The sequence below is a fragment of the Micromonospora sp. NPDC007208 genome, from assembly GCF_042869175.1.
GTDB classification, from domain to species: domain Bacteria; phylum Actinomycetota; class Actinomycetes; order Mycobacteriales; family Micromonosporaceae; genus Micromonospora; species Micromonospora foliorum.
In genome coordinates this window covers 114785-209538 of record NZ_JBIAFG010000014.1, presented here as the reverse complement: position 1 = coordinate 209538, position 94754 = coordinate 114785, and the positions used below count along the sequence as shown (strand labels likewise).

Sequence of the window (94754 nt, the reverse complement as noted above, 5' to 3'; positions counted from 1 at the left end):
ACCCCGGCCCTGTCAACGGGTTGATCGCGCCGAAACGGCCGCCGCCCCACCCGGGACGCGGCGGCCGAGGTGCCGGGGGGGGGGGGGCGGGGGGGGGGGGGCGGCGGGGGGCCCGGGGGGGGGGGCCGGCGGGGGGGGGGGCGGGGGGCCCCCCCCCTTTTTTTTTTTTTTTTTTTGGGGGGGGGGGGGGGGGGGCGGCCCCCCCCCCCCCCCCCACGCGGCTGCGCTGTCCCCGGCTCGGTGCTAGCCGGTGACGCTGAACGGTCGGGACACCTTCGTCGCCGACGTGGCGCCGGTCAGCGTGACGCTGGACGCGCCCGCCTTCGCCGCGCCCGGAACGCTCACCGTCGCGCCGGAGATGACGCCGTCAGCGTTCGCGCGCACGGTGCTGACCGCGAGCCCGGCCCCGAAGGCGATGGTGACCGCCTCGTTCGGAGCGAACCCGGAACCGTCGACCATGATCGACGTGCCGCGCGGCCCCGAGGTGGTCAGCAGCACCACCCGCGGCTGGTACGTCCGCGCTTCCGGCTCCTCCGTCACCTGGACGGTGGCCGTGGCCGGCGTACGCGAGGATGCGCCCGTCGCGGTGACGGCGTACCGGCCGGGTTGCGCGTCGGTGGAGGTCGGCACCGAGGCGCGGACCGTTCCCGTCGCGGAGGCCGCGACCTTCATGGTCCGACCCGGGTCGGTGCCGACGCTGACGGTCACCTGCTCACCGGCGGCGAAGCCGCTGCCGTCGATGGTGATCGCGCCACCGGTGGTGACGGTGCCGGACGCGGACAGCGCGATCGCCGGCTGCGATCCGCCCCGAGCCACCGTCACGGTGAAGGACTCGGTGCTGCTCGACAGGCTGTCCCACGCGGTGACACGCACCGTGTAGGTGCCCTCCCGTGGGTAGGTGTGCTGGCCGCTCATCGCGCCGGACGCGTCGATCGTCACGTCGTTCGGAACCGTGCCGTCACCCCACTGGACGCGGGCACGGTAGCCCGTCGTACCGGGAACGCCGCCGGTCACCGCTCCGAGGTTCGCCGCGAGGGCCTGCCCGGCGGTGGCCGTCTGGTCCTTCGGGGCGACGGTCGCCAGCGCCGGGGCGGGCGTGCCGTCGGTGGCCACGGCGAACACGTGGATCCGGCCCGCCGAGCGAGGGTCACCGGTCTGCGTCGGCAGGGTCACCGACACCAGCGTCTTGCCCGCCGGAATCTGGTACGGCGCGGTGGCGAACAGGAACGGCTGGGCGCCGTCGCGGCTGGTGCCCTGCAGCCGGTACGCCGTCCGGGCGACGATGATGTTGCCGTAGGACGGGGTGCCGTTGGCGTTGCCGCCCAGCGTCCAGTCGCTCAACTGGATCGGAATGCTGGCCGTGCTGCCGTCGCTGAACGTCGCCGTGCCGGTGGTGCTCTGGTTGCCCTGCGTTCCGGCGCCGACGAACGAGATGCTCTTCGCGTCCTGCGGAAGGTCGAGGACGATCGTCGACCCGTTGCCGGTGGCGTTGTCCGGCTGGCCGGCCGGAATCGCCGGCAGGGTGAACCGCAACGCGGTTCCGGGAACCTGCTGGGGCTGACCCTGGGTCGCACCGCCCGCCGCCAGGGCGGCCCGTGAGTACGCCCACGACTTGGCGTCACAGTCTGCCGCGAGGGCCCCTTCGTCACCGACGCAGACGCTGTCGAACGCGGCGGTGAGACCGGAGGTCGGGGCGTACGCCACCTCGACGCCGACCGTCGCGGAGCTCTGGCTCTCGCCGTCGGTGACCGTGACGTTCGCCTGGTGGTAGCCGGGCGTGGCGTAGGTGTGCGACCCACCGATGCGGTAGACGGCCCGCGAACTCAACGTCACCGTGCCCGCGGTGACCGGCGTGCCGTCACCCCAGTCGATGGTGGCCTGGTAACCGCCGGCGTCGCCGCCGGTGACGGTTGCCAGCGGCACCGAGACGGGTACGCCGTTGGTCGCGTGCACGCCCTCCGCGGCGGTGACCGCGATGTCGCCGCCCCCGAGGTCGAGGTCACCCCCGGCAAGCAGCTCGACCTCGGCGAGGTTGGTCTGCGCGGCGCCGACGGTCTTCGTGACGGCGAGGCGGAACTGGGCGAACCGTCCCGGCTTGTCGATCGAGTACGGGCGGGTCTGGTTGCGCCACGGGAACACCTGGCCGGTGCGGGAGTCCACTGTGGTCCAGGTGAGGCCGTCGTTGGAGCCCTGCAGGCGCCAGTCCGCCGGATCGCCCGCACCGGCCCCGGACGTGACGGTGTAGTACTTCGGCTTCTGCTTGCCACCCCGGAAGGCCCAGGTGACCTGCGGGGTCGCCGAGGTGAAGGTCAGCTGCGTGGTCGACGAGTCGTCGAACAGCTTCGACGCGTCCTGACCGCCGGTCGCGGTCGCGGTGCCGAGACCGGGGCCGGTGACGTCCTGCAACGGCTTCGGCGCCTCGTCACCCTTGGTCAGCGACGGCGGTGCGTCGTTCTTGCCGCTGCCCCACGACGACGGCTTGGCGCCCATCTGGAAGTCGATGGTGCCGCCCTTGGCGAGCGTCGCCACGTCCAGCGACAGACCGCGCTGCTTCTTACCGTTGACCTTGACGTCCTGCACGTAGACGTTCGCCGCGCTGTTGTTCGGCGCGTTGACGACGATGTCGCCGCTGCTGCGGTGCACGGTCATCCTGGTGAACTGCGGCGAACCGATCGCCCACTCGGACGACCCGGCCTGCAACGGGTAGATGCCCAGCGAGCTGAGGATGTACCAGGACGACATCTCGCCGTTGTCCTCGTCGCCCAGGTAGCCCTGGCCGATCTCACTGCCGACGTAGAGGCGGCGCAGGATCTCCCGTACCTTCTCCTGGGTCTTGGCCGGCGCGCCGGCCACGTTGTACATGTACGGGATGTGGTGCGACGGCTGGTTGCTCATGCCGAGCTGACCCATCCGCACCGCGCGCGCTTCGAGCATCTCGTGGATGACGCCGCCGTACCCACCGGGGCGGTCGGCGTTCTCCGGGGTGGTGAAGAACGCGTCGAGCCTGTCCCGCAGCGCCTGCTGCCCGCCGTACAGGTTGACCAGGCCCTGGCCGTCCTGCTGGGCGGTGAACGCGAAGTTCCACCCGTTGGTCTCGGTGTAGACGCCACCCCAGTCCAGCGGGTCACCGGCGAGGAAGTTGCCGGCGGCGTCGCGACCCTGGAAGAGCTTCGTCTTGGGGTCGAAGAGGTGGACGTAGTTGCGGGCCCGCTCCAGGAAGTAGCGCGACTCCTCCTGGAGCCGGGCGCGCTCCGACTTCGGCGTGGCCGGGTCCTTGGCGAGCGCCGCACCCATGTTGCCGATGCCGAAGTCGTTGATGTAGCCCTCCAGCGCCCAGGACACCGACTCCCCCGTGGACGTCGGCGTGTAGCCGAGGAACAGGGAGCTCTCGATGCCCTTGCGTCCGACCGCGCTGCGCCCGGACGCGACGGTCGCGTCCTTGACGGCCGCGTCGTACGCCGCGAGCGGGTCGGGCAGCTCGACCCCGGTGAGGTACGCCTGGGCCAGAGCCACGTTCGCGCTGGTGCCGGTCATCAGGTCGGCGTAGCCGGGAGACGACCAGCGGGCGATCCAGCCGCCGTCGCGGTAGTGCTGGACGAACCCGTCGGAGATCTTGGCGGCGACGTCCGGGTACAGCAGCGCGTAGGCGGGCCACACGGTGCGGTAGGTGTCCCAGAAGCCGTTGTTGACGTAGACCTGCCCGTCGACGACCTTCGCGCCGGTCGTGGTGGGGGTCGACGCGCCGGTCGGCGCCGAGACCGGGCTCGCGTACTGCCAGCGCGGCGCGGCGGCGGTGCCGGTGTTCTCCGACTGCGAGTTCGGGTAGAGGTTCAGCCGGTACAGGTTCGAGTACATGGTCACCAACTGCGACTCGCTGGCGCCCCGCACCTCGACCCGACCGAGCCGGTCCTTCCACGCGGCCGTCGCGGCGGCGTGGATCTGGTCGAAGCTCTTGCCGGTGACCTCCAGGTCGAGGTTCCGGCGCGCCTGGTCGACGGAGAGGAACGACGTGGCGAGACGCATCGTCACCTCCCGCGACGCGGAGGTGTCGAAGGTGGCCGAGGTCGCGGCGGACGCCGTCGGTGCCCGGTCGAAGGCTCCGGAGACGAACATCCGGCTACGACCTGCCGACAGGCCGCTTCCGTTGTCCACCCAGCCGGTGAACGTGCCGTCCGTGCCGATGGTGAACGTGCCGTTGTGGAAGACGAGGCTTCCGGTCGCCTGCCCGGTGGGGAAGGTGAACCGCATGATCCCGGCGTGGTCGGTGGGCGACATCTCCGCGACCAGGCCGTTCTGGAGCGTGACCCGGTAGAGGTCCGGCTGCGCCGTCTCGTCGTCGTGGCTGAAGGCGAGCGCACGACTGGCGGGCTGACCGGTGAGCGGCCCACCACCGACGACCGGCATGACCGACATCTGGTTGCGGTCGCCCATCCAGGGGCTCGGCTCGTGGGAGATCGCGAGGCCCTGGAGCATCGGCAGGTTGGCCTCGTTGTTGATCCGGTGGTACTGGTACTCCCACGAGTCGGAGGTCGCGTCGGTCACCGGGGTGAAGAAGTTGAACCCGTTCGGCACGGCGGTGATCGGCAGGTTGTTGCCGCGCGAGAAACCGCCAGTCGAGTTGGTGCCCCGGCGGGTGTCGACGTAGTTGGTCAGCGTCGAGCCGTCGATCGACGCCGGCGTGGCCGTCAGCTCGATGTCGTCGAGCCACCCCTGGAACCGGGTCTCCCCGGTGGCCTGCGGGTTGTCGTACGCGAGCAGGATGCGGTCGATCGTCTTGCCGCGCGCCACGGTGCCAAGGTCGGCCTGCACCAGGTTCCACTGGTCGGCGAAGAGCACCTTCGAGGCGCCCTGACCGGCACCCGTGAGCGGGTAGCCGTGCTGGTCGGCGGGCGAGCGACCACTCAGGTAGCTGCCGTCGGTGAAGTGCAGGTCGACGGCGGCGTAGGTGGACGGGTACCGGCCGTCCCCGTTGGTGAACTCGGGGAAGATCTTGTACGACAGTCGGGTCTGCGGCCCGACCGGGATGGTGACGTCGAACAGCTTGTTGGTCGCGTACGACCGGCCGTTGCCCTCGGCGCCGCCGGAGTAGCGCAGCGCGGCCAGTCCAGTGAACCCGACGTCCGGCTTCGTGGTGTAGCCGCCGTTCGGGCCGGCGGTCGCCTCGCTGACCATGGGGGTGGCCGGCGGGCGGACGTCCGAGCCGTCGCTGATGTTCCAGTCGGCGAGCTGCACGAGCGAGTCACCGGAGTTCGCGGTGACGTTGAGCCGGTAGAAGCCGTAGGCGTTCGTGTTGGTGAAGCTGTACGTCTTGGTGGCGAAGCGCCCGCTGAACTTCTCGCCGGCGCGCTTGTCCAGGTCGGTCCAGGTGCTGCCGTCGTTCGACCCCTGGACGACGAAGTCCTTCGGGTCCCGGGTCGGTGCGTCGTTGGCCGCGGTCAGCGAGTAGCGCACCACCGTCGCCGGCTTGGCGAGCTGGTAGGTCACCCAGCCGGTCGACGCGAACACGAGCCACTTGGTGGACGGGTCGTCGTCCTTGAGGTTCGCGGCGACCTCTCGCGGCTGGTTCTCGTCGCTCGCGGTCACGGCGCTGACCTGGCCGAGCAGGCTGCCGGGCAGCGTGGCGACCTTGCCGCTCAGGTTGGCCTGGACCGGCTTTCCGTTCGCGCCGACCTCCACGGTGCTGGTGGCGGGCTGCGGGTCGGTGGGCTCGAACGAGGAGGTGAAGTTGCCGGGCGTCGCGGCGGTGGGGGCGGCGTTCGCCAGGGGTGCGGCGACGAGGAGGCCCAGCGGGAGCAGGACGGCTGTCGTCGCCGCGATCAGGCGGGGAGAGAGGGGACGCGCAAGGGGGGTGTGCGACATGAGGGACGGAGCCTTTCGCCTCGAACCGGGTCGAGTACGTCGAAGGTCTGGGCAGAGTGGAGCGGGTGGTGGGTCAGGCCCTGACATCGTTGTCATGAGAGTTCGTGAACAACGAGAGCCGGGGCGGTGGACTGTCGCTGATAGTTCCGGGCGCACCCCGGCCCTGTCAACGGGTTGATCGCGCCGAAACGGCCGCCGCCCCACCCGGGACGCGGCGGCCGAGGTGCCGGGCCTCGACTTACGTCCGGGGACGTACGTCGAGGCCCGGGCACGGATCAGCAGGAGAGGTTGGCTCCGGCGGACACGCCGAGGATGCCGACGAACTGCTGGTATCGGGTGACGCGGCTCTGCACCTGGGCGGGGTTCCCGCCGTTGCACTCGATCGAGCCGTTGATGCTGCGGATCGTCTCTCCGAACCCGGCGCCGTTGACCATCGCATTGTGGGCGGTCATGGTGCCCGGCCCGTTCTGGGTCATCCAGTACCAGATACCGGTCTTCCAGGCCACCGCGGCGTCGGTCTGCACCAGCCACGGGTTGGTCAGCAGGGGCAGGTTGAGCGCGTTACCCGCGGCGTTGTAGTTGAAGTTCCAACTGAGCTGGATCGGCCCCCGCCCGTAGTAGGCGGCCTGCCCGGCCGGACATCCGTAGGGCTGGCCGGGGTCGCAGTAGTGCGGGTAGTTCGCGGTGTTCTGCTCGACGATGTGCACGAGCCCGCCGGTCTCGTGGTACACGTTCGCCAGGAACGCGGCGGCCTCCTGGCGCTGGACGGTGGCACTGCCGGTGCGCGCGAACGCGGGGTAGGCACTGAGCGCGGCGACGAGCCCGGAGTACGTGTAGAAGGAGTTGCGACCCGGGAACATCTGGTTGAACTGGGCCTCGGTGACCACGAAGCCGCCCGGGTTGGTGGGCGGCGGGCTGGTCGGTGGCTGACCGCCGCAGGTGTAGGGCTCCCAGTACCAGGTGCTGACGACGGGGTCGTACCCGGGATTGTCGTGCTCGGCGATGTAGTAGAGACCGTTGGTGTACCGCACGATCGCCCCGGTGGCGTACCAGGTCCCGGCGGTCCAGTTCGGGTAGCTGCAGGTCCCGCCGGTGGGCGGCGTGGTGCCTCCACCGCACGCGCCGAGATCCTCCCAGACGCCTGTCGTGCCCGGTGGCGCCTCGTTCTGGGTCCACCACTTCGCCCGGTAGTTGCGGCCGTTGTGGGAGACCTGGGCGTCTCCCCAGTAGACGGCCGAGGCCTGCCACGATGCTGAGCAGGCAGCCGCCGAAGCGGCCGTGGCCGGGATGACCGCAACCAGTCCGCCGGCGACGACCAGTACCGCCAGCGCGACCAGCGCGCGCAGTCTCGTCATGTGATCACTCCTTTCTGGGACCTCACTGGCCGAAACCCGAGCGGATATCGACCGAAGTGACTGTAACATCTTCTGTTCACAATCTTTACTATTACCCGCGGTCGGCGCGACGCCAGGTCCGTTGACGGGTGGTCGATAATTCCGGCAGCTTTCCGGATCATGTCGAGTTCATGCGCATCGACCAGCATGATCGGGACCCCAGGGGTGGCTGCTGTGCCTGGCCAGCCCCCGGACGGCCCCCTGCGCTGTTCCGAGGATGTTCCGGAACTTGTTGACGCGTTGGAATTCTCGCTGTAATACTCCGATCCATTGACGTCGATGCGATCGGCTTCGCTGCGGTTTCGGCTCCACCTACCCACTCATCCACACCTGTCCGGACTGTGCTGCCCACCCACCAGGGCGCGTCCGGGCCTGCGCGAAGGGGCACCAGATGAGCAGGCTCTTCCCCCGCACGGCCCTGTGGTCGAGGCGGTTGCGCGCGGCGCTCGCCGTCCTCGCCACCGCCGTCGCCATGTGCGGCGTCGTCCTGGCGGCCACCTCGACCCCGTCGAGCGCCGCCGCTTGCAACGGCTACGTAGGCCTCACCTTCGACGACGGTCCGACCAGCAGTACCAGCGCACTGCTGAACGTGCTGCGCGCCAACGGCGTACGGGCCACGATGTTCAACGTCGGGCAGAACGTCCAGAACAACCGGTCGGCCGCGCAGGCCCAGGTGGCTGCCGGCATGTGGGTCGCCAACCACAGCTGGAACCACGCCCACATGACCTCGATGAGCCAGGCGCAGATGCAGTCGGACCTGTCCCAGACCAGCTCGGCGATCCAGTCGGCGACCGGCAGCCGACCGGTGCTCTTCCGGCCGCCCTACGGCGAAACCAACGCCACCCTGCAGTCCGTCGCGTCGTCACTGGGCATGCGCCAGGTGATCTGGGACGTCGACTCCCAGGACTGGAACGGCGCCAGCGTCAGCCAGATCGTGGCCAACGCGAGCCGACTCCAAGCCGGTCAGGTCATCCTGATGCACGACGGGATCCAGAACACCCGCGACGCCATCCCCCAGATCATGGCCAACCTGACCAGCCGCAACCTGTGCCCCGGCATGATCTCGCCGTCCACCGGCCGCGCCGTCGCGCCCGACGGCACGACCCCGCCGCCCACCACCACCCCGCCGCCCGCCGGCGGCACCTGCACCGCGACCGCCACGACCCCCAACGTCTGGGGCGACCGGTACAACACGTCGGTGACGGTCAGCGGCGCCAGCACGTGGACGGTGGTCGTGGCCATCACCGCACCGCAACAGGTCACCACCATCTGGAACGGCACCGCCACCTGGGACAGCAGCGGCACCGTCATGACCATGCGCTCCAACGGCAGCGGCAACACCTTCGGCTTCACCACGATGACCAACGGCAACAGCAGCGCCCGCCCACAGATCCGCTCCTGCACCTCGGGTTGACCTCGCCCAGGTCGAGTCGTGCGCGGTGGGTGCGCCCGGCACCCACCGCGCACCTGCCTGCCCGCCGCACGTGGCCACTAACCTGCACGGATGCGACACACCCTCACCCCCGGGGATGACAGCCTGCACGGCCACTTCTCCCCCGACTTCCCGCCGGTGCTCACCATCGACCCCGGTGACACCGTCACCTACCGCACCCTGGACTGCTGGTGGTCCGCCGGCCCGTACCCCGGCGGGCCGAACCGGGACCGGCCCCGGGTGGCGCAGCACCGGCCCGACCACGGACACGCGCTGATCGGTCCGGTCGCGGTCCGCGGTGCGCGCGCCGGCCAGACCCTCGCGGTACGCGTCGACGCGGTCGTCCCCGGCCGCTGGGGAACCACAGTGGCCGGCGGCTGGCCGAGTGAGTTCAACCAGCGCTACGGCGTGCAGGACCAACCGGTGGTGCACGCCTGGGCGCTGGACCCGGTGACGATGACCGGCCGCAACCAGCACGGCCACACGGTCGCGCTGCGGCCCTTCATGGGAGTGCTCGGCATGCCACCCGCGGAGCCGGGCCGGCACTCGACGATCCCACCGCGCCCCTGGGGCGGCAACCTGGACTGCCGGGACCTCACCGCCGGCAGCACCCTCCTTCTGCCAATCCCGGTGGACGGCGCGCTGTTCTCCGTCGGGGACGGACACGCCGCACAGGGTGACGGTGAGGTCGGCGGCACTGCGATCGAGTGTCCGATGGACGAGGTGACGTTGACCTTCGACGTACGCGACGACTTTCCGGTCACCGGCCCGGTGGCCCGTACCCCCGACGCCTGGCTGACCCTGGGCGTCGGTGCCTCCCTCGACGAGGCCACGTTCACCGCCCTGGACTCGATGCTGACCCTGATGCAGCGGCTGCACGGCCTCAGCCGCGCGGACGCGGTGGCGCTGGCCAGCATCGCGGTCGACGTGCGGGTGACGCAGATCGTCAACCAGAGCGTCGGCGCGCACGCGGTGCTCCGCGACGACGCGCTGCGCTGGCCGGACCCCGGTTCTGTCGGGGGGCCTCGATAACGTGTGGTCACTGTCGAAGCGCCGGCCGGATCGCGCCGCTCGCTGACCCCTCGGAGGCCCCCCATGTCCCAGGAGACGACCTACCTCGAACTGTCCGAAGTGGACGGTGCGCACAAGTTCTACGAGGTCATCGTCGACAACGCCACGCTGACGGTGCGCTACGGCCGGATCGGTGACCAGGGGCAGGTCAAGGCGAGCGCCTATCCGGACAACGCCCGGGCCCGGGCCGCCGCGGCGAAGAAGATCGGGGAGAAGGTCCGCAAGGGCTACGCGCCGGCGGTCCCCGGCGTCCGCCAGAAGCGCACCGTGTCACGGCGGCAGATCGTGAGCACCCGGTCCACCGCCCACACCGCCCCGGTCCTCTGGCGCTACGACTCCGGCGCCCCCGCCTTCGGCATCTTCGTCGACGGGCAGCACTGCATGGTCGGCAACGAGCACGGCGTCATCACGACGCTCGACCACGACGCCCAGGTGCGCAGCCAGGTCCGCCTTCCCGACGGCGTGAAGTGCATCGTCGCCGACGACGCCTGGATCTACGCCGGCTGCGACGACGGCAACGTCTACGACCTGTCCGGGAAGGTGCCCCGGGTGGCATACGCGATCGCCCCGGAGATCGACATCTACTGGCTGGACATCCACGACGGCGTCCTGGGTGTCTCCGACGCCGACGGTGGGATCACCGCCGTCGACCACGAGGACGAGTTCCTGTGGCGTCGCCCGGGGCGGGGGCGTTCGGCCTGGATGGTGCGGTGCGACAACGACGCCATCTACCACGGCCACTCGCAGGGCGTGACCGGCTACGAGTGGCGTACCGGCGGGGAACTGTGGCACACCAGGACCGGCTCGGTGCTCTTCGGGTGGCAGGAGCAGGGCAGTGTGTTCGCCGGGACGGGCACCCGCGAGGTGGTCCGACTGTCCAAGTCGGGTCGACTCGAACGCACCTACCGCTGCGACGCCCCGGTCTTCTCCTGCGCGACCGCCGAGGGCGGCCGGTACGTCTTCGCCGGTGACAGCCAGTCCTCGATCTACTGCTTCGACGCGGCGGGCACCCGGCTGTGGAAGCTCGGCACCGGCTGCGGTTCGGCGTACTCCATGCAGTACCACGACGACCGGCTCTACGTCGTCACCACCGGCGGCCACCTGGCCTGCATCGACGCGAGCGAGCCGGCGATCCGGGCGGCGCAGGCCGGGGACGTGCCCCAGGTCCGCGACATCAAGGCCCCCCGCCAGACGCCTCAGCCGGTGCAACCGACGATCGTCGAGGTGACGAGCGACTCGGGCGCGGGCGTGGTCGTGCAGTGCCTGGACGACCGGGGGCGGTTGCGGGTGCAGGTGCTCTCCGACGGCTACCGGCGGGACTGGTCGGTGCAGTTCCCCAAGGGGATTCGCGAGCCCGGCGCCCGCTACCTGGTGACCGAGGTGCGCGAGTCCAGCCGCGGTGGTTACTACCGCGCGTACGGCGACATCCGCCGGCTGCGCTGAGCGGCGAGCGCACCGCCTGCGTCACCGAGGGGCCCCGGTCGCACACGCCGTGTCGTAGGGTGCCGGCATGGCGCACCCCGTCCGAGCCATCGGCGACGCCAACAGGGCGTGGTGGGCCGCCCCGCCGGCGCGACGGGTGAGTCACCTGCAGGGCATCGACCCGGAGCTGTTGCGGGTGGCACTCGACCCGTTGCCACGGGCGGCGCCCGCGATCGTGCACTACCGGCCCACGGTGACAGGTCCCCTCGGCGACCTCGTGGACACCCTGCTCGGTCACCTCGACACCGCGGCCCTCGCGATGTTCCCCCGCTGGCTGACCGGGGCCGACCGTTTCGACGGTGAGGGCACGCTCGGTGTGGCGGCGGTGCGCGCCCTCGCGGCCCGTACCGCCGCCCGCTCCCGGCACTTCGGTCCGTTCCTGGCCGACCTCGCCGAGCGTGGGCTGCGCGGGCCGCGCCACCCCGCCGGCCGGTCCCGCTTCGCCCCGGGGGTACGCGCCGCCGGGCTCGCCCGGGTGATCTCCGAGGCGTACGACCGGGAGAGCTGCCTTCTCGTCGTGGCCCTGCCCGACCTGGATGCGAACGCCGAGCGGACGCTGGTGGCCGCCGCCGAGTGGCTCGTGCGGCACGGCGACTTCACGGTGTGGTTGGCCGGCAGGCCCCTGCGCCACGTCGACCGGGTGCGGTCGGTGTCCATGCCGGTGCCGGCGCGATTCGCCGAGTTGGCCGGCACGGTCGAACGGATTCCGGCCACCGCCGTCGAGCCGGAGTCGACGGTGCTGGCCTGGCCGCCGCTCGCGGGCGTCCCTCGCGGCGACAGCGCCGCCGAGCAGGCGTTGGAACGCGCGCTCGCGCCGCACGACTGGGCGCGTGGACGGCGGTGGAACCAGACCTACGAGTGGCACGTCCTGGGCGCGGCGTACCGACTGGATCTGTTTTGGCCCGTGGAGGGTCTTGCGGTCGAGGTGGACGGCCCGGAGCATCGTGGGCGAATCGCTTTCGCCAACGATCGGCGGAGAGACGTGCAGCTGCAACTCCTCGGGCTGGACGTGCTCCGCTTCACCAATGAGCAGGTGCTCACCGACGTGCCGGCGGTGGTCGACGGGATCCGTCGGCTGCTGGCCCGGCGACGCGCGGACGGCACGCAATCCCCTGGAGATGAGACATCATGACGAGCCCGGCGGACGTCCCGCACCTGACGCCGAACCAGATCAACGCCCTCGTGGTGCTGATGGTCGAGGCGCGCCGACTCACCAACGTCGAGCTGAAGGAGCTGGCCGGTTTCACGCTGACCGGCCAGGACAACAAGAAGCTCGTCGACCTGGGCCTGGTGGACACCGATCGGACGCACCGGCCGTTCGCCCACGAGCTGACCGAGGAGGGCTGGCGGGTGGCACGTCAGCTGCACACCGTCGCGCCGCCGAAGCAGGGCGGCTCGACGACCCGGTCGCTGTTCGTCGTCCTGTCCAACCTGCACCGTTCGCTGGACCGGCTCCGGGTCAGCCACGGCGATTTCTTCAAGCAGACCGGGGCAACGGCCCCGGCGGCCAGCGAGTCGCAACAGCAAGCACCGGCAGCGACGCCGGCGGCACCCGCACCGGCGGCACCGGTGTCCGCGGCGGAGGTGGAGGCGCTGGTTCGTTCCGCGTACCGGGATCTGGCCACCGCGCCAGGCGCCTGGGTCGGCCTCGCCGACGTCCGGGACCGGCTCGCCGACACCGACCGGGCCTCCCTCGACGCGGCGTTGCGGACGATGGTCGGCCGAGAGGACGTCCGCATCATCCCGGTGGCGAACACCAAGTCACTTACCGCACGGGACCGGGCCGCGGCCGTCCGCATCGGGAACGAGGACAACCACGCCCTGGCGATCGGCCCGGCATGATCTCGGACGACCAGCGGACCGCGCTGGAAGCGGTGAGCCTCAACCCTGCGGTCACCCCGGACGACGTCTGGCGGCCCAGCCCGCACAACGTGCCGGAGCTGCACGAGAAGGTGGCTGCGGAGATCCTCCGCGGGGTGGCACGGGCCCGCACCGACGACACCAGCATGCCGCTCGGCGTCGCCATGCAGGGCCGCGCGGGCGCCGGCAAGACGCACCTGCTCGGGGCGGTCCGCGAACGGATCCAGCGCGACGGCGGCTACTTCTTCCTGGTCGACATGGTCAGTGGCAAGACGTTCTGGGAGAGCGTGGCACTGGCCCTGGTGGAGGGATTGGGCCGCCCCCACGTCGGCTGGGGCACCCAGTTGAAGACCTTCCTGCGGCGGCTCACCCCCCAGCTCGGCCTGCCGGTGGAGGTCCGCGACGCGGTCGCCGGCGCCCGACCGGTGACCCGTGCGCAGCTCGACACCTTCATCTGGGCGCTACGCGAACGCGATCGGGAGGTCGGACGGGACGCCCAGGACACCGCAAGGGCGCTCGTTCTGCACGGCGCCATCGACTTCGAGGCACAGGACGTCGGCTACGCCCACCTGATCTCCGAACCGGGTGACCCGGCCGCGCGGGCGGCGTGGGGGTTGAGCGCGGCGGTCCGCACCCCGCAGCAGGTCGTGCAGGACATCTCCCGGCTGATGGCCCTGACCCTGAACCCCACGGTCATCGCCGTTGACCAGCTCGACACGCTGTTCGCCCAGACCAGCACCTCGCTGCTCAACCAGCATCAGGGCCTGGAGGACGGCCAGGCCAAGGTGCTCGGCCCGATCGCCGACGGCCTGCTCAAGCTCCGCGACATCACCCGCCGCACGCTTGTCGTGGTCTCGTGCCTGCCGGACACCTGGGTGCTGATGACCCGCACCGCGCCCACCCCGGTCGCCGACCGCTTCCGTACGTCGACCCTGCCGGACCGGATCCCCACCCCGGAGATCGGGCAGGCGATCGTGGCGAAGCGCCTCGCCGCCGCGTTCGCCGGTCCGCGCTTCGTGCCACCGCACCCCACCTGGCCGATCGCCCCCGCCGCCTTCACTGACGCACCCACCCTGACCCCGCGCGCCCTGCTCCGCCGGGTGGACCGCCACATCGCCTGGTGCCGTGACCGCGACGAGCTGGTCGAGCTGGACCGGCTCATCGACGGCGCCGACTCGACGCCGACGGTGCGCACCGTCCGTGGCGCCTCCGCCGACCCGACGACTGACGAACGCCGCCTGCACGAGTTGGACGCACGGTTCGCCGAGTTGGTCGAGGCCGCGGACGTGTCCGCCGCCGTCGACCCGGCCGGCGAGGACGAGCACCTGCCGCCGCTGCTCGCCGCCGGCCTGGCCGCCTGGATCGCCGAGCAGGCGCCGACCGGCGCCACCTACAAGTACGATCCGCCGCCCGGACGCAAGCCCGCGCTGCACGGGCGGCTCATCGAGGTGCTCGACGAGGCCACCGAGAACGAGGCGCACTGGTGCTTTCGGGCCATCGCGCACCCGAACGCCATCGCCGTCACCGCCCGGGTCAAGGCCGCCTGCACCCTCGCCGGGTTGGACCGGGACCTGCCGCAACGGCGGCTGATCCTGCTGCGCAACGGTCCGTGGCCGACCGGGAAGCGTACGACCGAGGTGTTGGCCGGCTTCGACGCGGCCGGCGGCCTGCGGCGCGCCGTGCCGGAGGCGGACCTGCGGGTCTTCGCGGCGCTGCGGGTGATGGCGGCCGAGCCGTCCACGGCCTTGCAGGAGTGGCTGGTGGCCCGCCGTCCGGCCAGCGGCACCGAGCTGTTCCGCGCGGTCCTGCCCGGCCCCGACGGGACGCCCGGCGGTGCCCCGCCACCGACGCCCGACGACGACGAGCCACCGTCGGGCGGCCCCGATTCCGGCCCGACGAGCGTGCCGGTCGCCGACGTCCCCGCTGGCGCGTCGACCGGTTCGACCACCGGGCCCGTCCCCGCTGACCCGGCCGACCTCGTGGTCGACGCCGGCGGCCGGGCCCTCGGGCTGGGACGGACCGTCGACGGCGGTCACCCGTTCACGGTGCCCCTGGAGTCGTTGCGCCGCCACGCCGTCGTGTTCGCCGGGTCCGGCTCGGGCAAGACCGTGCTCATCCGCCGACTCGTCGAGGAGTGCGCCCGCGAGGGCGTCTCGTCGATCGTGCTCGACCCCAACAACGACCTGGCCCGGCTCGGCGACCCGTGGCCGGACCCACCGAGCGGCTGGGGCCCCGGTGACGCCGAACGCGCCGCCGACTACCTCGCGCACACCGAGGTGGTGGTGTGGACGCCCCGGGTCACCGCCGGTCGGCCGCTGAGTTTCCAGCCGCTACCCGACTTCACCTCCCTGCGGGACTGGCCCGACGAGTTCGACCAGGCGGTCCGCTCCGCCGTGGAGGCGCTCGCGCCACGGGCCGGCGTCGACCGGTCGAGCAGGCTCGCCCAGCAGGGCAAGGCCGTCCTCACCGAGGCCCTCCAGGCGTACGCGCGCAGCGGGATGGTGGGTCTGCCCGGCTTCACCGAGTTCCTGACCGACCTGCCCGAGGGGGTCAGTCGGCTGGCCCGCGCCGGGAAGCTCGCCGAGGAGTTGGCCGAGGCGCTCAAGGCGGCGATGGTCACCGACCCGCTCTTCGGCGGGGTGGGCGCGCCGGCCGACCCGGGGCTGTTGCTCACGCCGTCGGCGGGGCGGCGGGCCCGGGTGTCGGTGATCAGCTTCGTCGGCCTCACCTCCGACCAGGAGCGGCAGAGCTTCGTCAACCAGCTGCAGATGGCGCTCTTCGCGTGGATCAAGCGGCACCCCGCCGGTGACCGACCGCTGGGTGGGCTGTTCGTGATGGACGAGGCGCAGACGCTCGCACCCTCGACCGGCACCACGGCCTGCACCGCCAGCTCGATCGCGCTGGCCTCGCAGGCCCGCAAGTACGGGCTCGGGCTGGTCTTCGCCACCCAGGCGCCCAAGGGTCTGCACAACCAGATCTCCGGCAACGCGACGACCCAGTTCTTCGGGCTGCTCAACGCGCCGGCGCAGATCGACGCGGCCCGGCAACTCGCCGAGGCCAAGGGCGGGCGGCTGCCGGACATCGGCCTGCTCAACAGCGGCGAGTTCTACGCCGCCGGGGAGGGGTTCTCCTTCGTCAAGGTTCGTACCCCGCTCTGCCTGACGCACCACCCGAAGGCGCCGTTGACCCCCGAGGAGGTCGTCGCCCGCGCCCGTCCGGCTGGGTAGCCTGGGGCCATGATCTTCATTACCGCCAAGTTCCGGGTCCTGGCCGAGCACGCCGACCGGTGGCCGCAGATCGCCGCCGAGTTCACCGAGGCGACCCGGGCGGAGCCGGGCTGCCTGTGGTTCGACTGGTCCCGCAGCGTGGACGACCCGACCGAGTACGTGCTGGTCGAGGCGTTCCGCGACGACCAGGCCGGTGCGGCCCACGTCCAGTCCGCGCATTTCCGCACGGCCCAGGAGACCCTGCCGCCGCACCTGGCCGAGACGCCGCGCATCGTGAACGCCACCGTGCCGCAGGAGGACTGGTCGCTGCTCGGCGAGATGGCCGTGCCCGAGGGCCGCTGACCGCCACCGGTCCGCGACCCTCGTCAGCGCGGCCGGTCCGCGACCCTCGTCGGTGCAGCCGGTCCGCGACCCCGCCGTCAGCGCAGCCGGCGGGCGGTGAAACGGGCCGGCGGGTCGGCGATCACGTCCTGGGCCGCGATCAGCTGGATCTCCCGGGTGCCCGCCGCGAGAGTGGCTTCGAGCACGGCGTAGACGGAGGCGATGGTCCGTTCCAGCGCGGTCGCGGGTGAGCCGGTCGTCCACAGGTGCGCGAGGTACAGCGCGGCGGTGACGTCGCCCCCACCGTTCGGGTTGATCGGCAGCAGCGGCGTGGTCACCGCCCAGGCGCCCTCGTCGGAGACCGCCACCACCTCCAGCGAGTCCGGAGGCAGGTCGCCGTGGAGCACGCTGGTCACCAGGACGTGCCGCGGCCCGGTCGCGCGCACCACGTCGACCGCGTCGAGCACCTCGGCCAGCGAGTTCGTCGTACGGCCGGCGAGGAAGTCCAGCTCGAAGTGGTTCGGCGTGATGATGTCCGCACGGGGCACGACGGTGTCCCGTAGGTACTCCGGAATTCCCGGCCGGACGAACATGCCCCGACCGGCGTCGCCCATCACCGGGTCGCAGCAGTACACGGCGGCCGGGTTGGTCGCCTTCACCCTCGCCACCGCGTCCAGGATCACCGCGCCCACGGCCGGGTCGCCCTGGTAGCCGGAGAGCACCGCGTCGGCGCTGCCGAGGACCCCGCGGTCCTCGATGCCCGCGATCACCTCCGCCACGTCCGCCGCCGGGAGCATCGGCCCCCGCCACGCGCCGTACCCGGTGTGGTTGGAGAAGTGCACCGTCAGGACCGGCCAGACCTCGTGGCCGAGGCGTTGCAGCGGAAAGGCCGCCGCCGAGTTGCCGACGTGACCGTAGGCGACCGACGACTGGATGGACAGGATCTTCACCGGCCCATCATCGCCGCTGCGCCCGGCGCCGCACGGGCGGCCCGCCGTTTCTGTCGGGTGGCCCACTCGCCTTCTGTGGAGTGGCCCACTCGCCGCCCACCGGGCAGGACGGCACGAACGGGCGGCCCGGACCGTGTCGTCCGGGCCGCCCGAGCGGTCGTACGGTCAGCCGCCGAGGCTCGCCGCCGCCGAGGCGATCGACGAGGCGAAGTAGCTCACCTGGGTGTAGACACCCGGGTAGTTGGGCCGGGCGCAGCCGTTGCCCCAGCTGACGATGCCGACCTGGATCCAGGCGTTGCCGGCGTCGCGGCGGAACATCGGGCCACCGGAGTCACCCTGGCAGGTGTCCGTGCCGCCGCTGGCGTAGCCGGCGCAGATCTCCTGGGCGGGGATGAGGTCCCCGCCGTAGTTGGCGTTGCAGGTGGAGTCGCTGACGAACGGCACGTTCGCCTTGAGCAGGTACCGCTGCTGGCCGCCGCCCTCGCGCGCGGCGCCCCAACCGGCCACGGTGAAGGTGCCGCTGTCGTACGCGGTCGTGCTGGCGATCGGCAGCGTGCTCAGCCCGGTGACGGGGCTGGCCAACCGGATCAGCGCCCAGTCCCGGCCGGCGCCGTTGTAGCCGGGAGCACGGTAGACGTAGTTGGACCGGACGGTGATCCGGCTGGACGACTGGAGGTCGACCGTCCCGAGCGTCGCGGTGATGCTGGTGTTGGCGCCGGTCGCGCCCACGCAGTGTGCCGCCGTGAGCACCAGCCGGGGGCTGTACAGCGCCCCGCCACAGCCCATCGAGAGACGCACCATGAACGGGAACTCGCCCTGAGCGGCGCGGGTGCCACCGACGACGTTCGGCGTCACGGGGCTGTCGGCCGCGGCGGCCGGCGCGGTGAGGGTGAGGCTGGCCGCGGTCACCGCGGCCAACGCGGTGGCCAGCAGGCCAGTGAGGGTACGCCAGCGAACCATTCATTCCTCCGCATCAGGATGGCACGCCTCGTGAGCGCACCCGCAGTCGAGATAGCGGTCATCATATTGAGATTTATGGATCTAGCGGGTCATCCTCTCTGGGTCGTACCACCGGCGTTATGGATCTCGTGCGGTGCGGTGCGGCGCGGGGCGTGCGGCCGACCGGCTGTCAGGCGGCCGGCGTTCCGGTGCTCTCCCGGCGCAGGAGCCGGAACGGTGTCTGCACGGTCAGCGGCCCCGCGACGTCCGTGCCCTCGATGCGAGCGACGAGGCGGCGTACCGCGAGACGGCCGATCTCCCTCTTGTCCGGCGCGATCGTGGTGAGGGTCGGGGCACTGAACCGCCCCTCCTCGATGTCGTCGATCCCGACCACCGCGACGTCCTCGGGCACCCGGTGACCGGCCTCGGCCAGCGCCCGCAGCGCGCCGATGGCGACCAGGTCGTTGTAAGCGAACACCGCGTCCGGCGGGTCACCGAGGGCGAGCAGGTCACGCATGGCGCGCATGCCGTCGAGCCGACCGAACGCGTCGGTGCGGGCGACCAACCGCGGTCGGTACGGCAGGCCGGCGGCCGCGAGGGCCTCCCGGTAACCCCGGACCCGCAGGTGGGCCGACTGCCGGTCACCGCCCGGGGTGGCGCCGATGAACGCTATCCGGCGGCGGCCGATCGCCACGAGATGCCGGATCGCCGCGTGGCTGGCGGCCACGTTGTCGATGGCGATGTGGTCGTGCGGTACGTCGTAGACGCCCTCGCCGATCAGCACGAGTGGGCTGCCGGCCGGCCGGGCCAGCACCTCCTCCCGGCCGATGCGCACCGGACTGAGGATCAGACCGTCGATGATGCGCTGCCGGGAGCCGTCGAGGAGCGCCAGCTCCGCCCCCCAGTCGGCGGCGGTGTTCTCCATGACGAGCGTGTAGCCGAGCGCGGCGGCCTCGGCGATGGCGATCTCGGCGAGTTCGGCGAAGTAGGGGTTGGTCAGTTCCGGGACGGCCAGGGCGATCAGGCCGGTACGGCCCCGGCGGAGGTGCCGGGCGCCGAGGTTGGGGCTGTAGCCGAGTTCGTCGATCGCCTGCTGCACCCGTTGTCGGGTCCGCTCCCCCACCGGCCGGTACCCGTTCACCACGTTCGAGACCGTGGCCAGCGAGACACCGGCGCGCTGGGCGATGTCCTTCAGGTTGACGCCCATCCACCAACCCTTCCCGAATTCGACCGGCGGGCCGACAGGGCATTGACGAACAAGCATTGACGGGACGCCCCGGACGGCTCTATAACGTTATACAGGTGATGATGGATGTCAATATGCCGGCACCGTCGGCGTGTGGAGATCCCACCGACATCCGTCGCTGACGCCCGTCCCCGTCAATGACCACCCGATGCCCACCACCCACGCGCTTCGGGCCTGGCTGCACCGCCCGCGGCGACTCCTCCCCCGGAGACGGCATGACACGTCACGTCCCCATCCGCCCCGCCCTGCCACTGCTGCTCGCCATCGCCCTGGTCGCCGGCTTTCTCGCCGCGCCAGCCTCACCGGCGAACGCCGCACCTCCCAAGACGCCGCCGCTGACCACCCCCTGGACCAGCCAGGCCCTGGCCGGCACACCACTGCCCGAGTACCCGCGACCGCAGATGACGCGGCCGGACTGGCTCAACCTCAACGGCGAGTGGCAGCTACGCCAGTCGACGACCGACGACGCCCCGCAGTTCGGCACCAACCTGCCCGAGCGGGTCAACGTGCCCTTCCCGGTGGAGAGCGCCCTGTCCGGCATCCAACGGGCCGCCAACGACAACCGCAACTACCTGTTCTATCGACGCACCGTCACCATCCCCGCGAACTGGTCCGGTCGGCGGACCCTGCTGCACTTCGGCGCCGTCGACTGGCAGAGCACCGTCTGGGTCAACGGTGTCCGGGTGGGCGCGCACACCGGCGGCTACGACGCCTTCACCTTCGACGTGACCCCGCAGCTCACGGCCGGAGCGAACGAGATCGTCGTCAAGGTCTGGGATCCCACCGACACCCGGCAGAACGGCAGCCTGCCCGCCATCGGCAAGCAGACCAAGACACCCAGCGGGATCTTCTACACCCCCAGTTCCGGCATCTGGCAGACGGTGTGGATGGAGCCGGTGCCCGCCGCCTCGATCAGCAGCGTGGACGTCTACCCGAACCTGAGCAACAACACCCTGCGGGTCCGGGTCTTCACCCGGGGCGACGTGAGCGGCCACAGCGTGCTCGCCGAGGCGCTGAACGGCACCACAGTGGTCGGCTCGTCCACCGGCGGCTTCACCGACTTCAGCGTGCCGGTGCCCAACGCCCGTCGCTGGTCACCCGACGACCCGTTCCTCTACAACCTCCGGGTGACCCTGCGCAACGCCGCAGGCGCCACAGTGGACCGGACTACCCACTACTTCGGCATGCGGGAGATCACCACCGGCCTGGTCAACGGGGTGCTACGCCCCAAGCTCAACGGCCAGTTCGTTTTCCAGGTCGGCACCCTCGACCAGGGCTTCTGGCCGGACGGGCTCTACACCGCGCCGACCGACGCCGCCCTCGCCTTCGACCTGCAGAAACACAAGGACCTGGGCTTCAACATGGTGCGCAAGCACATCAAGGTGGAGCCGCAGCGCTGGTTCTACCACGCCGACCGGCTCGGCCTGCTTGTCTGGCAGGACATCCCCTCGCTGACCGCGCAGGACGTCGACCCCACCGACGCCCAGCAGGCGCAGTTCGAGGCCGAGGCCCGCGAGATCGTCGACGAACACCGCAGCTCACCCGCGGTGATCGCGTACACGCCCTACAACGAGGGCTGGGGCGAGCGGTCCCTCGCCGACACCCGGCGGGTCGCGCAGAACATCAAGAACCAGGATCCGACGCGTCTGGTCAACCCGCACAGCGGCCACAACTGCTGCCAGTCCCTCGGCAACCCCGGCAACGGCGACATCGACGACTGGCACGTCTACCTCGGACCGGACTCCCCCGTGCCGTCGAACACCCGGATCGCGGTGCTCGGTGAGTTCGGCGGCCTGGGCCTGCACACGCCGGGCCACGAGTACAGCCCGAGCGGCAGCTTCTTCGCGTACGAGTGGCAGTCCAGTTCGAGCGCCCTCACCGACCGGTACGTGGGGCTGGTGCAGGGCACCCAGAACCTGATGGTCGGCAAGGGGCTCAGCGCCTCGATCTACACCGAGATCACCGACCTGGAGGGAGAGCTGAACGGTTTCCTCACCTACGACCGGCAGGTGATCAAGATGGACCAGGCGCGGGTGCGAGCCGCCAACACCGCCCTGATCAACGCCTCGAAGACCATCGGCAGTTCGGCGCCGGTCGCCCTGCCGGTCAACACCCGCCGGTCGTTGCAGGTGACCACGCCCGGCTTCACCAACCGCTACCTACGCCACCAGGACAGCCTGGCCTACACGGAGGTGGTCGACGCCGCGAGTTCCAGCCTGCTCAAGGCCGACGCCACGTACACCATCCGGCCCGGCCTGACCGGCACCGGTTGCTACTCGTTCGAGTCGGTCAACTTCCCCGGGCAGTACCTGCGCCACCAGAACTCCCGGGTCCGCAACTCACCGGACGACGGCTCCGCGCTGCTGCGCGCCGACGCCACCTGGTGCGCCCGCACCGGGCTGACCGGCACCGGCGTGTCGCTGGAGTCGTACAACTTCCGCGGCAAGTACCTGCGGCACTACAACGCGGAGGTCTGGCTCAGCAACGGCACCGGCGGCGACGCGTACAACACGCCGACGTCGTGGACCGCCGACAGCACCTGGGGCATCGCCGCCCCGTGGGCGCCGTGACCGCCGCGCGCTGACCGGGTCGTCACGACGCGACGACGCGCGGGGGGTTCCGGCGTGGGCCGGAACCCCCCGCGACGCGGTGGAGGTCGTCGCGGGTCGGCTCCTTCCCTCGGCGCGGCTCCTCCCCGCCGACTTCGGTCGCTTCCGACACCGCGGCTCCTTCCGACAAAGGGCGCTTCCCCCGCGCGACTCCTTCCGCCGGGGTCGGTGACCGGACTTCGGCGTCACTCGTCGTCGCGGGGGTCGTTTCTCCGGTCATGAGGGAAAGCGGCGAGTTGTCTGCACCGTGCGACCGGGTCGACTTCACGGCAAGGACCGAGCCGCAACTTGCACCTGGCCAGGTTCGCTCAGCTGTTGCAACACGCAATTATGCCGACCAATAAATAGACAAGAACCAATCTTGACTTGTGCGGCCGGCCAGCGCACCGTGAAGAGCCAGAGGCAGATGCACGCCATTATCGGCCCGGCTGAAAGTGGATCGCCAAATGGGGGCGCTGCCGGTTTAGCGCCGCGTGCACCAGGAGGCTTTCCATGCGGTTGAATCCGTTCGCCGGGGTCTATCTCACCGATCCGGCAAGCATGTGGCGACGTATTCTCGACGATCCCGACGGGGTGCACTACGCCGAGGATCTGGGTCTGTGGTTGATCAGCAGGCACGCTCACGTCCGGCGGGCCCTCGCCGACACTGCGACATTCGCCAACGCCCTCACCCTCGCCCCGATCTACGAGGTGTGCCCACCCGCACTGAACGTGATCATGCAGATCGACGCCCCACCCACGACGGCCGCCGCCGACCCACCGGCGCACCCGCGTAGCCGCCGGGCCCTCCGGGCGACCTTCGCGAACACCACCGAGCGGGTCGAGGCCGAGTACGGGGCGATCGTCCGGCGCCGGGTCGACCAGTTGGTGTCCCGTCTCGCCGCCCGCCAGGGCGACCAGGTCGACCTGATCCCGGAGTTCGCGACCGAGCTTCCCCTGCTGGTGGTCCTGGACATCCTCGGGGTGCCGGACGCCGACATCGGGCGGATCCGGAGGTGGGCGGACGGCCAGATCGCCCTCATCTGGGGGCAGCCGGACCCGGCCGAGCAGGTACGCCTGGCGCAGGGGCTGCTGGAGTTCTGGCACTACTGCGAGGATCTGGTCCGCCAACGGGTGGACAGCGGACACCGGGGTGACGACTTCATCAGCCGCGCCCTGGCCTACCGGGACGACGACGACACCGTGCTGACGGTGCCCGAGGTGGCGAGCCTGGCCTTCAATCTCCTGGTCGCGGGTCACGAGACCACCGCCGGGCTGCTCGCGCACACCCTCGACCAGGCCCTGTCCGCTCCCCAGCGCTGGTCGGCGATCACCGCGGACCCGGGGCTCGTCCCCGCCTTCGTGGGCGAGACGCTCCGGTTCGCGCCCGCCATCGACGGCTGGCTCCGGGTGACCACCCGAGACGTCACAGTGGGAGCGGTCACGATCCCCGCCGGGGCGCGTTGCCTGCTCCTGATCGGAGCGGCGAACCGGGACCCCGCGGCGTTCCACGACCCGGACCGGTTCGACCCCCACCGGGCCGATGTGGGCAATCACCTGTCATTCGGCCACGGTCCACATTTCTGCATCGGTGCGGGATTGGCGCGACTTGAGGCCGGGGTCGCCCTCAGCCGGCTCGCCGAAGTCATTCCCGGTCTACGGCTGTCACCCGAGCAACGTCGCTCGTACAAACCGAATGTCGCGTTTCGTGCGCACCGCACACTACTCGCGATAATCGATGTCCCGCCGGCCGCGGACGCGCCGGCGGCGCGGGGTGAGGCGACGGCCGAAGTGCACGCCGCCTGAGTGCGGGCGAGTGCCAGCGGTGCTGACCTGCGGCCGGGTCGAGGGTGGGGTGGGGCGGCGTTGCCCCCTCCATCCGGCGCAGCCTCGGTGCCGGCAACGGGTCCGGCACCCACCTTTCACGCTTTGCCAGACGATCCATGCCGGTGAACGTCTTCACACCCATCGCGTCCTGGGTTAAGAATTGCCCTCTGTGAATGTTCAGCTCATCGGCCAATCTCGATCTGGCGTCCGTCGCTGAATGTCCGTTCCACGAAGGTGAGCGCATGGAGCACACGTCCCCGTCGAGCTCGGCTCACTCTGCGGCCAGTCAGCGGTTCCGATGGGAGTTGCGCAACTGTCGCGTCCAACGGGGCCTGACCCAACGAGCCCTGGCCGATCTGGTGCGGTTCAGTCGGGAGACGGTCGCGGCGGTCGAGTCGGGTCGCCGGTTCGGCAGTCACGAGTTCGCGCTGCGCTGCGACGACGTGCTCGGCACTGGCGGCAGGTTGGCCGCGCTCTGGCCGCAGGTCGCCGCCGAACAGTTGGCGGCCGACGGCCGCCGTGGCCCACGCGCCCCGGAAACGGCTCAGCTGGGTCGGCAGGTTCCGCGTCAGCGTGGCCGGCGTGACGCGCGCGACCCGGGAGCCGTGGTGGACGCGATCGACGAGCTGCGCGAACTGATCGGCCAGGTGCTCAACGGCCAACCCGAACCGGACGCCCCGGAGCGGCGGCAGTCACCGGCCGGGCCCCACGACAACCAGCGCTGACTCGACGGATCCGGCCCGACCTCGCGGCGTCACCGGCCGCTGACGTTGGGTACAGATGCTGGTACGGGCAGTTTGTACCACGGCCAGGTCTGGTCTACGAGCGCGGCTTCCGGCCGAATGGGACTTGCATTCGGCAACGTGCGGATAGACCGTCATCGACGAGTCGTGGGAGTCAATCTTGGCGTCGAGCACCCGGTCCCACGCGGCCAGACCCTACCCGACCCGCCGACGCGGTTGGAAGATAGCCGGCCGGATGCGCCTCATCGTCGCGGCCCCGCTCGTCGCCGTGATCGGCTTCGCCGGTCTCGCACTGAACGAGAGCGCACGCCAGACGGCCCGTGCCAGCGACCTGCAGATCCTGGCCCAGGTCGGCGCCGAGGCCGGCGACCTCGCCTACCGGCTGCAACGCGAACGCATCGCCGCCGCCGACCTGCTCACCTACGCCCGGCCGGAGCAGCAGGACGCCTTCGGCGCGGAGATGGCCGCCACCGACGACGCCGTCGCCCGCTACAGCGGGCAGCGGGACCGACTGTCCGCCGACAACGGCACCAGCGCGGCTCTCCTGCGGCGCATCGACGCGGCCCTGGACGGCCTCGCCCCGCTGCGCACCCAGGTGCGCACCGCCACGCACGCGTCGGTGTCGGCGATGACCTTCAGCTACCGCATCGCGATCGCCGACCTCATCAACTTCCGGGAGAGCGTCTCGCACGGCGTGGTGAACGCCCAACTCGCCGACGGGATCCGGGCCTCGGCGGCGCTGTCGAAGACCGCCGAGGCCATCGGTCAGCAGCAGGTGGCCGTGCTGCGCGCGGTCGCGGGCGGCGAGCTGACCCCGGCCATGCAGCAGGACATCACCGCGGCGCGCACCAGCTACACCGAGTCGAGCCTGTCGTTCCTGGCCCTGGCCCCGCCCGAGTGGAGCATCTGGTGGGAGCAGGCCGGCACCGGCAAGGAGGCACTTGCCCTGCAACGGATGCAGGACGAGGTGTCCCGGGCCCAGCCGGGGTCGCAGCTGCAACTGGAGACCGACGCGTGGGTGTCCACCACCCAGACGCGTGCCGCCCGCCTGGCCGACCTGCGCGCCCGCGTCGACGACGCGGTCCGCGACGACGTACGGGCCGCGCACGCCGACCAGCGGCGTCGGGCCGTGGCCGAGGCGGCCAGCGTCCTCCTGGCCCTGATCCTGACCGCGTTGGTGACCTGGGCCGTCGCTCGGCAGATCACCCGACGGCTGCGCCGCCTCCGGGACGCGGCCAACGCCGTGGCCTTCGAACAGCTCCCCGCCGTGGTGGCGCAGCTCCAACAGCCCGGCAGCGCCACCGTCGACCCACAGAAGCTGGCCCAGCAGCAGTCCAGCGCCGCCCTCGAACCGTCCAGCGACGACGAGATCGGCGAACTGGGTCAAGCGTTCAGCGCCGTGCACCAGGCCGCCGTGCGGACCGCCGCCGAACAGGCCGTCATGCGCGCCAACACCGCCGACATCTTCATCCACCTGAGCCGCCGCGAACAGCGACTGGTCGACGCCGTCCTGGCCCAGGTCGACCTGGTCGAGCGGGACGAGACCGACCCCGACCGGCTCGACCAGCTGTACACACTGGACAACCTGGCCACCCGGATGGGCCGGATCAACGCCAGCCTGCTGGTGCTCGGCGGCGTCGGCGTGGGTCGCGTACGCCAGCGTGACGTCCCTCTGCAACAGGTGCTCCAGGCGGCGCTGTCCCAGATCGAGCACTACGCGCGGGTCCGGCTCGGCATGATCGACGGGGACGTCGCCGTGGCCGCCAAAACCGTCGACGAGGTCGTGCACCTCCTCGCCGAACTCATGGACAACGCCACCACGTACTCGCCGCCCGGCAGTGAGACCTGGGTGAGCGGCCGGAGCCTGGGTGACCGCGTCATCGTCCAGATCAGCGACGAGGGTGTGGGGCTGTCCGCGCAGCGGATGCAGCAGCTCAACGAGCTGCTGGCCCGCCCGCCGGCCATCGACGTGGCCGCCGTACGGGCGATGGGGCTGGTCGTGGTGGGCCAGCTCGCGGCCCGGCTGGGCGCCACCGTCCAACTGCGACGCGGTCCCCGACGCGGCATCCTCGCCGAGGCGACACTGCCCGCGGCGATCATCCGGTCGCTGCCGCCCGAGGAGTACCTGCTCGCACCCGGCCGGCTGTCGCGGCGGGCAGCGCGGACGCCCAGCCCTCCGCCGCCGTACCAGCCGCGCCCCGAACCCACCGCCGGACGCCCCGCGACCGAACGCACCCTGCCGGCGGCGCCGGTCTTCCGACCGGCTCCCGCAGCCCCGGACCGGGGTGACGCGCCCACCGAGGAGCTCCTCATCTTCGAACAGGTCAACCACTGGTTCCAGAACGACGTCGTCGACGGCCAGAACGGCCAGCAGTGGTCCAGCCCCGCCGACGACGCCTGGCGTACGGCCGCCCAGGCACAAGCCCCCGAGGTCGCCGCGACCACCAACTCCGGCCTGCCCAAACGACAGCCGCAACGGCACCTGGTGCCCGGTGGGGTGACCGTGCCCCAGCAGCAGCAACGGTCCGAGTACCGCGACCCGGCGCAGGTGGCGACGGCGATGGCCGCGTACGCGCGGGGCGTGGCGAACCGACGACGCACGCCGATCGACCTCACCAACAAATGACGCGACAGGAGAGCACGTGACCGACCAACAGGATCTCGGCTGGCTGCTGGACAACTTCGCCGCGCGCGCGACCGAGGTCAGCCACGCGATCGCCATTTCCAGCGACGGCCTGATGGTGGCCGCCACTCGCGACCTGCCACCGGACCGGGCCGACCAGTTGGCCGCCACGGGTAGCGGGCTCGTCAGCCTGCTGCGGGGGGCGGCGGCCTTCTTCGACGCCGGCGCGGTGATCTCCAACGTCACGCAGCTCGAGGGCGGGTTCATGTTCTCGATGGCCTTCAACGACGGTGCCTCGCTGCTGGTGCTCGCCGCCCCCGAGTGCGACGTGGGCAAGGTCTCCTACGAGATGACCGAGCTGGCCAACCGCATCGGGGACGCCCTGACCCCCGCTGCCCGAGCGGCACTCGCCCGCAGCCGCTGACCACCCCGGCGCCCCCACGCCGGAGACCCCTTCCCCTTCCTCTGGAGTTAGACATGCCTCTCACCACGCCTTGGCGCAGCCGTGCCCTCACCGCCGCGCTGCTCGCGGCCGTGCTGACCACCGGTACGGCCTGCGGCGACGACGCGCCGGGCACGAGCGCCGGCGGCTCGATAAAGATCGGTCTGCTCGCGTCGCTGTCCGGGACGTACCAGGCGGTCGGTACGGAGATCCGCGACGGCTTCCAGCTCTACCTGGACACGCACGACGGCAAGTTGGGCGGCCGGCAGGTCGACCTGATCGTCGCGGACGAGGGCAACGGCGCCCAGACCGCGGTCCCGGCGGCGACCAAGCTGCTCAAGCAGGACCGGGTGTCCGCGCTGACCGGCATCGTCGGTGGCGGCTCGGTCGCCGGCGTCACCCCCGTGCTCAACGAGACCAAGGTGCCACTGGTCGGCTCGAACGGCCGGCCGGAGCTCAAGGACGTCTCCCGGGTCTGGCACACCTCGTACCTCTCCGACGAGCCCGGGGCGGCGATCGCCCAGCACGTCCGCGACAACGTGAAGGGCTCCGTCTACGCGATCGGCCCGGACTACCAGGGCGGTTGGGACGAGCTGCGCGGTTTCACCGACGCGTTCGGGAAGATCGGCGGGAAGCTGGCGAACGCCGATGGCAAGACGACCTTCACGCCGTTCCCGGCCACCACCAACTTCCTCCCGTACTTCGCCCGCATCAAGGCCTCGGGCGCGGCGGCCGTCTACACCTTCTACGCCGGCAGCGCCGCCGTCGACTTCGTCAAGCAGTACGCGCAGTCCGAGATCAAGGACATCCCGCTGTACGCGGCCGGGTTCCTCACCGAGGGCGGCGTGCTCAACGCGCAGGGCGAGGCCGCCCGGGACATCTACTCGGTGCTCAACTACTCGCCCGACCTCGACAACGCGGAGAACCGCGCCTTCGTGGCCGCGTGGAAGGCGAAGCACGACGGATCGCCGACGACCTACGCGCTCGCCTCGTACGACGCGGCGGCGGTGCTGGACCGGGCGATCGGCGCCGCCGGGAGCAACCCGACCCCGGAGGCCATCAACACGGCCATCGGTCAACTCGGCCAGATCGCCAGCCCGCGCGGCACCTGGCAGTTCTCCACCACCACGCACTCCCCCGTGCAGAAGTGGTACCTGCGGCAGGTCCGCCAGGACGGCCGGGCGCTGTCCAACACCGTCGTGGGCGACCTCGCGACCGTCGGCCGGTGATAGCGGTGGCGGCCGGCACGAACCGGATCGACCCGTACCTGATCCCGGCGTTGGACGGAGTCGCCTACGGGTTGCTGGTGTTCGTCGCCGCGTCGGGCCTGGTCTTCTGTTTCGGCGTCGCCAACATCCTCAACCTGGCGCACGGCCTGCTCTACGCGATCGGCGGGTACACCGCCGCGGCGCTGCTCGACGGCGGCTGGGCGAGTCTGGGGTTGGCCCTCGCCGTCGGTGTGCTGGCCGCCGCCGCGGCGGGGGTGCTCCTGGCCGGTCTGCTCACACCGGTCGCCGCCGGCAACCACCTGAGTCAGGCGCTGCTGACGTTCGGGGTGGCGCTGGCCGGCGGCAGCCTGCTCGTCGCCGGCTTCGGGCCCGACAACCCGCAGGTTCGGGTGCCCGCCGCCCTGGAAGGGTCGGTGATGGTCGCCGGTCACCGCTACGCCGCGTACCGGCTGGTGTTCATCGTCGTCGCCGCGGTGCTCGCCCTCGCGCTCTACCTGGTGGTGCGACGCACCAGGGCCGGGATGCTGGTTCGGGCGGCCGTCGACGACCCGGAGATGGTCGCCTGTCTGGGCGTGAGTCCGGCGCGGATCCGGGCCGGCGTGCTCGCCGCCGCCGGCGCGCTGGCCGGAGCGGCCGGGGTCCTCGGCGCGCCCATCATCGGCCCCGGCACGGGCACCGCCGACACCGTGCTGCTGCTCTCCCTGGTGGTCGTCGTCCTCGGTGGTCTCGGGTCGATGGCGGGCACCCTGCTGGCCGCGCTCGCGATCGGCGAGATCCAGACGCTGGGCGTGGCGCTGCTGCCGTCCGCCGCGCCGTTTCTGCTGTTCGCCGCCATGGCGGCCGTGCTGGCCGTACGGGCGCGCGGTTTTGCCGGCAGATGGAGGCCGGCATGAGGGGCGAGGTGATCCGGCGGGTACGGGGTGGCATCGCGGCGCTCGTCCTGGTCGGCCTGGTCGTGGCGCCCTGGGTGGTCGACGACTACACCACGTCGATCCTCGCCCGGACGCTGGCGCTGGCCCTGGTCGGGGTGAGCGTGGCCCTGCTCACCGGCGTCGCCGGCATGCCCACCCTGGGCCAGACCGCACCGTACGCGGCGGGCGCCTACGCCTGCGCCGTGGTCGGCAGCCGCGTCTCCGACGTCGGCGTCGTGCAGCTCGTCGTCGCGGCGGCGGCCGGGGCGCTGCTAGCCGCGCTCACCGTGCCGCTCGTCGTGCACGCCCGAGGGGTGATCGTCCTGATGATCACCCTGGCCATCGGCGAACTCGTCGTCATCGTCCTCGGGCGGTGGCGGTCGGTGACCGGTGGCACGGACGGGCTGGCCGGCATCCCCGCGGTCCGCCCGTTCTGGGGGCTCCCGGCCCTGGCCAGCGACCAGGCCCGTTACCTGTACGCCCTGGTCGTGGTGGCGACGCTGATCGGCGTGGTGCTGGTGCTGCTGCGTACCCGGGCCGGGCTGGTGCTGCGAGCCGGCCGCGACGACGAGACGCGGCTGCGGGCCAGCGGTCACCGGGTGGCGGTGCACCTGTCCGGGGCGCACATCGCCGCCGGGGCGATCGCCGGTGCCGCCGGCTCGCTCCTGGTCGTCGCTCAGCAGTACATCTCCCCCGCCGATTTCGGCTTCGACACGTCCGCGCTGCTGCTGCTCGGTGTCGTCATCGGTGGCACCGCCTCGGTGGGCGGTGCCCTGGTGGGTGCGGCGTTGGTCATCGCCGTCCGGGACTGGTTGTTCGGGGTGCTGCCCGGCCACGCGCCGCTGGTGCTGGGCGCGCTGTTCGTGGCGACGGTCTACCTGCTGCCCACCGGCGTCAACCGGGCCCGGGGTCGGCTGCGCCCGCCGGACGCCCCGGCGCACGAGCCAGCCGCCCACGATCAGGCCACCGTTGCCGAGGTGCACCGATGACCGGCCTGTTGGAAGCCCGGAAGGTCAGCGTCCGGTACGGCTCGCTCGCCGCGCTCGACGGCGTCGACCTGTGCATCCACGACGGTCAGCGGCACGCGCTGATCGGCCCGAACGGGGCCGGCAAGACGACCCTGCTCAACGTGATCGGCGGGTCCACCAGGCCGCAGCGCGGCACCGTGCGGTTCGACGGACGGGACGTCGGTCGGCTCGGGCCGGCGGCCCGGGCGCGGCGGGGAATCAACCGCATCCACCAGCGACCCGCGGTCTTTCCGACGCTCACCGCGACGGAGAACGTCGTGGTGGCCGCGCTGCCGCGGGTCATCCCGCGCCGCCGGTGGTGGCCGGGCGGACGCCGCCGCGCCGCGCAGCGCCTGGCCGGCCCGCTGCTGGACCAGATGGGGCTCACCGCCGTCGCGGCGGTGCCCGCCGGGCACCTGGCGCACGGGCAACGACGCCAGTTGGAGATCGCGATGGCCCTGGCCGGTCGCCCCCGCCTGCTGCTCCTCGACGAACCGGCGGCCGGGTTGTCCGCCATCGAGGTCGGCCGGCTGGTCGAGTTGCTCCAGGCGCTGCCCAGGGCGGTCGCCGTGCTGCTTGTCGAACACCGACTGGACCTGGTGTACGCCCTCTCCGACACGGTCACGGTGCTGCGTGACGGTCAGACCCTGGCCGCCGGCACACCGGACGAGATCCGTACCTCGCCGCTGGTGCGGCAGGCCTACGCCGACGGGGTGGCCTGATGCTCACTGTGGATCGTCTCTGTGCCGGCTACGGCGGGGGAACCGTCCTGCACGAGGTCAGCCTGCGGGTACGCCCGGGCAGCATCCAGGCCGTGGTGGGCCGCAACGGGGCGGGCAAGAGCACGCTCGTGCACACCATCGCCGGGCTGGTTCGCGCGTCCAGCGGTCGCATCGAGATCGGCGGCGTGCACGTCGCCGGCCGACAACCGCATCGCATCGCCCAGTCCGGCGTCGGTCTCGTCCCGCAGGGCCGACGGGTCTTCTCCCGGTTGACCGTGGCCGAGCACCTGCACCTGGCGGCCGCGCCGTGGCGGGCCCCCACCTCCGGCGGCGAGGGCTGGACCGTCGCCCGGACCCTGGAACTGCTGCCGAGACTCGCGGTGCGGCTGCGGCACCGCGGCTGCGAACTCTCCGGCGGCGAGCAGCAGATGCTGGCGATAGCCCGTGCCCTGCTCGGCCAACCCCGGGTGCTGCTGCTCGACGAGCCGTGTGAGGGCCTCTCGCCCGATCTGGCAGCAAGGGTCCGCGAGCTCGTCAACGGTCTCGCCGCCGACGGCCTGACCGTGCTGCTCGTGGAGCAGCAACTCCAGCACGCGATCGAGATCGCGGACCGGGTGGCGGTGCTGGAGTACGGCCGGGTGGTCTACGACCGGCCGACCGCGGAGGCCCGCCGCGATCCGGCCCCACTGGCGGCGATGTTGAGCGTCGCCGCCGTTGCGCCGCCCCCGGCCAACCGACCGACCCCTCGGCTCTGGGCCGACACCCCGTAGTCACCCGACCCTTCTCGGAGAGGTAGACACCGATGACAACCGCTACGAGCGATGACACGTACACGTTCGACAACGGCGCACCGGACGCCGTCCCCCAGATGCACGCGCTGGAGTCCTTCCTGGACCCGATCACGACGCGTCGGCTGGCCCGCCCGGTGCTGGAGCCGGGAGCGACCTGCTGGGAGGTCGGGGCGGGTGGCGGCTCGATGGCCCGGCGGATGGCTCGCGCGGTAGGCGACGACGGTCACGTGCTGGCCACCGACATCGACCCCACCCACCTGGTGGCCGAGGGCAACCTGCACGTACGCCAGCACGACGTGCGCACCGAACCGCCGCCCGGGGACGCGTTCGACCTGATCCACGCCCGGCTGGTGCTGCTGCACCTCCCCGATCGACGACGGGTCCTACGCACCCTCACCGGCGCGCTGGCACCCGGCGGGTGGCTGGTGGTCGAGGAGTTCGACTGCACCGCGCCGCAGCGGGTGCTGACCGCGCCCACCGACGACGCCGCGAAGCTCTTCGCGCAGGTCATGGACGCCATGATGGGCGTCCTGGAGGACCACGGCGCCGACCTGGGCTGGGCGCAGGACGTGCACACCGAGATGGCCCTCGCCGGCCTGACCGACCTGGACACCATCACCCACTCGCAGAGCTGGGCCGGCGGGTCGACCGGGACATCGCTCTACGAGACCAACTCCCGCCAGTTGGAACCGGACCTGCTGGCCGCCGGGCTGTCGCCCAACCAACTGAACGCCTTCCGGCGGCTGCTCCGTGACCCCGGGTTCGCCGTCATGTCGTACCACTTCGTCTCCACGCGGGGCCGCCTACCGAGCTGAGCAGGTGGACCACCGCGCGGAGCGCGGTCGCGCCGTCCGTACCTCTCCCGTCGCAGCACCTCCCCCCGCTGCGCTCCGGACAGCTCTACGACGGCGTCGACCGCACCGGCCGGGCTCCCCGCAAGGGAGCCCGGCCGGCCTGTGCCCGTGGCGCCTGACCCCCAGACCACTGAACGCCGACAGCTCGGCCCAGCCGCAGCATGTCACCTTCCATCGGCACACGGTGGTTGATGGCGTGCGCTCTGACTGGCCCGCCATGTCGTTGTGCTGTTGAGCGGTATACCTCAGAGGTATGAATATGACTCTGAGGTATACCGCTCACGGCCGCATCCGCCCCGGCCAGGATTAGGACTTGGTGATTCTCATACTCTTCGTCGGTCCACAGCTGTCGAAGTGGCCAACTTTGGCGCCGGTCTCTTGCCTGGCCGTCGCCCGATCCATCCGAAGGTGGCCCCGGCAACGAAGCTGTGCAGGAGGGTCTGACCGGCCCGGAGGAGACGATGCGGGCACCACTGAGGGGGCCTGGCTCAGCGCGGAGTGGTTTCCTGGTCGGCCAGAACGATCAGGTCGTCGGGGCGGGCCGACAGCGGCGCCGTCGCCCCGTCGAGCCAAACGAGATAGCCCACCGGCGGACCTGACCGACCCCACCGGGCACCGATGATCGTGGCCAACTTCGCCTGGTGCGGCTGCGTGAGCAGGCGTACCCGGGTGCCCGGCGCGTGTCCGTCGTCGGCGACGATGAGCAGCGCGTCGAGGATCTGCCGGGCACCGGCGACGGGCAACCCCGGAACCCACGGCTCGCCCGCGTACCCCAGACGCGGCGTCATCATCGTGCTCAACAGCGCTGCCTGCCGGGTCGCCTCCTGGCGGACCTGCCCGTCCACGCTGCGTTCGGCCGTGGTCAGCGCCTTCTGGATGCGCGACCAAAGGGCCAATGGCTCCTGGTCGAGCAGGCGGCGAGCCTCGCGGTCGACGTCGGCGCAGGCCGTGTCGAGCGCGGTGTCCTCGCCGAGTTCCGCGATCCAGGCGAGGTCCCCCACCTCGGGCAGCAACCCTGGCGACTCGGCCACGATCACGATGTACAGCATCGCGAGCAGCTCCTCGCGGCCCTCGCCGTGATAGAGCGAGCCCACCCCGCTGCCGGTACGCCCACGGCTGGGCGGGAACCGCTCGACGAGGTGCCGCGCGCGACCATGAGGCAGGATCGCGGCCCGCCTGCTGTCCGACACCCGCTCCTCGAACGACCGCCGCTCACGACGTTCGACGAGCAGTTGGCGATGCGGGTCGAACCCGACCGGATAGATCGTCCGCCCGTACCTGGAAAGGGTTTCGCCGGGCCGAAGGCCGACCGACTCGAGTTGCCGGGCAGCCTCCGAGTAGGCGACGCCAGCCCGGGCGGCATGTTCACGGATGGCGCGCTTGCGGGCGCGTCCCGGGGCTGGGGTCGGTCGGGGTGTGGAATCAGACATGACGCCTCCGGTGCAGCCCCACGCACTCCACCGAACGGGCGGCGTGACCGGCACGCCGGGAATCGACACATCGGCGCGGAGTCGGAGACTCTTGGCCCCAGGCATGTGGTCAGGCGTGGGCCACCACATCGGGCGCTGGCAGGCGCTCTGCCGTGGCCAGCATATCGTGACGCCGGCCGTCAGCGGGGACGTGCAGGCCCCGGCCGCCCTCCCCCGCGGCCCCGGTGTCGGCCCGTGTCAGCCGGTGTCGGTGGCGTGTCGGCGCGGTGTCAGCAGGCCAGCGCAGAGTGGGCGCATGACAGCTGACCTGGTGATCGAGGCCGAGGGCCTCGTGAAGACATTCGGGAAGACGAGGGCGCTACAGGGCGTGGACCTCGCCGTTCCCCGCGGCACGGTGCTCGGGGTGCTCGGGCCCAACGGCGCCGGCAAGACCACCGCCGTGCGCATCCTCTCCACACTGCTCACCCCGGACGGCGGGACCGCCCGAATCGGCGGTTTCGACGTGGTACGGGACGCCGAGCGTGTTCGGCAGAGCATAGGCCTCACCGGCCAGTACGCCTCGGTCGACGAGGACCTGACCGGGCGGCAGAACCTGGAGCTGTTCGGCACCCTGCTGGAGCTGGGCCGCAACGGCGCCCGACGACGGGCCGCCGAGTTGCTCGACTGGTTCGACCTGACCGATGCCGCGAACCGACCGGCCAAGACCTACTCCGGCGGCATGCGGCGACGGCTGGACCTGGCCGCCAGCCTCGTCGGCTCCCCCGACGTGATCTTCCTGGACGAGCCGACGACCGGGCTCGACCCGGCCAAGCGCGAGGACATGTGGGACGTGGTCCGCTCGCTGGTCAACAACGGCTCGACGGTGCTGCTCACCACCCAGTACCTGGAGGAGGCCGACGCGCTCGCCGACGCGATCACGGTGATCGACCACGGCCGGGTCATCGCGCACGACACCCCCGAAGGGCTCAAGCGGGTGGTCGGCGGGCAGACCCTGGAGGTCCGGCCGTCCGACCCGGCACAGCTGCCCCGCACCGCGGAGATCCTGACCCAGGTCGGCTCCGGCGCGCCTGCCGACGAGATCCGCAAGGGCGTGCTTGCGGTGCCGGTCACCGACGACGCGGCGCTGACCGAGAGCGTCGCGCGGTTCGCCACGGCCGGCATCGCGGTCACCGAACTCTCCCTGCACCTGCCGAGCCTCGACGAGGTGTTCTTCACCCTCACCGGGCGTACGGCGTCCGAAGACGACACCACCCGCCCCCTGGAGGTCGCGGCATGAGCACTCTGACCGACACCGCGCCCACGAGAAGCCGCGCGCTCTCGAACTCCGCGCCCAACCCCCGGCCGTTCCGGCTGGTCCGGCACTCGTTGGCGCTCGCCAAGCGCAGCCTCATCAAGACCTGGCGTACGCCCGAGGCGCTCATCGACGTCACCCTGCAGCCGGTGCTGTTCCTCATCATCTTCGTGTACGTCTTCGGCGGCGCCGTCGCCGGATCGACCCATGACTACCTGCAGTTCCTGCTGCCCGGCATCCTGGCGCAGACGATCGCGACAGGCGCCATCGCGATCGGCGTCAACCTCAACACCGACATCGCCAAGGGCATCTTCGACCGGTTCCGGTCGTTGCCGATCCCCCGCTCCGCACCACTTGTCGGCGCGGTCCTCGGCGACGTGGTCCGGTACGTGATCGTCACGGTGTCGACCCTCGCGATCGGCTACGTGATGGGTTTCCGGATCGACACCGACCCGTTCCGGGCGATCGCCGGGTGTCTGCTCGCGGTGCTGTTCGCGCTCTGCCTGAGCTGGCTGCCGGTGCTGGTGTCGATGAAGGTGCGGACCGCGGGTGCCGTGCAGGGTGTGATGTTCGCGCTGATCATGCCGCTGAGCTTCGCGTCCAACGTGTTCGTCGGCGCCGACACCCTGCCGGGCTGGATGCAGGCGTTCGTGGACGTCAACCCGATGACCCACCTGGTGGCGTCGGTACGCGGGCTGTTCCTCGGCACCCCGCTCGGCAACCACGTCTGGTGGACGCTCGCCTGGTGCGCCGGCTTCGTGGCGGTGTTCATGCCACTGGCGCTGCGCGCGTACCGCAAGAAGATCTGACCTACGCGAGCAGGTCGTCCATCAGCTCGCGGATCCGGCTGACGGCCGCGGCGGCCGGCCGCTCGCGCCACGCGGCCAGCAACGGCTCACGCTGTTCCTCGTCCCCGAGGATGGCGCTGAGCCGTTCGCCGTTCTCGGACGGGAAGAACATCTCGATCTGGCTGCCGATCCGCTTCGCGAGGGCGGACAGTTCGCGGGCGGTGTCGACGTCATCCCGGTACGCCGCGAGTTCCGCGCCGCCCGACGCCCACGCTCCGATCACCGGCAGGTCCCGTGAGGTCAGAGCGTCGTCGCGGACGAGCGACAGCATCGCGGCCGCCTGGGCGACGACGTCGTTCCCCGACGCCCGCCGAGCCTCCGCGACCCGCAGGTAGAGGATCGCCGCCGTGGTCCGCAGCATCACGCGCGGCTGTGGCAGTGGCCCGGCCCAGCCGGCAAGGATGCGCGTGACCTCGTCGGCGTGAGCGATCACATCGTCGTACCGCTCGCGCTGCCAGGCCAGGCGGGCCAGGCCGAGAAGCGCCTGCGCGGCGTCCAACTGCTCCGCCTGGCCCAGTGCGGCCGTCTCCCCCAGTCGCCGCTCCGCCTCCACGTCGCCGGTGAGGGCGAGTTGCGCGTCCAGCCGGACCCGGATCGACCGTGCGTCCTGCGCGGCGCCGACCAGTTCCATGTGCTGGACGCTGCGCGTCAGCCACTCGGCCGAGCGCGCATCCCCGCCGGGAACCAGGAACTGCCCGACGGCACCCGCCGCCATGGCCATGCCCCAGTGGTCGCCGGCGGCCTCGAAGCGGTGGTACGCCTGCTCGGCGTCGCTGATCGACGCCTCCGGCAGGCCACCGTTCTCCCGTACCGCGGCGCGCGCGAACAACCCGAGCCCCTGCACGTACGGGTCCGGGTGCGCGATCATCTCGGTCGCGCTCTTCAGGTTCTGCTCCAGATTGGATACATCGAAACTGGGCAGCGCCGACGCGAGCGCGGTCAGCCGGGACGACACCCCGCCGGGACGTTCGGCCAGGAGCGTCCGCAGGGCCCGCCGGGCTAGCACGGCGGGCCGCAGATCGGCGCTGACGCCGGCGTTCACGCTGATCACCACGCACGTCCAGGCAAGCCGGTCGGCGTTGGGTAGTGGCCGCCCGCTGGCCGCGCCACGCATGATCGCCGACCGCAGCCGTCGCTGCGGGTCGTCGGCGTGCAGGAGCCCGCGCGCCCAGGCGAGGACCTCAAGGTGCAGGCCACGCACCGACCAGAGGTGGAACAGCGCGGTGGCGACGTCGACGGCGGCGGGCTCGTCGTCGGCTCCCATCGCCCACCGCAGGCCCGCGACCAGGTTGTCCTGCTCGGCGGCGCAGCGGTGCAGCGCCTCGACCTGGCCGGGGCCGATGAAGCGGCCGGTGAGCGCGATGGCCTGCTCCCGTGCCCAGCTGACCAGGCCGGCCATGGCCTGGTCCCGGGCGCCGGCCGCGTCCAGCCGGGCCTCGCCGTACTCACGGACCGTTTCGAGCATTCGGTAGCGGGGCGGGCCGTCCCCCTCGACCAGGGTCAACAGGGACTGTTCGACGAGTGTCGCCAGGCCGCGGCGCACCTCCGGGGCCTGCGCGACGGCGGCGGCGAGGTCCGCGGTGAACGGTGCGGGAATGACCGCGACCCGCTGCAACAGTTCGCGGTCGTCCTCGGCGAGCAGTTCCCTGCTCCAGTCGACCAACGCCCACAGGCTCGCGTGCCGCTCGGGCAGGCCGCGCAGGGCGTCGTCGAGCAGCGCGAACCGGTCGGTCAGCCCGGCGAGTACGTCGTCGATCGGCATGTGCCGCAGTCGCGCGGCGGCCAGTTCGAGCGCCAACGGCAGGTTGTCGAGCCGGTGGCACAGGGCGAGCGCCCGTTCGGTGTCCCAGGTCGGCACCGCGCCACCGGCCCGCGCCCGGGACTCGACAAGCGCTAGCGCGTCGGCGTCCGGCAACGCGGTCAGCCGGTGCACCAACTCGCCGACCAGACCCAGTGGGGCTCGGCTCGTCGCGAGCACCGCAACCTCCGGCGAGGCCGCCGCCACCAGGTCCGCGACGACGACGGCCACCGCGTCGAGCACGTGCTCGCAGTTGTCCAGCACCAACAGCCCGTCCAGGTCCGGCGCCACCGCGCGCAGCCGCTCCTCGGGGCTGAGGACCCGCCGTTCCAGACCCAGGTTGCCGCCGGTCGCCGTGGTGTCCGCGCCGCCGAGCGCGGCGAGCACCGTGGGCAGCACCTCGTCGGGCGAGCGCAGGCCGGCGAGTTCGATCACGCGTACCGCCTGCCCGGCCGCCGCCGTGCGCCTGGCCACCTCGGCGGCGAGACGGGTCTTGCCCGCCCCGCCGGTCGCCACGATCGTCACGACGGGCGCCTCGGCGAGCGCGCCGGTGACGGCCTCGACGTCCCGCTCCCGCCCCAGCAGGGCGGCCATGGGGCGGCGCCACGCGGCGGGCAGCGTGATCCGCGCCTGTTGCCGGGGCGGCGCCGCGGCGGGCGGGGCGATGAGTTCACCACGCAGCAACGCCAGGTGGACGTCTGTGATCACGGGAGACGGGTCGGTGCCGTACCGGTCGGCCAGGTCGGTGCGCAGCCGCTCGACCACCTCCAGCGCCTCCGCCTCGCGCCCCTGGGCGGCCAGCACCCGGACGAGCAGGGCGGCGGACGGCTCGTCCGGCGGCGTACGCGCGACGAGTCGGCCCAGGTCGACCTCGTCGAACGGGCCCACGCCGGCGAGTGCCGCCTGCGCGCGCAGCGCGGCGACCTCGGCGAACAGGCGGGTGTCCTCGGCGCTGACCAACTCCGGCACCTCGGGGAACAGGGCCCGCGCCTGATCCGCGAGGCCACGGGCGGCACGGAGGTCACCGCACCGCAGCACGGTGCCCGCCTGCTCGACGAGCGCGCGCGCCTCGACCGCGTCGACGGTGACCTCCTCGGCGGGCAGCCGGTACCCGCCCGGCACCGCGACCACGGGCAGCCCGAGACGGCGTACCCGGGACACGAGCGCCTGGACGGCGCCGGTCGCGTCGTCGGGTGGCGTGCCGTCCCAGACGGCGTCCATGAGCAGGCTCACGGAGACCGCCCGCCCACGCGCGTCGACGAGCGCGCGGAGCACCGCCGCGAGCCGTTCACCCCGAACGGGCTGGCCGTCGACGGCGAGTGGGCCAAGGGTCGCGATGTGCACGGACCCAGCATCCCCCACGCGTGCACGGACCCGACGACCACCGGTCGGCCAGGCTGATCACGTTCCCGTGACCGGCTTGACAGCCCACGATTTGGTTAGGTTAGCCTAACCTCATGAAGAGCGAGTTGGCGTCGGTCAACGGGGAGCGCAGCCTGTCCGGCGTCGACCTCCGCCTGGGCTATCACGGTGTGCCGGTGGTGCACGGTGCGGTGATCAACCTCCGCGCGGGTGCCGTGACCGCACTCGTGGGGCCCAACGGCAGCGGCAAGTCCACCCTGCTGCGGGCCCTGGCCCGGCTGCACCCGATCGAGGCCGGGATGGTGCACCTCGCCGACGGCGTCACCGCCGCCGGCCTCGCGGCCCGGGAGTTCGCCCGGCGGGTCACCCTGCTCGCCCAGAGCCGGCCGGTGCCCAGCGGGGTCACCGTCCGCGACGTCGTCGGGTACGGCCGCCACCCCTACCGGGGGCGCTGGCGCACCGAGGATCCCGACGGTCCCGCCGCCATCGCACGCGCCATGGACGTCACAGGCGTCGCCGCGATGGCCGACCGTCCCGTCGACGAACTCTCCGGAGGCGAGTTGCAGCGGGTGTGGTTGGCCACCTGCCTCGCCCAGGACACTCCGGTGCTGCTCCTCGACGAGCCCACCACCTTCCTCGACCTGCGGTACCAGGTGGAGATCCTCGACCTGGTCCGTGACCTCGCGGACGACCACGGCGTCGCCGTCGGCGTCGTGCTGCACGACCTCGACCAGGCGGCCGCCGTGGCGGACGAGGTGGTCCTGTTGCACCACGGCCGTGTCCGCGCCACCGGCACCCCGGCAACGGTGTTCACCGAGAACGCCCTCACCGAGACCTACGGGATCCGCATCGAGGTGACCATCGATCCGCTCAGCGGACTGGTCACCACCCGCCCTGTCGGGCGGCACCAGATCCGCGCCCTGGTCTGAACAACCCTCATCCACAGCAGAGAAAGACCGTCATGACCCGTACCCGTTTCACCGCCCTCATCGCCGTCGTGGCCGCCCTGACGCTCGGCGCCTGCGGCACCACCGAGAACGCCGCCGCCCCCGAGACCTCCGCCTCGGCGGCCAGTGGTCCGGTCACCCTCACCGACAGTCGGGGCAAGGAGATCACCCTCAAGGCGCCGGCGACCAAGGTCGTCGGGCTGGAGTGGGGCGAGGTCGAGATGCTGGTCAGCCTCGGCGTCATGCCCGTCGGTGTCGCCGACCCCAAGGGCTACGGCACCTGGGTCACCTCCGCGAAGCTCGACCCGGGCGTCAAGGACGTCGGCACTCGCGGCGAGCCCAGCGTCGACTCCATCGTGGCCCTCCAGCCCGACCTCGTCGTGATGGAGGACGACCGGGGCGCCAACATGGTCAGCCAGCTGGAGAAGTTCGTGCCCGTCGTGGTCGCCAAGGGCAGTGACGCCACCGACAACCTCGGCCGGATGCGCAGCGACCTCAACATGATCGCGAAGGCGGTCGGCAAGGCCACCGAGGCGGAGAAGCTGCTCGCCGACTTCGACGCGGCCATCGCCGACGGCAGGAAGAAGATCGCCGACGCGGGTGCCGCCGGCCGGCCGTTCGCCATCGCCGACGGCTGGAAGGAGGGCAGCACCGTCAGCATCCGGATGTTCGGCAAGGGCGCGCTGGTCTCCCAGATCGGCATCCAGCTCGGCCTCACCAACGCCTGGACCGGCAAGACCGATGAGGCGTGGGGCCTCGGCCAGACCGACGTCGAGGGCATGACGGTCCTCAAGGACCCGAACACGCACCTCTTCTACAACGCCTCCGACGGCGACGACGTGTTCGCCGACGGTCTCGCCGGCAACGCAATCTGGAAGTCGCTGCCCTTCGTTCGGCAGGGCAACCTGCACAAGATGCCCAACGGCGTCTGGACCTTCGGCGGTCCGCTCTCCGGCAAGCAGTACATCGACGAACTCGTCAAGACGTACGCGGTGTGAGCGTGCTGAACGCACCCCCACGCCCGGAGCCGGCCACCCGGCCGACTCCGGGCGGACGCCTGGCCGTACCCCGCGTCGCCGGTGTCTTCGTCGCCGCGATCCTGCTGCTGCTCGTGGTCGGCGCGCTGCACCTCACCCAGGGCACCTCGAACGTCGGCGCCCTCGACCTGCTGCGGCTCGCGACCGGCGCCGACGACGAGGCAGCCCGCGTCCTGATCGCCTCCCGGCTGCCCAGGCTCCTCGCCGGGCTGGCCATCGGCGTGGCGCTCGGGTTCGCCGGGGCGGCGTTGCAGTCGATCGCCCGCAACCCGCTCGCCTCCCCCGACACCCTCGCGGTCAACGCGGGCGCCCACCTCGCGATCGTGGCCGTCGCCGCGTTCGGCGTCTCGCTGCCCGCGCTGCCCGCCGGCGGCCTCGCCTTCTGCGGCGGGCTGGCCGCCGCCGGCCTGGTGATGGCGATGTCCTCCGGCGGGCAGGCCGGCACCACCCGCCTGATCCTCGCCGGCTCGGCGACCGCGCTGGCGCTCGGGTCGGTGACCACCCTGCTGCTGCTCCTGTTCGAGCAGGCCACCATCGGGCTGTTCGCCTGGGGGAACGGCTCGCTGGTGCAGAGCGACCTGACCGCGCTGACCCAACTCGCCCCGGTGATCGTCGGCGCCGCCGTCGTGCTGGTGCTGCTCGGGCACCGCCTCGACATCCTCGCCCTCGGCGACGACACCGCCACCGTGCTCGGCCTCGACGTGCGGCGCACCCGACTCACCGTCATGGTGCTGGCCGTGCTGCTCTCCGCCGCGGCCGTCACCCTCACCGGTCCGGTCGGCTTCGTCGGCCTGTGCGCCCCGGTGATCGTCCGGCTGCTCGCCCCCGTGGTGCCGGGGGTGCACCGACACCGCATCCTGCTGCCGTTGTCCGGCATCGCCGGGGTCATCATCGTGCTCGGCTCCGACGTGCTGCTGCGGGCCGTGATGGGCGGGCAGGCAGGCGTCGACATCCCCACCGGCGTGGTCACCACCCTGTTCGGTGCGGCGATCCTCATCTGGCTGGCCCGCCGGCACCGCGACGCGGGCCCCACCCGCCGTCCGCCCGGTGGCCACGCGGCCGTCCGCTCCGCCGCCTTTCACCGCGGCGTCGTCGCCGTCACCGCCGTCCTGACCGTCGGCGCCGTGGCGGTCGGCATGCTCGCCGGTGACACCTGGGTGCTGCTCGGTGACGTGGTGAACTGGCTCAACGGCAGCACCGGGCCCGCGTACACCTTTGTGCTGGACCAGCGGTGGCCGCGCGTCGCCGCGGCGGTCCTGGCCGGCGCGGCGCTCGCGGTCGCCGGCACCACCGTGCAGGCGGTCTGCCGCAACCCGCTGGCCGAACCCGGCATCCTCGGCATCACCGCCGGTGCCGGGCTCGGGGCCGTCTCCCTGCTCACCTTCGTGCCGCTGGCCGGGGTGTGGGCCGTCTCCGGCGTCGCCGGGCTCGGCGCGATGCTGGCGTTCGCCCTGGTCTACGGCCTGGCCTGGCGAGGCGGGTTGAGCTCGGACCGTCTGGTGCTGATCGGCTTCGGCGCCTGGCAGGGCGGCATGGCGGTCATCACCTACCTGGTCGTCGCCTTCGACCCGTGGAACACCGGGAAGGCGTTGACCTGGCTGTCCGGCTCCACCTACGGTCGGATGCCCACCCAGGTGCTGCCGGTGCTGATCGCCCTGCTGGTGCTCACCCCGGCCGTGGTCGCCGCCCGCCGGGAACTCGACCTGATGGCGCTGGACGACGACACCCCCCGGGTGCTGGGCGTCCGCCTGGAACGCACCCGGTTGGTCGCGCTCGGCGCGGCGGCGCTGCTCACCTCCACCGCCGTCTCGGCCGTCGGGGTCATCGGCTTCGTCGGCCTGGTCGCCCCGCACGCCGCGCGGGCGCTCGTCGGCGGGCGGCACTCCCGGGTTCTACCGGTGGCCGCCCTGCTCGGCGCGGCGCTGGTCAGCATCGCCGACACCCTCGGCCGGACCGTCATCGCTCCGGCCCAGGTCCCCGCCGGCCTGGTCACCGCCATGATCGGCACCCCGTACTTCGTCTGGTTGCTGTGGCGCTCCCGCGCCGTGGCGAGCACCACCCGGTAGAGCCGGCCCGAGTCGAGAGAGGCACCATGACCGAGACCCTGCCCATCGCCCCGTGGCGCGTGTTCGCCGTCACCGTCCACGCGGTACGCCGACTCAGCCCGTCCTTCACCCGGGTGACCTTCACCGGGGCGGACCTGGACCGCTTCGCCGACAACGGTTACGACCAGCGGATCAAACTGGCGCTGCCGCTGCCCGGTCAGCGCGGGGCGACCCTTCCGCAGGGAGCGGACTGGTACGCGACGTGGCGGGCCCTGCCCGAGCACCTGCGCAATCCGATCCGCACCTACACGGTGCGGGCGGTCCGCCCGCACCTGGCCGAGGTCGACGTCGACCTCGTGCTGCACGGCGACAGTGGCCCGGCGACGCGCTGGGCCCGGCGGGCGAGTGTCGGCGACGAGATCGCCCTGGTCGGGCCGGACGCCGGCTTCGACGGCAACCACGGCGGGGTGGAGTTTCGACAGTCGACCGGCGGCACCCTTCTGCTGGCCGGGGACGAGACCGCCGTGCCGGCGATCAGCAGCATCTGCGAGCGGCTCCCCCGCGACGCCCGGGGCACGGTCGTGCTGGAGGTGCCCGACGCCGCCGACGTGTTGCCGCTGGTCGCGCCCCCCGGCGTCGAGGTCCGCTGGCTGTCCCGGGGCGCCGACGGGTACGGCAGCCACCTGGTGCCGGCCGTCGTCGCCGCGGCCGGGGAACTGCTGGCCCCCGACGCGGCGGCGGCCGCCCAGCCCGTGCCGGACGTGGACGTGGACACCGAGATCCTGTGGGAGGTGCCCGAGCAGGTGGCCTCGGCGCCGCTCTACGCGTGGCTGGCCGGGGAGGCCGGCGTCATCCGTCACCTACGCCGGCACCTCGTCGCCGAACGAGGTCTGGACCGCCGGGCGGTGGCCTTCATGGGTTACTGGCGTCTCGGCCACGCCGACGCCGACTGACAGCGCCGCGAGGCGCACCGCCCCTGGCGGCCGCGAGGCGCACCACGCCGGGCGGCCGTGAGGTGCGTCGGAGGCCGTGGGGCGCGTACCGTTTCGGGTCGGACTTGGGGCGGGCCGGCTGGAGCCGGCACGGGATACGGGACGAGACAACGACGCATGACGGTGGACAACGTTACCGAAAACGGTCAAGAGGGTATTGACCGAAGCCGGCTGGAGGCCTGCCTCAGCGTCTTCGAGGCGCTGGAGGCGCTGCCCTCCGACCACCCCGACGTGGTGCAGGTGCAGCGGGCCACCGCCCGGCTCTACAAGGTGATCAAGCAGCGGCGGCGGGAGGAGCGGCGCGACGCCATCCTCGCCGCCGACCGCGCGGTGACGGAGGCCACCGCCACCGGGGCGCCGGGGCGGATCGACGACGAGACGCAGGGCATTCCGCTCGCCTCCTCCGCCGCGGGCGAGACGGCGGGATTCCTGCACAACCCCCGCGGCTGCTACGTCTGCAAGCAGCGCTACCGCGAGGTGGACGCCTTCTACCACCAGCTCTGCCCGTCCTGCGCCGCGCTGAACCGGGAGCGCCGCGACGCCCGTACCGACCTGACCGGTCGGCGCGCGCTGCTCACCGGCGGCCGGGCCAAGATCGGCATGTACATCGCGCTGCGGCTGCTGCGCGATGGCGCGCACACCACGGTGACAACGCGGTTCCCGCACGACGCGGTCCGCCGGTTCGCCGCGATGCCCGACAGCGGGGACTGGCTGCACCGGCTGCGCATCGTCGGGATCGACCTGCGCGACCCCGCCCAGGTGATCGCCCTCGCCGACGAGGTCAGCAGCCAGGGCCCCCTCGACATTCTGATCAACAACGCGGCGCAGACCGTCCGCCGGTCCCCCGGGGCGTACGCGCAGCTCATCGCCGCCGAGGCCGCGGCCCTGCCGGACGGCCCGCTGCCGGAGCTGATCACGTTCGCCAAGCCGGACGGGCCGGGCGGCCCGGTGGGCAGCCTGACCGCTGGACCACAGTCGACAGCGCTCACCCCGCACGCGCTCACCGCGCTGGCGCTCACCAGCGGCTCGGCCTCACCGGAACGGATCGCGGCGTCCACGGCCATCGACGCCGGGGGTCTCGTTCCCGACCTCGACTCGGTCAACAGCTGGGTCCAGCGGGTCCAGGAGGTGGACCCGGTCGAGCTGCTCGAGGTGCAGCTGTGCAACGTCACCGCGCCGTTCGTGCTGGTCAGCCGGCTGCGCCCGGCGATGGCCGCCGCGTCGGCCCGCCGCAAGTACGTGGTGAACGTGTCGGCGATGGAGGGCCAGTTCGGCCGCGGCTACAAGGGGCCGGGGCACCCGCACACCAACATGGCCAAGGCGGCGCTGAACATGCTCACCCGCACCAGCGCCGAGGAGATGCTGACCGACGGCATCCTGATGACCAGCGTCGACACCGGCTGGATCACCGACGAACGCCCCCACCCGACGAAGATGCGACTGGCCGACGAGGGCTTCCACGCCCCACTGGACCTGGTCGACGGCGCGGCCCGGGTGTACGACCCGATCGTCCGGGGCGAGCAGGGCGAGGACCTGTACGGCTGTTTCCTGAAGGACTACGCGCCCTGCGCCTGGTGATCGCCCCGCCCGACGGGGATGATCGCCCCGCACCACGAAGGAGAAGAAACATGTCAGCTGACCGTGAACCGTGGCCGACGCTGGACGAGCTGCTGCGCGAGGAGAACGAGCTGGAGCTCGCGGGCCTGTCCGAGACCGACGCGTACGAGCTGGGGATGCTCGCCGTCGCCGCCGCGACCGAGCAGCGGCTGCCGGTCTCGGTGGGTGTATGGCGGGCCGGGCGGCAGCTGTTCCACTGTGGCCTGCCGGGGTCGACGGCGGACAACGACGCGTGGCTGCGCCGCAAGGGGCGGGTCGTGATGCGGTTCGAGCACTCCTCGCTCTACATGGCCCGGCTGTGCCAGGACAAGCAGGTGACGCTGGCGGAGAGGTTCGGCCTGCCGGCCTCGCGGTACGCGGCGGCCGGGGGTGCGGTGCCCCTGCGCGTGCGCGGCACCGGCGTGGTGGGCTGGGTCGGTGTCTCCGGGCTGCCGCAGCTGGACGACCACCGCTTCGTGGTCGACATCCTCCGCAAGCTCCCCCGATAGGGCGGTCCCGGCGGCCTCGCGACGAGGCCGCCGGGTCACCCGCTCAGTGTACGCGTCGGTTTGCGCGCAGGGCGCCCAGGAGCATGCCGGGCCGGGCCAGCGAACGCGGGTGCTCGCGCATGGAGACGACGTCGTTGAACCGCCGCGCCGTCGTCACGTCCGTGACGGTCGCGGCGATGATCTGCCCACTGGCCCACCTGGAGAGCCGGTAGCCGCGCGGGTAGGGCCCGTCGACGTGGGGCAACGCCAGGTCCGCCGAGGTCGACAGCGACCAGGCGGCGTCGACCACGACCTTCTGTAGCGCGAGGAAGTGGCGCGCGGGCGCCCGCAGATCCGGGCCGGACCGGAGGTACGTCGACAGGCACGCCGCGTGCAGGGCCGCCGCCGTCATGCCCTGCCCGTACACCGGGTTGAACGAGGCGACGGCGTCGCCGACGCTGATCAGGCCGGCCGGGAACCGCTTGAGCGCGTAGAAGTCCCGTCGTCGGCTGTCGGCGTGGTGGTAGGTCTGGACGTCACCGATCATCTCCTGGTCGGCGACCTCGCCGAACTCGGGCGGGAACTGCTCCCGCAGGCGGCGGACGAAGTCCTCCGCGGTGCGCCCCGGGCGGTCGTTGCCGTAACCGGCCATCATGGCCATCCACCGGCCGTCCTCGATGGCGAAGAACGCGGCCCCGGCCACGTCCGCCGCCGTCCTGGCGGTGTTCAGTGCCAGCACGACCGTCGAGGCCGGGGTGACCTCCGGGCGACGGAACAGGGCGGTCGCGTAGTTGAGGTGCACGGTCATCCGCCGGGTGACCGGCCGGTCCCAGTCGGCCCGTTCCAGCCAGTCCGACAGTTTGCTGGACCGCCCCATGGCGTCCACCACGAGGTCGCCGCGCTCCACACCGGTCACCCCGCCGACCTCACAGCGGACCCCGGTGACCGCGGTGCCGTCGAACACCAGGCCGGTGGCGCGGGCGGTGATCGTCTTGACGTTGGGCAGTCGAAGCACCTGCTGGCGGATCAGGCCTTCCAGCAGCGGCCGACTGCCCGCCAGGCTGTCGGCGTCGTCGGGGACGACGACCTTCAGACGCCCGTCGAGGTAGTTGCGCCGGGACGCGGGCGGCGCCTCGATCGCTCCGCGCGCCAGCGCCTCACCGCGGAATCCGGGAAACAGTCGCTCCAGCTGGAAGAGGCCGCCGGGCAGCAGCGCGTGCAGCTGTGTCCCCTGGGGTACGCCGGGCCGCGCTCCGGTCATCTGCGGGTCGTCCCGGTCGATGATGACGACGGTGTCGGCGTGGTCGGACAGCACCCGGGCGGCCAGCAGACCGGCGACGCTGCCGCCGACCACGACGGCCGTCCCCATCGTCGGGGACGGCTGGTCAGGGGGTCGAGCAGCGTTCAGCTCTGCGAAGACCCGGGACGGGGAGAGGGACATCGTGCTCTCCAAGGGGGTAACGAGGTGTGTGCCCTCCCCGGTGACTGTCCGCGACCGTGCGCGGACAGACCGGTGGACGGTCGTTCGACGTGATGCCCGCCGATCGTCGCACAACCGCCCGAATGGCAACCGGCTGTGTCCGCCAGATGACCACCTGTTGGCCGATGGGTTCGACCGGGTGGACGATTGGACGGGTCAGGTGGCGCGGCCGATGGCCGACTGTCACGATCTCCGGCATGGCCGTTACGCGTCGTACTCTGCTCGGGGTCGGCCTGGCCGCCGCGGCCTCCGCCCTCACCGGTTGCGGCGACAACGGCGCGACGGGTTCCGGTGCTGCGGCCACCGGCGACGCGGTGACCGGGACGGACGCCGCCGGGAACCGGGTCGGGTTCGGTCCGGCGGGAAACCTCAGGTCACCGTCCGCCGCACCGGGCGCGCCGGTCCCCCCGAGCGACGGCCCCCCACCAGCCGGTCAGGCCCCCTACGCGCGGGACGTGACCGCCCTGCTCCGGCGACACCTGCCCGCCGCACCGCAGACCTTCCAGCACAAGGGTTTCCCCGGTGCGGTCGCTCTCGTCCTGGTGGACGGGAAGATGACGGTGCACACCGCCGTCGGCGAGGCGCTGCGCTACGGCGCGGGCCCGAAGCTGCTCACGGCGAGCCAGCGCGTCGCGATGCGCCCGGACTCCATCTTCGACCTCGCCTCGGTCACCAAGGTGTACACGGCCATCCTGCTGTTGCAGCAGGTCGACAAGGGGCATGTCGACCTCGGCGCTCCGGTGCGCGACTACCTGCCCGCCTTCACCGGCACGGGCAAGGGGCAGATCACCGTCGAGATGCTGCTCACCCACACCAGCGGCCTCCCCGTCGGCGCCAAGGTCACCGGCCTGCCCGACAACGCGGCCCGGTGGAACGCCGTGCTCACCACACCGCTGGTTCCCGGCGCCGTGCCCGGGAACTCGTTCCGCTATTCCAGCGTCGGGCTCATGGTCGCCGGCAAGATCGTCGAGAAGGTCACCGGCCAGCGGCTCGACCAGGCACTCCGGACGAACCTCACCAGCCCGCTGGGCCTGCGCGACACCGGCTTCAACCCCAACAGCTGGGTGTCCACCAGCTCCAGGGCCAACCGTCTGGTCGCCACCGACGCCCGCTCGTCCCGGGGCCTGCTGCAGGGCACCGTCCACGACGACGTCGCCAACCACCTCGGTGGCATCGCCGGCCACGCCGGCATCTTCGCCTCCGCGACCGATCTCGCGGCCATCGGTCAGCTGCTCCTGAACGAAGGCACCTACCAGGGCAAGCGGATCCTCGCCGCGGCGACCGTGCGCCGGATGCTCAGCAACCACAACGCCGGCAAACCCGCCATCGACCCCGAGCGACCCAACCGGACCTCGGCGCACGGCCTCGGGGTCGTCCTCAACCAGAGCTGGTTCATGGGGAGGCTCGCCTCGGCCCGGACCTTCGGGCACACCGGGTTCGCCGGCCCCTCGCTCCTGGTCGCGCCCGACCGCAAACTCGTCCTGGCGCTGCTCACCAACCGCGCGCACCCCAACTGGAGTTGGTCGAACCCCGACCCGGTCCGCGCCGCCGTCGGCGACCTGCTCGCCACGGCGGTGAGCTGACCGGAAGGTGTGGACCATCGCGCCGCACCCTGACACGATACTTGCGCTAGTAGTGCAAATACTTCGTCCCTCAAGGTGGAGGATCGATGCACACATCTCGCCGGAGGCTGCTCTCCGTGCTGGCCGGGGTCGCCCTCGCGGCCGGCCTGTCCGCCGTCGCCGTTCCCCGCGCCGCCGAAGCCGCCGCCACCCCGACCCACCGCCCAGTGATCTTCGTGCACGGCAGCGCGGGATCCGCGGCGCAGTTCGAGTCCCAGGCCAAACGGCTGGCCAGCAACGGCTACCCGATCGACATCATCGAAGCCCACGAGTACGACTCCCCGAACATCGCGGCGATCCTTCCCCAGGTGTACGCGGGGCTCGACGCGCGGATCTCCCGCCTGCTGGCGGCCACCGGCGCGGACCGGGTCGACCTCGTCGCGCACTCGCTGGGCACCTTCGTCACGCAGGGCTATCTCACCAGCTCGCCGGAAAGGGCCGCCCGGGTCGCCCACTACGTCAACCTGGACGGGCGCACCGCGACCTCCCCGCCGGGCGGGGTGCCCACCCTCGCGATCTGGGGCGAGGGCGACCCGGCCCGGGCCGTCGTCGGCGCGACAAACGTGCACCTGCCCGGCCAGTCGCACACCCAGACCGTGTCGTCGACGGAGTCGTTCGGCGAGATCTTCCGATTCCTCCAGGGCCGCGCGCCCCACACGACGCGGATCGTGCCCCAACTCCTCGGCGCCGCCCGGGTCTCCGGCCGGGCCGTGCTCTTTCCGAGCAACGTCGGCGTCACCGGTGCGACTCTCGACGTCTATCCGGTCAGCCCGCTGACCGGCGGCCGACTGTCGCACCGGCCCGTGCACCGGGTGTCGCTCGGTGGCGACGGCTCGTTCGGTCCCCTCCCGGTGCTCGCCACGGCCCGCTACGAGTTCGCCCTCGTGCGCCCCGGCGCCGCGACGCACCACTTCTACTTCCAGCCGTTCCTGCGCTCGGACTCGTTCGTACGCCTCGCGACGAGCGAGCCGGGCGAGGGCCTCAGCGCCCTGGTCGACACCAGCGACCGGCACACGGCGCTCACCATCCAGCGGCAGAAGGAGTGGTGGGGCGACCAGGGCGACGCCGGCGACCACCTCTGGATCAACGGCAGGGATGTCCTGAACGCGGCGAACGCACCGCGCGCCAAGAGGACGATCGGCATCTTCGCCTTCGACGACGGCAGCGACGGCGTCACGAACCTGACGGCCCCGTTGCCGGAGTTCTTCAGCCAGACCTTCATCACGGGCATGGACGTCTTCATCCCGGCGACGCCGGCACACCTCGGCCTGGTACGGATCACCGTGGGCCAACGCGGCGGCGGGTACGAGGTGGTCAACGTGCCCAACTGGAGATCGAGCACCGACCGGGTGACGGTCAGCGTGGACGACTTCTGACCGCGTCGCGCGGGCGGCCCGGCCACCTCGGGTCGAGACGGTGGCCGGGACCCGCCCCGCGAACCCGTCAGACGGTGGCCGGGACCCGCTCGCGCACCCGTCGTCCGACGGCGAAGCTGACCACTCCCAGGATCAACCCGACGACCGCCAGAACGACGCCCACCCGGGCCGGCGCGAGGTAACCGAGTCCGGCGGCGATGGCGACGCTGCCCAGGGCGGCGCCCAGGCTGTTCGCGATGTTCATGGCCGACTGGTTGAGCGCCGCGCCCATCAGTTGTGCTCCCGGCGCGACGGTGATCAGGCGTGCCTGCAACACCGGGCCGAGATAGAGGCTTGTCGCACCGACCAGGAACGCGCCCACGAACAGGCCGACGCGGGACGACGCCACGAGGCTGAACACGGCGATGCTCACGATCATCGCCACGAAGCCGATGACCATGCTCCGCTGGAGGTCGCGGTCGGCCAGCCAGCCGCCCAGGGCGTTGCCGACGGTCATCCCGAGACCCACCGCGACCAACGCCCACGGCACCGTCGCGGCGGAGAGGCCGGTGACGTCGGTGGTGACCGGCGCGATGTAGGTGTTCACCGCGAAGAACCCGGCGAAACCGACCGCGCCGGTGGCGGCGACCAGCCAGACCTGCGAGGTCCGCAGCGCCCGCAACTCGGCGGCCGGTGAGCCGTCGACCGCCGCGGCGACCTCCGGCACGACCGCCAGCACCGCCAGCAGGGTGAGCACGAAGAAGCCGGCGATGACCAGGTACGCGACCCGCCAGTCGACCGTCTGCCCGAGCCTCGTGATGAGGGGTACGCCGACCAGGTTGCTCACGGTCAGACCGCCCAGCACGGTGGCGAAACCACGGGCCTCGTTACCGGGGCCCATCAGGGTCGCCGCGAGCAGACCGGCCGCACCGAAGTACGCGCCGTGCGGCAGTGCCGCCGCGAACCGGGCCACCAGCACCAGGTCGAAGGTGGGGGCGAGCGCGGAGGCGACGGTGCCGACGGCGAACAGCACGAGCAGCCCGAGGACGAGCTTCTTGCGGGGCAGGCGCGCGCTCAACGCGGCGATCAGCGGCGCGCCGACGACCACCCCGAGCGCGTACGCGGTGATCATCCAGCCGGCCCGGGCGATGGCGTCCGACGGCGACTGCGCGTACTGGTGCGGGAGCAGACCGCGGGCGATGTCGGGCAGCAGCCCCATCGCCACGAACTCGGTCAGCCCGACCGCGACGCCGCCCAGTGCCAGCGCGGCCAGCGCCGCCAACCGTCGACCTCTACTCAACTCGATCACCGAAAAAATTTAGCAACAGCGTTGCGTAATAGGGTGGTGAGATGACTCGCGTCACTGCCGACGTCAGCTTCCTGCGCGGCTACAACGAGGCACTGGTCGTGGCGGTGGGGCGCACGGCTCGCACGTTCGAGCGGGCGACCGTGGTCGAGGCCACCGGCCTGACACCACAGGCGGTCTCCAAGGTCATCGCCCGGCTGACCGCCGACGGCCTGATCCGCCCCGCCGGCGTCCGGCGTCCGGGCATCGGCAAGCCCGCGGTCGTCTACGAACTCGTCCCCGACAGCAGGTACGCGATCGGCGCCCACGTGGCCCGGCGTACGCTGCGGCTCGTCCTGGTCGACCTGGCCGGCACCGTGCACCACTCGGCGGTCAGCCCGCTGCCCCGCGACTTCACCCCGGCACAGCTTCTCGACGCCCTGAGCGTCGGCATCGACAGGATGGCCGGCATCGGCGACCTGCGGGGCCGGCTCACCGGGCTGGGCATCGGCATGATCGGCCCACTCGACCACGCCAACGGCCTGGTCCGGGACGCCCACGGCCTGCGGCACTGGCACGACGTACCGCTGCGCGAGCTCGCCGAGAAACACCTCGGCCTCCCCGTCCACCTGGACAAGGACGTCACCGCGGGGATCACGGCGGAGGCCTGGCGGCACGGCGCGACGTTCGGCGACGCGGCCCTCATCATGGTCGAGTCCGGCATCGGCGGAGGCTTCTGGCTCGGCGGCGCGGCCCACCGGGGGGCGCACACCAACGCCGGTGAGTTCGGCCACACGGTCGTCGACCTGACCGGGCCCCGCTGCGTCTGCGGCCGGCACGGGTGCCTGGAGATCGTGCACCACCACGCCGCCGAGGCCGGGGACTTCGCACGCGCCGCAGGTGTGCTGGCCGTCGGCGTCGTCAACCTGCTCCAGACCCTCGACCTCGCCCACGTGGTGCTGGCGGGCGCGGACCTTCTCCGGCACCCGCAGACCTATCTCGCGGCGGTCACCGACGCCGTCCAGGCGGACGCCCGGCGTGCGGACTGGCTCCGTACCCGGGTGGCCCTGTCCAGTCTCGGCGCGGACGTGATCGCCGCGGGCGCCGCCATGCAGGTCCTCGACCAGCACTACGGCATCCCGGAGTTGACCCCGATCTGACCACCGACGTGCCGCGCCGCTACGCCACTTGGGCGTCGGCGCCCGTCCGGGTGCAACCGCTGGCCGGGCTCTCGCTGATCGCGATGACCTCGTCGAGCCGCTTGCGCGCCTGCCGGAGTTGAGTGATCTGCCGATCGATGCGGTCGCGTTCGGCGCGCAGCATGGCCCGCGACTGCGGTGTGTTGACCTTAGCGTCGACGCAGGGCAGCAGGTCCAGGATGGTACGGCTGGACAGGCCGGCGGCGTACAGCATCTGGATCAGGTACACCCGGTCGACGGCGTCGTCGAGGTAGTGGCGCTGGCCGCCACTGCTTCGTGCGGCAGCCAGGAGGCCCTGCTCCTCGTAGTAGCGCAGGGCTCGTACCGACACGCCGGTCTTCGTGGCGAGTTCCCCGATCCGCATGGACGCCTCCCCCGGCCGGTGACGCCAGCCACCAGCCTTGTCCCTCACGTGAACGTCAGGTTCTACCGTAGCTCGGGAACCCGCCGCACGCGCGGCGTGTCAGCTGCCGGAGGCGGACGGCGACGGCGTCCGCGAGCCGCCGGTGACCGCGCGGGCCGGCGGCGTCGACGCCGGGGCCGGGGCCGGTCCCAGATCCGCGGGTACGGGCAGCGCGCTGCCCTTGACGAACTGGGCCCAACTGGTGTTCCAGGCCGTCCAGCCGTTGCCCGACTGGAGCCGGACCTCGGTGCCGGTGAAGGTGACCAGGTCACCGACCTGGGTGACGCCCATCAACCAGTCGGCGTTGGCCGGCGAGATGTTCGTGCAGCCGTGCGAGACGTTGCGGTGTCCCTGATCCGACACCGACCAGGGTGCCCCGTGGATGAACTCGCCGCCCCAGGTGAGCCGTTGCGCGTCCTCGACGTTCACCACGTAGCCGCCGTTCGGCTCGCCGCGCGTGTCGAACGTGGTGTACTGGTGCTTCTCCATGATCACCATCTTGCCGCTGGACGTGGGGGTGCTGCGCTTGCCCAGGCTGACCGGGATCTTGCGGATCAGCTTGCCGTCGCGCAGCACGCGCATCTGCTTGGTGGCGTTGTCGACTTCGAGCGCCACCTGCCGTCCGATCCGGGACGTCGCGGTGCGGTCGGCGTCACCGACGTGGTTCCTGCCGATCGGCAGACCCGCCAGGCCGGCCCGGACGCTGATGGTCGTGCCGGGTCGCCAGAAGGCGGGCGCCCGGTAGTAGACCTGACTGCCGTCGTCCACCCAGGACCAGGCGCCCGGCTGGGGCGGGTTCGTGGTGACGAACAACCGACGCTGCACGTCGGCGCGGGCCGCGCTGGCGATGGGCGGATCGAAGCCGATGGTCACCGGCATCGCGGTGCCGTACGTCTGCTTGTCGGCGAAGTACAGGGTGCTGGTCACCTGCGGCTTCGTCGACGCCGCCGCTGTGGTGAAGGTGGTGGTGCGGGTGGTGGTCCGCCCGGAGTCGCCGGTGGCGGTCACCGCCGCGGTGTAGGTGTGCTGCGGCCGCAACGGAGCGGTCGGCACCCAGGCCGAGCCGTCCTCGCGTGGCTCCGCCCGGACCAGCGTGCCCGCGTCGTCGACGATGCGCACGGCGGTGATCTTTCCGCCCCTGACGAGCGGAACCACCTCCGCGCTGAGCGGCACGTTCCGGGACAGGTCGGTGGGCGTGAGGGTCAGTTCGGGCGATGGCACCACCCGCTCGGCGGGGCGTGCGGCGGGCTTCCGCTCGGTGGTGCACCCGCCGAGGACCAGCGGTGTCGCCGCGACGGTCACCGCCACGAGCGCCATGCGCCTTCGAAACCCCATCCAACGTCCCCCGGCTCCCGTGTGCTCCGTGGCGGCAATTCTCTCCGCGCCGGCAGCGCCCTGCGCTGTTTCCCGGAAATCACGAAACGAACGGGGGAACGCTGGGCACACCGCGCGTCGCAGGCCCGTCCGTTGCGCTTCCCTTTCGTGATCCTCGGGGCATCGAAGTGAGAACAGGTCGGGCCAGGATGGGGACGTCTCTACCGATCAGGACGGCCCGACCGGGACCCGGGCTGCCATCGGTCGACCCGCCATCCGACGCAGAGCGAGGTATCCGACGCAGCCGAGGCAGAGGTCGAACGCCGCGTTGAGGAACGCGGCGGCCAGTGCCGCACCGGTCGCCGCGAGCCCGAGTGCCGGCACACCCGACAGATTCCCGATCGTCGCGACCAGCACGAAGACCAGGCCGACGAGCTGCGCGAACCGTACCGGGGCCGCCGGTTCGAGCTCGGTGGGCGGCGCGACCCGGGGCGCGACGAGGCTGCGGTAGAGCACCCCGTACGGGCCGATGCGGGGGTTGGCCGCGGTCACCGCGAAGATCAGCGCCTGAACGATCAGCAGCAGGGTCGAGCCGGTGACGAGGGCGACGGCGAGGACTGCGGTGGTAATGGCGGCGGCGAACCGGGGCGCGCGAGGGTCAAGCAGCATGTGAACGGTTCCGTTCGGCGAGGACGCCGGGAGCACGAGGATGGGCGGGCCCGGCGCGGGCGGGGAGAGGGCTCAGGCGGACGGAAGCGCCGGACAGAGGCTCGCCGAGAGCCGACCGTGGTCCACAGTCCGCCGACGGGTCAACGCGGTGCCGGTCAACGCAGTGCCGGTCATCGCGCGGCTCCGGCGACCAACGGCCGGAGCGCGGCCATCAGCTCGTCACGACCCGGCATCCCGGACACGCGCTGGACGACCCGGCCCTCGGCGTCGACCACCAGCACCGTCGGCGTACGCCAGACAGCGAGCGCGCGGACCTCGTCGAGGTGCCGTTCGGCGTCGATCTCCACGACGGTGATCCCGTCGACGCGACCCTCGACCTCGGTCAGGAGGCGGCGGGTGGCTCGGCAGGGAGCGCAGTACGCGGACGAGAACTGCACGAGGGTGACCGCACCGGGGCGCACCCCGAGCGCGGCGAGCGTCGCCGAGGCGGGGTCTGGGCCGAGGTCCGCGAGTCCGTCGGCGGCGACGACCGAGCGGATCCGGCCGTCGCGTCGGCGCCACCACCAGCCGAGGACAGTCGCGAGGGTGAGCACGCCGATGACGACCAGGAGGCCGGTCAGGTGGGAGTGCCGCACCGCCCAAGGGTGCCACAGCCCGAGGGCCGGTGGCCTCCGCCGGTTGGACGAGCCGCGCCACGTCGAACTGCCCACCGGGCGCGTGTCGCGAAAGCCTCGGTCGGCCGACCACTCAAGAAAGGTGGAGTGCCGCCGCAGTCGCCGATTACAGTTTTTGGAGGAGAATCAGAGAATTGAGATTGAGCCGACACCACGGCGGCTCCGCAGAGCTGACCAGATAATCGCAGAGCGATATTTAAGGGAGACTTAATCGTTTCGGTGGGAAACGCGCGGGGGGTGGACTTCTATTCTTCGGGCTCGGAAGAAAGGTGCTCCCCCGTTGATGAATCTCCGATCCACCCCTCGACACCGTCGTTCCGTGACCGCCCTGCTGCTGGTGAGCGTGGCGCTCGCCGGCGGATGCAAGGAGGCGCCGGGCACGCCCGGCGCGTCCGGCCCGTCCAGCGACACCGGCATCGGCTCGTCCGGCCCGGATGCGCCGACGGCGACCGCCCCGGGCGACCCGTCGGCCACGCCGAGCGCTCCGGGCACCTCGGCCACGCCGTCCGCGCCGGGCAAGCCGGGAACGCCGGCGACCAGCGCCGCCCCGCCCACCGCATCCGGCGGCTGGATCACCATCGACGCTGCCGCGCAGGCCGCCGCGACGAAGGCGTTCTTCGCGCGCAAACCCAAGCCGGTGACCGGCAACCCGGTCAAGGTGCCCGAATTCAACGTCGGCTGTACGACCAGCCACCACAACAGCGACGACCCGATCGTGCTGCCCAAGCTGGCGGGCGGCTCGCACAACCACACGTTCTGGGGCAACAGGTCGACCGACGCCAACTCGACCGCCGAATCGCTGCGGGCGTCGAAGGCGACCACCTGCAACTCGCCGGACGACCAGTCCGCCTACTGGGTGCCGACGATGTACCAGAACGGCAAGGTCGTGGACCCGAAGGAGGTGACCGTCTACTACGGTTCCCGCCTGAAGGACCCGAGCAGGACCCAGCCCTTCCCGTTCGGCCTGCGAATGATCACCGGTAACGCCAAGAACCAGGTCGACACCCCGGACAAGCAGGGCAACCACTTCTGGTGCGCCGGCATCGGCGGCGAGATCGGCCGCAGCGCCGACAAGACGTTCCCGGTCTGCGCGAAGACCGCGAACATCGTCCGGCAGATCACCTTCCCGGACTGCTGGGACGGCAAGCACCTGGACAGCCCCGACCACAAGGCGCACATGGCCAACGGCGACCACACCGGGGCGTGCCCGAAGAGCCACCCGGTGCCCGTCCCCTCGGTGTCCTTCGTGATCTCGTACCCGTTGAGCGCGAACACGGACGGCATCACCCTGGCGTCCGGCACGTCGTTCTCCATGCACGCGGACTTCTTCAACGCGTGGAAGGACGAGGCGCTCGCGGCCCGGGTGCGCAACTGCCTCGACCAGGGCGTGAAGTGCAACTCGGCCGGTAACTTCTAGTCGACGAGCCCGACAGGGCTGACGGCGTGCGCCTCGGCTGGCCCGCCATGCCGATGTGTTGGTGAGCGGTATACCTCAGAGTCATATTCATACCTCTGAGGTATACCGCTCACTACCGCATCCGCCCGGCCGGCGGTGACCGACGGTCACCGCCGGCCGCCCATCGCCCCAGCCAGGGTGAGGACTTACTCGTCTAGAGCTTCGCGGCGCCCGCCTCGGTGGCCTCCTGCACCGCCGACGTACGGCGCAGCTCGGCCCGCTGGTCACCGGCGTCCTCGCGCTCCGGGGCGGCGGTCCGGGCCGCCCGGTTGGTGGTCGGCGCAGCCTGGTCACCGGTCACGCCGCCCCGGATCCGGTTGTTCGCGGCGACCTGGGCGGCCGGGTCGTTGGACGTCACCGCCAACTGGCCGTTGATGATGTTGTCGTCGACGGTGACGCCACCGGTGGTGCTGGTGACGCTCACGTCCCCACCCCAGTAACCGCCCGAGGCGCAGCTGTCGAGGGTGCCGTTCGGGCCCAGCTGCACACCGCCCAGGTTGCCGGCGAAGGTGGCCCGACCCTGGACCGCGCTGCCACACACCACGCTGCCGGTGGCGCTGTTGAGCACCGACAGCGTGCCGTCGACGAACGAGTCGTGCAGGTCGGTGTAGTAGGTGCCGGTGCTGCTGAGGTTGCGCTGCACCTGGGTGCCGCGATCGAGCCGGACCTCACCGGCACCGACGTTGACGTGCCCGGTGACCGTCGACGCCTCGGCGAACAGGAAACTGTCGATGGTCGTGGAGCCCTTCGGCTTCACGGTGACGGTGCCGGTGCGGGCGTCCTTCAGGAAGATCCCGTACCCCCCGGCGGCGAGCACCACCTGGCCGTCGACTGTCGTCTCGGTGGCGTCGAGGTACCCGTCGGCCGCGACGCGTACCTCACCGCTGACCCGGCCACCGGTCACCACCAGGTTGCCGCCGGCCGCGACGGTGACGTTGCCGGTGATCGTGGTGCCGGTCAGCGCGCAGGACTCGCCGGCGGGCACGAGCAGGTCGTTGGGCACGGTCACCGCGCCGCCGGTGCCGATGCAGTGGGTGACCAGATCGGCGTGTGCGCTGGGCGCCACGGCCAGCACCGAGGCCGCGATGACGGCGCTCACGGTGGCCAGCTTGGCGACGGTACGTCCGGGCATCGTTGTACTCCCTGTCGATGAGGTTCGAGGACTCATGCGCCGACGTCCGATCGGGCCGCGGCCCGGACGATGGCGCCCTGCTGCCGCCGGTCGAGCGTGCCGCCGGTCACGAGCGCGGCGGTGACCGCCTCGACGTGCCGGACGAACTCGGCGTGGCCGGGATACTCGGCGTGTTCGTCGATCAGATCGTTGATGGTGCAGCCGTCGCCGGTGTCCACGTTGGCCACACCGGTGTCGCCGCCGTCGATGACCACGGTGGCCCGGGTGTCCGAGTCGGGGCAGCGGTCGGTGCCGTCGGCCACCACGGTGAACGTCGTCGACTGCTCGGCGGAGGAGTTCCCCGCCGTGTCGGTCGCCCGGTACTTCACTGTGTGCGCGCCGGGCGTGCGGACCGCGACCGGAGCGGCGTACGCCGTCCAGCCCCCGGTGTCGAGTGCGTACTCGATCTTCGCCACCCCCGACTCGGCGTCGGTGGCCGTGACCGTCACGGTCGCGCCGCCGACGTACGCGCCGTCGCCGTTGCGGTCACCGGCCACCGTGGCGGCGACCGTCGGTGGAGTGGTGTCCTCGGCCTGCGGCTCGACGACGGTGAAGTGGGCCATCTGCTCCGCCGACGTGTTACCGGCGACGTCGGTGGCCCGGTAGTGCAGCATGTGCATCCCGACCGCGTTCACCACGATCGGGTTCGTGTACGCGGTGAAGGCCGCCCCGTCCAGCGCGTACTCGATGGTGGCGACACCGGATCCGCTGTCGGTGGCGGTCAGCGTGGCGGTGGCCGTACCGATGTAGTTGCCGTCGCCGTCGCGGTCGCCGGCCAGTGCGGCCGTGACCACCGGCGCGGTGGTGTCCTCCTCCCCCGGCTCGACGATCCGGAACGACACCGAGCCGACGGCGCTGGTGTTGCCGGCCTGGTCGGTGGCGCGGAACTGCACCGCGTGGTCACCGATCGCGGTCACCTGCACCGGCGCGGTGTACGGCAGGAAGCTGGTGTCGTCCACCTGGTACTCGACGGTCTGCACCCCCGAGTCGGCGTCGGTGGCCGTCACGGTCACCGTGGCCGCGCCGAGGTAGTTGCCGTCCTGGTCCTGGTCACCGGAGACCGTGCCGGTCACCGTCGGCGCGGTGGTGTCGCCGCCGCCACCGCCCTCGGTGACCACCAGCTCACCGACCATCGAGCTGTGGCCGGGGATCGAGCAGAAGTACCGGTACCGGCCCGGGGTCAGCGTCACGGTCGCCTGGTGGCGGCCGTCGTTGGCGTCGAACGGGCTGGCCAGGATGTTGACTGTGACGTCGTGGTTGTAGCCCTCGGTGCTGGTGTCGAAGGTCAGTGTGTGCGGCATCCCGGTGGTGTTGCCGGTGGCCGCGCTGTTCTCCCAGATGATCGTGGTCGCTCCGGCCACCGCCGTGGTGGGCGCGGACTTGTAGCGGGTGATGCTGTCGTCGGCGGTCCAGGTCAACACCTGGTCGGCGGCGGCGCGAGGGGCGGCGGAGGCGGGCGTTGCTGCCAACGGGATCACCGTGAGCAGGAGCGCCGCCAGCGCGGCCGTCAGTCGTCGGGTCATCGTCTCTCCTAGAGTTCCCGCGCGCGGACGTTGCGGAACTCGGCCAGGTCGTTGTCACCGTGGTTCTGCAGACCGATGAAGCCGCGCAGGAACTGCCGCAGGTCGGTCGGCGGGTCGCCGGCACGCGACGACTGCTTGCCGGGCGTGTTGTCGAACTCGTTGATCACCACGCCGTTGCGGATGATCGTGTAGTGCTGCCCGACGACGCGGATCTCGTAGTCGTTCCACTCGTTCTTCGGCGTCACGCCGGCCTGGGCCAGCGGCACCGTGTCGAAGTTGTAGACCGAGCCGGTCTTCTGCGGCTCGCCGGTGTCACCGTCGTAGATCTGGATCTCGTGTCCGCAGTAGATCGCCACCCACGCCTGGGAGGTCCGCGCCGACCCGACCGTGCCGCAGCTGTCCGGTGGGCGCTGGTCGAGGGGGATCCGGGGGTCCGGGAAACGGGTGAAGACTCCGGTGTTGGCCCGGCCGGTGCCCGGGGCGATGTCCTTGAACTGGAGCTTCAGCGAGAAGTCGCCGAGTTCCTTGGTGTGCCAGAGCATGCCCAGGCCGCCGCTGGAGCGCAGTGCCCCGTCCGGCTGGATGGCGAACGAACCCGTCGGCGCCTGCTCCCAGCCGCGCAGCGACTCGGCGGTGCCGTCGAAGAGCGGCTCGTACCCGGTGTGGCCGGCGCGGCCGATCTCCGACGCCGCGGCCAGGCGGGTCAGGGTGCCGGCCTCACGGGCGCTGAGCAGGTCGTCGTCCTGCAACGCGCGGGTCACTGCGGTCACGTGCCGGACGAAGGTGTTGTGGTCGGCCCAGGTGCTCTCGTCGTCGATCAGGTCGTTGGCCGTGCAGCCCTGCCCGACCGTGCGACTGGGCACCCCGGTGTCCGTGTCACCGAGCCACACCGTGGCTCGGTCATCGGGCACCGCGCAGCCCACCGTCACCGTGGTCTGCACCGTCGCCGTCTGACCGTCGGCGTACGTGACGGTGAGCTTCGCGGTGTAGGTGCCGACCGTGGCGTACGTGTGCCGGGGGTCCGCCTCGGTCGACGTGGCACCGTCGCCGAACTCCCAGCGGTGGCTGACGCCGCCGGAGCGGGAACCGGTGAAGGCAATGGTCAGCGGCTTGTTCTGCACGGCGACCGAGGTCGCCGCCGGCGCCGGGGTGGGCGCCCCGCCGGTGTAGGTGATCCGGATCAACTTCTGGTTGGCGTGCAGGCTGAAGAAGCCGCCGCCGTAGTCGAGCAGGTAGAGCGCGCCGTCCGGGCCGAACTTCGCGTCCATCCAGCTCTGCAACCGGGTGTCGCCGTTGCCACCCGGGATGATGGCCCGCAGCGTCTCGGCGTACACCGGTGGGGCGGCCTGCGGCACGCCGGCCGGGTCGACGGTGACCGCGACCCGGTTGGCGGCGTTCGACTGGTCGCCGATGAACCACTTGCCGTCCCAGTGCTCCGGCCAGGCCACGCCGCTGGTGGTGTCGACGAGGCTGCGGTGGTACGTCGGGCCGGACATGATGGCCTGCCCGCCGCCGCGCAGGTACGGCTGCGTGTAGGTGGCGTCGGCGGCCACGTAGGTCGGGAGGCCGCTGCCGTCGGTCCGCTTCGGGAACACCGGGCCGCCGCCGTCCGGCGAGTACCAGATCATGTTGTCCCGGGCCGCCGGAATGTCCACCAGTCCGGTGTTGCGCGGCGAGGTGTTCTTCAGGTTGTCGCAGTCGTACCAGCCGGTCAGCACCGTCGCGTCGGTGTTGCTGCGGTCGCGGTACGGCTGCCGGTTGCCCATGCAGTACGGCCAACCCTGGTTGCCGGACGAGGTGATGATGGTGGCCGTCTCGTACTTCGCCGGGCCCAGCGTGGGGCTGGGCGACGAGGCGTCCGGGCCGACCCAGCCGGCGGTCAGCCACTGGTGCACCGGGTCGATCTGCAGGCGGGCGATGTTGCGCACGCCCATCACGTAGATCTCCGGCCGGGTCTTCTCGGTGCCCGGTGGGAACAGGTTGCCCTCCGGGATGGTGTACGTGCCGTCCGCCTCCGGGTGAATCCGGATGATCTTGCCGGCGAGGTCGTTGGTGTTACCCGACGTGCGGCGGGCGTCCTGGAACGAGATCCCCTGGTACTCCTCGGTCCAGTTGTTGCCCGCGTAGCCCTGCGACCCCTCCGAGGAGTTGTTGTCGCCGGAGCCGACGTAGAGGTTGCCCTTGGCGTCGAACGCCATGCCGCCGCCGGCGTGGCAGCAGCTGTGGATCTGCACGGGGAACTGCAACAGGTCCTTGCGGGTGGCCTGGTCGATGGTCTGCGCCTGCCGGTCGTAGGTGAACCGGGAGACGGTCCGCTGACCCACCCGCTTCTCCCGGTCGACCGAGTCGTGCGGCATCCAGTAGACGTAGAGCCACCCGTTCTCGGCGAACGCGGGGTCGGGCACGATGCCCAGCAGGCCCTCCTCGTTCTTGACCAACTCGGAGCCGCTGCCCCGGTTGCCCATCACCTCAAGGGTGGTGAGCAGCTTGACCTGCTTGGTACGCGGGTCCCAGGAGTGGATGGTGCCGCAGCCCAGGCCGACCTTCGGGTTGGTCCAATCCGCGATCGGGCCGCTCGGGCAGGCCGCCTTGCCGACGTAGAAGACCGTGCCGTCCGGCGCGATGGTGAGCCCGTGCGGCTCGCCGATCTGGTCCAGCTGCCCGGCCTGGTTCGCCGCGGTGAGTCGCTCCACCTTGTAGTTCGAGGCGATGGTGGCCTGGCAGTCACCGCGTACCCGACCGGTGGTCCAGTTGAGGGCCCCGGCGAGGTGTGTACGGAACGCCTCCTCGCCGTAGCTGCCCTCGGTGTGGCCCATGCCGGTGTAGAACGACCGGCCGCCGTCGTAGTCCCGGCACCAGGACACCGGGTGGAAGGCGCCGTTGGCGCTGGCCCCCGGGTTGTAGTGCCGCTCCTCGACCTGGGCGAGCGTGTGCACGGTGCCGATCGGGTTCGGGTCCCAGTTCTCCCAGCGGTCGGAGCGGGTGATGGTCAGCGGCAGCGACGCCGTGGCCGGGTGCTTGCGGTCCAGGATGTTCACCACCGCGCGGTTCACCGCGGGCGGTTCCGGGGCGGTGGTGCTGCCGGTGAACAGGCGCAGGTCGGCGAGTTGGACCAGCGGCTCACCGCTGTTCGCGGTGACGTTCAGCCGGTAGCGCGTGAACTCCTGCGGCGCGGCGATGTCGAACCGTCGGGTCTGGTACCGCTCCGGGAAGGTCTGCCCGGTGCGGCGGTCCAGGTCGGTCCAGCTCTGACCGTCCGTGGAGCCCTGCAGGGTCCAGTCCTTCGGGTCCCGACCGGAGGAGTCGTTGGCCGACGTGAGCGCGTACCCGGTGATCCGCTTCGGTGCGCTCAACTCGTACGCCACCCAGGCGGTCGGGGTGCGGACGAGCCACTTCGTGTTGGCGTCGCCGTCGGTCAGCTTCTCCTTGGTCTCGTTGGGCGGGTTCTCCCCGCTGGCGGTCACCCGGGCCACCGGCTCGGCCACCGGGATGGCGCCGGCCGGGCGGGTGCCGATCAGCCCGGTGAACCAGGTGGAGTCGACCTGGGCGCGGGCCGCGTCGGCGATGCCGACGAAACCGCCGCCGGCCTTGACGTAGCTCTGCAGCGCCGACTCCTGGTCGCGGTTGAGCGCGGCGCCCGTCGCGGAGAGAAAGACCACGCTGCGGTACGCGGACAGCCCGGCCGCGGTGAAGGTACCCGGGTCGGTGGTGGCCGTGACATCGATGTCATGGACGGCACCAAGCTGTTTGATGGTGTCCACCGCGCGAGAGACCGGGTCCTGTTGCTCGGCCACCGGGCCGTGGAACACCAGGACCGCGGTCTTCTGCGGCTGTGCCGCCGGCGCGGCGGCCGCCGTTCGTGGTGCGGCCGCGGCCGCCGTCGTTGCCGGGATCAGTGTGGCGAAGGCCGCTACCGCGGCGAGGGTTCGTCGTAAATTTCGGGTCATGCCCGTCCCCACTTTCGGTTCGGTCAGCTTCCGTGCGTGTGGGTGTGGCCCTGGAACCGGTGGATCGCCTCCTCGGCGCCCGGCGGCATGCTGCCGTCGGCGTTGCGCACCAGGAAGATCCCGGCCATGCCGCCGTCGGAGTGCGACTGCACGTGGCAGTGGTACATCCACGCGCCAGGTCCGACGCCCTCTCCGGCCAGCACCTGGAAACCGAACGAGCTGCCGGGATTGAGGTCCTTGTTGTCGATCACCAGGCTCGGGTCGCTCGGCCCCTCCAACATGCCGGTGCGGTTGTCCGCCCACCGGTGCGCGTGCAGGTGGAAGGTGTGGAACAGGTTGCCGTGGCCGATGGCGATCCACTCGACGCGCTCGCCCAGGTTCGCCTCGAACATCGGGGTCGCCGGGGCCATCTTGTTGTTGATCATCATGTCGTGGAACACGGCCGTGAACTGCTTCGACGGCAGGATGTCGCCGCGCCGCCGGACGATCAGCGCGCCGTACAGTCCCTTCGCGACACCGCCGGTGCCGTGGTCGGTGCCCATCGCGTGATCGTGGTAGTGCCAGTAGCCGGCGCTGCCCGGCATGTACCGCCGACCCGCCGCGGCAACCATCTCGTGGGAGCGCCAGACGTACGTCCGCGTCTCACCGGGGTTGTTGAACGAGTCGTTGAACGGGCTGCCGTCGGACTCGGTGCTGTAGTCCACCCCGTGCGGATGGATGGACAGCCGCTGGGTGGTGGTGTTGACCAGGGTGACCTCCAGCGTGTCACCCTCGTACATCTCCAGGATCGGGCCCGGGACGGTGGCCTGACCGGGCGCCAGGCCGTACCCGAACAGGTTGCCGGGCAACTGCTCGGCGTAGATGGTGACTTTCTTGGTGACACCGGCGGCGGCCCGGGCCGGGCTGCCTCCGAACGCTGTGCCGATCGTTGGGGCGGACGCGCCCAACGCCCCGGCGGCGAGCGCTCCGGTGGCGATCAGCGATCTGCGGGACAGGTGGCGGTGAGGGCCACCAGCGTGATCGTCCATGGGTCTCCGTTCACGACCGGGCGAAGACGCGACGAGGGCAGGGTGCATCGACCGCCGAGCACGGGCGGTGGCACGACTGAGGGTGAGGCTCGTCGCGGGCTTTGCTCGGAAGACTCAGAACTTTCGATGGATGACAGCAACTTATGTAATCCATCGACGAAAGTACAGGTCTGATTGCAAGAAGATTACCTTGACATCACGACGTCGGTCGATTGACATGAAGCTGACACACAGGCCGTCGACCGCCGGGTCCTCGGCCGGGTCGCTCGCGGGCGGACGCCGCTACCCGTATCGGCAACGGAAAGCAGCGCACAGCTCGACGCCGGGCTGCCATCGAGATGGCAACCCGGCGGGGAGGACGTACGGGAGTTGCGGTCAGAGGTTGTGGCGGTCGTCCGTCGGCAGGCTGGGAGCCGGCGAGGGCGCCGGCGACTGGTCCGGCTGACCGAGCTGCGCGATGTGGGTCGGGTCGAGGACCCGGGAGAGGAACGCGCGGGTCCGCTCGTGCTTCGGTGCGCCGAGCACCTCCTGCGGCGGCCCCTGCTCGACCACCACGCCGCCATCCATGAACACCACCCGGTCGGCCACGTCGCGGGCGAACGCCATCTCGTGGGTGACCACCATCATCGTCATGCCGTCCTCGGCCAGCTTGCGCATGACGGTGAGCACGTCGCCCACGAGTTCCGGGTCGAGCGCCGAGGTCGGCTCGTCGAAGAGCATCAGCTTCGGCTCCATCGACAGCGACCGGGCGATCGCCGCCCGCTGCTGCTGCCCACCGGAGAGCTGCGCCGGGAACACGTCGGCCTTGTCGGTCAACCCGACCCGCTCCAGGTTGGCCCGCGCGATCCGCTCGGCCTCGGCCCGACCACGCCGGAGCACCCGGCGCTGGGCGATGGTGAGGTTGTTCAGGACGGTCAGGTGCGGAAACAGGTTGAACGACTGGAAGACCATGCCGATGCCGCGGCGGACCGCGTCGATCTCGACGTCCGGGTCGGTCATCTCGACCCCGTTCACCCAGATCTTGCCGGCGGTCGGCTCCTCCAGCAGGTCGACGCAGCGCAGCAGGGTCGACTTGCCGGAGCCGGACGGCCCGATGACGCATACCACCTCGCCCTGGCCGACCTCGAAGTCGATGCCCTTGAGCACCTTGAGCGGCCCGAAGGACTTGTGCAGGTCGCGGATCTCCACGGCGGGACGGGAGGGGGTGGTCGTCATGGGGTCACCGAGCCTTGGCGTAGCGGAGTTCGAGGCGTCGTACCACCTGCGACAGCGGCAGGGTGATCACCAGGTAGGCGAGGCCGGCCACCAGCAGCGGGGTCGCGTTCACCCGGTCGTTGAGCATGTCCCGACCGAACTTGGTGATCTCGATGGTCTGCGCCGTCACGCCGAGCACGTAGGCCAGCGACGAGTCCTTGGTGAGCAGGATGAGTTCGTTCGTCAGCGGTGGGATCACGATCCGGAACGCCTGCGGGATGACGATCGTGCGCATGGCCGTGAAGTGCGACATGCCGAGGGTCCGCGCCGCCTCCATCTGCCCCTTCGGCACGGCCTGGATGCCCGCCCGGATCGTCTCCGCCATGTACGCCGCGGCGGTCAACCCGAGGCCGATCGCGATCGAACCGAACACCCCGCCCGGGATCTCGCGCTCGGGGAAGGCGATCGGGATGCCGTACCCGACGAGGAAGAGCACCAGCAGCGCGGGCAGACCCCGGAACAGCTCGATGTACGCCGTCGCCACCCAGCGGTACGGCGCCACCCTCGACAGCCGCATCAGCGCCAGGACGGTGCCGAACACCAGGCCGAAGGCGAACGCGCCCAGCGTGTAGAGGATGGTGTTGCGCAGCGCGACCGTGATGATCGTCGGGAACATCGACTTGATGATGTCGACGCGGAAGAACGCGTCGGCCAACCTGTCCCAGTCCGCGGCGACGAGCACCGTGGCGATGATGGCGATGAAGACCAGGTACTGGAGCCCGAGGGACAGCCGCTCCCGCTGGCGGCGTCGCAGCTTCACGTTCGCTCGTTGCCTTCCCGGAGGTAACCCAGACGGAGGGCGCGCGGGGCGCGCGCCCTCCGGTACTGCGCGGTGCTCAGGCGCTCGGCCGCTACGCGGCTCAGGCGCTCGGCCGCTTGCCGATCCACTTCTCGTAGATCGTGTTGTACGTGCCGTCCTGCTTGGCCTTGGCCAGCACCTCGTTGATCTTCTTGAGCAGCTCCGGGTTGGCGTCCTTCTTCACGGGGAAGCCGTACTGCTCGCCGGTGTCGAACTCGGCGGCCACCTCGAACCCGCCCGGGTTCTTCTTCAGGTACTCGGTCCAGACCGGCAGGTCGTTGATGGCGGCCTCGACCTGGCCGTTGGCGACGGCCTGCTGCAGGGCGGCGAGGTCCTCGAACTCGACGAGCTTCAGGCCCTTCTCCGTCTCGAGCTTCTTGGCGTAGTCACGACCCGTGGTGGCCGCCTGGACGCCGAGCTTCTTGCCCCTGAGGTCGTCGAGCGACTTGTACGTCTTGCCGGTCTTCACCAGCATCGCCTGGGTGGCGTCGAAGTAGGGATCGGAGAAGTCGATCACCTTCCGCCGCTCCTCGGTGATCGTCATGCCGGCGGCAGCCGCGTCGCACTTGCCGGTGTTGAGGTCCTGGCCGGACTTGATCCCCTCGAACGGGGTGTCGATGATCGTCTGCTCGACGCCGAGCTCCTTGGCGACCAGATCCATGATCTCGACGTCGAAGCCGGTCACCTTGCCGCTGGCGTCCTTGGACTGGAACGGCGGGTACGGCAGGTGGGTGCAGACGGTCAGCTTGCCCGCCGCGACCAGCTTGACGCCGCTGGCCTGGACCTCACTGTCGTCCTTCTTCGCGCAACCCGCGCTCAGCGCGAGGGCGGCGACGGCCACGACGAGGCCGGCCTGACGGACGGCGCTTGGGAACCTCACGGCTGTGTCCCTCCGATTCGGCTTCCATTGCACAGAAAGCCAATCTGATTCATAGACTTTGCGAAGGCGACCGTACCCGATCCGGCGCGTCGCCCCCAGATCACGCGGCGACCGCTCGGCGGGTGCGGCACGCCGGCCCGCACCGGCAAACCCGACACTTGGCCCGGAATGCGCCTCAGCCGCCCGTTCCCTCCTCGGCCCCGTCCGGGGTGAGGGCCCCTCCGTGGGGGTCTGTGTCCAGGAACACATGCTGGTGGCCCTTGCCGGCATCGACGCTGATCTGGTCGAGCTGGGTCGCCGCGACCGACCAGATCGTCGCGGCCTCGGCCGCCTGCCGGGCGGTGACGTCCAGCAGGGCCGCACGCTGCGCGGCCGGAACGTTGGCGGTCAGGGCGTAGGTGTCGACGGCCAGCGACGCCTGCTGGACCGCACCGCGCAACCCTCCGCGCGCCACGTTGGTGGCGGTGGTCCCCGACGGCGGATCGGCGAACGGCGCGGCCGCCTGACGCATGACCTCCTGCCACTGGCGTGCCTTCGCCGGATCCGGGGCACGTCCGCCGGTCGTCTCCGTCTTGATGGCGGTCAGGACCGGGGCGACCTGGTCGCGGACCCGTCGGGCCGTCTCGATCAGCTCCACGATCTGCTGGGCGTCCCGCTTCGCCTCGGCCTCCTTGAGGCTCGCGATGGTCGCCTCGGTGGCGTCCGGACGGCCCACCTGGTAGCCGATCAACCCACCGAGCAACGCGGTGACCAGTGCGATCACGCCCGCGACGGCCGCGAAGCGCACTGTGCGCTGGCGGCGCACATCGGCCTTGTCCAACTGGTAGGAGGGTCGGCCGGTACGGCGTGCCATCGCATCTCCTCACATCGATAATGTGGGGCCAAAGATTAGCCGGCCCTCGTGACGTCCGTCGATAGCGAGGACCTTTGACCCGTGCCGCTATACCGGGTAGCCCCACTCGGCCAGCGGCTTCTCCAGCACCCGTTCGATCGCGGCGAGCTGCGCCGGGCTGAGTTCCTCCCGGTACGCCTCCGCCCGGCCCACCGTGAAGTCGTACCGGGAGAAGCCCTTCTCGAAGGCGGCCGACCAGCTCAGGCCGAGGAAGTCGAGCATCCGGCCGACCTGTTCGCGCGGCTGCTCGACGAGATCCTCGTAGCGCACGTCCAGCCACTGGTGGGCCGGGTGACGCAGCCGGGCCTGGGCGAAGGCGTCCATCAGCATCTTCCAGCCCAACGCGGCGAGCACCTGGAAGGAGCGACCCGACTCGACCCACTCCTCCCGCAGGTCGGACGGGAGCGGGCCGTAGATCCAGTTGTCCGGCCCGCGCCAGCCGTCCCACCAGCCCATCTGGAGCCAGGAGTTGGCCACCGCCCGGCCGTCACGCACCACGTTGACCACCCGCAGCTCCGGGTACGCAGCGTGCAGCAGGCCGGTGCGCGGCCACCCGGTGACGTGCTGCACCAACTGCTGACAGCCCTGCCGGGCGATCCGCTCGTCGAAGAAGGCCCGCAGCCGCCGGGCCACGAACGGCGTCAGGTCCTCGGCCAGCAGGTCCCGGCACGGCCGGGAGAACCCGGCAAGCACCTGCCGGTCGAGCAGGTGGTACGCCTCCGACGGCGCCACCCGGAGCCGGCCCCGCTCCAGCAACCGTCGACTGTGGCGCAGCGAGGTCATCCCCGCCGGGCGCGGTGCCGAGCGCCGGTAGAGCGCGCCGTTGAACCTGCCCTTGGGGTTAAGCCGGGCCAGTTTGTCGTCGAGGCCGGAGACGAAGCCGACCGCGGGATGCCGGGAGAGCAACTCCTGGACCAGGGTCGAACCGCAGCGACCGGTTCCCACCACCAGTGAGAGCATCGTTCAGCCTTCCTGCCGGGTGGCGGGTGACGGGGAAACGGCCGGGTCCGCGGCGGGAGAGATTGCCGCCGGGCGGCGCAACGGGTAGCCGAACCGGGCCAGGGCCACGGCGGTCAGCCCGGTCACCACGGCGTACGCGCGGGTGGGGAGCCCGGTCAGCCACTCGGTATCGGCGACCACGTCGACCAGCCCGGTGCGGTGCCGCGACGGATTACCGGCCACCGAGTGGGTGGGGGTGAGCCGCACCGTGGCCGGTGACGGGAACGGAAGCGCGTCGGGGGTCGCGCCGACGAAGCCGGCGATCCGGTCGGTGGTGCCGGCCGGGTCGGCCACGAAGTCCTCGTACCGCACCCGCAGGTAGCGGCCCGGCGTACGGCGGCGGCCACCCCACAGTCGTACGGTCGCGGTGTTCCAGACCAGCCAGAGCAGCGCGGCCTTGCCCACCGGTGGTCGGCTCATCAGCCGGTCGTCGGCGCGCCCGTCCAGTGGGCGCCGGCGACGCCAGGAGTACGCGGTGGCGCGCGGGTCGCGCACCAGGTGCAGGACGTACAGGTCGATGCCGGGCAGGCTGCCGAGCAGGGCGCCGTACGGCGGCAGCTTGGAGGAGTCGACGATGACACCGTCCGACCGGCCGGCCAGGGCGTGTTCGGCGATCGCGGCGTAGAGCCGGGTCAGGTGCGTGTCGTCGGGGTGGCCGGCGACCGGCGGCTGCCCCCTACGCTGGCGGCGCAGCAGTGCGGGCAATCCCCGCAGCCGCAGCCGCTGGGCCAACCGGGCGGCGATCCCGGCCGGGTCGGCGTCGGGCAGGTCGGCGCGTACCCGGGCCCAGAGCGGGCAGTCGGCCACCGGGGAACCGCAGCCGCAGGGCCGGTTCTCCAGGAGGCCGCGCCGCCACAGGTAGCGCAGCTCGCCCGCCGCGAAGAAACCGGGCAGCTGTCCCAGGACCGTGGTGACCAGTGTGCTGCCACTGCGACCACTGCCGGCGAGGTAGAGCACCCGAACCGGGCTCACCGGGCCGCTCCCCCACCGGCGGCGGCACGGCCGGCCCGCCGTCGCGAGGGCAGCGCCTCGGCGGCCTCCGCGTACAGCCCACGGATCCGGTCCAGGTGCCGGTCCGGAGTGAACCGATCGGCGATCTTCGCCCGGCCGGCCCGGCCCATCCGGTACGCCCGCTGGGGGTCGGCCAGGATGTCGTTGAGTGCGTCGCCGAGGTCCGTCGGCGCATCGGCGGCGACGATGCGACCGTCCACCTCGGACTCGACCAGCTCGGGAAGCCCGCCCAGGTCGGTGGTGACCACCGGCACGCCGCAGGCGAACGCCTCCAGCACCGCCATCGGTTGGTTCTCGTGCCACCGCGACGGGACGGCGACCACCGCCGCCGAGCGGATCAGCTCGTGCAGGCGCGGCTTGTCGAGACGGCCGTGGAACCGGACCCGGCCGGGCACCCGCCGTGCGGCGAGCGCCTCCAACTCCGGGCGGGCCGGGCCGTCTCCGGCGACGTCCACGCCGACCCCGTCCGGCAGCGCGGCGGCCGCCTCGATCAGCACGTCGACGCCCTTCTCCGGGGCCAGCCGACCGGCGAAGACGACACCGCCGCCGGGCGTCTGCTTGGCCGCGACGCCGTTCAGGTCGACGAAGTGGTTGACCACCCGCAACCGGTCCGGGTAGACGCCCGCGCGGCGCATCACGTCGGCCAGGAACCCACTCGGGCTGACGAAGAGCTGCACCGGGTCGTACGCGTCGAACTGCCGGTGCAACCAGGACTCGACGGCGAGCAGTCCACTGCGCGAGAGCGACCCGTCCTTGCAGCGGCGACGGGCCGCCTGCAACGGGCCGCCGGTGACGCACGCCTGGCAGGGGCGGCCCCGGTCCAGCAGTTGGTAGCTGGGGCAGGCGAGCTTGTAGTCGTGCAGGGTCAGCACGCACGGCACACCGGCCGCGCGGGCCGCCGCCAGCACCGACGGGGAGAGCTGGTGGTAGATGTTGTGCAGGTGCAGCACGTCCGGCCGAAAGTCGTCGATCACCCGGGCCAGCCCGCGGCGGCTCGTCGGTGACCACAGCATCCGGCCGACGGCCACCGCGCGGGGCCGCACCCCGCTGGGCGCCGGCTCGAACTCCACTTCGGACGGGAACCGATCGGCGTACGGCAGCGGCGACTCGTTCTCCGGGTGGCTCATGCCGAAGTAGGCCACCGTGTCGCCGGCGGCCCGTTGCAGGTCGGCGAGATCGAGCAGATACCCCTCGGCGCCGCCACGGCGGTAGAGGAACTTGTTCACATGCAGCACGCGCATCGACTCGGCCTGCTCACGTCGATCGGGCGAACCGGGCCCGGAGGTGATGACCGGGGTCTGCCCGCCCCGGCCAGGGCCCACGGTATGCAGGGTGAGTCGGCGAGTCCAGCTCACGTTTGGCATGTGGCTGAACGGGTGATCTTCGTCTGCCCGTGCGGTCCGCGGCCTGGCCTCCCGCCATGATCTCCCGATAGCCTGGCTGCCGCCGGTCGTACCCGCTCTGGTGTCGGGCCGGGCCGGTGCCCGACGAGGAGGACCCGTGGCAGCCGACGACGAGGTCTCCGCGCTCGCGTACACCGCTCGGCGGGTCCGGCGGCATCTGCGCTGGGCGCGTACCGAGGGGATCGGACGGCTGATCGAGGAGGACCGCCTCAACCCGGTCGACCGGATCGGCACGGCCCTGGCGAAGCGACGCTGGCGACGGCGGACCGGCCGGCCGCCCGGTTCGGCGATGCCGGTCTATCTGGTCGGCCTGCAACGCTCCGGCACGAACATGCTGGTCCGGGGCCTGGACGCCGCCCCGGAGGTGGAGGTCCGCAACGAGAACGACCGCACCCTCTTCCACCGCTTCCAACTGCGCCCGGACCCGGTGCTGACCGCCGCCCTCCACCGCAGCCGGCACGCGTACGTCCTGGTCAAGCCGCTCTGCGAGAGCCACCGGGTGGACGAGTTGCTGGCCCTGCCGGGGCTGCCGCCCGGACGCGCGCTGTGGGTCTACCGCGACGTCGACGACCGGGCCCGCTCCGAGGTCGCCAAGTTCGGTGACGCCAACCTGCGGGCCCTGCGGGCGATCGCCGACGGCAGCATCGGCCGACGCTGGCAGGGGCAGCGGCTCGACACCGACACCGTCGAGCTGATCCGGGCCCACGACCCGCAGCGGTTGGATCCACAAAGCGGCGCGGCGCTGTTCTGGTACGTCCGCAACTCGCTGTTCTTCCAGCTCGGCCTGGAGCAACGGGCCGACGTGCTGCTCTGCCGCTACGACAGTCTGGTCGCCGAGCCCGCCGCGCAGCTCCGACGGCTCTGCGCCTTCCTCGACTTCCCCTACCATCCCCGGCTGCACGCGCACATCGCCCCACGCATGTCGCACCGTGCGGCGGGCGACAGACGGCTGCCGATCGACAGGCGCGTCCGGGCCCGCTGCGACGAGCTGACCGACCGGCTCGACCGCGCCGCCGCCGACGCCCGATCCGAGACGACGAAGGCGGTCGACCGTGGCTGAGACCGGAACCCGTACCGCGCCGATCTTCCTGGTCGGCTGCCAGCGGTCGGGCACCACGATGGTGCGCCTCGTCCTGGACTCGCACTCGCGGATCAGCTGCGGCCCGGAGACCCGGTTCCTGCCGGACCTGCGACGGATCGTCGGCCGGGACTGGGAACGGCTGGCCCGCTTCGGTTTCCCGCGCGAGGACTGGCTGCGCCGGATCCGGGACTTCTTCGGCGGCGTGCACGCCGACTACGCCGCCGCCCGGGGCAAGACCCGGTGGGCCGACAAGACCCCGCTGTACGCCATGTCGCTCGACTTCGTCACCGAGGTCTTCCCGGACGCCCAGATCGTGCACCTCATCCGGGACGGACGCGACGTGGTGGTCTCACACCGCAAACGGTTCGGCTACTGGTCCGCGGTGAAGTGCGTGGTGAAGTGGCCGCGCTACATCCGCACCGCCCGGGCGGTCGGCGCCACCCTTCCGGCGGACCGCTACTACGAGCTGCGCTACGAGCAGGCGGTCGGCGAGCCGGAGAAGACGATGCGGGGCCTCTTCGAGTTCCTCGGCGAACCGTGGGAGGACGGCATCCTCGACTACGACAGCAAGCAGCACGACGTGGCCCAGAAGTACACCACCGAGGCGGAGCGGCGACGCGCGGCGGTGGGCGACACCGCGCCGATCTACGGCTCCCGGGTGGGCAGCCACCGCCACGAGCTCGACCCGTTCCTCCGCCTGCTGGTCTGGGTCTTCTCCGGTCCGACCCTGCGCGCCCTGGGCTACCGGTGACCCGCCCGGGCCGGCTGCGTGCCGTCGCCGCCGCCGTCACCGCCACACTCCTGCTCGGTGCCGGCTGCACCGCCGGCGACGACGACCCACCACCGGCAGCCACCCCCTCCGCGACGGCGGCACCCGAGGCCACCAACACCGTGGACGGGGTGAGTAACCCGTTCGGCGCGCACTGGGACTGGTCGCGGTACCAGCAGTTCGAGCCGTACCTGCGCCGGCTCGCCGGTTCGGCGACGTACGAGGAGATCTCCTGGTGTGAGATCGAACGGACCTCGGGGCAGGCGGACTGGGCCGGGTTGGACGAGATCGCCACGCGCAGCCGGGAACTGGGCATCACCCTGCACCTGAAGATCCGCACCGGCGTGTGCTGGGCGACCGGTGGCACCGCACGCCACGCCCGGGGCACGGCGAACAAGACCGAGTCGGCGATGCCCACCGACCTCGGCGCGTACCAACGGTTCGTCCGCTCGGTGGTGCAGCGCTACGGCCCGTACGGGGTGCGGGAGTACGCCATCGAGAACGAGGTCAACGCGCCGAGCTACTGGGCCGGCAGCCCCGAGGAGTACGCGCGGCTGGTCCGGGCCGCCGCCGAGACGATCCGCGCGACCGACCCGAAGGCGCGGGTGGTCGACTCCGGCATCAGCAGCGTCGCGTACGGCATGGGTGTCGCCGACCGGCTGGTGCGCGCCGGTCGGGGGGCCGAGGCGGTCGCCGCCTACCAGGCGTACTTCCAGCGTCGGGTCGGCACCCGGGGGCAGCAGATCCCGGCGGTCACCGGGGAGGCGCAGCTGCGCCGGGCGCTCGGCACCGAGACCAACAGCCGCAGCCTGCGCTTTTTGGCGGTCACCGAGTCGCTGTTGACCGACCGCACCGTCGACGTTCGGCAGGTGCACTTCTACGAGCACTTCAGCGGGGTGGCGCCGCTGCTGGACTACCTGCGCGCGACCACACCGCCGGGTACGCCGATCCAGGCGTGGGAGGTCGGGCAGTTCTGGCGCGACGGCGACGGTGACCCGGCCAGCCGGGCGGCCGAGATGGTCAAGACGGTCACCCTGCTCGCCGCCGGCGGGATCGGCGAGATCAGTTGGTTGCCGTTGGCGTACAACCCGAACAACGCGGCCGGCAGCGAGGTCCGCTACGGCCTGCTCGACCCGAACGGCACCGAACGCGAGGCCGGCCGGATGTTGGCCGCCCTCGCCGACGCGGCCCGGGACGCCACCGTCACGCCGCTGCCCGGCTCGGTGGCCGGCCGGCTGAACGGGGTCGCGTTCGTCCGGGGCGGGTCGAGCACGCTGGTGCTCTGGTCCACGGCGGACACGCCGGTGACCGTGCCGGCGGCGCCGGGCGGGCGGACCGGGGCGGTGGGTTCCCCGCTGGGCGCGGCCGGTGGCGGCACCACCGTGACCGACGTCCCCGTCCTGCTCCGCGCCGACCAGCCGGTGGACCGGATCCTCGCCGCCGTGCGCTAGGGCCTGACCGCCCACGGGACCTCCAGCGTGCGCTAACCGGCCGGCCAGGGATCGGGCCAGTCGAGCAGGGTGGCCAGGCGGGCGTTGTGCGGCGCGAAGTGCTCGCCCAGCCGGTCCCGCAGGGCCGGGGTCAGCTCGGAGACGCCCGGGTCGACGCGACGGGTGTGCCGGGTGAACGCCTCGGGGGTGAAGGCCGGCAGGCCGAGGAAGCGCAGGATGTCGGCGTACGTGCCGGCCGGGTCGGCGTGGAGGTCCTCGGTGCGGGCCAGGTGGATCCGCTCCCGGGGGACCTGCGCGAACCACCGGTCCAACTGTTCGGCATAGCGACCCCGGGCCGCGTACGAGTAGTTACGCAACGCCCGGTGCGCGGCAGGGCTGTCCGGGCCGCCGCGCGTCGCCCGCGCCAGCCGCTCCTCCTCCGCGTCGAGGGCGTCGGCGAAGGACAGCGGCTCCAAGCCGTACGAGCGGGTGTGCAGGTAGTGCGAGTAGGCCCGCTGCACCGGGTCGCGCAGCAGTACGACGAAGCGGGCCTGCGGCAGGGTCACCGCGACCCGGGCCGGCACGCTCGGGTGGAACAGGTAGTAGGGACTCGCCTCGAACGTACGCTCGCCCGGGGCGAGGTGCGGGAAGTGCCCCCGGTACCACCGCTCCCCCCGACCGTGGTGGACGCTGAAGTACTGCAACTCCTTGCCGCTGGCCACCCGGACCCGGGGATGCGCGGCGAGGTGGTGGTACAGCGACGTGGTGCCGCAGCGCTGCCCACCGATCACCAGGAAGTCGGGCAGCGGACCGGGCTCCCCCGGTCGCGCCGCGCGCCCCCAGGCCCGCGCCGCGCGTACCCCCCGACGCAGCCGGTCGGTGACCTGACGCCGCGCGACGCCGGTCACGAGCGGACTCCGCTGCCCACGACGACATCGGCGCTGCCGTCGGCGGCACGTCGACCGCCACGGCGGGTCACCGCGCGCAACACCATGACGTCCTCCCGACTGAGCCCGAGGGCGAGCACCGCGGCGAGGTACGCCGCCACGATCGCGGCCAGACCGACAACGAGCTGCGCGGTCCCGCCTCCGACCAGCCACCGCACAGCGAACCCGACGCCCATCGCGACAAGCGCGGCGACCAGGCCCTTCACCATGCCCGCCGTCACCGGCACGGTGTGCACCTGCGCGCGCACCTGCCAGACCCGGGCGATGTTCACCGCCGCCAGCGAGACCGCCCAGGCCACCGCCGCGCCGAGAATGCCGTACGCCGGGATGAGCCAGAGGTTGAGCAGGACGTTGAGCAGCAGGGCGGCGAGGTTGTCCACCATGTTGACCGAGACCCGGCCGGACATGTTCAGCAGCGTTCCGCAGGGCCCGGTCGCGGCGTTGACGAGCTGGCCGAGCGCCAGCACCACCGTCACCGCCGCGCCGCCGGCCAGGCCCGGCCCGCCGACCAGCCGCAGCAACTGCTCCGGAAAGACCAGCAACGCCACGAAGGCCGGCAGCGACAGCCGGAGCACCCAGCCGGTGGCGACCCGGTAGATTTGGCGTACCTCGTCCAGTCGACCCTGGTGGTAGAGGTGCGCCAGGTGCGGACCGAACGAGGCGTTGACCGGCGCCAGCACGAACACCGCGATCGTGACCAGCCGGGTCGCCACGTGGTAGACGCCGATCGCGTCGGGGCCGTAGTCGAAGAAGCCGAGCAGCAACGCGTCCACCCAGATCAGCCCGGTGGACGACAACGAGGAGACCCAGCTGACCGTGGAGAACCGGAACAGCTCGCCGGGCCGGTACGCGGGCCGGGCGGCGGGCACCCGGCGCACCATTCGGGCGAGCGCCACGAGGGCCAACCCGGCCGCGCTCCAACTCGCCGCCACCAGCGCCCAGAACGCGCCGGTCAGGCCCGCCCCGAGAGAGATCGCCAGCGCGGTGAGCACCAGCCGGGCGGCCGGCTCGTAGACCTGGCCGATGAGCGCGTAGGCCCGTTGCGTGCGCCACCCCCGGGTGGCCGCGAGCGCGGCCTCACAGACGGTCGAGGCGGGCAGGCAGAGCGCCGCCAACCGCAGCCCGGTGGTGAGCTGCGGGTCGTGCAGGGCGTCGGCGAGCCACGGCGCGCCGACCGCCAGACCGAAGGCGATCACTGTGGACGCCACGGCCGAGATGCCGAGCCCGAGCCGGATCGCGCCCCGGAGGGCGGCCGGCTCGTCGTCGGCGAGGTGCACCGCCACGAACCGGGTCAGCCCGGCCCGGAAACCGGAGAGCGAGAGCAGGCCCAGCAGCGACAGCACGGCGTAGACCTGGGCGTACCGGCCGAGTTCGCGTACACCCAGGGCCCGGGCCAGCAACAGCATGACCAGGAAGAGCGCCACCTGGCTGAGCACCGCGCTGCCCAGGTTCAGCACACCGCCGCGGGCCATGCCGCGTACCTGCTGGTCGCCGGCCTCCGGCGGGGCCGGCGGGCGGTCGGTCACCTCGCGCACCCGGCGGCCCCTTCCCGGATGGTCACGGCCGGGCCGCGGTCACGGTCTCCGCCGGCGCCGAGGGGGCCGCGGCGGTCGCCGCCGCCGGCCGGGTGGCGGCACGACCCCGGGAGAGCAGTTCGAGTACGCCCACCAGCAGCACGCCGAGCAGCAGACCGGCGCCGCCCACCGGCAGGGCGGTACGCACCAGCTCGCTCATCCGGCTCACCTCGTGCGCCTCGCCGATGCTCGTCACCTGCTTCGGATCGGCGGCCTGGGCCTGCGCCCGCGCCGCCTGCAACCCCTCCCGCGCCTGGGACAGGGCGTTGGTCGCCGCGTCGCGCTGGGCGAGCAGGGCCTGGTAGTCGGGGAGCTTCGGCCCCAGCTCGTCGAGCTTCCTCTGCGCGGCGGTGATCGCGTCGGTCGCGGCGTCGGCACCCCGGTCGTTGCCGACCGCGTGCATGGAGAGCCGCTGCTGGCGCAGGCTGGTCAGCTCGCCGAGCGTCGCCTGGTAGATCCGGTCCGGTTGGGAGACCTTGTTCGCCTTCTCCCACTCCCCGATCGCCCTGGTCGCCGCGGTGACGTCGGAGTTGGCCGCCTCGACCTCGCCGGTGGCGATGCCGACCTGGGAGGAGAAGAGGAAGGCGAGCGCGCGGGTGGTGGTCGCGGTCAGCACAGGCGCGATCTTCGCCCGGTCACCGGCGATGTACGTCACCTCCAACTGGCTGCTCGCGCCGACCTGGGTGACGGCGAGCCCGTCGCGCAGCCGCTCCGGTGACACCCCCGTGTCACCGGCCACGTCGGCGAGCACACGGGGCGAGGTGACCGCCGCGCCGAACGCCGCGACGAACTGGTTCGCCGCCTGCGTACCTGTGTACTGCGTTCCGGCCGCACCGCCGACCAGCGCCGGCGCCGCCACGTACGCGGTCCCGCTGAACTGCTGTGGCGCGAACAGGACGATGGCGGCCGCGGCGCCGGTGGCGAGCACCGGCACCCCCACGAGTACCCAGAGGCGCCGCCGGGCGACCCGCAGGTAGTCGACGATCTCCACTTTTTCCCCAATGCTGTCGTTCAGTCAAACCGGGACGGACGTGCCTCGTGGCTGCTCGCCGGTCAGGTTCGGAGCCGGTTGGCGGGCGATCACACTGGCCGCCGCGGCGAACGCGACGAAGTACCAGAGCGTGACCACGTTGGAAATGACGTTGGAGGCGGCGCTGACCGCCACGAACGCGGCGGCGCAGCCGGTGAACCCGACCGCGACGCCACGCTCGAAGCTGCCCGGAGGCGCGCGCCGCAGCGCCCGCCACGCCGTGTGCAGGAAGGCGAACAGCATCAGCAGGTACGCCCCGAGGCCGAGCAGCCCGGTCTCCACGTACGCGCGCAGGAAGTCGTTGTGCGGCTTCTTCGCCTCGTCGGTCTCGCGCTGGGTCATGTTCGGCCCGATGCCGGTCACCGGGTTCCGGTCGGCGAGCGTGACGATCTCGGTCCAGTAGCCGATCCGCCACGCCAGAGTGTTTCCAGTCGGGTCTCCGCCGACCGCACGCGACGTGCCGAGTTGGGCGAACCGCTCGCCGACGGCGGGCACCAGGGCCACCCCGGCGACCGCCACCACGCAGAGGGTGACAAGCATCCGCTTGCTGCGATGCAGCGCCGCGACCACCACCAGGCCGATCGCCGCGCCGAGCAGGGCGCTGCGGGTGTTGGTGAGCAGCAGGAACAGCAGCGAGAGCGCGAGCAGCACGCCGAGCGACACCCGCAGCCGGCGACCCAGGAAGCGGTACACCGCGAACCCGAAGATCACCATGAACATCAGGTAGCGGCCGAACGTGGTCGACTGGCTGAACGTGCCGCTGATCCGGGTGAAGTCGCCCTTCACCTCGGCCGGCGGGTTGCCCAGCAGCGACAGGACGACTGTGTAGCCCAGCGCCAGCACCAGCGAGGCGTAGCAGGCGAGCAGGACCCGACGGATCGCCGCGGTGTCCGGCATGAGCTGTTCCAGCACCACGAACATCACCACCACGGTGAGGATCCGCAACGCCTCCAACAGGCTGTTCGCCGGCCGGCTGGCACCGAGGGCGCTGACCACGCTGCTGGCCCCGACGAGCAGCATGGCCCAGCTGAGCGGGGAACCGCGCAGGCGCCCGTGCCGGCTGAGCTGTGCGGCCAGCCAGAGCCCGGCGGCGAGGAGGAACAGCACCGCGAGCAGTGTGGAGGGGTCCACCGCCCGGGCCGATCCGGCGGAGTCGGCCTGGCCGGCGCTCGGGCCGGTCAGCTTGAACAGGTCGACGCAGGAGCGCACCGCGAGCATCAGCAGCACGTACCCGGCGAACCGGGTCAGCGCGAGGACGGCCACCGCGATCCCCGCGACGGCCGCGAGCGGCAGCACCATGCCCCTACGGTCACCGGCCGCCATCGAGACACCGGCGACCACCGCCACGACCGCGGCGGCCAACGCCGCGCCGCCGGTGAGGAGGCGGGTCGGGTCGAGCCGCCTGGCCATGAGCGGGGTGACCTGCTGCGTGTGTTGTTCCACTGATCCCACTGAACTGAATCGGCGCTGCCCGGCCGCTGCCGGGCGCGGCCAACCGATGTCCTCCCGGCACAAGATCGGTTCAATCTAGCCCTGTCACCCCGACGGCAGAAGGGGCCGTTGCACCGACTGCGCCGTCCTCCGCGGGGCCAATCCGACACTGCCTGAGCGAACGCCGCCCGGTCAGGCGCGGGCCCGGGCGGGTCGTGCCCTGGCCCGTCGGCCCGGCTGCGGGGCCAGCCGGAGGTAGAGCCGCTCCAACTCGCGGGCAGCGGTGTCCCAGCTGTACCTCCCGGTGATCCGCTCGCCCAGCGCCGCGGCGGCGGCCCGTTCAGCCGGCAGGTCGGCGAGCAGCGACGTCAGCACCCGGACCAGGTCGTCCTCGTCGCCGTCGCGGAACAACCGCCCTCCGGCGGCGTCCGAGCTCAGCACCTCGACGTGCGGCGCGATGTCGCTCGCGACCACCGGCAGCCCGTACGCGGCCGCCTCCAGCAACGTCAACGGCAGTCCCTCCAACCGGGACGGTTGGACGAAGCCGGCCGCGCCGGAGTACAGCTCGGCGAGCAGGTCGCCGTAGGCGAACCCGGTGAAGACGATCCGGTCGTCCGCGCCGGCTTCACGGCGCAGCCGGTCCACGAAGTCGTCGGTGAACGACGACCCGCCGACGATCGCCAGGCGCATCGGGGTCTCGGTGCGGCGGAAGGCCCGGATCAGCAGGTCGGCCGCCTTCTCCGGGACCAGTCGACCGACCAGCAGCAGATAGCCGCCGGGAGTCAGCCCGAACCGGTCCTGGATCTGGCCGGTCCGCACCGGCCAGGCCGGGTTCACACCGTTCGGGATGTAGGTCGTCGGGCGGCCGAACCGGGTGCCGTAGTGGGCGGCGAGCCCCTGGGAGACCGCCACCCGCTGGTGTGGGACGTAGCCGCTGAACCAGTGCGCGCTGCCCAGCACCGCCCGCGCGGCGAACCCCCACTTGCCCCGCTGGTTGTCCAGCCCGTGCACGGTCAACACCACGCGCGCCCGGGACAGGGCGCGTGGGAGCGGGGCGACCAGGGCCGGCCCCAGCCCGTGGTAGTGCACGATGTCGGGCCGCGCGGTCATCGCCGCGACGGTCGAGGTCGCCGCGTGCACGATGGCGTCGAGGTGTTTGCTCGCGATCGTGTGGGTCTGGCGCAGCCGTACGCCCCGGTAGCCGTCGGCGGGGGTCTCGCCGTAGCTGCGGCGGCAGTAGACGGTGACCTCGTGCCCGTAGCTGGCGAGCCGGCTGGCCATCTCCTCCACGTGCCGTTCGATCCCGCCGTAGGTCGCCGGCATCCCCTTCTGGCCGATCATCGCGATCCGCAGTGGACGCCAGGCGGTGCCGTCGGCGCTGGCCGGCCCGCCGGGGACCACCCGCTGCCGGGGAATCGCCCGGCTTCCGGCTTGCTGGTCCACTTCCTCGGCCTGCAGGTTGGGATGGCCCACGTTGACTCCCTGCGTGACTAGGTCAGCGCCCGCCGCCCGGGCAGATCAACACCTTGCCATGGATGGGCCCGTCCGCCAGCTGATCAATGAGACAAAAAAATCATCCATGGGATTCGTTGCGAAGGGAATGCCATCAGAGTGACATCGAGGTGGACGGCGCCGGTGCCGCGTCGAACGGCACGCAAAGGGCGACGAGCCCCGGCCGATCACGTGGATCGGCCGGGGCTCGCCGGTGGTGCCTGTCAGACGAGATCGAACCGGTCGAGCTCCATGACCTTGGTCCAGGCGGCCACGAAGTCGGCCACGAACTTGTCGCGGGCGTCCTGGCTGGCGTAGACCTCCGCGAGGGCCCGCAGCTGCGAGTTGGACCCGAAGATGAGGTCGACCGCGGTGGCGGTCCACTTCACCTCATCGGTGGCCAGGTCGCGGATCTCGTACACGTGCTCGTCGGACTTCGACGCGCTCCACCGGGTGCCCGGGGAGAGCAGGTTGGCGAAGAAGTCGTTGCTGAGCACGCCCGGCCGGTCGGTGAGCACACCGTGCTGGCTGCCGCCGACGTTGGCGCCGAGGGAGCGCAGACCGCCGATGAGGACGGTCATCTCGGGCGCGGTCAGGTTGAGCATGTAGGCACGGTCGACGAGCAGCACCTCCGGCTGGGTCTTCTCGCCGGCGCGCAGGTAGTTGCGGAAACCGTCGGCGCGCGGCTCCAGGACCCGGAAGGAGTCGGTGTCGGTCTGCTCCTGGGTCGCGTCGGTGCGGCCCGGCCGGAACGGCACGGTCACCTCGACGCCAGCGTCCCGCGCCGCCTTCTCGACGGCGGCCGAACCGGCCAGCACGATCAGGTCGGCGAGCGAGATGGTCGCCCCGCCGGCCGAGTTGAACTCCTGCTGGATGCCCTCAAGGGCGGTCAGGACGGTGGCCAGCTGCTCGGGCTGGTTGACCTCCCAGTTGCGCTGCGGCTCGAGGCGAATGCGCGCCCCGTTGGCGCCGCCGCGCTTGTCGGTGTGCCGGAAGCTCGCGGCGGAGGCCCAGGCGGTGGAGACCAGCTGGTCGACCGTGAGACCGGACTCCAGGACCTTCGCCTTGAGGGCGGCGATGTCGGCGTCGCCCACCAGCTCGTGGTCGACGGCCGGCACCGGGTCCTGCCACAGCTGCGGCTCGGCCACCCACGGCCCGAGGAAGCGCTCGATCGGGCCCATGTCGCGGTGCAGCAGCTTGTACCACGCCTTGGCGAAGGCCAGCGCGAACTGGTCGGGGTTCTCCAGGAAGCGGCGGGAGATCTTCTCGTACGCCGGGTCGACGCGCAGCGACAGGTCGGTCGTGAGCATCGTCGGCTTGTACTTCTTCGCCGGGTCGAACGGGTCCGGGATGATCGCCTCGGCGTCCTTGGCGACCCACTGCTTCGCGCCACCGGGGCTGGTGGTGAGCTCCCACTCGTAGCCGAAGAGGATCTCGAAGAAGCGGTTGCTCCACTGCGTCGGCACGTCGGTCCACGTCACCTCGAGACCGCTGGTGATCGTGTCGGCGCCCTTGCCGCTGCCGTGGGTGCTCAGCCAGCCCAGGCCCTGCGCCTCCAGCGGGGCGCCCTCGGGCTCCGGGCCCACGTGGTTGTCGGCGACGGCGGCACCGTGGGTCTTGCCGAAGGTGTGACCACCGGCGATGAGGGCGACCGTCTCCTCGTCGTTCATCGCCATCCGGCCGAAGGTCTCGCGGATGAAGTGCGCCGCTGCGGCCGGGTCCGCGTTACCGCGCGGGCCCTCCGGGTTGACGTAGATCAGCCCCATCTCGGTCGAGCCGACGCCGGCCGCCATCTCCTTCTCGGAGGCGTAGCGCTCGTCGCCCAGCCAGGTGTCCTCCGGACCCCAGAAGATCTCCTCGGGCTCCCAGACGTCCTCGCGACCGAAGCCGAAGCCGAAGGTCTTGAAGCCCATCGACTCCAGGGCGACGTTGCCGGCGAGCACGAGCAGGTCGGCCCAGGAGATCTTCTGGCCGTACTTCTGCTTGACCGGCCAGAGCAGCCGGCGGGCCTTGTCCAGGTTGGCGTTGTCCGGCCAGCTGTTGAGCGGCGCGAAGCGCTGCCCACCGTCGCCGGCGCCGCCCCGGCCGTCCTCGATGCGGTACGTGCCGGCGGCGTGCCAGCTCATCCGGATCATCAGGCCGCCGTAGTGGCCGAAGTCGGCCGGCCACCAGTCCTGCGAGGTGGTGAGGACCTCGACGATGTCGCGCTTGAGGGCCTCGACGTCGAGCTTCGCGAACTCCCTGGCGTAGCTGAAGTTCTCGCCCAGCGGGTTGCCCTTGGAGGAGTGGGCGTGCAGCACCGAGAGGTCGAGCTGGTTGGGCCACCAGTCCCGGTTGGTGCGCGGACGACCGCCGGTCTTCGGGGTCGGCGAGTCGATCGCCGGGTTCTCACTCTCGCTGCCGTGCGCGGTCACCGAGTCGTGCGCGACCGGGCAGCCGGCCGCTGCCTTCTGGTCCACGCCCTGCGCACTGGTGGGGCCGTTGTCCTGGGTGTCGCTCATGTGCTTCCTTCCGAGCTTGCGGATCTCTGGGGCGTGCGTTCGGTCGCGCAGTCGGGGCAGGTGCCCCAGTAGACGACCTCCGCCTCGTCGACCACGAAACCGTGGTCGCCCGAGGCGGTGAGACAGGGGGCGTGACCGACGGCGCAGTCGACGTCGGCGATGGCGCCGCAGGAGCGGCACACGACATGGTGGTGGTTGTCCGCGACCCGGGACTCGTAGCGGGCGGTCGCCCCGGCCGGCTGGATGCGCCGCACCAGACCGGCCTCGGTGAGCACGCGCAGCACGTCGTACACCGCCTGGTGGGAGACCGTGGGATGATCCGCGCGGACCAGCTCGATCACCGCGTCGGTGCCGACGTGCGGGTGGTCGCGCAGCGCCGCGAGCACCGCCAACCGGGGCCGGGTCACGCGCAACGAGACAGCCCGCAGCTGCGCCTCGAAGTCGGACATCACGGGTACGAACACTAGCTCACTATTTTGGAACGAATCAAGTTTTGCCCCGCCCGAGCTACCTCAACGGCGGACGATTCACCCGAGGTTAACCTGCGGGAGGAAAAAAACCGGACAGCCATGTCGAGAAGTGCCCACCGGCTTCGTCCCCGGTGTGAACGTGACCACGATGGGTCGCAGCCAGCACCAAGGAGCATCACGATGGCGAAGTACCTGCTGCTCAAGCACTACCGGGGCGCACCGGCCGCGGTGAACGACGTGCCCATGGACCAGTGGACGCCGGCGGAGATCTCGGCCCACGTGCAGTACATGCGCGACTTCGCGGCCCGACTCGAGGGCACCGGCGAGTTCGTCGACGCCCAGGCGCTCGCCCCGGAGGGGACGTTCGTCCGGTACGACGGCGAGGGCCGCCCGCCGGTCACCGACGGCCCGTTCGCCGAGACCAAGGATCTCATCGCCGGCTGGATGGTGATCGACGTCGACAGCCACGACCGGGCCGTCGAGCTGGCCGGGGAGCTGTCGGCCGCCCCCGGGGCGGGCGGGAGGCCGATCCACGAGTGGCTGGAGCTGCGCCCGTTCCTGGTTGAGCCGCCCACCATCACGGAGTGACGACTCCGATGGACGAGACGCTGCTGCGGAGCCTCACGCCGAGCGTCCTCGGGATCCTCGTCCGCCGCGGAATCGACTTCGCGGCGGCCGAGGACGCCGTGCAGGACGCCCTGGTCGAGGCGGTCCGCGTCTGGCCGGCCGACCCGCCGCGCGACCCGAAGGGCTGGCTGACCACTGTGGCGTGGCGACGGTTCCTCGACGCGGCCCGATCCGACGCCTCCCGCCGCCGGCGGGAGGATCTCGTCGACGAGGAGCCGGCGCCCGGGCCGGCGCCCACCGTGGACGACACGCTTCAGCTCTACTTCCTGTGCGCCCACCCGTCGCTGACGCCGTCGTCCGCGGTCGCGCTCACACTGCGCGCCGTCGGCGGGCTGACCACCCGCCAGATCGCGAACGCCTACCTGGTGCCCGAGGCGACCATGGCGCAGCGCATCAGCCGGGCGAAGCGCACCGTCTCCGGGCTGCGGTTCGACCGACCCGGTGACGTCGCCACCGTGCTGCGCGTCCTCTACCTCGTCTTCAACGAGGGCTACTCCGGCGACCTGGACCTCGCCGCCGAGGCCATCCGGCTCACCCGGCAGCTCGCGGCCGCGATCGACCACCCCGAGGTGGCGGGGCTGCTCGCCCTCATGCTGTTGCACCACGCGCGTCGCGCCGCCCGGACCGCGCCCGACGGCAGCCTGGTGCCGCTCGCCGAGCAGGACCGCAGCCGCTGGGACACCCGGTCGATCGCCGAGGGCGTCGAGATCCTGCAGGCGGCCCTCGCCCGCGACCAGCTGGGCGAGTTCCAGGCCCAGGCCGCCATCGCGGCACTGCACGCGGACGCGCCGACCGCCGCCGAGACCGACTGGGTGCAGATCGTGGAGTGGTACGACGAACTCGCGCGCCTGACCGACAACCCGGTCGTCCGACTCAACCGCGCGGTGGCGGTCGGTGAGGCCGACGGCCCCCGGGCCGGCCTGGCGGCGCTCGCGACGGTGGACGACGCGCTGCCCCGGTACACGGCGGTGGCGGCGTACCTGCACGAGCGCGACGGCGACCTGGCGAGGGCGGCGCGGCTGTACACCGAGGCCGCCCAGCAGGCCACCAACCTCGCCGAACGCGACCACCTGACCCGCCAGGCCGCCCGGCTCAACTCCCTCGGGCGTCGCTGACCGGTCACGTCGGGAGCCGCTGCCCTCGTACCGGGTGCCACCGCCGGCAGGCCTGGTCCGGAAAGTCTCCGGAACTTTCGGCGGCCCCCACCCCAACCGGTGTTCGGCTGTTGCGACGCTTCGGTGACCGCCCTGACCTCTGATCGACTACTGACCTGGATGGATGCCACTCGGCGACAACAGCGGTGTTGCCACCGTGTTTCCGAGAATTGTTGACAAGTCGACGGCCGGGTTAATACGGTCGCCATCGACGACGCTCAATTGTCGTCAGCACCAGCCACCACGACCCACTTCTCCGGTCGTCGTGCAGGACGACCGGCCCACCACCACCGAGCGGTACGACGCCGTGGCCGCTACCCGACCACCGGCAGCCTGCCGAGGCGTACCGCGCCGCTGGCCCCCGCCAGCCGTCAGAGGAGGCAACAGTTCCATGACCGACACCAGCCACACCGCACCGAGAGGGCGCGGCCGCATGCGGTTGCTCCTGGGCGCCGCATGCGCCGCCGTCCTGGCCGTCACCGGCACGATGACCGCCACCAACGCGTACGCCGAGGCCGACCGGACCCTCACCTCGAACCTCACCGGCACCCACAACGGCTACTTCTTCTCGTTCTGGAAGGACAGCGGCAACGCCAGCATGACGCTGCGCGCCGACGGCCGGTACACCAGCAGTTGGGACAGGAGCACCAACAACTGGGTCGGCGGCAAGGGTTGGGCCACCGGCAACCGACGGACGGTCACCTACTCGGGCAGCTACAACCCGGGCAACAACAACACCTACCTCGCCCTGTACGGATGGACGCGCAACCCGCTGATCGAGTACTACGTGGTGGAGAACTTCGGCAGCTACAACCCGAGCAGCGGCGCCACCCGGATGGGCACTGTCACCACCGACGGCGGCACCTACGACATCCTCCGCAGCCAGCGGGTCAACGCCCCGTCGATCGACGGCAACCAGACGTTCTACCAGTTCTGGAGCGTCCGCCAGCAGAAGCGTTCGAGTGGCACCATCACCACCGCCAACCACTTCGACGCCTGGGCCCGCGCCGGCTTGAACCTCGGCACCAACCACAGCTACCAGATCATGGCCACCGAGGGGTACCAGAGCAGCGGAAGCTCCGACATCACCGTCCGGGAGGGCAGCGGCGGCGGCAACCCGACCACCCCGCCCCCCACCGGCAATCCGGGGACCGGAAACTGCAACGCGACGATCACCGCCGGCCAGCAGTGGGGTGACCGGTTCAACCTCAACGTCGCAGTCAGCGGCACCAACAACTGGGTCGTCAGCCTCGGCCTCGGCGGTGGCCAGAGCGTTCAGAACAGCTGGAACGCCTCGGTCAGCGGCACCAGCGGCACCGTCACCGCGACACCGAACGGCAACGGCAACAACTTCGGACTAACGATCATGGCCAACGGCAACTGGAACTGGCCGACGGTCAGCTGCCGTACCAGTTGACCCCGATCAACTCCTGACATCGCACCAACTGGCGTGGCGGCCTCGGCCGCCACGCCAGACTGCTTCCGCAGGCAACCCCCGTCCGCCTCGTCGTCCAGGACGACCTCGGGTCGGCGGTGCGGCACGGTCCGGTCGTCGCCGCCCGCTACACCTGCGGTACGGCGGTCTCTCCTCCGGCCGGCGATTCCTCCGCCGACGGTGCCGAGGTTGGGTCCGCCGCCGGGTTCTCCGTCGTCCCCGCGGTCGGTGACGCCGTCGTTCCGCCCGTCGGGGCTTCCGTCGGGGCTTCCGTCGGCTCCGCAGGAGCGCTCTCGGACGCGGTGGGACTCGGCGAATCCGCGGTGCTCCCACCGGACGGCGTCGATGGGGCCACCGTCCCCTCGCCCGCGGCCCGGCTGGGCGTCGGGGTCGCGGAGCCGGGCGCTCGGACCGGCAAGCCCGCGGAACTGCGCGTGGCTGGTTCACCGCCGCCGACGCCGGGGCCCGGGTCCCGCTGCTGCGGCACCGTTGGCGACACCGCGGGCGGCACACCGGGAGGTGTCGGCGGCCGCTCGGTTTGGCCGGGCATGATCCCGATGGGATCGGCGAACACCAGGACGGCGGCCGCGGCGGCCAACGACCCGAGAAGCACCGCGATCGTTCTGGGCCCAGGAGCGACCGCCCGGCTCACCGTGCCGCCGAGGGCCGACCGCCGGGCAGCCGTGACCTCGGTCCGCACCCCGATCTCGGTCGCCCCGGTCGCGGTGGGCAGCACCTGGTCAGACGGGTCCGCGAGTGTCTGCGCCGCCTCGGCCATGGCCGCTGCCGTCGGAAAGCGGTGGGTGGGCTCCTTGGCCATCGCGGTGGCGACCACGTGCCGAACCTCCGCCGGAACGTCCTCGGGAAGCGGCGACGGTTCCTCTTCGAGGTGCCGCAGCGCCACCGCGACGGCATTCTCGCCCTGGTGCGGCGGCCGACCGGCGAGGCAGTGGTAGACGACAGCCCCCAGCGCGTAGATGTCGATCGCCGGCGTGGTCTCGTTTCTCGCGACCTGCTCAGGTGCCATGTACAGAGCGGTGCCGACGACCTGGTTCGGTGCGGTCAGGCTCGCCGCTTCCTGCGTCACCGCGACACCGAAGTCGACGAGTACGACGTGCCCGTCCGGCTCGATGATCAGGTTGCTGGGTTTGACGTCACGGTGGACGACACCGGCGTCATGCGCCGCCTGCAGGGCACGGGCGGTCTGCGCGGCGATCGACATCGTCTCGGCCACGTCCAGCCGGCCGACCTCGGCGATCCGCTCCGACAGGGGCTGCCCCTGCACGCATTCCATCACGATGTAGGCGAGGACCGGCGCTCCGGATTGGGACACCTCACCGTAGTCGTAGACCTGGGCGACACCGGGGTGACGCAGGGCTGCCATGGCCCGTGCCTCGCGCCGGAACCGCTCACCGAAGCCCTCGTCGGTGACCAACCGGGGTTGCAGCATCTTGACCGCCACGCAGCGGTCCAGGGTTTCGTCGACCGCCCGCCACACGTCACCCATTCCGCCGCTGGCGATGCTTTCGACCAGGCGGTAACGGTCTCCGACGACTTGCCCCACATTCGGCATAGCTTTCGGTACCCCGGACTCCTCGGTCTCAAGCACACCGAGGTTGGGCATCGCCGCGCCGGCCTTGCCGGGAGATCGGCACGCGCACGGACTGCGAGCGCCCGGCCACCGTGCGGTGACCCGCCCCGCCGCTGGCGGCGGGGCGGGCTCGTCCGGTTACGGCCCGGTCAGCTGTTCAGCCTGGCCAGCAGGGCGGTGGCCATGCCCTGCTCACCTCGGGCGTTGGGGTGGAACGGCGCGGCCGAGTTCTGCGGCACCAGACCCTCGACCCAGCGGGTGCCGCTGCTCTTGCACGTGTCGCGGCCGATCGACGGGGTGTAGACATCGGCGTAGGTGGCGCCGTTGGCGCTCGCGACGCTGGCCAGCATCGCGTTGAGTGACTTCTCGATACCGCGCAGGTACGGCACGTCCTGGTAGGCGATCGGAACGACCGGCCAGCAGCCGTAACCGGTGTCCGGCAGGATCGCCGGGTAGCCCAGCACCACGACCCGTGCGCCAGGCGCGGCCTGCCGGACCGCCTGCAGCACTGCGGTGATCTTCGGCGTGGCGGCGACGATCCGCGCCTGCAACTGGTCGACGCCTCCGGCGGTGTACCGGTTCTTGCACGGAGATCCGAGGGGACTGCTGACGCTCGCCTCCGCGCAGTCGCCGATGATGCCGGAGAAGCCGATGTCGTTGCCGCCGATCTGCACCGTCACCAGCGACGTGTTCGACGTGACCGCGTTGAGCTGCGGTGGCAGCGTGATGCCCAGTTGGCCGCTACCGCCGTAGAGGATGTCGTCAGTGGTGGCGCCGGAGCAGCTCACGTCGGCGAACGACGACGAGCCGGCGGACGCCGCCACCAGCGACGGGTAGTTGCGGTTGGACCGTAGGCAGTTGAGGTCGACCTGGGTGGGGATCAGCGGGCCTGCGGTGTACGAGTCGCCCAGCGCGACGTAGCGGCCGGTGGGCACCGCGGCGCTGGCGGGGGTGGCGACGGTGAGCAGCACGCCGGCGGTGGCGACGGCGAGTGCGGCCAGCCGGGTGGCTGCCCGCAGGAGGGGCAGGCGGGGACGGGTCATGGCGCCTCCCAGGAGGGATCACGGGGGTGGTGGTGCCCGAGATCCTGTCGCCGTGGACGCCATCCGTCAATATCGATGGACCTCACTAAATACCGGTCCGAAGTGTGGGATCAATCGGTAGCGGTCAATCAAGTGGCGCATACCACTGGGCGCCGGTGACCCGGATCCGGCGGGACTGGCTGCGGTTCCAATCCACCTGCATGCCGTGCTTGCGGAGCACCGGAAAAGCGACCTCGTCCAGCAGTCGTTCCAGGTCGGCCTGGTAGCTGGCCTGCTGCTCGGCCTCCGACAGGCCCGCGTAGGCGACCTCGTCGAAGTCGGCCGGCGGGTAGACCCCGTAGCCGAGATAGACCTCGCCGCCCTCACTCGCGAGCAGCGACTCGGTGTCCTGCTGGTGGTACCAGAGGAACCCGCGCCAGTGCCGAGAGTCGTCTCGCTCGTCGTCGATCTCGGCGCTCGCGCAGGTGCCACAGCAGCTGAAGTTCTCCCGGGCCAGCACCCCCAGCTCGTTGAGCTCCGCGAAAGCGCGGGTGAGGTTGCCGCGCACCTCACCCCACTCGCGCTGCTGCGCCCGCCGAACCGCCAACGCCGTCTCGTGCGCCGCCCTGAGCTCGTCGTCCGTGGCGCCACAGCGCTCCTCGGCGTCGTCGAAGAAGTCGACGAACTCGTCCGCGTCGCTCTCACCCCGCACGACCCAGGCCCACAGCTCGTCCTCGACGGCGGTGCGGCCCGGCTCGGGAATTCGATCGGTGAGGAACCTGACACCCGCAGGGCGGTCGTTGTACGTCCACTCAGTCACGACGGGATCTTCACATGGGCGTACGACGCCCCCGGCCCGAGAACGGCCGGCGCGGCGGCCGTCCCCGGAACGCGCCCTAGCTTCCGGCCGGCACCTGGTCCTTGACCTCGTCGTAGCCGACCGGAGTCGGTGCCGAGCCCGGCGCGTAGATCACGCGAAGGACACCCGTCGGGAACGCCTCCGACGCCACCAGTCGCAGGTGGTACGCCGCGTCGCCCTCGTCGAACAGCTTGCGACCCTTACGCGCGGCCACCGGGTGCACCAGCAGGCGCAACTCGTCGACCAGACCCGCGGCGAGCAGTTGCTGCACGACGGAGATCGACCCGGGGATGAGAACTCCCCGGACGCCGGCATCCGCCTTGAGCGCGGCGACCGCGTCGAGGAGGTCCCCGTCGATCAGCTCCGAGTTGCGCCACGAGAACTCCAGCGGCTGACGCGAGACGACGACCTTGCGCACGTCGCCGAGCTGCTTGGCGAACGGTGCGTCGTCGCCACCCGCGGCCTCACGGCCGGGCCAGGCCCCGGCGAAGCTGTCGTACGTTTCGCGACCGATGAGCAGCACGTCGGCGGCGTCATAGTCCTCGGAGACGGCACGGCCCATGTTCTCGTCAAAGTACGGGAAGTGCCAGTCCGGGTCGATCTCGGCCACACCGTCGGCCGAGATGAACAGCGTGGAGATGACCTTTGCCATCGCGGGGGATCCCTTCGAGTCGGGTGATGTCGCTGGTTCGACCGGCGCATCGTCCCAAACTCGTCAGCCACCGGCTGCCCCGATGATGCGTGTCGTATCCCGTCTTTGTCAGCCAGACGTCACGGGAGCGATCCAATGCCACGTTTCGGCATGGTGCGGGCGGGCTCGGCGTGACGCCGAGCCCGCCCGTCCGGTGCTGTCCTTTGCTGTGCCGTGCCGTGCAGTGTCAGCGCTGCAGGGTCAGCAGACCCGGCCGGTACGGCAGGAGGCCGTAGTCGCCGCCGGAGCTGGGGGAACGGCCCTGGTAGAGCAGTTGCAGGTTGCAGGGGTTGACGGTCATCGTCTGGTCCGCGTTGGTCCGCAGCAGCTCGCCGTGGCTGATGTCGTTGGTCCAGGTGGCGCCGCTGTTGGCCTTGCCGGCGAACGGGTTGCTCTCGCTGGCGGCCTGCGGCGTCCACGAGCCACCCAGGCTGGTGGCCGTGAACGAGCGGAAGTAGCGACCCTGCGAGCCGATCGCCTCGACGATCATCAGATAGCGACTCTGGCCCTGGAGTTTGTAGACCTGAACGGCCTCGAAGAGGTTGTTCGTGGTGTCGCTCATGATGGTCGTGTAGTTGGAGCCGAAGCTGCCCGGGAAGTTCCCGATCGGCATGCTGGCCCGGTAGATCTTGCCGTTGTCCCCGGCGAAAAAGAGGTACATGTTCGTGTCGTCACCGATGACCGCCTGGTCGATCGGGCCGGTGCCCGAGCCGGTGATGCTGCCGCTGAACAGCGTCTGTGCCGCCGACCAGCCGTTCGGGTTGGTCGGGTCCGACGAGGTCCGGTAGGAGAACGCGGGCCCACCCCACTGGTAGGCGAGCACCCAGATGTTCTTCGGCGCGAAGTAGAACAGCGACGGTGCGACGGTCGCGTTGTTCATCGCGTTCTGGCTGGCCGAGGCCATCTGCGAGTAGTTCGTGAAGAGGCCGAAGTTC

General features: G+C 71.5%; 71 protein-coding genes and 1 pseudogene (1 of these 72 cut by a window edge). 36 read left to right on the top strand and 36 right to left on the bottom strand.

All coding sequences use genetic code 11. The features are described from left to right. Positions 1-243: 243 nt before the first annotated feature. Both ACFYL6_RS25080 and ACFYL6_RS25075 read right to left on the bottom strand, forming a co-directional pair. On the bottom strand, positions 244-5859 hold the full coding sequence (locus tag ACFYL6_RS25080) for a GH92 family glycosyl hydrolase (protein ID WP_387174723.1): 5616 nt from the start codon (positions 5857-5859) through the stop codon (positions 244-246). Positions 5860-6134: 275 nt separating this feature from the next. Beyond that, positions 6135-7214, bottom strand: a complete 1080-nt coding sequence (locus ACFYL6_RS25075; RefSeq protein ID WP_387174721.1) for a glycoside hydrolase family 19 protein — start codon at positions 7212-7214, stop codon at positions 6135-6137. 430 nt (positions 7215-7644) lie between these two features. On the opposite strand from ACFYL6_RS25075, the gene ACFYL6_RS25070 reads away from it, so the two are divergent. From ACFYL6_RS25070 to ACFYL6_RS25040, 7 genes are all read left to right on the top strand, one after another. Next, positions 7645-8667 (top strand): polysaccharide deacetylase family protein, encoded by a 1023-nt coding sequence (locus ACFYL6_RS25070; protein WP_387174719.1) that lies wholly within the window; start codon positions 7645-7647, stop codon positions 8665-8667. Between the two features lie 90 nt (positions 8668-8757). After that, entirely contained in the window at positions 8758-9717 is a 960-nt protein-coding gene (locus ACFYL6_RS25065) for an acetamidase/formamidase family protein (RefSeq protein ID WP_387174717.1), read from the top strand. Positions 9718-9780: 63 nt separating this feature from the next. After that, positions 9781-11199, top strand: a complete 1419-nt coding sequence (locus ACFYL6_RS25060) for a PQQ-binding-like beta-propeller repeat protein (protein ID WP_387174715.1) — start codon at positions 9781-9783, stop codon at positions 11197-11199. 67 nt (positions 11200-11266) lie between these two features. Next, positions 11267-12370, top strand: a complete 1104-nt coding sequence (locus tag ACFYL6_RS25055; protein ID WP_387174713.1) for an endonuclease domain-containing protein — start codon at positions 11267-11269, stop codon at positions 12368-12370. Beyond that, positions 12367-13080, top strand: a complete 714-nt coding sequence (locus ACFYL6_RS25050; protein ID WP_387174711.1) for a hypothetical protein — start codon at positions 12367-12369, stop codon at positions 13078-13080. The genes ACFYL6_RS25055 and ACFYL6_RS25050 overlap by 4 nt, the downstream gene beginning before the upstream one ends. Beyond that, positions 13077-16325, top strand: coding sequence for an ATP-binding protein (locus ACFYL6_RS25045; protein WP_387174709.1), 3249 nt, complete (start codon positions 13077-13079; stop codon positions 16323-16325). Before ACFYL6_RS25050 ends, ACFYL6_RS25045 begins: the two co-directional genes overlap by 4 nt. A gap of 9 nt (positions 16326-16334) precedes the next feature. Then, on the top strand, positions 16335-16667 hold the full coding sequence (locus tag ACFYL6_RS25040) for a putative quinol monooxygenase (protein ID WP_091406843.1): 333 nt from the start codon (positions 16335-16337) through the stop codon (positions 16665-16667). A gap of 77 nt (positions 16668-16744) precedes the next feature. Here the strand turns inward: ACFYL6_RS25040 and pdxY are convergent, their stop codons facing one another. The 3 genes from pdxY to ACFYL6_RS25025 form a co-directional block, all read right to left on the bottom strand. After that, positions 16745-17596 (bottom strand): pyridoxal kinase PdxY, encoded by an 852-nt coding sequence (gene pdxY, locus ACFYL6_RS25035; protein ID WP_387174707.1) that lies wholly within the window; start codon positions 17594-17596, stop codon positions 16745-16747. Between the two features lie 165 nt (positions 17597-17761). Next, positions 17762-18556, bottom strand: a complete 795-nt coding sequence (locus ACFYL6_RS25030) for a S1 family peptidase (protein ID WP_387174705.1) — start codon at positions 18554-18556, stop codon at positions 17762-17764. A 169-nt stretch (positions 18557-18725) separates the two neighbouring features. Beyond that, a complete protein-coding gene (locus ACFYL6_RS25025; RefSeq protein WP_387174703.1) occupies positions 18726-19742 on the bottom strand; it encodes a LacI family DNA-binding transcriptional regulator in 1017 nt (338 codons plus the stop codon). 254 nt (positions 19743-19996) lie between these two features. Between ACFYL6_RS25025 and ACFYL6_RS25020 the strand changes: the two genes are divergently transcribed. The 11 genes from ACFYL6_RS25020 to ACFYL6_RS24970 all read left to right on the top strand — a co-directional run bounded on the left by ACFYL6_RS25020 (position 19997) and on the right by ACFYL6_RS24970 (position 33479). Beyond that, positions 19997-22351 (top strand): AbfB domain-containing protein, encoded by a 2355-nt coding sequence (locus tag ACFYL6_RS25020; protein ID WP_387174701.1) that lies wholly within the window; start codon positions 19997-19999, stop codon positions 22349-22351. A gap of 531 nt (positions 22352-22882) precedes the next feature. Then, positions 22883-24175 carry a cytochrome P450 gene (locus ACFYL6_RS25015; RefSeq protein ID WP_387174699.1) on the top strand — a complete coding sequence of 431 codons (1293 nt, stop codon included), beginning with the start codon at positions 22883-22885 and terminating at the stop codon, positions 24173-24175. 263 nt (positions 24176-24438) lie between these two features. Then, the gene (locus tag ACFYL6_RS25010; protein WP_387174697.1) at positions 24439-24921 is read left to right on the top strand and encodes a helix-turn-helix transcriptional regulator; all 483 of its coding nucleotides are present in this window, start codon (positions 24439-24441) and stop codon (positions 24919-24921) included. A 253-nt stretch (positions 24922-25174) separates the two neighbouring features. Further along, positions 25175-27565 carry a nitrate- and nitrite sensing domain-containing protein gene (locus tag ACFYL6_RS25005; protein ID WP_387174695.1) on the top strand — a complete coding sequence of 797 codons (2391 nt, stop codon included), beginning with the start codon at positions 25175-25177 and terminating at the stop codon, positions 27563-27565. 16 nt (positions 27566-27581) lie between these two features. After that, on the top strand, positions 27582-27986 hold the full coding sequence (locus ACFYL6_RS25000; RefSeq protein WP_030490280.1) for a roadblock/LC7 domain-containing protein: 405 nt from the start codon (positions 27582-27584) through the stop codon (positions 27984-27986). Between the two features lie 53 nt (positions 27987-28039). After that, the gene (locus ACFYL6_RS24995; RefSeq protein ID WP_387174693.1) at positions 28040-29233 is read left to right on the top strand and encodes an ABC transporter substrate-binding protein; all 1194 of its coding nucleotides are present in this window, start codon (positions 28040-28042) and stop codon (positions 29231-29233) included. Beyond that, positions 29230-30126, top strand: a complete 897-nt coding sequence (locus ACFYL6_RS24990; RefSeq protein ID WP_387174691.1) for a branched-chain amino acid ABC transporter permease — start codon at positions 29230-29232, stop codon at positions 30124-30126. Before ACFYL6_RS24995 ends, ACFYL6_RS24990 begins: the two co-directional genes overlap by 4 nt. Continuing rightward, positions 30123-31133: a branched-chain amino acid ABC transporter permease gene (locus tag ACFYL6_RS24985; protein WP_387174689.1), complete on the top strand. Its 1011-nt coding sequence runs from the start codon at positions 30123-30125 to the stop codon at positions 31131-31133. Before ACFYL6_RS24990 ends, ACFYL6_RS24985 begins: the two co-directional genes overlap by 4 nt. Next, positions 31130-31873 (top strand): ABC transporter ATP-binding protein, encoded by a 744-nt coding sequence (locus ACFYL6_RS24980; protein WP_387174687.1) that lies wholly within the window; start codon positions 31130-31132, stop codon positions 31871-31873. Before ACFYL6_RS24985 ends, ACFYL6_RS24980 begins: the two co-directional genes overlap by 4 nt. Next, positions 31873-32643: an ABC transporter ATP-binding protein gene (locus ACFYL6_RS24975; protein WP_387174685.1), complete on the top strand. Its 771-nt coding sequence runs from the start codon at positions 31873-31875 to the stop codon at positions 32641-32643. Before ACFYL6_RS24980 ends, ACFYL6_RS24975 begins: the two co-directional genes overlap by 1 nt. A 32-nt stretch (positions 32644-32675) precedes the next feature. Continuing rightward, on the top strand, positions 32676-33479 hold the full coding sequence (locus tag ACFYL6_RS24970; protein ID WP_387174684.1) for a class I SAM-dependent methyltransferase: 804 nt from the start codon (positions 32676-32678) through the stop codon (positions 33477-33479). A gap of 527 nt (positions 33480-34006) precedes the next feature. Here ACFYL6_RS24970 and ACFYL6_RS24965 read toward each other — a convergent pair. Beyond that, positions 34007-34948: a hypothetical protein gene (locus ACFYL6_RS24965; protein WP_387174682.1), complete on the bottom strand. Its 942-nt coding sequence runs from the start codon at positions 34946-34948 to the stop codon at positions 34007-34009. Positions 34949-35243: 295 nt separating this feature from the next. On the opposite strand from ACFYL6_RS24965, the gene ACFYL6_RS24960 reads away from it, so the two are divergent. Continuing rightward, on the top strand, positions 35244-36224 hold the full coding sequence (locus ACFYL6_RS24960) for an ATP-binding cassette domain-containing protein (protein WP_387174680.1): 981 nt from the start codon (positions 35244-35246) through the stop codon (positions 36222-36224). After that, positions 36221-37048, top strand: a complete 828-nt coding sequence (locus tag ACFYL6_RS24955; protein ID WP_091406877.1) for an ABC transporter permease — start codon at positions 36221-36223, stop codon at positions 37046-37048. The genes ACFYL6_RS24960 and ACFYL6_RS24955 overlap by 4 nt, the downstream gene beginning before the upstream one ends. 1 nt (position 37049) lies before the next feature. Here the strand turns inward: ACFYL6_RS24955 and ACFYL6_RS24950 are convergent, their stop codons facing one another. Next, entirely contained in the window at positions 37050-40229 is a 3180-nt protein-coding gene (locus tag ACFYL6_RS24950) for a BTAD domain-containing putative transcriptional regulator (RefSeq protein ID WP_387174678.1), read from the bottom strand. A 113-nt stretch (positions 40230-40342) separates the two neighbouring features. Between ACFYL6_RS24950 and ACFYL6_RS24945 the strand changes: the two genes are divergently transcribed. The 6 genes from ACFYL6_RS24945 (at position 40343) to ACFYL6_RS24920 (ending at position 47373) form a co-directional block, all read left to right on the top strand. After that, complete coding sequence (locus tag ACFYL6_RS24945) at positions 40343-41176, top strand: ABC transporter ATP-binding protein (RefSeq protein WP_387174676.1); 834 nt, start codon at positions 40343-40345, stop codon at positions 41174-41176. A gap of 32 nt (positions 41177-41208) precedes the next feature. Continuing rightward, positions 41209-42192 (top strand): ABC transporter substrate-binding protein, encoded by a 984-nt coding sequence (locus ACFYL6_RS24940; RefSeq protein ID WP_387174674.1) that lies wholly within the window; start codon positions 41209-41211, stop codon positions 42190-42192. A 5-nt stretch (positions 42193-42197) separates the two neighbouring features. Further along, complete coding sequence (locus ACFYL6_RS24935) at positions 42198-44297, top strand: iron ABC transporter permease (RefSeq protein ID WP_387174740.1); 2100 nt, start codon at positions 42198-42200, stop codon at positions 44295-44297. Between the two features lie 26 nt (positions 44298-44323). Then, positions 44324-45229, top strand: a complete 906-nt coding sequence (locus tag ACFYL6_RS24930) for a siderophore-interacting protein (protein ID WP_387174673.1) — start codon at positions 44324-44326, stop codon at positions 45227-45229. A gap of 156 nt (positions 45230-45385) precedes the next feature. Then, on the top strand, positions 45386-46846 hold the full coding sequence (locus tag ACFYL6_RS24925) for an SDR family NAD(P)-dependent oxidoreductase (RefSeq protein WP_387174671.1): 1461 nt from the start codon (positions 45386-45388) through the stop codon (positions 46844-46846). Positions 46847-46896: 50 nt separating this feature from the next. After that, the gene (locus tag ACFYL6_RS24920) at positions 46897-47373 is read left to right on the top strand and encodes a heme-degrading domain-containing protein (RefSeq protein ID WP_387174669.1); all 477 of its coding nucleotides are present in this window, start codon (positions 46897-46899) and stop codon (positions 47371-47373) included. Between the two features lie 43 nt (positions 47374-47416). On the opposite strand, the gene ACFYL6_RS24915 is transcribed toward ACFYL6_RS24920, so the two are convergent. Further along, on the bottom strand, positions 47417-48793 hold the full coding sequence (locus ACFYL6_RS24915) for an FAD-dependent oxidoreductase (protein ID WP_387174668.1): 1377 nt from the start codon (positions 48791-48793) through the stop codon (positions 47417-47419). Positions 48794-49029: 236 nt separating this feature from the next. On the opposite strand from ACFYL6_RS24915, the gene ACFYL6_RS24910 reads away from it, so the two are divergent. Together ACFYL6_RS24910 and ACFYL6_RS24905 are read left to right on the top strand one after the other, a co-directional pair. After that, complete coding sequence (locus tag ACFYL6_RS24910; RefSeq protein ID WP_387174666.1) at positions 49030-50415, top strand: serine hydrolase domain-containing protein; 1386 nt, start codon at positions 49030-49032, stop codon at positions 50413-50415. 86 nt (positions 50416-50501) lie between these two features. Next, positions 50502-51830 carry an alpha/beta hydrolase gene (locus ACFYL6_RS24905; RefSeq protein WP_387174664.1) on the top strand — a complete coding sequence of 443 codons (1329 nt, stop codon included), beginning with the start codon at positions 50502-50504 and terminating at the stop codon, positions 51828-51830. Positions 51831-51897: 67 nt separating this feature from the next. Here ACFYL6_RS24905 and ACFYL6_RS24900 read toward each other — a convergent pair whose 3' ends face one another. Continuing rightward, positions 51898-53118: an MFS transporter gene (locus ACFYL6_RS24900; RefSeq protein ID WP_387174662.1), complete on the bottom strand. Its 1221-nt coding sequence runs from the start codon at positions 53116-53118 to the stop codon at positions 51898-51900. 41 nt (positions 53119-53159) lie between these two features. Here ACFYL6_RS24900 and ACFYL6_RS24895 point away from each other — a divergent pair, with 41 nt between their 5' ends. Continuing rightward, positions 53160-54254, top strand: a complete 1095-nt coding sequence (locus tag ACFYL6_RS24895; RefSeq protein ID WP_387174660.1) for an ROK family protein — start codon at positions 53160-53162, stop codon at positions 54252-54254. 19 nt (positions 54255-54273) lie between these two features. Here the strand turns inward: ACFYL6_RS24895 and ACFYL6_RS24890 are convergent, their stop codons facing one another. The 4 genes from ACFYL6_RS24890 to ACFYL6_RS24875 all read right to left on the bottom strand — a co-directional run bounded on the left by ACFYL6_RS24890 (position 54274) and on the right by ACFYL6_RS24875 (position 57314). Beyond that, complete coding sequence (locus ACFYL6_RS24890; protein ID WP_387174658.1) at positions 54274-54657, bottom strand: MerR family transcriptional regulator; 384 nt, start codon at positions 54655-54657, stop codon at positions 54274-54276. A gap of 99 nt (positions 54658-54756) precedes the next feature. Then, positions 54757-56013: an Ig-like domain-containing protein gene (locus ACFYL6_RS24885; RefSeq protein WP_387174656.1), complete on the bottom strand. Its 1257-nt coding sequence runs from the start codon at positions 56011-56013 to the stop codon at positions 54757-54759. A gap of 225 nt (positions 56014-56238) precedes the next feature. After that, positions 56239-56679, bottom strand: a complete 441-nt coding sequence (locus tag ACFYL6_RS24880) for a DUF4395 domain-containing protein (RefSeq protein ID WP_387174655.1) — start codon at positions 56677-56679, stop codon at positions 56239-56241. A 170-nt stretch (positions 56680-56849) separates the two neighbouring features. Then, positions 56850-57314 (bottom strand): TlpA family protein disulfide reductase, encoded by a 465-nt coding sequence (locus ACFYL6_RS24875; protein ID WP_387174652.1) that lies wholly within the window; start codon positions 57312-57314, stop codon positions 56850-56852. 358 nt (positions 57315-57672) lie between these two features. Between ACFYL6_RS24875 and ACFYL6_RS24870 the strand changes: the two genes are divergently transcribed. Then, the gene (locus tag ACFYL6_RS24870; RefSeq protein ID WP_387174650.1) at positions 57673-58770 is read left to right on the top strand and encodes a DUF1996 domain-containing protein; all 1098 of its coding nucleotides are present in this window, start codon (positions 57673-57675) and stop codon (positions 58768-58770) included. Between the two features lie 193 nt (positions 58771-58963). Here ACFYL6_RS24870 and ACFYL6_RS24865 read toward each other — a convergent pair whose 3' ends face one another. The 11 genes and pseudogenes from ACFYL6_RS24865 to ACFYL6_RS24815 all read right to left on the bottom strand — a co-directional run bounded on the left by ACFYL6_RS24865 (position 58964) and on the right by ACFYL6_RS24815 (position 73635). After that, a complete protein-coding gene (locus ACFYL6_RS24865; RefSeq protein WP_387174647.1) occupies positions 58964-59941 on the bottom strand; it encodes a hypothetical protein in 978 nt (325 codons plus the stop codon). Positions 59942-60180: 239 nt separating this feature from the next. Beyond that, a pseudogene (locus tag ACFYL6_RS24860) lies at positions 60181-61503 on the bottom strand (OmpL47-type beta-barrel domain-containing protein); the annotation flags it as partial. 8 nt (positions 61504-61511) lie between these two features. After that, positions 61512-65450: a ThuA domain-containing protein gene (locus ACFYL6_RS24855; protein ID WP_387174645.1), complete on the bottom strand. Its 3939-nt coding sequence runs from the start codon at positions 65448-65450 to the stop codon at positions 61512-61514. Between the two features lie 23 nt (positions 65451-65473). Next, a complete protein-coding gene (locus ACFYL6_RS24850; RefSeq protein ID WP_387174643.1) occupies positions 65474-66478 on the bottom strand; it encodes a multicopper oxidase domain-containing protein in 1005 nt (334 codons plus the stop codon). Between the two features lie 375 nt (positions 66479-66853). Next, positions 66854-67693 carry an amino acid ABC transporter ATP-binding protein gene (locus ACFYL6_RS24845; RefSeq protein WP_387174641.1) on the bottom strand — a complete coding sequence of 280 codons (840 nt, stop codon included), beginning with the start codon at positions 67691-67693 and terminating at the stop codon, positions 66854-66856. A 4-nt stretch (positions 67694-67697) separates the two neighbouring features. Then, the gene (locus ACFYL6_RS24840; protein WP_238668494.1) at positions 67698-68492 is read right to left on the bottom strand and encodes an amino acid ABC transporter permease; all 795 of its coding nucleotides are present in this window, start codon (positions 68490-68492) and stop codon (positions 67698-67700) included. 100 nt (positions 68493-68592) lie between these two features. Beyond that, complete coding sequence (locus ACFYL6_RS24835) at positions 68593-69411, bottom strand: basic amino acid ABC transporter substrate-binding protein (protein WP_387174639.1); 819 nt, start codon at positions 69409-69411, stop codon at positions 68593-68595. Between the two features lie 175 nt (positions 69412-69586). Next, positions 69587-70264, bottom strand: a complete 678-nt coding sequence (locus ACFYL6_RS24830; RefSeq protein WP_387174637.1) for a hypothetical protein — start codon at positions 70262-70264, stop codon at positions 69587-69589. Positions 70265-70351: 87 nt separating this feature from the next. Then, complete coding sequence (locus ACFYL6_RS24825) at positions 70352-71263, bottom strand: sulfotransferase family protein (protein ID WP_387174635.1); 912 nt, start codon at positions 71261-71263, stop codon at positions 70352-70354. Positions 71264-71266: 3 nt separating this feature from the next. Beyond that, positions 71267-72274: a sulfotransferase gene (locus ACFYL6_RS24820; protein WP_387174633.1), complete on the bottom strand. Its 1008-nt coding sequence runs from the start codon at positions 72272-72274 to the stop codon at positions 71267-71269. Continuing rightward, a complete protein-coding gene (locus ACFYL6_RS24815) occupies positions 72271-73635 on the bottom strand; it encodes a glycosyltransferase family 4 protein (protein WP_387174631.1) in 1365 nt (454 codons plus the stop codon). The genes ACFYL6_RS24820 and ACFYL6_RS24815 overlap by 4 nt, the downstream gene beginning before the upstream one ends. A gap of 178 nt (positions 73636-73813) precedes the next feature. Here ACFYL6_RS24815 and ACFYL6_RS24810 point away from each other — a divergent pair, with 178 nt between their 5' ends. From ACFYL6_RS24810 to ACFYL6_RS24800, 3 genes are read left to right on the top strand one after another with little or no spacing between them, the layout of a single operon-like run. After that, positions 73814-74776: a hypothetical protein gene (locus ACFYL6_RS24810; protein WP_387174629.1), complete on the top strand. Its 963-nt coding sequence runs from the start codon at positions 73814-73816 to the stop codon at positions 74774-74776. After that, positions 74769-75548 (top strand): sulfotransferase family protein, encoded by a 780-nt coding sequence (locus tag ACFYL6_RS24805; protein ID WP_387174627.1) that lies wholly within the window; start codon positions 74769-74771, stop codon positions 75546-75548. Before ACFYL6_RS24810 ends, ACFYL6_RS24805 begins: the two co-directional genes overlap by 8 nt. Continuing rightward, entirely contained in the window at positions 75545-77017 is a 1473-nt protein-coding gene (locus tag ACFYL6_RS24800; protein ID WP_387174625.1) for a hypothetical protein, read from the top strand. Before ACFYL6_RS24805 ends, ACFYL6_RS24800 begins: the two co-directional genes overlap by 4 nt. Before the next feature lie 32 nt (positions 77018-77049). On the opposite strand, the gene ACFYL6_RS24795 is transcribed toward ACFYL6_RS24800, so the two are convergent. The 7 genes from ACFYL6_RS24795 to ACFYL6_RS24765 all read right to left on the bottom strand — a co-directional run bounded on the left by ACFYL6_RS24795 (position 77050) and on the right by ACFYL6_RS24765 (position 86422). Next, entirely contained in the window at positions 77050-77904 is an 855-nt protein-coding gene (locus tag ACFYL6_RS24795; RefSeq protein ID WP_387174623.1) for a sulfotransferase family protein, read from the bottom strand. Beyond that, positions 77901-79478, bottom strand: coding sequence for a flippase (locus tag ACFYL6_RS24790; protein WP_387174621.1), 1578 nt, complete (start codon positions 79476-79478; stop codon positions 77901-77903). The genes ACFYL6_RS24795 and ACFYL6_RS24790 overlap by 4 nt, the downstream gene beginning before the upstream one ends. Before the next feature lie 22 nt (positions 79479-79500). After that, a complete protein-coding gene (locus ACFYL6_RS24785) occupies positions 79501-80508 on the bottom strand; it encodes a Wzz/FepE/Etk N-terminal domain-containing protein (protein ID WP_387174619.1) in 1008 nt (335 codons plus the stop codon). A 24-nt stretch (positions 80509-80532) separates the two neighbouring features. Next, positions 80533-81990 carry an O-antigen ligase family protein gene (locus tag ACFYL6_RS24780; RefSeq protein WP_387174617.1) on the bottom strand — a complete coding sequence of 486 codons (1458 nt, stop codon included), beginning with the start codon at positions 81988-81990 and terminating at the stop codon, positions 80533-80535. A 180-nt stretch (positions 81991-82170) separates the two neighbouring features. Then, positions 82171-83451 carry a glycosyltransferase family 4 protein gene (locus ACFYL6_RS24775; protein WP_387174615.1) on the bottom strand — a complete coding sequence of 427 codons (1281 nt, stop codon included), beginning with the start codon at positions 83449-83451 and terminating at the stop codon, positions 82171-82173. Between the two features lie 242 nt (positions 83452-83693). Next, entirely contained in the window at positions 83694-85970 is a 2277-nt protein-coding gene (gene katG / locus ACFYL6_RS24770; RefSeq protein ID WP_387174613.1) for a catalase/peroxidase HPI, read from the bottom strand. Then, complete coding sequence (locus ACFYL6_RS24765) at positions 85967-86422, bottom strand: Fur family transcriptional regulator (RefSeq protein ID WP_387174738.1); 456 nt, start codon at positions 86420-86422, stop codon at positions 85967-85969. Before ACFYL6_RS24765 ends, katG begins: the two co-directional genes overlap by 4 nt. 198 nt (positions 86423-86620) lie before the next feature. Here ACFYL6_RS24765 and ACFYL6_RS24760 point away from each other — a divergent pair, with 198 nt between their 5' ends. The 3 genes from ACFYL6_RS24760 (at position 86621) to ACFYL6_RS24750 (ending at position 89638) form a co-directional block, all read left to right on the top strand. Further along, positions 86621-87028 (top strand): YciI family protein, encoded by a 408-nt coding sequence (locus ACFYL6_RS24760; RefSeq protein ID WP_387174611.1) that lies wholly within the window; start codon positions 86621-86623, stop codon positions 87026-87028. 8 nt (positions 87029-87036) lie between these two features. Then, positions 87037-88182: an RNA polymerase sigma factor gene (locus ACFYL6_RS24755; protein WP_387174735.1), complete on the top strand. Its 1146-nt coding sequence runs from the start codon at positions 87037-87039 to the stop codon at positions 88180-88182. A 430-nt stretch (positions 88183-88612) separates the two neighbouring features. Further along, entirely contained in the window at positions 88613-89638 is a 1026-nt protein-coding gene (locus ACFYL6_RS24750; protein WP_387174610.1) for a glycoside hydrolase family 11 protein, read from the top strand. A 145-nt stretch (positions 89639-89783) separates the two neighbouring features. Here the strand turns inward: ACFYL6_RS24750 and ACFYL6_RS24745 are convergent, their stop codons facing one another. The 5 genes from ACFYL6_RS24745 to ACFYL6_RS24725 form a co-directional block, all read right to left on the bottom strand. Beyond that, on the bottom strand, positions 89784-91229 hold the full coding sequence (locus ACFYL6_RS24745) for a protein kinase (protein WP_387174608.1): 1446 nt from the start codon (positions 91227-91229) through the stop codon (positions 89784-89786). 167 nt (positions 91230-91396) lie between these two features. Further along, on the bottom strand, positions 91397-92290 hold the full coding sequence (locus ACFYL6_RS24740; protein WP_387174606.1) for an SGNH/GDSL hydrolase family protein: 894 nt from the start codon (positions 92288-92290) through the stop codon (positions 91397-91399). A gap of 124 nt (positions 92291-92414) precedes the next feature. Next, positions 92415-93089 (bottom strand): DUF6891 domain-containing protein, encoded by a 675-nt coding sequence (locus tag ACFYL6_RS24735; protein ID WP_387174604.1) that lies wholly within the window; start codon positions 93087-93089, stop codon positions 92415-92417. A 76-nt stretch (positions 93090-93165) separates the two neighbouring features. After that, positions 93166-93780, bottom strand: coding sequence for a dihydrofolate reductase family protein (locus ACFYL6_RS24730; RefSeq protein ID WP_387174603.1), 615 nt, complete (start codon positions 93778-93780; stop codon positions 93166-93168). Positions 93781-94006: 226 nt separating this feature from the next. Next, positions 94007-94754, bottom strand: the 3' portion of a protein-coding gene (locus ACFYL6_RS24725) for a non-reducing end alpha-L-arabinofuranosidase family hydrolase (protein ID WP_387174601.1). The gene runs 647 nt beyond the window's last position; 748 of the gene's 1395 nt are visible here — the last part of the coding sequence; its start codon lies off the right edge, out of view — the gene reads right to left on this strand; its stop codon occupies positions 94007-94009.

What these genes read in the sequence shown, in the direction of transcription:
- ACFYL6_RS25080 (WP_387174723.1), bottom strand. Translation starts at nt 5,859, where the DNA reads ATGTCGCACACCCCCCTTGCGCGTCCCCTCTCTCCCCGCCTGATCGCG.
- ACFYL6_RS25075 (WP_387174721.1), bottom strand. Translation starts at nt 7,214, where the DNA reads ATGACGAGACTGCGCGCGCTGGTCGCGCTGGCGGTACTGGTCGTCGCC.
- ACFYL6_RS25070 (WP_387174719.1), top strand. Translation starts at nt 7,645, where the DNA reads ATGAGCAGGCTCTTCCCCCGCACGGCCCTGTGGTCGAGGCGGTTGCGC.
- ACFYL6_RS25065 (WP_387174717.1), top strand. Translation starts at nt 8,758, where the DNA reads ATGCGACACACCCTCACCCCCGGGGATGACAGCCTGCACGGCCACTTC.
- ACFYL6_RS25060 (WP_387174715.1), top strand. Translation starts at nt 9,781, where the DNA reads ATGTCCCAGGAGACGACCTACCTCGAACTGTCCGAAGTGGACGGTGCG.
- ACFYL6_RS25055 (WP_387174713.1), top strand. Translation starts at nt 11,267, where the DNA reads ATGGCGCACCCCGTCCGAGCCATCGGCGACGCCAACAGGGCGTGGTGG.
- ACFYL6_RS25050 (WP_387174711.1), top strand. Translation starts at nt 12,367, where the DNA reads ATGACGAGCCCGGCGGACGTCCCGCACCTGACGCCGAACCAGATCAAC.
- ACFYL6_RS25045 (WP_387174709.1), top strand. Translation starts at nt 13,077, where the DNA reads ATGATCTCGGACGACCAGCGGACCGCGCTGGAAGCGGTGAGCCTCAAC.
- ACFYL6_RS25040 (WP_091406843.1), top strand. Translation starts at nt 16,335, where the DNA reads ATGATCTTCATTACCGCCAAGTTCCGGGTCCTGGCCGAGCACGCCGAC.
- ACFYL6_RS25030 (WP_387174705.1), bottom strand. Translation starts at nt 18,556, where the DNA reads ATGGTTCGCTGGCGTACCCTCACTGGCCTGCTGGCCACCGCGTTGGCC.
- ACFYL6_RS25025 (WP_387174703.1), bottom strand. Translation starts at nt 19,742, where the DNA reads ATGGGCGTCAACCTGAAGGACATCGCCCAGCGCGCCGGTGTCTCGCTG.
- ACFYL6_RS25020 (WP_387174701.1), top strand. Translation starts at nt 19,997, where the DNA reads ATGACACGTCACGTCCCCATCCGCCCCGCCCTGCCACTGCTGCTCGCC.
- ACFYL6_RS25015 (WP_387174699.1), top strand. Translation starts at nt 22,883, where the DNA reads ATGCGGTTGAATCCGTTCGCCGGGGTCTATCTCACCGATCCGGCAAGC.
- ACFYL6_RS25010 (WP_387174697.1), top strand. Translation starts at nt 24,439, where the DNA reads ATGGAGCACACGTCCCCGTCGAGCTCGGCTCACTCTGCGGCCAGTCAG.
- ACFYL6_RS25005 (WP_387174695.1), top strand. Translation starts at nt 25,175, where the DNA reads ATGCGCCTCATCGTCGCGGCCCCGCTCGTCGCCGTGATCGGCTTCGCC.
- ACFYL6_RS24995 (WP_387174693.1), top strand. Translation starts at nt 28,040, where the DNA reads ATGCCTCTCACCACGCCTTGGCGCAGCCGTGCCCTCACCGCCGCGCTG.
- ACFYL6_RS24985 (WP_387174689.1), top strand. Translation starts at nt 30,123, where the DNA reads ATGAGGGGCGAGGTGATCCGGCGGGTACGGGGTGGCATCGCGGCGCTC.
- ACFYL6_RS24980 (WP_387174687.1), top strand. Translation starts at nt 31,130, where the DNA reads ATGACCGGCCTGTTGGAAGCCCGGAAGGTCAGCGTCCGGTACGGCTCG.
- ACFYL6_RS24975 (WP_387174685.1), top strand. Translation starts at nt 31,873, where the DNA reads ATGCTCACTGTGGATCGTCTCTGTGCCGGCTACGGCGGGGGAACCGTC.
- ACFYL6_RS24970 (WP_387174684.1), top strand. Translation starts at nt 32,676, where the DNA reads ATGACAACCGCTACGAGCGATGACACGTACACGTTCGACAACGGCGCA.
- ACFYL6_RS24965 (WP_387174682.1), bottom strand. Translation starts at nt 34,948, where the DNA reads ATGTCTGATTCCACACCCCGACCGACCCCAGCCCCGGGACGCGCCCGC.
- ACFYL6_RS24960 (WP_387174680.1), top strand. Translation starts at nt 35,244, where the DNA reads ATGACAGCTGACCTGGTGATCGAGGCCGAGGGCCTCGTGAAGACATTC.
- ACFYL6_RS24955 (WP_091406877.1), top strand. Translation starts at nt 36,221, where the DNA reads ATGAGCACTCTGACCGACACCGCGCCCACGAGAAGCCGCGCGCTCTCG.
- ACFYL6_RS24945 (WP_387174676.1), top strand. Translation starts at nt 40,343, where the DNA reads ATGAAGAGCGAGTTGGCGTCGGTCAACGGGGAGCGCAGCCTGTCCGGC.
- ACFYL6_RS24940 (WP_387174674.1), top strand. Translation starts at nt 41,209, where the DNA reads ATGACCCGTACCCGTTTCACCGCCCTCATCGCCGTCGTGGCCGCCCTG.
- ACFYL6_RS24930 (WP_387174673.1), top strand. Translation starts at nt 44,324, where the DNA reads ATGACCGAGACCCTGCCCATCGCCCCGTGGCGCGTGTTCGCCGTCACC.
- ACFYL6_RS24925 (WP_387174671.1), top strand. Translation starts at nt 45,386, where the DNA reads ATGACGGTGGACAACGTTACCGAAAACGGTCAAGAGGGTATTGACCGA.
- ACFYL6_RS24920 (WP_387174669.1), top strand. Translation starts at nt 46,897, where the DNA reads ATGTCAGCTGACCGTGAACCGTGGCCGACGCTGGACGAGCTGCTGCGC.
- ACFYL6_RS24915 (WP_387174668.1), bottom strand. Translation starts at nt 48,793, where the DNA reads ATGTCCCTCTCCCCGTCCCGGGTCTTCGCAGAGCTGAACGCTGCTCGA.
- ACFYL6_RS24910 (WP_387174666.1), top strand. Translation starts at nt 49,030, where the DNA reads ATGGCCGTTACGCGTCGTACTCTGCTCGGGGTCGGCCTGGCCGCCGCG.
- ACFYL6_RS24905 (WP_387174664.1), top strand. Translation starts at nt 50,502, where the DNA reads ATGCACACATCTCGCCGGAGGCTGCTCTCCGTGCTGGCCGGGGTCGCC.
- ACFYL6_RS24895 (WP_387174660.1), top strand. Translation starts at nt 53,160, where the DNA reads ATGACTCGCGTCACTGCCGACGTCAGCTTCCTGCGCGGCTACAACGAG.
- ACFYL6_RS24890 (WP_387174658.1), bottom strand. Translation starts at nt 54,657, where the DNA reads ATGCGGATCGGGGAACTCGCCACGAAGACCGGCGTGTCGGTACGAGCC.
- ACFYL6_RS24885 (WP_387174656.1), bottom strand. Translation starts at nt 56,013, where the DNA reads ATGGCGCTCGTGGCGGTGACCGTCGCGGCGACACCGCTGGTCCTCGGC.
- ACFYL6_RS24880 (WP_387174655.1), bottom strand. Translation starts at nt 56,679, where the DNA reads ATGCTGCTTGACCCTCGCGCGCCCCGGTTCGCCGCCGCCATTACCACC.
- ACFYL6_RS24865 (WP_387174647.1), bottom strand. Translation starts at nt 59,941, where the DNA reads ATGCCCGGACGTACCGTCGCCAAGCTGGCCACCGTGAGCGCCGTCATC.
- ACFYL6_RS24855 (WP_387174645.1), bottom strand. Translation starts at nt 65,450, where the DNA reads ATGACCCGAAATTTACGACGAACCCTCGCCGCGGTAGCGGCCTTCGCC.
- ACFYL6_RS24850 (WP_387174643.1), bottom strand. Translation starts at nt 66,478, where the DNA reads ATGGACGATCACGCTGGTGGCCCTCACCGCCACCTGTCCCGCAGATCG.
- ACFYL6_RS24845 (WP_387174641.1), bottom strand. Translation starts at nt 67,693, where the DNA reads ATGACGACCACCCCCTCCCGTCCCGCCGTGGAGATCCGCGACCTGCAC.
- ACFYL6_RS24830 (WP_387174637.1), bottom strand. Translation starts at nt 70,264, where the DNA reads ATGGCACGCCGTACCGGCCGACCCTCCTACCAGTTGGACAAGGCCGAT.
- ACFYL6_RS24825 (WP_387174635.1), bottom strand. Translation starts at nt 71,263, where the DNA reads ATGCTCTCACTGGTGGTGGGAACCGGTCGCTGCGGTTCGACCCTGGTC.
- katG (WP_387174613.1), bottom strand. Translation starts at nt 85,970, where the DNA reads ATGAGCGACACCCAGGACAACGGCCCCACCAGTGCGCAGGGCGTGGAC.
- ACFYL6_RS24760 (WP_387174611.1), top strand. Translation starts at nt 86,621, where the DNA reads ATGGCGAAGTACCTGCTGCTCAAGCACTACCGGGGCGCACCGGCCGCG.
- ACFYL6_RS24755 (WP_387174735.1), top strand. Translation starts at nt 87,037, where the DNA reads ATGGACGAGACGCTGCTGCGGAGCCTCACGCCGAGCGTCCTCGGGATC.
- ACFYL6_RS24750 (WP_387174610.1), top strand. Translation starts at nt 88,613, where the DNA reads ATGACCGACACCAGCCACACCGCACCGAGAGGGCGCGGCCGCATGCGG.
- ACFYL6_RS24745 (WP_387174608.1), bottom strand. Translation starts at nt 91,229, where the DNA reads ATGCCGAATGTGGGGCAAGTCGTCGGAGACCGTTACCGCCTGGTCGAA.
- ACFYL6_RS24740 (WP_387174606.1), bottom strand. Translation starts at nt 92,290, where the DNA reads ATGACCCGTCCCCGCCTGCCCCTCCTGCGGGCAGCCACCCGGCTGGCC.
- ACFYL6_RS24730 (WP_387174603.1), bottom strand. Translation starts at nt 93,780, where the DNA reads ATGGCAAAGGTCATCTCCACGCTGTTCATCTCGGCCGACGGTGTGGCC.